Annotated in this window: 107 protein-coding genes and 3 tRNA genes (1 of these 110 only partly in view); 42 read left to right on the forward strand and 68 right to left on the reverse strand. The window is 60.8% G+C overall.

Annotation, left to right across the window (positions count from 1 at the left end):
• Positions 1 to 451: 451 nt before the first annotated feature.
• The 3 genes from ACP7AL_RS00005 to ACP7AL_RS00015 are packed head-to-tail and all read right to left on the reverse strand — an operon-like array spanning position 452 to position 3,047.
• Positions 452 to 1,231, reverse strand: a complete 780-nt coding sequence (locus ACP7AL_RS00005) for an ABC transporter permease (RefSeq protein ID WP_041751665.1) — start codon at positions 1,229 to 1,231, stop codon at positions 452 to 454.
• 20 nt (positions 1,232 to 1,251) lie between these two features.
• Positions 1,252 to 2,076, reverse strand: coding sequence for an ABC transporter ATP-binding protein (locus tag ACP7AL_RS00010; protein ID WP_012046219.1), 825 nt, complete (start codon positions 2,074 to 2,076; stop codon positions 1,252 to 1,254).
• Entirely contained in the window at positions 2,073 to 3,047 is a 975-nt protein-coding gene (locus ACP7AL_RS00015; RefSeq protein WP_012046218.1) for an NrtA/SsuA/CpmA family ABC transporter substrate-binding protein, read from the reverse strand. The genes ACP7AL_RS00010 and ACP7AL_RS00015 overlap by 4 nt, the downstream gene beginning before the upstream one ends.
• 190 nt (positions 3,048 to 3,237) lie before the next feature.
• On the opposite strand from ACP7AL_RS00015, the gene ACP7AL_RS00020 reads away from it, so the two are divergent.
• From ACP7AL_RS00020 to fdhF, 4 genes are all read left to right on the forward strand, one after another.
• Positions 3,238 to 3,924 (forward strand): phosphate/phosphite/phosphonate ABC transporter substrate-binding protein, encoded by a 687-nt coding sequence (locus tag ACP7AL_RS00020; protein WP_200948543.1) that lies wholly within the window; start codon positions 3,238 to 3,240, stop codon positions 3,922 to 3,924.
• Between the two features lie 68 nt (positions 3,925 to 3,992).
• The gene (gene phnE, locus ACP7AL_RS00025) at positions 3,993 to 4,883 is read left to right on the forward strand and encodes a phosphonate ABC transporter, permease protein PhnE (RefSeq protein ID WP_041750969.1); all 891 of its coding nucleotides are present in this window, start codon (positions 3,993 to 3,995) and stop codon (positions 4,881 to 4,883) included.
• A complete protein-coding gene (phnC, locus tag ACP7AL_RS00030; RefSeq protein WP_012046215.1) occupies positions 4,880 to 5,674 on the forward strand; it encodes a phosphonate ABC transporter ATP-binding protein in 795 nt (264 codons plus the stop codon). The genes phnE and phnC overlap by 4 nt, the downstream gene beginning before the upstream one ends.
• 21 nt (positions 5,675 to 5,695) lie before the next feature.
• Positions 5,696 to 8,425, forward strand: a complete 2,730-nt coding sequence (fdhF, locus tag ACP7AL_RS00035; RefSeq protein ID WP_425987611.1) for a formate dehydrogenase subunit alpha — start codon at positions 5,696 to 5,698, stop codon at positions 8,423 to 8,425.
• Positions 8,426 to 8,746: 321 nt separating this feature from the next.
• Here the strand turns inward: fdhF and ACP7AL_RS00040 are convergent, their stop codons facing one another.
• From ACP7AL_RS00040 to ACP7AL_RS00070, 7 genes are all read right to left on the reverse strand, one after another.
• Complete coding sequence (locus tag ACP7AL_RS00040) at positions 8,747 to 9,970, reverse strand: tyrosine-type recombinase/integrase (protein WP_012046213.1); 1,224 nt, start codon at positions 9,968 to 9,970, stop codon at positions 8,747 to 8,749.
• A gap of 186 nt (positions 9,971 to 10,156) precedes the next feature.
• A tRNA-Ile gene (locus tag ACP7AL_RS00045) sits at positions 10,157 to 10,232 on the reverse strand.
• A gap of 63 nt (positions 10,233 to 10,295) precedes the next feature.
• The gene (locus ACP7AL_RS00050) at positions 10,296 to 11,555 is read right to left on the reverse strand and encodes an adenosylmethionine--8-amino-7-oxononanoate transaminase (protein ID WP_425987615.1); all 1,260 of its coding nucleotides are present in this window, start codon (positions 11,553 to 11,555) and stop codon (positions 10,296 to 10,298) included.
• Positions 11,555 to 12,193, reverse strand: a complete 639-nt coding sequence (gene bioD / locus ACP7AL_RS00055; RefSeq protein WP_425987617.1) for a dethiobiotin synthase — start codon at positions 12,191 to 12,193, stop codon at positions 11,555 to 11,557. Before bioD ends, ACP7AL_RS00050 begins: the two co-directional genes overlap by 1 nt.
• Complete coding sequence (locus ACP7AL_RS00060) at positions 12,190 to 13,320, reverse strand: 8-amino-7-oxononanoate synthase (protein WP_425987620.1); 1,131 nt, start codon at positions 13,318 to 13,320, stop codon at positions 12,190 to 12,192. Before ACP7AL_RS00060 ends, bioD begins: the two co-directional genes overlap by 4 nt.
• 54 nt (positions 13,321 to 13,374) lie before the next feature.
• Entirely contained in the window at positions 13,375 to 13,722 is a 348-nt protein-coding gene (gene panD, locus ACP7AL_RS00065) for an aspartate 1-decarboxylase (RefSeq protein ID WP_006021872.1), read from the reverse strand.
• Between the two features lie 91 nt (positions 13,723 to 13,813).
• Complete coding sequence (locus ACP7AL_RS00070; RefSeq protein WP_425987622.1) at positions 13,814 to 15,049, reverse strand: MFS transporter; 1,236 nt, start codon at positions 15,047 to 15,049, stop codon at positions 13,814 to 13,816.
• Between the two features lie 294 nt (positions 15,050 to 15,343).
• Between ACP7AL_RS00070 and flhA the strand changes: the two genes are divergently transcribed.
• Both flhA and ACP7AL_RS00080 read left to right on the forward strand, forming a co-directional pair.
• Positions 15,344 to 17,476 carry a flagellar biosynthesis protein FlhA gene (gene flhA / locus ACP7AL_RS00075; RefSeq protein WP_425987624.1) on the forward strand — a complete coding sequence of 711 codons (2,133 nt, stop codon included), beginning with the start codon at positions 15,344 to 15,346 and terminating at the stop codon, positions 17,474 to 17,476.
• Positions 17,477 to 17,775: 299 nt separating this feature from the next.
• A complete protein-coding gene (locus ACP7AL_RS00080; protein ID WP_006021875.1) occupies positions 17,776 to 17,985 on the forward strand; it encodes a hypothetical protein in 210 nt (69 codons plus the stop codon).
• A 131-nt stretch (positions 17,986 to 18,116) separates the two neighbouring features.
• Here the strand turns inward: ACP7AL_RS00080 and ACP7AL_RS00085 are convergent, their stop codons facing one another.
• From ACP7AL_RS00085 to fliI, 4 genes are all read right to left on the reverse strand, one after another.
• A complete protein-coding gene (locus ACP7AL_RS00085; RefSeq protein ID WP_425987626.1) occupies positions 18,117 to 19,124 on the reverse strand; it encodes an anti-sigma factor in 1,008 nt (335 codons plus the stop codon).
• 1 nt (position 19,125) lies between these two features.
• On the reverse strand, positions 19,126 to 19,674 hold the full coding sequence (locus ACP7AL_RS00090; protein ID WP_006021877.1) for a sigma-70 family RNA polymerase sigma factor: 549 nt from the start codon (positions 19,672 to 19,674) through the stop codon (positions 19,126 to 19,128).
• A 273-nt stretch (positions 19,675 to 19,947) separates the two neighbouring features.
• Complete coding sequence (fliJ, locus tag ACP7AL_RS00095) at positions 19,948 to 20,367, reverse strand: flagellar export protein FliJ (protein WP_006021878.1); 420 nt, start codon at positions 20,365 to 20,367, stop codon at positions 19,948 to 19,950.
• 106 nt (positions 20,368 to 20,473) lie between these two features.
• Entirely contained in the window at positions 20,474 to 21,799 is a 1,326-nt protein-coding gene (fliI, locus tag ACP7AL_RS00100; protein WP_425987629.1) for a flagellar protein export ATPase FliI, read from the reverse strand.
• Positions 21,800 to 22,168: 369 nt separating this feature from the next.
• On the opposite strand from fliI, the gene ctrA reads away from it, so the two are divergent.
• Positions 22,169 to 22,870, forward strand: a complete 702-nt coding sequence (gene ctrA / locus ACP7AL_RS00105; protein WP_006021880.1) for a response regulator transcription factor CtrA — start codon at positions 22,169 to 22,171, stop codon at positions 22,868 to 22,870.
• 79 nt (positions 22,871 to 22,949) lie between these two features.
• Here the strand turns inward: ctrA and ACP7AL_RS00110 are convergent, their stop codons facing one another.
• The gene (locus tag ACP7AL_RS00110; protein WP_425987631.1) at positions 22,950 to 23,747 is read right to left on the reverse strand and encodes a hypothetical protein; all 798 of its coding nucleotides are present in this window, start codon (positions 23,745 to 23,747) and stop codon (positions 22,950 to 22,952) included.
• Positions 23,748 to 23,816: 69 nt separating this feature from the next.
• On the opposite strand from ACP7AL_RS00110, the gene ACP7AL_RS00115 reads away from it, so the two are divergent.
• Together ACP7AL_RS00115 and ACP7AL_RS00120 are read left to right on the forward strand one after the other, a co-directional pair.
• Positions 23,817 to 24,644: an SDR family NAD(P)-dependent oxidoreductase gene (locus tag ACP7AL_RS00115; protein WP_425987634.1), complete on the forward strand. Its 828-nt coding sequence runs from the start codon at positions 23,817 to 23,819 to the stop codon at positions 24,642 to 24,644.
• Positions 24,604 to 25,224 carry a TetR/AcrR family transcriptional regulator gene (locus ACP7AL_RS00120; RefSeq protein ID WP_425987636.1) on the forward strand — a complete coding sequence of 207 codons (621 nt, stop codon included), beginning with the start codon at positions 24,604 to 24,606 and terminating at the stop codon, positions 25,222 to 25,224. Before ACP7AL_RS00115 ends, ACP7AL_RS00120 begins: the two co-directional genes overlap by 41 nt.
• A 49-nt stretch (positions 25,225 to 25,273) precedes the next feature.
• Here ACP7AL_RS00120 and ACP7AL_RS00125 read toward each other — a convergent pair whose 3' ends face one another.
• The 6 genes from ACP7AL_RS00125 to chpT form a co-directional block, all read right to left on the reverse strand.
• Complete coding sequence (locus ACP7AL_RS00125) at positions 25,274 to 26,164, reverse strand: CheR family methyltransferase (RefSeq protein ID WP_425989975.1); 891 nt, start codon at positions 26,162 to 26,164, stop codon at positions 25,274 to 25,276.
• Positions 26,107 to 27,318, reverse strand: a complete 1,212-nt coding sequence (locus ACP7AL_RS00130) for a protein-glutamate methylesterase/protein-glutamine glutaminase (RefSeq protein ID WP_425987639.1) — start codon at positions 27,316 to 27,318, stop codon at positions 26,107 to 26,109. Before ACP7AL_RS00130 ends, ACP7AL_RS00125 begins: the two co-directional genes overlap by 58 nt.
• A gap of 95 nt (positions 27,319 to 27,413) precedes the next feature.
• On the reverse strand, positions 27,414 to 27,779 hold the full coding sequence (locus ACP7AL_RS00135) for a response regulator (RefSeq protein WP_006021886.1): 366 nt from the start codon (positions 27,777 to 27,779) through the stop codon (positions 27,414 to 27,416).
• Between the two features lie 70 nt (positions 27,780 to 27,849).
• Positions 27,850 to 28,320, reverse strand: coding sequence for a chemotaxis protein CheW (locus ACP7AL_RS00140; protein WP_425987641.1), 471 nt, complete (start codon positions 28,318 to 28,320; stop codon positions 27,850 to 27,852).
• Positions 28,321 to 28,331: 11 nt separating this feature from the next.
• Positions 28,332 to 31,040, reverse strand: coding sequence for a hybrid sensor histidine kinase/response regulator (locus tag ACP7AL_RS00145; RefSeq protein WP_425987644.1), 2,709 nt, complete (start codon positions 31,038 to 31,040; stop codon positions 28,332 to 28,334).
• A 194-nt stretch (positions 31,041 to 31,234) separates the two neighbouring features.
• On the reverse strand, positions 31,235 to 31,882 hold the full coding sequence (gene chpT / locus ACP7AL_RS00150) for a histidine phosphotransferase ChpT (protein WP_006021889.1): 648 nt from the start codon (positions 31,880 to 31,882) through the stop codon (positions 31,235 to 31,237).
• A gap of 154 nt (positions 31,883 to 32,036) precedes the next feature.
• On the opposite strand from chpT, the gene cysQ reads away from it, so the two are divergent.
• Positions 32,037 to 32,864, forward strand: a complete 828-nt coding sequence (cysQ, locus tag ACP7AL_RS00155) for a 3'(2'),5'-bisphosphate nucleotidase CysQ (RefSeq protein WP_425987646.1) — start codon at positions 32,037 to 32,039, stop codon at positions 32,862 to 32,864.
• Here cysQ and ACP7AL_RS00160 read toward each other — a convergent pair.
• Entirely contained in the window at positions 32,858 to 33,355 is a 498-nt protein-coding gene (locus ACP7AL_RS00160; protein ID WP_425987648.1) for a YHS domain-containing (seleno)protein, read from the reverse strand. The two genes, cysQ and ACP7AL_RS00160, sit on opposite strands and share 7 nt — an antisense overlap.
• Before the next feature lie 122 nt (positions 33,356 to 33,477).
• On the opposite strand from ACP7AL_RS00160, the gene ACP7AL_RS00165 reads away from it, so the two are divergent.
• The 5 genes from ACP7AL_RS00165 to ACP7AL_RS00185 all read left to right on the forward strand — a co-directional run bounded on the left by ACP7AL_RS00165 (position 33,478) and on the right by ACP7AL_RS00185 (position 37,452).
• On the forward strand, positions 33,478 to 34,047 hold the full coding sequence (locus tag ACP7AL_RS00165) for a DUF1134 domain-containing protein (protein ID WP_425987649.1): 570 nt from the start codon (positions 33,478 to 33,480) through the stop codon (positions 34,045 to 34,047).
• Between the two features lie 146 nt (positions 34,048 to 34,193).
• The gene (locus tag ACP7AL_RS00170) at positions 34,194 to 35,495 is read left to right on the forward strand and encodes a hypothetical protein (RefSeq protein WP_425987652.1); all 1,302 of its coding nucleotides are present in this window, start codon (positions 34,194 to 34,196) and stop codon (positions 35,493 to 35,495) included.
• 121 nt (positions 35,496 to 35,616) lie between these two features.
• A tRNA-Val gene (locus tag ACP7AL_RS00175) sits at positions 35,617 to 35,691 on the forward strand.
• Between the two features lie 61 nt (positions 35,692 to 35,752).
• Entirely contained in the window at positions 35,753 to 36,964 is a 1,212-nt protein-coding gene (locus tag ACP7AL_RS00180; RefSeq protein WP_425987654.1) for a hypothetical protein, read from the forward strand.
• Entirely contained in the window at positions 36,961 to 37,452 is a 492-nt protein-coding gene (locus ACP7AL_RS00185) for a hypothetical protein (RefSeq protein WP_425987656.1), read from the forward strand. The genes ACP7AL_RS00180 and ACP7AL_RS00185 overlap by 4 nt, the downstream gene beginning before the upstream one ends.
• Positions 37,453 to 37,466: 14 nt before the next feature.
• On the opposite strand, the gene ACP7AL_RS00190 is transcribed toward ACP7AL_RS00185, so the two are convergent.
• The 3 genes from ACP7AL_RS00190 to ACP7AL_RS00200 all read right to left on the reverse strand — a co-directional run bounded on the left by ACP7AL_RS00190 (position 37,467) and on the right by ACP7AL_RS00200 (position 39,681).
• Positions 37,467 to 37,628, reverse strand: a complete 162-nt coding sequence (locus tag ACP7AL_RS00190) for a Flp family type IVb pilin (protein ID WP_425987658.1) — start codon at positions 37,626 to 37,628, stop codon at positions 37,467 to 37,469.
• A 153-nt stretch (positions 37,629 to 37,781) separates the two neighbouring features.
• The gene (locus tag ACP7AL_RS00195; RefSeq protein WP_006021896.1) at positions 37,782 to 38,000 is read right to left on the reverse strand and encodes a hypothetical protein; all 219 of its coding nucleotides are present in this window, start codon (positions 37,998 to 38,000) and stop codon (positions 37,782 to 37,784) included.
• 133 nt (positions 38,001 to 38,133) lie between these two features.
• Positions 38,134 to 39,681 (reverse strand): acetolactate synthase large subunit, encoded by a 1,548-nt coding sequence (locus tag ACP7AL_RS00200; RefSeq protein ID WP_425987660.1) that lies wholly within the window; start codon positions 39,679 to 39,681, stop codon positions 38,134 to 38,136.
• A 300-nt stretch (positions 39,682 to 39,981) separates the two neighbouring features.
• Here ACP7AL_RS00200 and ACP7AL_RS00205 point away from each other — a divergent pair, with 300 nt between their 5' ends.
• Positions 39,982 to 40,551 carry a L,D-transpeptidase gene (locus ACP7AL_RS00205; RefSeq protein ID WP_006021898.1) on the forward strand — a complete coding sequence of 190 codons (570 nt, stop codon included), beginning with the start codon at positions 39,982 to 39,984 and terminating at the stop codon, positions 40,549 to 40,551.
• Between the two features lie 143 nt (positions 40,552 to 40,694).
• Positions 40,695 to 41,507, forward strand: a complete 813-nt coding sequence (locus tag ACP7AL_RS00210; RefSeq protein ID WP_425987664.1) for a DUF2927 domain-containing protein — start codon at positions 40,695 to 40,697, stop codon at positions 41,505 to 41,507.
• A gap of 123 nt (positions 41,508 to 41,630) precedes the next feature.
• Here the strand turns inward: ACP7AL_RS00210 and ACP7AL_RS00215 are convergent, their stop codons facing one another.
• Complete coding sequence (locus ACP7AL_RS00215) at positions 41,631 to 42,803, reverse strand: isovaleryl-CoA dehydrogenase (RefSeq protein ID WP_425987666.1); 1,173 nt, start codon at positions 42,801 to 42,803, stop codon at positions 41,631 to 41,633.
• 213 nt (positions 42,804 to 43,016) lie between these two features.
• Positions 43,017 to 44,498 carry a methyl-accepting chemotaxis protein gene (locus ACP7AL_RS00220; protein WP_425987669.1) on the reverse strand — a complete coding sequence of 494 codons (1,482 nt, stop codon included), beginning with the start codon at positions 44,496 to 44,498 and terminating at the stop codon, positions 43,017 to 43,019.
• Positions 44,499 to 44,730: 232 nt separating this feature from the next.
• Between ACP7AL_RS00220 and ACP7AL_RS00225 the strand changes: the two genes are divergently transcribed.
• The 6 genes from ACP7AL_RS00225 to ACP7AL_RS00250 all read left to right on the forward strand — a co-directional run bounded on the left by ACP7AL_RS00225 (position 44,731) and on the right by ACP7AL_RS00250 (position 51,167).
• A complete protein-coding gene (locus ACP7AL_RS00225) occupies positions 44,731 to 46,002 on the forward strand; it encodes a cytochrome P450 (protein WP_425987671.1) in 1,272 nt (423 codons plus the stop codon).
• Between the two features lie 74 nt (positions 46,003 to 46,076).
• The gene (locus ACP7AL_RS00230; protein WP_425987674.1) at positions 46,077 to 47,342 is read left to right on the forward strand and encodes a cytochrome P450; all 1,266 of its coding nucleotides are present in this window, start codon (positions 46,077 to 46,079) and stop codon (positions 47,340 to 47,342) included.
• A 17-nt stretch (positions 47,343 to 47,359) separates the two neighbouring features.
• On the forward strand, positions 47,360 to 47,797 hold the full coding sequence (locus tag ACP7AL_RS00235) for a PaaI family thioesterase (protein ID WP_425987676.1): 438 nt from the start codon (positions 47,360 to 47,362) through the stop codon (positions 47,795 to 47,797).
• Positions 47,794 to 48,960: an acyl-CoA dehydrogenase family protein gene (locus tag ACP7AL_RS00240; RefSeq protein WP_425987678.1), complete on the forward strand. Its 1,167-nt coding sequence runs from the start codon at positions 47,794 to 47,796 to the stop codon at positions 48,958 to 48,960. The genes ACP7AL_RS00235 and ACP7AL_RS00240 overlap by 4 nt, the downstream gene beginning before the upstream one ends.
• A gap of 240 nt (positions 48,961 to 49,200) precedes the next feature.
• Positions 49,201 to 50,319 carry a CaiB/BaiF CoA transferase family protein gene (locus tag ACP7AL_RS00245; protein WP_425987681.1) on the forward strand — a complete coding sequence of 373 codons (1,119 nt, stop codon included), beginning with the start codon at positions 49,201 to 49,203 and terminating at the stop codon, positions 50,317 to 50,319.
• Positions 50,316 to 51,167 carry an FAS1-like dehydratase domain-containing protein gene (locus ACP7AL_RS00250; protein ID WP_425987684.1) on the forward strand — a complete coding sequence of 284 codons (852 nt, stop codon included), beginning with the start codon at positions 50,316 to 50,318 and terminating at the stop codon, positions 51,165 to 51,167. The genes ACP7AL_RS00245 and ACP7AL_RS00250 overlap by 4 nt, the downstream gene beginning before the upstream one ends.
• 152 nt (positions 51,168 to 51,319) lie before the next feature.
• On the opposite strand, the gene ACP7AL_RS00255 is transcribed toward ACP7AL_RS00250, so the two are convergent.
• Both ACP7AL_RS00255 and trhA read right to left on the reverse strand, forming a co-directional pair.
• Complete coding sequence (locus tag ACP7AL_RS00255; RefSeq protein ID WP_425987687.1) at positions 51,320 to 52,117, reverse strand: SDR family oxidoreductase; 798 nt, start codon at positions 52,115 to 52,117, stop codon at positions 51,320 to 51,322.
• Positions 52,118 to 52,295: 178 nt separating this feature from the next.
• Positions 52,296 to 52,997, reverse strand: a complete 702-nt coding sequence (gene trhA / locus ACP7AL_RS00260; protein ID WP_425987689.1) for a PAQR family membrane homeostasis protein TrhA — start codon at positions 52,995 to 52,997, stop codon at positions 52,296 to 52,298.
• A gap of 203 nt (positions 52,998 to 53,200) precedes the next feature.
• Between trhA and ACP7AL_RS00265 the strand changes: the two genes are divergently transcribed.
• The 3 genes from ACP7AL_RS00265 (at position 53,201) to ACP7AL_RS00275 (ending at position 56,098) form a co-directional block, all read left to right on the forward strand.
• A complete protein-coding gene (locus tag ACP7AL_RS00265) occupies positions 53,201 to 54,670 on the forward strand; it encodes a YcjX family protein (RefSeq protein ID WP_425987691.1) in 1,470 nt (489 codons plus the stop codon).
• Positions 54,667 to 55,710 carry a YcjF family protein gene (locus tag ACP7AL_RS00270; protein WP_425987693.1) on the forward strand — a complete coding sequence of 348 codons (1,044 nt, stop codon included), beginning with the start codon at positions 54,667 to 54,669 and terminating at the stop codon, positions 55,708 to 55,710. Before ACP7AL_RS00265 ends, ACP7AL_RS00270 begins: the two co-directional genes overlap by 4 nt.
• A gap of 139 nt (positions 55,711 to 55,849) precedes the next feature.
• The gene (locus ACP7AL_RS00275) at positions 55,850 to 56,098 is read left to right on the forward strand and encodes a hypothetical protein (protein ID WP_425987696.1); all 249 of its coding nucleotides are present in this window, start codon (positions 55,850 to 55,852) and stop codon (positions 56,096 to 56,098) included.
• Positions 56,099 to 56,155: 57 nt separating this feature from the next.
• Here ACP7AL_RS00275 and ACP7AL_RS00280 read toward each other — a convergent pair whose 3' ends face one another.
• Positions 56,156 to 57,721, reverse strand: a complete 1,566-nt coding sequence (locus tag ACP7AL_RS00280) for a glycosyltransferase family 39 protein (RefSeq protein WP_425987698.1) — start codon at positions 57,719 to 57,721, stop codon at positions 56,156 to 56,158.
• A 168-nt stretch (positions 57,722 to 57,889) separates the two neighbouring features.
• Between ACP7AL_RS00280 and ACP7AL_RS00285 the strand changes: the two genes are divergently transcribed.
• Both ACP7AL_RS00285 and ACP7AL_RS00290 read left to right on the forward strand, forming a co-directional pair.
• Complete coding sequence (locus tag ACP7AL_RS00285; RefSeq protein ID WP_425987700.1) at positions 57,890 to 59,629, forward strand: adenylate/guanylate cyclase domain-containing protein; 1,740 nt, start codon at positions 57,890 to 57,892, stop codon at positions 59,627 to 59,629.
• Positions 59,630 to 59,787: 158 nt separating this feature from the next.
• Positions 59,788 to 59,988 carry a cold-shock protein gene (locus tag ACP7AL_RS00290; RefSeq protein ID WP_006021915.1) on the forward strand — a complete coding sequence of 67 codons (201 nt, stop codon included), beginning with the start codon at positions 59,788 to 59,790 and terminating at the stop codon, positions 59,986 to 59,988.
• Between the two features lie 73 nt (positions 59,989 to 60,061).
• Here the strand turns inward: ACP7AL_RS00290 and htpX are convergent, their stop codons facing one another.
• Positions 60,062 to 60,967, reverse strand: a complete 906-nt coding sequence (htpX, locus tag ACP7AL_RS00295) for a zinc metalloprotease HtpX (protein WP_425987703.1) — start codon at positions 60,965 to 60,967, stop codon at positions 60,062 to 60,064.
• A 236-nt stretch (positions 60,968 to 61,203) separates the two neighbouring features.
• Between htpX and ACP7AL_RS00300 the strand changes: the two genes are divergently transcribed.
• Positions 61,204 to 62,418: a multidrug effflux MFS transporter gene (locus ACP7AL_RS00300; RefSeq protein WP_425987705.1), complete on the forward strand. Its 1,215-nt coding sequence runs from the start codon at positions 61,204 to 61,206 to the stop codon at positions 62,416 to 62,418.
• 438 nt (positions 62,419 to 62,856) lie between these two features.
• Here ACP7AL_RS00300 and ACP7AL_RS00305 read toward each other — a convergent pair whose 3' ends face one another.
• From ACP7AL_RS00305 to ACP7AL_RS00320, 4 genes are all read right to left on the reverse strand, one after another.
• A complete protein-coding gene (locus ACP7AL_RS00305) occupies positions 62,857 to 63,702 on the reverse strand; it encodes a hypothetical protein (protein WP_425987707.1) in 846 nt (281 codons plus the stop codon).
• 186 nt (positions 63,703 to 63,888) lie between these two features.
• Positions 63,889 to 65,514, reverse strand: a complete 1,626-nt coding sequence (locus tag ACP7AL_RS00310) for an NADP-dependent glyceraldehyde-3-phosphate dehydrogenase (protein ID WP_425987709.1) — start codon at positions 65,512 to 65,514, stop codon at positions 63,889 to 63,891.
• Positions 65,515 to 65,809: 295 nt separating this feature from the next.
• A complete protein-coding gene (locus tag ACP7AL_RS00315) occupies positions 65,810 to 67,135 on the reverse strand; it encodes an ABC transporter substrate-binding protein (protein ID WP_425987711.1) in 1,326 nt (441 codons plus the stop codon).
• Between the two features lie 269 nt (positions 67,136 to 67,404).
• Entirely contained in the window at positions 67,405 to 67,698 is a 294-nt protein-coding gene (locus ACP7AL_RS00320) for a DUF718 domain-containing protein (protein WP_425987714.1), read from the reverse strand.
• A 209-nt stretch (positions 67,699 to 67,907) separates the two neighbouring features.
• Here ACP7AL_RS00320 and ACP7AL_RS00325 point away from each other — a divergent pair, with 209 nt between their 5' ends.
• Positions 67,908 to 69,149, forward strand: a complete 1,242-nt coding sequence (locus tag ACP7AL_RS00325) for a DUF6538 domain-containing protein (protein ID WP_425987716.1) — start codon at positions 67,908 to 67,910, stop codon at positions 69,147 to 69,149.
• Positions 69,150 to 69,353: 204 nt separating this feature from the next.
• Positions 69,354 to 69,689, forward strand: coding sequence for a hypothetical protein (locus ACP7AL_RS00330; RefSeq protein WP_425987718.1), 336 nt, complete (start codon positions 69,354 to 69,356; stop codon positions 69,687 to 69,689).
• A 62-nt stretch (positions 69,690 to 69,751) separates the two neighbouring features.
• On the opposite strand, the gene ACP7AL_RS00335 is transcribed toward ACP7AL_RS00330, so the two are convergent.
• From ACP7AL_RS00335 to ACP7AL_RS00385, 11 genes are all read right to left on the reverse strand, one after another.
• A complete protein-coding gene (locus ACP7AL_RS00335) occupies positions 69,752 to 70,864 on the reverse strand; it encodes a DUF3883 domain-containing protein (protein ID WP_425987720.1) in 1,113 nt (370 codons plus the stop codon).
• 106 nt (positions 70,865 to 70,970) lie between these two features.
• The gene (gene dcm / locus ACP7AL_RS00340; protein WP_425989977.1) at positions 70,971 to 72,209 is read right to left on the reverse strand and encodes a DNA (cytosine-5-)-methyltransferase; all 1,239 of its coding nucleotides are present in this window, start codon (positions 72,207 to 72,209) and stop codon (positions 70,971 to 70,973) included.
• Entirely contained in the window at positions 72,206 to 73,864 is a 1,659-nt protein-coding gene (locus ACP7AL_RS00345; protein ID WP_425987722.1) for a hypothetical protein, read from the reverse strand. Before ACP7AL_RS00345 ends, dcm begins: the two co-directional genes overlap by 4 nt.
• A 125-nt stretch (positions 73,865 to 73,989) precedes the next feature.
• Entirely contained in the window at positions 73,990 to 74,880 is an 891-nt protein-coding gene (locus tag ACP7AL_RS00350) for a site-specific integrase (protein WP_425987724.1), read from the reverse strand.
• A 100-nt stretch (positions 74,881 to 74,980) separates the two neighbouring features.
• Positions 74,981 to 76,135: a hypothetical protein gene (locus tag ACP7AL_RS00355; RefSeq protein ID WP_425987726.1), complete on the reverse strand. Its 1,155-nt coding sequence runs from the start codon at positions 76,133 to 76,135 to the stop codon at positions 74,981 to 74,983.
• Positions 76,136 to 76,504: 369 nt separating this feature from the next.
• Complete coding sequence (locus ACP7AL_RS00360; protein WP_425987728.1) at positions 76,505 to 77,302, reverse strand: hypothetical protein; 798 nt, start codon at positions 77,300 to 77,302, stop codon at positions 76,505 to 76,507.
• A 2-nt stretch (positions 77,303 to 77,304) separates the two neighbouring features.
• Positions 77,305 to 77,724 carry a hypothetical protein gene (locus tag ACP7AL_RS00365; protein ID WP_425987730.1) on the reverse strand — a complete coding sequence of 140 codons (420 nt, stop codon included), beginning with the start codon at positions 77,722 to 77,724 and terminating at the stop codon, positions 77,305 to 77,307.
• Between the two features lie 508 nt (positions 77,725 to 78,232).
• Positions 78,233 to 78,646 carry a hypothetical protein gene (locus tag ACP7AL_RS00370; protein WP_425987733.1) on the reverse strand — a complete coding sequence of 138 codons (414 nt, stop codon included), beginning with the start codon at positions 78,644 to 78,646 and terminating at the stop codon, positions 78,233 to 78,235.
• 77 nt (positions 78,647 to 78,723) lie between these two features.
• Positions 78,724 to 79,443: a hypothetical protein gene (locus ACP7AL_RS00375; RefSeq protein WP_425987736.1), complete on the reverse strand. Its 720-nt coding sequence runs from the start codon at positions 79,441 to 79,443 to the stop codon at positions 78,724 to 78,726.
• Positions 79,444 to 79,530: 87 nt separating this feature from the next.
• Positions 79,531 to 80,565 carry a hypothetical protein gene (locus ACP7AL_RS00380; protein ID WP_425987738.1) on the reverse strand — a complete coding sequence of 345 codons (1,035 nt, stop codon included), beginning with the start codon at positions 80,563 to 80,565 and terminating at the stop codon, positions 79,531 to 79,533.
• A 260-nt stretch (positions 80,566 to 80,825) separates the two neighbouring features.
• A tRNA-Glu gene (locus ACP7AL_RS00385) sits at positions 80,826 to 80,900 on the reverse strand.
• A gap of 219 nt (positions 80,901 to 81,119) precedes the next feature.
• Here ACP7AL_RS00385 and ACP7AL_RS00390 point away from each other — a divergent pair.
• The gene (locus tag ACP7AL_RS00390) at positions 81,120 to 82,118 is read left to right on the forward strand and encodes a sterol desaturase family protein (RefSeq protein WP_425987741.1); all 999 of its coding nucleotides are present in this window, start codon (positions 81,120 to 81,122) and stop codon (positions 82,116 to 82,118) included.
• On the opposite strand, the gene ACP7AL_RS00395 is transcribed toward ACP7AL_RS00390, so the two are convergent.
• Positions 82,096 to 82,428 (reverse strand): hypothetical protein, encoded by a 333-nt coding sequence (locus ACP7AL_RS00395; RefSeq protein ID WP_041712553.1) that lies wholly within the window; start codon positions 82,426 to 82,428, stop codon positions 82,096 to 82,098. The two genes, ACP7AL_RS00390 and ACP7AL_RS00395, sit on opposite strands and share 23 nt — an antisense overlap.
• Here ACP7AL_RS00395 and ACP7AL_RS00400 point away from each other — a divergent pair.
• The 3 genes from ACP7AL_RS00400 (at position 82,427) to ACP7AL_RS00410 (ending at position 85,848) form a co-directional block, all read left to right on the forward strand.
• Complete coding sequence (locus ACP7AL_RS00400) at positions 82,427 to 83,434, forward strand: RluA family pseudouridine synthase (RefSeq protein ID WP_425987744.1); 1,008 nt, start codon at positions 82,427 to 82,429, stop codon at positions 83,432 to 83,434. The two genes, ACP7AL_RS00395 and ACP7AL_RS00400, sit on opposite strands and share 2 nt — an antisense overlap.
• A 218-nt stretch (positions 83,435 to 83,652) precedes the next feature.
• Entirely contained in the window at positions 83,653 to 84,552 is a 900-nt protein-coding gene (rpoH, locus tag ACP7AL_RS00405) for an RNA polymerase sigma factor RpoH (RefSeq protein WP_024920424.1), read from the forward strand.
• Between the two features lie 318 nt (positions 84,553 to 84,870).
• A complete protein-coding gene (locus ACP7AL_RS00410; RefSeq protein ID WP_041712556.1) occupies positions 84,871 to 85,848 on the forward strand; it encodes a Bug family tripartite tricarboxylate transporter substrate binding protein in 978 nt (325 codons plus the stop codon).
• 37 nt (positions 85,849 to 85,885) lie between these two features.
• Here the strand turns inward: ACP7AL_RS00410 and ACP7AL_RS00415 are convergent, their stop codons facing one another.
• A complete protein-coding gene (locus tag ACP7AL_RS00415) occupies positions 85,886 to 86,218 on the reverse strand; it encodes a hypothetical protein (RefSeq protein ID WP_425987747.1) in 333 nt (110 codons plus the stop codon).
• Between the two features lie 557 nt (positions 86,219 to 86,775).
• Here ACP7AL_RS00415 and ACP7AL_RS00420 point away from each other — a divergent pair.
• A complete protein-coding gene (locus ACP7AL_RS00420; RefSeq protein ID WP_425987749.1) occupies positions 86,776 to 87,444 on the forward strand; it encodes a hypothetical protein in 669 nt (222 codons plus the stop codon).
• Between the two features lie 568 nt (positions 87,445 to 88,012).
• On the opposite strand, the gene ACP7AL_RS00425 is transcribed toward ACP7AL_RS00420, so the two are convergent.
• Positions 88,013 to 88,987, reverse strand: a complete 975-nt coding sequence (locus tag ACP7AL_RS00425; RefSeq protein WP_006021929.1) for a Bug family tripartite tricarboxylate transporter substrate binding protein — start codon at positions 88,985 to 88,987, stop codon at positions 88,013 to 88,015.
• Between the two features lie 168 nt (positions 88,988 to 89,155).
• On the reverse strand, positions 89,156 to 89,629 hold the full coding sequence (locus ACP7AL_RS00430; RefSeq protein ID WP_006021930.1) for a hypothetical protein: 474 nt from the start codon (positions 89,627 to 89,629) through the stop codon (positions 89,156 to 89,158).
• A 453-nt stretch (positions 89,630 to 90,082) separates the two neighbouring features.
• On the opposite strand from ACP7AL_RS00430, the gene ACP7AL_RS00435 reads away from it, so the two are divergent.
• Positions 90,083 to 90,313: a hypothetical protein gene (locus tag ACP7AL_RS00435; protein WP_024920429.1), complete on the forward strand. Its 231-nt coding sequence runs from the start codon at positions 90,083 to 90,085 to the stop codon at positions 90,311 to 90,313.
• A 176-nt stretch (positions 90,314 to 90,489) separates the two neighbouring features.
• Here the strand turns inward: ACP7AL_RS00435 and ACP7AL_RS00440 are convergent, their stop codons facing one another.
• The 3 genes from ACP7AL_RS00440 to ACP7AL_RS00450 all read right to left on the reverse strand — a co-directional run bounded on the left by ACP7AL_RS00440 (position 90,490) and on the right by ACP7AL_RS00450 (position 94,085).
• On the reverse strand, positions 90,490 to 91,116 hold the full coding sequence (locus tag ACP7AL_RS00440) for a formyltransferase family protein (protein WP_006021932.1): 627 nt from the start codon (positions 91,114 to 91,116) through the stop codon (positions 90,490 to 90,492).
• 4 nt (positions 91,117 to 91,120) lie between these two features.
• Positions 91,121 to 92,719 (reverse strand): hypothetical protein, encoded by a 1,599-nt coding sequence (locus ACP7AL_RS00445; protein WP_425987752.1) that lies wholly within the window; start codon positions 92,717 to 92,719, stop codon positions 91,121 to 91,123.
• A gap of 73 nt (positions 92,720 to 92,792) precedes the next feature.
• On the reverse strand, positions 92,793 to 94,085 hold the full coding sequence (locus tag ACP7AL_RS00450) for an adenylosuccinate synthase (RefSeq protein ID WP_006021934.1): 1,293 nt from the start codon (positions 94,083 to 94,085) through the stop codon (positions 92,793 to 92,795).
• 262 nt (positions 94,086 to 94,347) lie between these two features.
• On the opposite strand from ACP7AL_RS00450, the gene ACP7AL_RS00455 reads away from it, so the two are divergent.
• The 4 genes from ACP7AL_RS00455 to ACP7AL_RS00470 all read left to right on the forward strand — a co-directional run bounded on the left by ACP7AL_RS00455 (position 94,348) and on the right by ACP7AL_RS00470 (position 97,874).
• The gene (locus tag ACP7AL_RS00455; protein WP_425987754.1) at positions 94,348 to 95,238 is read left to right on the forward strand and encodes a DMT family transporter; all 891 of its coding nucleotides are present in this window, start codon (positions 94,348 to 94,350) and stop codon (positions 95,236 to 95,238) included.
• Positions 95,239 to 95,420: 182 nt separating this feature from the next.
• Positions 95,421 to 96,368, forward strand: coding sequence for a DMT family transporter (locus ACP7AL_RS00460; RefSeq protein ID WP_425987756.1), 948 nt, complete (start codon positions 95,421 to 95,423; stop codon positions 96,366 to 96,368).
• Positions 96,369 to 96,492: 124 nt separating this feature from the next.
• A complete protein-coding gene (locus tag ACP7AL_RS00465) occupies positions 96,493 to 97,485 on the forward strand; it encodes a Bug family tripartite tricarboxylate transporter substrate binding protein (RefSeq protein ID WP_425987758.1) in 993 nt (330 codons plus the stop codon).
• A gap of 74 nt (positions 97,486 to 97,559) precedes the next feature.
• Entirely contained in the window at positions 97,560 to 97,874 is a 315-nt protein-coding gene (locus tag ACP7AL_RS00470) for a GIY-YIG nuclease family protein (protein WP_425987760.1), read from the forward strand.
• 69 nt (positions 97,875 to 97,943) lie between these two features.
• On the opposite strand, the gene ACP7AL_RS00475 is transcribed toward ACP7AL_RS00470, so the two are convergent.
• From ACP7AL_RS00475 to ACP7AL_RS00530, 12 genes are all read right to left on the reverse strand, one after another.
• Entirely contained in the window at positions 97,944 to 99,632 is a 1,689-nt protein-coding gene (locus ACP7AL_RS00475) for a methyl-accepting chemotaxis protein (protein ID WP_425987763.1), read from the reverse strand.
• 168 nt (positions 99,633 to 99,800) lie between these two features.
• Positions 99,801 to 101,390, reverse strand: coding sequence for a phosphoglycerate dehydrogenase (gene serA, locus ACP7AL_RS00480; protein WP_006021940.1), 1,590 nt, complete (start codon positions 101,388 to 101,390; stop codon positions 99,801 to 99,803).
• 126 nt (positions 101,391 to 101,516) lie between these two features.
• Positions 101,517 to 102,689 (reverse strand): phosphoserine transaminase, encoded by a 1,173-nt coding sequence (locus ACP7AL_RS00485; RefSeq protein WP_425987765.1) that lies wholly within the window; start codon positions 102,687 to 102,689, stop codon positions 101,517 to 101,519.
• A 141-nt stretch (positions 102,690 to 102,830) separates the two neighbouring features.
• Positions 102,831 to 103,457 (reverse strand): flavin reductase family protein, encoded by a 627-nt coding sequence (locus ACP7AL_RS00490; protein ID WP_006021942.1) that lies wholly within the window; start codon positions 103,455 to 103,457, stop codon positions 102,831 to 102,833.
• Between the two features lie 164 nt (positions 103,458 to 103,621).
• Positions 103,622 to 103,909 carry a hypothetical protein gene (locus ACP7AL_RS00495; RefSeq protein WP_006021943.1) on the reverse strand — a complete coding sequence of 96 codons (288 nt, stop codon included), beginning with the start codon at positions 103,907 to 103,909 and terminating at the stop codon, positions 103,622 to 103,624.
• A 70-nt stretch (positions 103,910 to 103,979) separates the two neighbouring features.
• Positions 103,980 to 104,558: a glutathione S-transferase family protein gene (locus ACP7AL_RS00500; protein ID WP_425987768.1), complete on the reverse strand. Its 579-nt coding sequence runs from the start codon at positions 104,556 to 104,558 to the stop codon at positions 103,980 to 103,982.
• 111 nt (positions 104,559 to 104,669) lie between these two features.
• On the reverse strand, positions 104,670 to 105,494 hold the full coding sequence (locus ACP7AL_RS00505) for an outer membrane protein (protein ID WP_425987770.1): 825 nt from the start codon (positions 105,492 to 105,494) through the stop codon (positions 104,670 to 104,672).
• Between the two features lie 156 nt (positions 105,495 to 105,650).
• On the reverse strand, positions 105,651 to 106,496 hold the full coding sequence (locus ACP7AL_RS00510) for an outer membrane protein (RefSeq protein ID WP_425987772.1): 846 nt from the start codon (positions 106,494 to 106,496) through the stop codon (positions 105,651 to 105,653).
• Between the two features lie 391 nt (positions 106,497 to 106,887).
• A complete protein-coding gene (locus ACP7AL_RS00515; protein WP_425987774.1) occupies positions 106,888 to 108,135 on the reverse strand; it encodes an MFS transporter in 1,248 nt (415 codons plus the stop codon).
• A gap of 361 nt (positions 108,136 to 108,496) precedes the next feature.
• Positions 108,497 to 109,846 carry a phosphoglucosamine mutase gene (gene glmM, locus ACP7AL_RS00520; RefSeq protein WP_006021948.1) on the reverse strand — a complete coding sequence of 450 codons (1,350 nt, stop codon included), beginning with the start codon at positions 109,844 to 109,846 and terminating at the stop codon, positions 108,497 to 108,499.
• Positions 109,847 to 110,078: 232 nt separating this feature from the next.
• On the reverse strand, positions 110,079 to 110,255 hold the full coding sequence (locus ACP7AL_RS00525) for a hypothetical protein (RefSeq protein ID WP_425987776.1): 177 nt from the start codon (positions 110,253 to 110,255) through the stop codon (positions 110,079 to 110,081).
• Between the two features lie 59 nt (positions 110,256 to 110,314).
• Positions 110,315 to 110,479: a hypothetical protein gene (locus tag ACP7AL_RS00530; protein WP_425987778.1), complete on the reverse strand. Its 165-nt coding sequence runs from the start codon at positions 110,477 to 110,479 to the stop codon at positions 110,315 to 110,317.
• Positions 110,480 to 110,566: 87 nt separating this feature from the next.
• On the opposite strand from ACP7AL_RS00530, the gene ACP7AL_RS00535 reads away from it, so the two are divergent.
• Positions 110,567 to 111,742, forward strand: coding sequence for an alpha-hydroxy acid oxidase (locus tag ACP7AL_RS00535; RefSeq protein WP_425987780.1), 1,176 nt, complete (start codon positions 110,567 to 110,569; stop codon positions 111,740 to 111,742).
• Between the two features lie 94 nt (positions 111,743 to 111,836).
• Here the strand turns inward: ACP7AL_RS00535 and ACP7AL_RS00540 are convergent, their stop codons facing one another.
• The 3 genes from ACP7AL_RS00540 to ACP7AL_RS00550 all read right to left on the reverse strand — a co-directional run.
• Complete coding sequence (locus tag ACP7AL_RS00540) at positions 111,837 to 112,469, reverse strand: hypothetical protein (protein WP_425987782.1); 633 nt, start codon at positions 112,467 to 112,469, stop codon at positions 111,837 to 111,839.
• An 85-nt stretch (positions 112,470 to 112,554) separates the two neighbouring features.
• The gene (locus ACP7AL_RS00545) at positions 112,555 to 112,860 is read right to left on the reverse strand and encodes a hypothetical protein (protein ID WP_425987784.1); all 306 of its coding nucleotides are present in this window, start codon (positions 112,858 to 112,860) and stop codon (positions 112,555 to 112,557) included.
• Between the two features lie 144 nt (positions 112,861 to 113,004).
• Positions 113,005 to 113,169, reverse strand: partial view of a shikimate dehydrogenase gene (locus ACP7AL_RS00550; protein ID WP_425987787.1) — the 3' end only. 666 nt of this gene lie beyond the right edge of the window; the window shows 165 of its 831 coding nt (coding positions 667-831); its start codon lies off the right edge, out of view — the gene reads right to left on this strand; the stop codon is at positions 113,005 to 113,007.

Here is a 113,169-nt window from a genome sequence, read left to right on the forward strand (position 1 = left end):
AACAAAGTCAACGAATTGCTTCCCTGGAATTGGAAGGCGAACCAACGGTCAAAGGCCGCCGTTGCTGCCTGAGCGCTTCGCGGTAGTCATCGTGCCTGGGGTGCTGGCCGGATGCGTACGGTTCCGCGGACCCGCGATCGAACACTGCGACGACCGGGCACTCCGGGATGCCGGACCGCTACTCGACCGTGGAAAAAGAACGCAGCGCGGTCCTTGGTTTGGGTGATCGGGATCCCGTCTTGGTTTCCGATGGCGTTTGAGCCCGTCCGTCGGTTAGCCCCGTCGCGCAGGTGAGGATCGAAAGCGCCTGCGAGCACCAATTTTGGAGCTTGCCTCAATCGGCGCATCTTGCACCCGACCCATTCACAGCGCGGCAAGAAAATGCAACTGGTCTAAGCCAATCGCGTTCACCTTGAGCGGACTATCTCAGCCGACCATGGTTGCCGAACCCCTACGCGGACTCGGATACAGCCTCTCTCTCTCCTCCATACCAAGGAGCCAGCGCTTTGACGCAGATGTCGAACACCCTATTCACGATCAAGCTTCCCATGCCGAGAGCAATCAGGCCGACAAACATCAAGTCCACCCGGAACACTTGCTGGGAGATTTGCACGAGGTAACCAAGCCCATACACGGCACCCGCTAGTTCTGCCGCCACAAGCGTCGAAATTGCAGCCGACAAGCTCACCTTAAGACCCGTGATGATGTAAGGGAGTGCGGCCGGCAAGTGCACGAAGAAAAACATCTGCCATCGCTTTGCTCCAAGGCAAAATGCTGCCCGCACCAGAAGCGGACTAACCTCCCTCACGCCTGCTTCCGTGTTGACCCACACTGGAAAGAAGACGCTCCAGGCTACGAGAGCAATTTTGGAGGTTTCACCGATTCCAAACCAAAACACGCCGAAAGGTACGAGGGCAAGCGGCGGAATGGAGCGAAACATTTGCAGAAGTGGGTCTACATAGGCCGCCAAGCGGGGAAGCCGTGCCGTCAGAAGGCCGATAACGATTGCCGGCAGGGCGCCAACCACGAATCCGCCCGCCGCCCTTCTGGCACTTATGGCCGCATGTTTGGCGAGCTCACCACTTTGCAGAAGTTCAAGGCTGCTCTTGAATATGTCTGTCGGAGGCGGAAGCAGCACAGGGTCGACCATTTTGGTCACGCTTAGAAATTGCCATGCGGCCAGGAAAGTTGCGATGCCGATCAACCCCTTGGCCAGATTGACGCCGTTCATGCTTCCCCGGTGTTGCCTGGTCATTCGATCTGCCTCGCGCCCAACGCAGTTCCAAGCCTATTATACAATTCATTGAATTCCGGCCCTGTGCGCGATCGCGGATACTCGCTCGTCACCGGCAAATCTTCGATGATTTGGCCGCCCTGGCCGAGCACGATGATACGTGTCGCCAATGATATCGCCTCTGCAATGTTGTGCGTAACGAATACAATGGTCATTCGGGCTTGCCTATAGATCGCAAGCAATTGTTCCTGCAAATGGGCCCGCGTCATCGCATCCAATGCGGCAAACGGTTCATCCATTAACAGGGCGCGCGGATTTGCGGCCAGCGCTCGTGCAATGGCGGCGCGCTGCTTCATTCCTCCTGAAAGCTGGAACGGATAGTTGCCAGCAGCCTGACCCAGTCCAACCAACTCTAGGTACCGATCAGACGTGGCACGACGTTCTGACCTGCTTACCCCTCGCATGCGGAGCCCAAACTCGACATTCCCGCGTGTCGTTAGCCATGGAAACAGGGAGTACTCCTGAAACACCATCCCGCGCTGGGGATCTGGCCCTCGCACTCTCTGCCCTTCGACAACGATGTCGCCGGAGGTCGGCCGGAGAAAACCCGCGATGAGGCACAACAAGGTTGTCTTTCCGCATCCGCTCTGTCCGAGAACGCAGACGAATTCGCCGTTTTTGATTGTTAGACTGAGATTGAAAATGATCGATTTTGCGCCGACAGAAGCGGCGTACCCAAACGTCACCCCCCGACAATCGATCGCGGAGCGTCCGCCCGTTCGCTGTGAACTCCTTGCGTTCAGTTCAGCGAAGGGAATAGCCGGCGCCGCCGTTGCTATCATACTCGTTTCACGATGCTATCCGTCACGACCTGGTCGAATGACGGCATTTTTGCTCCAGGCTTCACGAGATTATTCGCGAATGCCCATTCAGCTTCCTTGACCAGATCAACGGTCATCGATGCGCGGTTTATGCCGACGCCGAAATGCAAGTCTTTCCAGAGCTCGGGAACAGACGAGCGCTCCAGCTTGAGCTTTGCTGATATGATGTCCATTGCCTGTTCGGGCGCGCTCTTCACGACCGCATGAGCGGCCACGAGTGTTCTCACGGCCCTAATCAGCATCTCCGGGTTACTGTCGATGGTCGATTGCATCGCGACGACGCATCCATAGGCACTGTACAGCCCCTCGCTTCGCAAACGCTTGAACGGCCCCTGCTTGAGCGCCGCGGTGATGAGTGGCTCGCTCCAAACGAAAGCGTCAATAGCGCCGCCGACGAGACTTGGGACGAAATTGGCAACCGGTAGATTCACCGCGGCAACGTCAGCTGCGGTCAAGCCTTTGCTCCTGAGCAAACTTGCAAGGTAGTAGTGAGCATTGGTTCCTTGGGAGTAGCCAATGCGCTTTGCCTTGAGTTCGTCCAGGCTCTGTATGTTTGGGCCGACGACCAGATCGAACGGCTCATACTTAATGACAGACGCGATTACCCTTACGGGAATCTCATTGATGGCAGCGAACATGACCGGTGTTTCCGCGCACGTTGCAATTTTGACTTGGCCGCTGACAAGTGCATCCAAAGCAATGCGCCCCGAGGGAAACATCGTCGAGGTCGCCTTTAGACCTTGCTTGCTCCACAGACCGAGGTCATCGGCGACATAAAAATGCGTGTAGTCGGGGACTGTGCCCTCGCCGATCTGTATCTCGATCGATTCCTGCGCGAGCGAGCGCGTGGCACCAATGGCGCCAAGTCCGCCCAGCGCGCTAATTCCCGTTAATAGCTGCCGACGGGTCGTGCCGAAAGAGAGAGGCGTCATGGAGTTCCCTTTTTTGCTCAAGACGGTGCTACGCGGGCATAAACTCGTGCTCTGACCGGATCATCATGAGCGCGGCGGTGGACGCTCCATACGAGGCGATCTCGCCCCTTACAAATTCGGCGAACGATGCCGGAGATTCGCCGTTTACAATCAGACCGAGACTGTGTGCGAATTCCAGAAAGTCAGGCTCGTGCAAACCCTCCAGCTGGTCTCCCCGGAGAGCTGGGCGGCGATCTCGGTGGCGATGTCGAACGGCCATATCGATCTCGGTTGGCTCGGTCCGTGGGGCTACGTGCTCGCCAATCATCACTCCGGCGTTGAGGTGATCGCCACCGCCAAGTACCGCGGCAAGCCGATCTACCATGCCATCATTGAAGGCCGCCCCGACCTCCCGATCAAGAACTTCCCGCAAGACGCCAAGGGGCTGAAGCTGTCTCTGAGCGATCAGGGCAACACGTCAGGCTGGCTCATTCCCTACGCGTTTTTGCTCAAGGAAGGCGTCGACCCGTCCAGCTACTTCCAATTGCGTGAGGGAGCGACCTTCGGCAACAACGTGATGATGATACAACAGGGCCTGATCGATCTCGGCTCCGACATGGATCGCGGCCGCTACGGCATGATCGAAGCCGGCGAGATGGATCCGAAGAAGGTGCAGGTCTATTGGACCTCGGACCCGCTACCGAACGACGCAATCTGTGTGCCGAAGGGCTTTGATCCGGACCTCAAGGCCCGCATTCGCGACATCATGGTTGGGTTAAGCGAGGAAAAGGCGCAGTCGATGATGGGCAGCGGGTATAACGGCTTCGTCCCCGCCGTTCACGCCGACTACAAGATCATCGAGGACGCCGGCCGGATCACCGGCAAGCTCAAGGTCTGACTCATGCGCGGGGCCCGCCCTGGGCGGGCTCCGCATCCATCCTATCGAACTGGAGCAGAGCCGTGAGGATGACCTCTTACGCGGCGGGGCGGCGCTATCTTGAGCCACATCCGCCGGTGTTCAGCCTCTCTAACCTGGCGCAAGCCGCGGTCTTCGTGCTGGTCATTGCCTTCTTGGCGGCGACCTTCATGGCGGTCGACGTCGACCTGAACAAGTTGATCGTCGGCTTGCCCAAGGTTGCCGGTTGGTTCGGCCAGATGTTTCCGCCCGATCTCAGCGACATCAAACGGATCCTGCGCGACGCCTTCCAGACGTTGGCGATGGCGACGGTCGGAACGATCTTCGCGCTACTGGCCGCCTGCGTGCTCGCGCCACTCGCAGCCACCAACACCACACCATATCCAGTCATTTACCGCCTCGTCCGTGGCCTGCTGTCGACGTTGCGCGGCACCGAAATCCTGGTGTTCGCGCTGATCTTCGTCGCCGCCGTCGGCTTCGGTCCGTTCACTGGTGTCCTTGCGATCGCATTCAACATGACCGGTGCGCTCGGCAAGCTGCTGACGGAAGTCATCGAACCGGCCGATCCGGGGCCGATCGAAGCCGTCAAGCTGACAGGCGCCGGCCCGGTCAAGACGTTCCGCTACGCGCTGCTTCCCGACGTGTTTCCGAATATCGTCGCCGTCATTCTCTACATCTGGGAATTCAACGTTCGCGCCTCGACTGTCCTCGGTATCGTCGGTGCTGGTGGGATCGGCCAAACCCTGAAGGACTCCATCGACCTTCTCGACTTCCCGAAGATGCTCACCGTGTTGGGGGTGATCCTGATCATGGTCATCGCCATCGACACGCTGAGCGGCTGGTTGCGCCGTCGCGTGTTGAACCCGGGCAGTGGTCGGTCTCGGCCGCTTCCCGTCGCTCGCCGCATCGAACAGGTCTGCGCTGAGGAGACACTGTCATGAACAGGCTGGTGAAGATCGATGTCTCGGCCGATGTGATCCCGGTGGAGCGGCTGCGGCCGGCGATCCGCGTCGACGACATCTGCAAGAGTTTCGGCGAAAAATTGATCCTCGATCGCATCACATTTGAAGTCGCGAAAGGCGAGTTCGTCGTGCTGCTTGGCCCCAGTGGCTGCGGCAAGTCGACCCTGTTCCGCTGTCTGACGCGGCTGATCGAGCCCGATTCCGGCCGCATCGTTATCGACGATACCGACGTCACCACGCTAAGGCCCAGAGAGCTCGTCCGGTTTCGCCGGCAGATCGGTTTCGTTTTCCAGCAGTTCAACTTGGTCAAGCGGCTGACGGCTATCGACAATGTGCTGGCCGCGCGCCTCGCAACCGCGTCGCTGTGGCGCGTGCTGCTCCGCCGCTTCAATTTCGAGGACCGCCAGCTCGCGCTGGCGTGCCTCGACAATGTCGGGCTGCTCGAGCAAGCCTATCAGCGCGCAGAGCGTCTGTCGGGTGGCCAGCAGCAGCGCGTCGCGTTCGCCCGCGCGCTCGCTCAGCAGGGCGATGTTGTTTTGGCGGACGAGCCAATCTCCAGCCTGGATCCGGAATCCGCCGAGAACCTCCTTCAGATCATGCAGCATAGTGCCAAGGAGCACGGCATCACGGTGCTGTGCAGCCTGCACCAGGTTGACCTCGCGGTTCGCTACGCCGACCGGATTGTCGCGCTCAAGGCCGGGCGGGTGTTCTTCAATGGCCGGCCGTCGGAATTCAGCCGCGACGTGCGCGATCGGCTCTATGTGTCCTGACCATAAATTCCGCGATTCGCGATGACCGAGACTTCATTTGCGCTTCGCATTGACGACCAGGTCGTCGATGTTCCGGCCGGGACGACCCTGCTCGAGGCGGCACGCCAGTGCGGCATCGCTATTCCGAATGTCTGCGCCTGCGACCGCACGGGCTACGCCGCCGAAGCGTCCTGCCGGTTTTGCCTGGTCGAGATTAAAGGTGAGCGCACGCTTGCGCCTTCCTGCCGCCGCGAGGCGGAGGAGGGACAGGTCGTGCGGACGTCGAGCGAGCGGGTCCTGCAGACCCGCCGGTTGGTTGCTGAGCTGACTCTCTCGGAACAGGGCCCCGAGGCCTTGCGTCCCGGCTCGCGTCTGGCTGAGGCGCTTGCCCAGGTTGGTGTTGGCGCGACGCGGTTTGGCCATCGGCCGACGATCGAGCGGGTCACGCAGCAGCATCCCGCGATCACCGTCGACCTCGACGCCTGCATCCGCTGCGGGCTGTGCCGCACGGCCTGCCAGGACGTTCAAGTCAACGGCGTGATCGGTGTGGCCGGTCGCGGTGCCGAGGCGTGCATCGTCTTCGACGCCAACGTGCCCCTGACCGACAGTTCCTGTGTGGCTTGCGGCGAATGCGTCCAGGTTTGCCCGACCGGCGCTTTGGCTCCGGTCGCGGCGCCCATCGCGGAAACTGAGCCGACGACAACGGCGGAAACGATCTGCCCGTTTTGCAGCGTCGGCTGCCGGATCGAGTTGACGGTGGCTGACGGGCGGGTGGTGCGGGCGGACGGCGCCGACGGGCCGGCCAATCGCAGCCGGCTGTGCGTCAAGGGCAGGTTCGGCTTCGACTTCCTGCACCATCCTGATCGCCTCACGGTGCCGCTGATCCGTCGCCAGGACGCGCCCAAGCATGCCGTTGCGGTAGCCGGGCCCGATGCAGTGCGCGACTTCTTCCGCCCGGCCTCCTGGGACGAAGCTTTGGACCGTGCTGCGGCCGGGCTCAGAGCTGTCGCCGACCGGCACGGCGCCGACGCGCTTGCGGTACTCGGTTCGGCCAAGGCTTCCAACGAAGACGCGTATATCTTGCAGAAACTGGCGCGCACTGTGCTCGGAACGCCGCATGTCGATCATTGCACGCGTTTGTGCGCTTCCGTGCCGCCGCTCGGCGAGGCGATCGGCTATTCGGCGGTCACGGCGCCGATCGACGAAATCGACCGCGCCGACGTGGTGCTGATGGTTGGCTCGAACCCCGAGGTGAACCATCCGGTTGGCGCGACCTTCATGAAGAACGCGGTGCGCCGTGGAACCAAGCTGATCCTGGTCGATCCCTATCGCCAATCGTTCGCGCGTCACGCCACTTATCATCTCGCCCTGAGGCCAGGGACCGACGTCACCCTTATCTCGGCCATGTTGAACGTGGTGATCTGCGAAGGGCTGTACGACCGTACGTTCGTGCGCGAGCGGATCGACGGCTTCGACGAACTCGCCGCGCGTGTGCGCGGAGTGACGCCGCAACTCGCGCAGCGACTCACCGGTGTTGACGCCGACTTGCTCGTCTCGGCGGCGCGGATGTTTGCGACCGCTGAACGAGCGATGTCCTTTTGGGGCATGGGCGCATCGCAGCACGTGCATGGCGCGGACAACATTCGCTGCGTCATCGCGCTGGCGCTGATCTGCGGCCATGTCGGCAAGCCAGGATCCGGCCTTCACCCGCTGCGCGGGCAGAATAACGTCCAAGGTTCTTGCGACGCCGGCCTGATACCGTCGTCATTTCCCGGCTACGCGCCGGTGAGCGATCCCCAGGCGCGGGCAAGGTTCACCGCGCTGTGGGGCACCGAGCTGCCAGCGAAGGCAGGGCTCACACAGGTCGAGATCCTGAATGCCGCGCATGAGGGGCGGATCCGCGGGCTCTATGTCGCCGGCGGCAACCCCGCCATGGCCAATCCCGATCTGGCGCGAACCCGCGAGGCGCTGGCGCGGCTTGATCATCTCGTCGTGCAGGACATCTTCCCGACCGAGACGGCGGCTTTCGCCGACGTCATCCTGCCAGCCGCGGCGCTTGCGGAACGCAGTGGATCGGTGACCAACACCGATCGGGTCGTGCAACTGCTCACGCCCGCCGTGCCGGCGCCCGGCGCCGCGCGCCCGGATTGGTGGATCACGGCGGAGTTGGCGCGGCGCCTCGATGCGCCGTGGCGACACGACGCGCTTGCCGGACTGTTCGACGAAATGGCGGCGGCCGTCCCGATGCTGGCCGGTACAAGCTGGTCGATGTTGGAGGGCCGTGGGGCACTCGCTCTGCCGCTTGCGTCGGCCAACGGGTCGGCCCGAAGCCTGTTTGCCGAGCGATTTCCGACGCCGGCCGGCCGCGCACGCATCGCCGCGCTTGATGGGCGTGGACCGGCGGAGGAGCCGGATGCGGACTATCCGCTGATCCTGGTCACCGGCAGGCTGCTGGAGCATTGGCACACCGGTTCGATGACGCGGCGGGCGCCGGTTCTCCACGCGCTCGCGCCGGAGCCAATGGTTCGTATCGCCGCCGACGTATTCGACGCGCTCGGGCTCGAATGCGCCGCGCGCGTCCGCGTTGCGACTCGGCGCGGCGGTGTGACCGTCGCCCCATGTCGCGACGTCGGTCTTCAGGCGGGCGTGATCTGGATGCCGTTCGCTTATTTCGAAGCGGCGGCCAACGATCTCACGAATTCGGCGCTCGACTCGACGACGCGGGTTCCAGAGTACAAATATTGCGCGGCGCGGATCACGAGCGAAACGTAATCTTGATGTGAGGCCCTCAGCTCCCGCACAATCCGGCGAGTGTATTGCCCGGTCTTCGTTGGAATGAGTTCGCGTGATCGGGCTGAAGCACCATGAAGATCAATGAGGCACGCTTCGTCCAAACTTATCGGTAACACGTTGAAATTATTTGATTCACACACTTCCGTAAAGATCGCGATACCAGCACTCTCACGATCTACCAACAACGATACCAACAAATCTGCCGGATACCGGCAAAACCGCGTGAACAGCGGCGAAGGCCAAGATGCGACCTAGGCCGGTGATTATAGGGGAAAGCGAACGCTGGCGGATGAGGGCGGATTAACCCGCGCGCGACAACGGAATAATTTTATCGCCTTCGAGAGCCAACGCAGTAATATGGTCTGCCCACCACTGCATCATTCTTCGACGATCAGGCATCCACTCCGCAGCGTTGTAGGCACGCCGCACTTCGTTTCGTTCCACGTGTGAAAGCTGGCGTTCGATCCAGTCTCGGTTGAACAAGTTGGTTTCGTTCAGGATCGTGGAAGCGACGGCGCGGAAACCGTGCGTCGTGGCGCGGCCGTGATATCCCATCCGGTAGAGGGCGTAGAGCATGGTGTTGCTGGACATGCAGTCGCCTTTTCCCGGCGAAGGGAAGATATTGGGACTGCCGCCGGAAAGCGTGCGCAGCTCGCGCAATGCTGCGACGGCTTGCCGTGACAGAGGCACCAGGTGCTCCAGGCGCATTTTCATGCGTTCGGCCGGAATGCGCCACAAAGCGGAATTTTCATCAAGGTTCTCCAGTTCGTTCCACTTGCCGGCGCGCAATTCAGTCGTTCGAAGAAACGTCAGGGTTACCAGCTTCAATGCAAGTTTGGTCTGCTGCTCGCCACTGTAACTCTCCAACTTCTGCAAGAACGTTGGCAGCTCTGAAAGCGGCATCGCTCTGTGACGCTGCGGTTCTCCGGTGGCTCGTAAAGCGTCCTTGAGATCAACGGAGGGGTCCCGCTTCGCTCGGCCGGTCACGATAGCAAAGCGAAATATCTGACCGACGAGTTGCTTCAGCCGTCGTGCTGTTTCGTTTACCCCGCGCTTCTCGACCTTGCGCAGCATGTCCAGTAGTTCCGGCGGTTCGAGTGCGGCGATCGAACGCCGACCGATCGCTGGGAAGGCATCCGCCTCCAGACGCCGGAGGATCTGCGCGGCGTAATAGGGGCTACGGGCATCCTTCCAGTTTTCGTGCCATTCGCGCGCGACCGCTTCGAAGGTGTTGCCAGTTGCAATCTTCGCGGCCCGTTTACGCTCACGTTTCACGATGGAGGGATCGATGTCGGCGGCAATGCTGCGCTTGGCATCGTCGCGCGACGCGCGCGCCTCGATAAGCCCGACAGCCGGATAGACGCCGAGCGCAAGCGTGCGTTGCTTGCCGTGCCACCGATAGGCCAAGCGCCAGTACTTGGCTCCGTCCGGAGTGATCAACAGATGCAAGCCGCCGCCATCGGAGAGCTTGCGCGACTTGATCTGCCCCTTCGCATTCCGGCACTTCGTATCCGTGAGCGGCATGTTGGTATCTCGATTCTGGCTTCGATGACCTACCAACAAATATACCAACAAAATCCCGGGATGTCAGCAACCGGTGGACGAACGGCGGCGAACGCCACAACAGCAAGATATCGTTGCAAAATAAGGAGTTTTGTAGCCTTCGGTGAACGATGGCGGATGAGCACGAACGCCGGCGGATCATCAATGTGGTGGGCCCGGCAGGACTCGAACCTGCAACCAGACCGTTATGAGCGGTCGGCTCTAACCATTGAGCTACAGGCCCCGCCGGCTCGTTCCGAGCAACGGTGCAACCTCCCCATACAACGACCGCAGCAAGCGGGCAACCTCACGCCACCTCGCTCACCAGCTCATCGATCGCATTGTACGCCTGATCCAGATCGCTCGCCGTGGTGCTATAGGGCGGCATCAGATAAACCGTGTTGCCGAGCGGCCGGATCAGCAGGCCGCGCGCGAGAAATCCGCGGTAAAGCCGCGGGCCGATGTCGGCCAGATAGCCGGCATCTTTCGCTACGATGTCGAGCGCGGCGATGGTTCCGATCTGGCGGACATCCGCGAAACGCCGGTCGCCGCGAAACCGCGCGAGCCGCTCTTTATGCATCGCCGCAAGCGAATTGATGCGGTCCATCACCGGCTCGCGCTGCCAGATTTCCAGATTGGCCAGCGCAGCCGCGCAGGCAATCGGGTTCGCGGTGTACGAGCTGGAATGGAAGAACGTCTTGCTGCGGTCCGTAGAATAATGCGCGTCGAAAATCCCGGCGCGGCACAGGGTCACCGCCAGCGGCACCGATCCGCCGGTCAGTCCCTTCGAATAGCAAGCGATATCGGGCGCAATACCGGCCTGCTCGCATGCGAACAGCGTGCCGGTCCGCCCCCATCCGGTCATGACTTCGTCCGCGATGAACAGCACGTTGTGCACCTCGCACACGCGTTTCATCTCCGCCAGAACCGCCGGCGGATAGATCAGCATGCCGCCCGCACCAAGAATGAGCGGCTCGACAATCAATGCTGCGACGTCGCCGCGCTTGCATGCCGCAGCCAGCGCATCGAACGTCGCCTGTTCGCGACCGGATACGGGGAACGGAATTCGTTCGACGTCAAACAGCAGCGGATCGTATGGCGCGTTGAACACGCCGCGTTCCCCCACCGACATGCCCCCAATGGTGTCCCCGTGATACGCGCCTTCGAGCGCGAGGATGCGGCTGCGTTTGGCGCCAAGATGACGCCAGTAGCCCAATGCCATCTTGAGCGCCACTTCGACCGAGGTCGATCCGCTGTCGGAAAAGAAGACATATTCAAGCTCCGGCGGCGTGATCGCAACCAGATGCCGGGCGAGTTTCTCCGCCGGCTCGTGTGTGAAGCCCGCGAAGATGACCTGATCGAGCTTATCGACCTGATCCTTGATCGCCTGCACGATGCGAGGATGACGGTGGCCGTGGGTCACCACCCACCAGGACGATATCGCGTCGAAGATGCGGCGGCCGTCGGCGGCCTCCAGCCATGCCCCCTCGCCTCGCGCGATCAGCGTTGGGTCGGGTTGAACGGCATGCTGCGTGAACGGATGCCACACCGGTGATCTGGATGTCATCAGGTCACGTCCTTCAGAAACTCGCCGGCGGCGAAGTGCTGCGCGAATGCCGCACGCAGGGTCTCACGTGTAAGCGAAGCGAGATGTGGCAGCCTGCCAAGACGTTTCACTTGCCCCATGCTGGCGATCACTGTTTCCGACTCCCGATTTTCATCGCCAATGAATGCGATGCCGAGCACCGGAATGTCGCGCGCGCGCAACGCTTCGATCGACAACAAGCTGTGATTGATGGTCCCGAGCGTCGTGCGTGCGCACAGCACGACCGGTGCGCGCCACCGCGCCATTACATCTATGTATGTCAGGTTCTCAGTCAGCGGCACCATCAAACCGCCCGCCCCTTCGATCACCAGCGGCCGGTCGACTTCCGGCAAGGCAAGCGCAACCGGGTCGATGGTGACGCCATCAAGTCTCGCAGCAAGATGCGGCGAGGCCGGCGTCTTCAGCCGATAGGCCTCGCGCAGCACGCGCTCAGCAGAAAGGCCCGACAGCCGCTGGACAGCATCGCGATCGGTTTCCTCCTCGATGCCAGCCTGAACCGGCTTCCAGTAAAAAGCATCGAGAGCACCGGCGAGTGCCGCGGAAAATACCGTCTTTCCAATTCCGGTATCGGTGCCGGTGACGACAATACGGGTGCTCATGCCGCTTTCCGCATATCTTCGGCCAGAGCCTCGAACAGCGACGCAACCGTGGGTTCATCGACATTCAGCGTCAGCGCGATCCGCAGCCGTGCCGTCCCCTCCGGAACAGTGGGCGGGCGAATGGCGCGAATATCGAAGCCGCGTTGTTGCAGAGACGCCGCAACGGCGACTGCAGCACGATCCGCACCGATGATCACAGGAAGAATTTGCGAACCAGATGGCGTGACATTGCAGCGGCGGACGAGTTCGTCGCCCGCAAACCGGACCAGCCGCGCAAGCCGCTCGCGGCGCTCCGGGTTGGTTCGGGAAACATGAATTGCGGCACGCGTGATCGCGGCCACCAGCGGCGACGGAGCAGTCGCGAAAATGAAAGGACGCGCGCGGTTGACAAGAAAATCGCGAATTGTGCGCGGCGCGAGGATGAAGCCGCCGACGGTGCCGAGCGCCTTTCCGCAGGTGTGCAGGGTGATAACGTTGTCGCGACCCTCAAATGCCGCGGCAAGTCCCCGTCCCTGCGGACCGAGCACGCCGGTTGCATGTGCTTCATCGACGACAAGCATCCCGTCATGACGATCGGCGACAGCCAGAAGTCCGGCGATGTCCGGGCTGTCGCCATCCATGCTGTAGAGGCTTTCGGCCGAGATCCATGGCCGACCCTTGCCGCCGGCCGCGCGCCAGCGGACGATTGCAGCATCGAATGCATCGACATTGTTGTGCGGAATACTCACGGCCTGGGCGCGTCCGCGCCGCATCCCTTCATGTACGCTTGCGTGGATCAGTTCGTCATGGACGACAAGATCGCCCTGCTGCGGCAGCGTCGAAAAGATCGTGAAGTTCGCGACATAACCGCCGCCGAAATAGAGCGCTGTCTCCGCGCCGAAATAGGAAGCGGCCTCGTTTTCGAGCGCTTCATGCTCGTCGTGATTTCCGCGCAGCAGACGCGAGCCGCCGGAGCCGACCGGAACGCCCCGCGCAATCGCCTCGGCTGCGGCGCGCTTCAGTTCATCTGACTCTGCGAGCCCCAGATAATCGTTCGATGTGAAATCAATTCCCGCTCGGCTGCGAAGTGACCTCAGCCGGCCCTTGCCTGCGAGGTCGCGCAAATCGGCTTCGAACTTCTCATGCATGCATCAAATCCCGTCTGCAACGATGGAGGTTGGATGCGGGCACATGCCGCAAGTTTACAGCTTTTGATTCTTTTCATTGACGAGAACCACGCGCGGCTGATGCTGCCGTGCCTCGGCTTCATCGAAATTTGCATAAGCGACGATGATCACCTTGTCGCCCATCATCGCCAGCCGCGCGGCGGCGCCATTCAAGCCGATAATGCCCGAGCCCGCTGGCGCTTCGATCACATAGGTCGAGAAACGCGCACCGGTGTCGATATTATAGATGTCGACCCGTTCATTGACCAGAAAACCGGCGGCGTCGATCAGGGTGCGATCGATCGAAATCGAGCCCTCGTAGTGCAAATCCGCTTCGGTCACCCGCGCGCGGTGGATCTTGCCCTTCATCATGGTGACTTGCATCGGCCTGCCCTGGTTCCGGCGCGGACGCCTCGCGCGCAAGTCCGTTAGGACGGGCGCTGGCCGGGGTCAAGACTTTAGGGGCGGATGGCTGTCAGGCAAAAGCCATGCGCCGGCGGGCGCGCAACAGCAGTGTCACGACAATGGCGATGTTCAATGCATTCCAGCCAACGCCATTCAGGAACGCGGCGGCGTAGGATCCGGTCGCGTCGAAAATCACACCGGAAATCCAGCCGCCGAACGACATGCCGATAACCGATGCGAAGATGACAATACCGACGCGGGTTGCAGCCACGCTGGAGGGCATCGATTCCCGGATAATGATGGCGTAGCTCGGCACGATGCCGCCCTGAAACAGGCCGAACATCGCGGAGATAATGTACAGCGACGTCAGCCCGTCGAAAAACAGATAGAACATCAGCGCGACGCCCTGCGCGATCGAGCCGACCAGCAGTGTGCGTAACCCGCCGATACGGTCGGCCAGGAAACCGGAGCCGATCCGGCTGACGATTCCGAAGGCGAGCATCAATGACAGCATCTCGGCGCCGCGCGCCACGCCATAACCAAGATCGCCGCAATAGGCGACGATATGAACCTGCGGCATCGACATTGCCACGCAGCAGGCGATAGCCGCGATGCCAAGCACGGCGGTGAGCGCATTGGTGCCGATCTGCAAATCGACGCGCGGCGGCGGCGCATCTGCGTGCGAGCGCACGGTTTCACTGCCGATCTGCCAGCGCAGAACTGCGACAACGATCGCCATAACGATCGTACAGCCGATTCCAATCGCGATATGTGTGGCGCGCCATCCAGCATATGCCGTGCCGCGTTCGACAACAGTGGGCCAGAATGTGCCTGCGATGTAGTTTCCGCTGGCGGCGATGGTGACGGCCAGCCCGCGGTGGCGATCGAACCAGTGCGATGCCTCGGTCATCAGTGGCCCGAAGGTCGCGGCGGCGCCGAGCCCGATCAGGAAGTGCATCAGGTTGAATTGCCACAGCGCTGCCGCATAGCCGGCACCGACATAGCCCAACAGCATGGCGACGATACCGATTGCGATCGCAGGCACAATGCCAAAGCGGTCCGACAGCTTGCCCATTGCCACACCACCGAGGCCAAACCCGAGCATGGTACAGGTGAAAGCCAGCGACGCCGCGCCCCGGGTCGCGCCGAAGTCGGCCTGGACGATGGGGATGACCACCACCACCGACCACATGCCGACGCTGCCGATCGAGCCGATAATGAGGGCAATACCCAGCCGTGCCCACGCCGCACGTGAGTCCGGCGTGAAGACCGCTGGATGAGAGGCAGAATCGATGGAAACCGGCACGGATGCAACTTCGTCGGCCTTATGCTGCCGGTCAAGTCATTCTCCGAATGGGGGTTATGCGAGAATAACATCCTCCCGCACGCGACATTTTCGGCCGTCGGCTTTCCCGTTAACTCTTTACTAACCATAAAGTGGGCAAATTTTGCCGGGTGAAGTCGAGTGTCGTCGGGTCGCTGAACGGGGGAAATGCCCGTGGATGCCAGTGCGGTGCCTCACTTTAGGAACGGTGGCCCTTCGGCCGCCGCTCAAACCTTTGGGGCTCGCGAGCGACATACGCGAGGGGAAGCGGCGACAATGGTTGATGTAACGGCGGGCCAGGGCAGTGCAGCAACGGGCTCCGGATTTCCGAGTTTCAGCGACATCGGCACAATGCTCCGGCGCGGCGACCTCGCGCTCGCCTTCGGTGTTCTCACCATTCTCGTCGTTCTCATCCTGCCGCTGCCGGCGGTGGTGCTGGACCTGTTTCTGGCGATCTCGATCACGCTCTCGATCCTGATCCTGATGACCGCTTTGTTCATTCAGACGCCGCTGGAATTCTCGGCGTTTCCGACGATCCTGCTGATCTCGACCATGCTGCGGCTGTCGCTCAATCTCGCCTCGACCCGCCTGATCCTGTCACACGGCCATGAAGGCACCGCTGCCGCCGGACACGTCATCGAGGCGTTCGGCAACTTCGTGATGGGTGGCAATTTCGTCATTGGCATCATCGTTTTCACGATCCTTGTGATTGTGAACTTCGTCGTCATCACCAAGGGTTCGGGCCGCATCGCCGAAGTGGCGGCACGCTTCCACCTCGACTCGATGCCGGGCAAGCAGATGGCGATCGACGCCGACCTCTCCGCCGGCCTGATCGACGAGAAAGTGGCCAAGCAGCGCCGCAAGGAGCTTGAGGACGAAAGCGGGTTCTTCGGCGCCATGGACGGCGCCTCCAAGTTCGTGCGCGGCGATGCCATCGCCGGCCTGCTCGTGGTGTTCATCAACGTGATCGGCGGCATCATCATTGGCGTCGCACAGCAAGGCATGGGCTTTGCGGATGCAGCCCGCACCTACACGCTGCTGACCGTGGGCGACGGCCTCGTCACGCAGGTCCCCGCGCTGATCGTCTCGACCGCCGCCGGCCTGCTGGTATCGAAAGCAGGCGTGACCGGCGCCGCCGATAAGGCGATGATGAAGCAGTTGTCGGGTTATCCGCAGGCGCTCGGCATGTCGTCCGGCGTGATGCTGGTGCTGGCGATGCTGCCCGGCATTCCAATGCTGCCGTTTCTCGCGCTGGGCGGCGGCGCGGGCTGGCTGGCCTGGAACGCACGCACGCGCAATCGCGCGGTCAAAGTCGAGGAAGCCCGCGAAGCTGCCGCGCCAGCCGCAGCCGCTGCGGCCGCAGCCGCCGCCGAAGAACCGATCTCGAGTGCGTTGAAGATCGACGACCTCAAGATTGAGCTTGGTTACGCGCTGCTGCCACTGGTCAACGGACCGGACGGCACCGACCGCCTCACCGACCAGATCAAGGCGCTGCGCCGCTCGCTCGCGACCGAGATGGGCTTCGTGATGCCGGCCGTCCGTATTCTGGACAACGTGCAGCTCGAGGCGAACACCTACGTCATCAAGATCAAGGAAGTCGACGCCGGTACCGGCCGGATCTGGGCGAACCAGTTCATGGTCATGGACCCGGCCGGCAATCAGGTCACCATTCCGGGCACCCACACCACCGAGCCGACCTTCGGATTGCCTGCGACCTGGGTCGATGCCTCACTTAAGGAGGAAGCCTCGCTGAAGGGCTACACGGTGGTTGATTCCGCGACCGTTCTGTCCACGCACCTCACTGAACTGCTCAAGGGCAATATGTCTGACCTGTTGTCCTATGGCGAGGTGCAGAAGCTCCTGCGCGACCTGCCCAAGGAACAGGGGGAACTGGTCAAGGATATTGTCCCGAACCAGATCACGGTCTCCGGGATTCAGCGCGTCCTGCAACTGCTGCTGGCCGAACGTATTTCGATCCGCGACCTCTCCACCATTCTTGAAGGCATCGCCGATGCGCTCGCCTTCTCGCGCAACCCGTCGACGCTGGCCGAACATGTGCGAAGCCGGCTGGCGCGGCAGATCTGCGCGCAGAATACCTCGATGAACGGCTACCTGCCGCTGATTGCGCTGAGCGCCAAGTGGGAGCAGGCGTTCGCGGAATCACTGATCGGCACGGGCGACGAACGCAGCCTCGCGATGCAGCCGTCAAAACTGTCGGAGTTCATGACCGCGGTGCGCGACCGTTTCGAGCAGGCAGCCCGTGAAGGCGAAGCGCCGGTGCTGGTGACGTCGGCCGCAATCCGGCCTTTCGTGCGCTCGCTGGTGGAACGTTTCCGGGCCCAGACGACTGTCTTGTCACAGGCGGAAATCCACCCCCGGGCGCGCCTGAAAACAGTCGGAAGCATCTAATCAGGCGTTGGATTTCGTAAAAGCGTCTGCGGCAAATTGGTCACAGACAAGTTTTTCATGAAAATTTGGAAATCTTCACAGATCAGCGCTACCCGATCAAACACACTAAGCGATTGAAATAGTTCAATATTTTTGAGTGGTTTACGGACCTCTCGGAAGTTCAAGACATTTCACTCGTTTGTGATCGGTGCTTGGAAACGAATCCCTGCCAATTACGTTGATTAGAGCGTGGGGTTGAACCCACGGGCATGCGAGCGAGACAAACGTTCGACTGCATGAAAAGGCGGCGGGAGGTTTGTATGAACCATTCGTTTTACAGCGCGGACCGGATGACTCATTTGAAGATCGTCGTTGTGGCGCTCGTCGCCGCAATCGGTGTTGCTGGTCTCGGAATCTCTGCTCGCCTTTCGGATAACGGCCTTACCCAGACGGCTAAGATTACAGGTCCGGCCGTGAAGGCTAACAAAGCCGTTGTCATAACCAGTTCGGAGCAGTCTGCGATCCGCTAACGAATTCACCAATTCACAAGGCTCTCTTCCCCGCCCCCCGAAGTCGCCTTGTGAAGCTCAGAAGACCCCAAGTCTGAGAACAGAAAACGCCCGCTCCCCACGGGCGTTTTTTGTTGCGCGCATTCAGGACATCAGCGCGGCTGCGCAGGAAGCGCCGGCACACTTTCGATCAGCTTGCCGGTGTAGACGATCGGCCCGGTGGCAACGCCGGTGGGCGATCCGCCTTCCGGCTCAATGGTCACGGCATAGGTGGCCTTGTTGATCGTCTCGTTATCGTAGGCCGCCAGTCCGGGGCGGATCGTGAAATCGCTACCACCTATCACACCGAGCGAACGCGGACGTTGCAGCTTGTCCGAGACCAGCCAAAGCTCATAGCTTTTGCCCGGCTCCGGCGCAGCGCTAACCTTGCGCACGGTGAAGTTCTTCGTCGCCGTATCGACAGTGAGAATGAAAGCCGGCGCGGCAGCGTTCTGCTGGAGCACAGCGACAAACTGCGCCGCCGGCGCAGGTGGCTGCGCGGGCGCCGCAACTTCAACGACCTTGATCTGCGGCTTGACCCGCAGCTGCTCCGGCAGGAGTTCAGGGCGATTGGCCTGAAGCGCAATCACAGCGGCAAGCGATGCTGCAACCGCCGTCATGACCCAGCCGAATGCCGAACCGCCGCGCGTCCGCGCGGGCAATGGAACAACATTGGACGGCGCCGCCACCGGCTCGGGGATGATGTCGGATGCCGCCGCGGCCGCAATCGCAGCGGTGTCCGCCGATGCATCGGGTGATCCAGCAACCGCAACAGTTGGCTCGGGCTCACCCGCCTGCTCGGCAATCGTGGGCATCTGCTCCGGCTGTGCAGAGGCGACCGGCTCTTCCGGCTTCCGCTCTTCCTTGGGTTCTTCAACCGCCTCCGGCTGAGGTCCGACCAGGCCCAGCGCTGCGCTGATGTTGTCCCACAGATGCGCCGGCGGCTCGATCGGCGCAACCATCTGGTGCAGCGGACTAAGCTTGCGATCCCACGCATCGACAACTTCCATGAAGCCGTGATCGACGATCATCATGGTCTCGACAAGCGCGCGCTCGTCGGCACTCAGGGTGCCGAGGGCATATTCCGCCGCGAGCGCGATATGGTCTTCGCTGTAGTTCATCTCATCCCAAACCAAGGCATCCGCGAATTTCGATCATGCTGCGCCGTAACCAGGTCTTGACCGTGTTCAGCGGCGTGTTGAATTTTTCCGACAACTGTTCGCGGCTCCAACCGTTGTAGTAAGCCAGCAGCACCATTTTCTGGCGCTCCGGATCGAGTTGCCCGACACACTCCAGAATCCGCTTCAACTCCTCGGTCATTTCACGCCGCGCCAGCGGATCTGGAATATCCGACGCGACCTCCATGGCCACCGGTTCGTCTTCGATCGACGCCTCGCTGCGTTTACGCACGACATCGATCGCCCGGTTGCGGGCGATTGAAACCATCCAGGTAATCGGAGAAGCCAACGAGGGGTTGAACTGGCCCGCACTGTGCCAGATCTTGACGTAGGCTTCCTGGACCACCTCCTCGGCAAGATCCTGACGCCTCAATATACGGAGCACCACGCCAAAGAGTTTCGCCCGTGTGGCGGCATAAAGGCGCTCAAATGCCGCCTCGTCCCCCTTCGCAACCGATGCGAGCAGCCAGATCAACTCAGCCGGCGTCAGCATTAAACTTCCTCAAAAAAACGTCGCTCTATGGTACCGAGTCGGAAATCGAAGCCGCCCTCGCCGTCTCGTATCACATCTTGCCCGTATCCGGTCCAGCTTCCCGCTCGGCCTCAAGGCGCGAAAAAGCAAAACCCGGACCTTCCGGCCCGGGTCTCATATCACGGAAACATCTCGCAAAAAGCAGCCCTGTGAGTTCAGGCACGGGACCTGCGGCAATGAGGCAGTTTCACCAAGGCGGACGGGTTCCGGCAACCGCCGGGCGGACCCCAGACCTCAGGCCATCGCCCCGATCCGCGAACGCATCAAGCCGATGCTGTCGAGATCTGCCTGTTCACGAGCGCTTTCCTCGGCGCGCTCACGCGCCTGATCGCGCTCATCGAGCAGTTCGACCTTCTTGAGCTCTTCAAACGCCTCGCCCAGCACGGCCTTGGCATCTTCAAGCTGAACCCGCAGCTCGTCCGCGGAACGGGTCAGATTTTCCCGGCGCTGAATGGCTGCCTTGGCGTAGGTGGGATAGGCGAAGTGCGTGGGATCATTAATGCCAGCACGGTCCTGCTCATGCTGGATTTCGCGCTCCAGGTCGACCGACATGCGCTGGAAGTCGGCGATCATGCCTTCGATCTGCGCAACCCTTCGGCGCTTTTCATCGACCTGAAATTTCTTCAGGCGGATCAGCGTTTCACGTGACTTCATCGACTCGTACTCCCCAGAAGTCCCAACCACAAAGCGGGACGGAACCGGCATCCCCCCAAGGGCCCCTCCGGTCAAACACAGATGGCGGGATCATGGCGCGACAAAGTTAGCGTTCCGTTTCCAAGGTTTGCAGGATTTGCTCCAATCGCCTGTATCCTTCGCCGATCCCTGTGGACTCATCCTTGGCCTGGCGCAGGAAGGTTTCGAGCGGCTCGTGCAGCCGGATGGCTTCATCGACCTCCGGGCTCGAGCCGGCGCGATAGGCCCCGAGCCGGATCAGTTCTTCCATGTCGGCATAGGTGGCCATGACCTGCCGGGCCCGGGTGACGCTCGGAAGATAGGCCGGGTCTGCGGACCGCGGCATGGTTCGGGAGACTGACTTCAGGATGTTGATCGCCGGGTAGCGTCCGCGCTCGGCAATGGAGCGCTGCATAACGATATGGCCGTCGAGAATACCGCGCACAGCGTCGGCGACCGGCTCATTATGGTCATCGCCGTCCACCAGAACCGTGAAGATGCCGGTGATGGTGCCCTCGCCAAGCCCCGGCCCCGCCCGCTCCAGGAGTTTCGGCAGTTCGGTGAACACGGTCGGCGTGTAGCCTTTCGCGGTCGGCGGCTCGCCGGCGGACAGACCGATTTCACGCTGCGCCATCGCAAAGCGTGTCACCGAGTCCATCATGCACATGACGTCTTTGTCCTCGTCGCGGAAATACTCCGCGATGGCCAGGGTCAGGTAAGCCGCCTGGCGGCGCATCAACGCGGGTTCGTCCGAAGTCGCCACCACCACGACCGAACGCGCCAATCCCTCTTCGCCGAGATCGTCCTGCAGGAATTCCTGCACCTCGCGGCCGCGTTCGCCGATCAGCCCGATCACTGAAACGTCGGCATCCACGTTGCGCGCCAGCATCGACAGGAGCACCGACTTGCCGACGCCGGAACCTGCAAAGATGCCCATGCGCTGGCCGCGGCAGCAGGTCAGGAATGTGTTGAGCGACCGCACGCCGAGATTGAGTGGCGGTCCCACCCGCTTGCGGGAATGCGCAGGCGGCGGCGCGTTACGGTAGGTCATCGGCGACGGGCCTTGAATCAAAGGTCCCTTTCCGTCGATCGGCTCGCCCATCGCATTGACGACACGTCCGAGCCACGACGCCGACGGACGCACCTGGCTGGCAGCGTTGGCGATGACCGCGCGGCAACCGCGGCGGACGCCCTCCAGTCCTGCAAAGGGCATCACAACGGCATTGTTGCCGGTGAAGCCGATCACCTCGCACGGGATGAAGCGGTTGTTGCCGGTCTCGACAACGATGCGCGCGCCCACCGACATCGCGTGGATCGGCCCCGCGATCTCGACCATAAGGCCGCGCACCCCGACAACTCGGCCATAAATATTGACGCCGTCGATATCGGAGATCTGTTCGGCGAGGGCCTTCATTGCGAAAACCTTAAGTTTCCGCGATTCCGGCGCTTCCCCTTAACCCCGTGTTTACCCGCATCGTTAATCATTGCGTCACTGTCTTTGATGACTGAGAGCGCTCGACCTTCAGAACAAAGGGGTGAGTCGCAGGAGTCGGTTAGGCCCGCCTCTTAATGTGGAACTTGAATGGCTAGGCTACGAAAAGCTGCTTACACGCAACATCTTAGTGCGATTCGACAAAAATTGCACGATAGAGCTTGCAGACACGAATCAGCATTTGTTAACCATATGTCGTCAGGATCCGAATCAGTTGTTCAAAGGCGTTTTTCCAGTGCCGCGAGTAGGCGGCCGGCCTGACGCCCGGAGCGGCGACTATAGGGGACTGGCATGCGCGTATTGCTGATAGAAGATGACAGCGCCACTGCGCAGTCGATCGAGCTGATGCTCAAATCCGAGAGTTTCAACGTCTACACGACGGATCTCGGAGAAGAGGGCGTCGACCTCGGAAAGCTTTATGATTACGACATCATCCTGCTCGACCTGAACCTCCCGGATATGTCCGGATACGATGTTCTCAAGCAGCTGCGTGTCTCAAAGATCAAGACACCCATTCTGATCCTCTCCGGCCTCGCCGGCATCGAGGACAAGGTCAAGGGTCTCGGCGTCGGCGCAGACGACTACATGACCAAGCCCTTCCACAAGGACGAGCTGGTCGCCCGCATCCACGCGATCGTGCGCCGTTCCAAGGGACACGCCCAGTCGGTCATCCAGACCGGCGATCTGGTGGTCAATCTCGACACCAAGACCGTCGAAGTCGGCGGCCAGCGCGTCCACCTGACGGGGAAGGAATACCAGATGCTGGAGCTGCTCTCGCTCCGCAAGGGCACCACCCTCACCAAGGAGATGTTCCTCAATCATCTCTATGGCGGCATGGACGAGCCCGAACTCAAGATCATCGACGTCTTCATCTGCAAGCTGCGCAAGAAGCTCGCGAACGCTTCGGAAGGCCGTAACTTCATCGAAACCGTCTGGGGCCGTGGCTACGTGCTGCGCGAGCCACACGACGACGAGGTCCGCATTCCTGCCTGACACGGGTTGTATCGAGAGCCAGTGCGGCTCTCACCTCCCAGACTGGACCCCGCCGCAAATGGCGGGGTTTTTGTTTGGGTCAAAACGGCAGTCTCGTGAATGGTAGCCCGGAGTTTGCCTGTGCAAACGCAGTCAAGGTTGCAGCCGTCCATACCGCAGCGACAAACACAATAACGGCTGCGCCAAGCGACGCGCCGAAAATGCTGGCCATCAGGATTCCAGCGAGCGGAACGGCCTGCATCATATGAGTCGCCAGAAAATGCGGTACCCGCCGGTCTCCAACGGTCAGTGACCAGCCCGTGATCGGCATTCGCGATGCATTTGCAATTTCAAGACCGTTGTGATGATCGAGGGCGCCGCCCATTCGGAACGCCGTTATCAGCGTCAAGATGCTGCCGCCTATCAACCCGATCCCGAGCCCCCATTTGACCGCCGGCGCCAAGGCCGGTTTCGGGTCGATGACGACCGCACATCCAACCACTGCGGCGGAAAATGTAATGACCACCGCACCTGCAGCCATCAGGACATACATCGCAGTGTAAAATCCATTTGAAAGATTGAAATGCGAGGCCTGCTGCCTCGCAGCCTGAACGAGAATGTAAACCATTTCAAACGCGGTCGCGGCAACCGACGAAACGGCGACAGCGAACAGGACTTTCCCCCATGTCGCGGAAGGATTGACAGCGCTCAACGACAGCGCAAGCGTTGCGAAGTGGATCGCGAGCGAGGCTTCGAACTTCAGTGGTTTCGCCCATACGCTTTCGCGATCGATGATGCGACCATCGACCATGTAAAGCACCAGCGTGAGAGCAAACATCCCGCCGAGCACATAAGTCAAATTCCACCACAAATCTCGCGTGCGACCAAACTCTGACACGGATGCCTCCTCGCTTGACAAGAAGGTAGACACTGTCTACTTTGTGGGTCAAGCGAAAGGATGCGCGAGATGTCCCAAGACCGGCTCAAACGTCACTATGGATCGCTTGCAGTCGTCACGGGTGCGTCGGACGGAATCGGTCGCGCATTTGCGGAGAAATTAGCGGAAGCAGGTTTCGATCTTTTTCTGGTTGCCCGGCGGCAAGTCGAACTGAAGCTGATCGCAGACTCGCTTCACCGGCGGCATAGAATAAATGTCGAGATCTTGCCTTTGGATTTGAGTGCTCCGACATCCGCATCCCGTTTGCTTGACGTCCTCCGCAAATGCGAGGTCGGGATATTCGTCGCGGCCGCGGGTTTCGGAACATCGGGGCAATTCATACACAATTCCGTAGATGCCGAACTTCAGATGATCGATGTTAACTGCCGCGCAGTCGTCGAATTGACCCACGGAATCGGCATCGGAATGGCCGGGCGCGGGCGCGGCGGCATCGTTCTGTTCGGATCGCTTGTCGGCTGGCAAGGAACGCCGGCAGCCGCAACTTACGCCGCGACCAAAGCATTCATTCAAACATTCGCCGAAGGCATCGGCGACGAACTACGCGCATTCGGCGTCGATGTTTTGTCCTGTGCACCGGGTCCCGTCGATAGCGGATTTGCTTTGCGTGCCAATATGCTGATGGGAGCCACTGACTCTCCACCGCAAATAGCAGCGGAAAGCCTCGCCGCGCTCGGCCGCCGCCGAACTGTGGTTCCAGGCCGAGTTGGAAAGATGCTGACGCGCTCGCTCTCACTCTTGCCACGCCAGTCGCGTGTGGGGATCATGGGGAAAGTCATGAGGGGAATGGTAAGATCCAGTGGCCAAGGCGTCGAAAAAAAGAACGGGAAATCTGCGTGAAGATTGCGTCGCCGAAGCGCTTTCGATCATTGCGACGGACGGAATCGACAAGCTCAGTCTTCGAGAAGTCGCACGGCGCCTGGGCGTGTCGCATCAGGCTCCCTACAAGCATTATGAAAGCCGGGATCATCTGCTCGCGGAAGTTCTGAAAGGCGCATACAGCCAATTCGCGAACTATCTCGATTCGCAGCTAAAAAGAGGATCGGCGAACGAGAATCATCTCCGCGCAATGGGCGAGGCTTACATCCGCTACGCGATGTCGCATCCGCTCGAATATCAATTGATGTTCAACACCGATCTGCCCGATCCATCCGGGCATCCCGATATGCTCAAACAGGCCCATCATGCGTTCGACATGTTGCGGGACGCGTTGCGAAGCCGCGCGAAAACATCTCAACGTCCGATGGCCGCGAAAGAAATCGATCACCAAGCATTATTTGTGTGGTCGACCCTGCATGGCTTCGTCAGCATCATGCGCTCCGAGGTCGCTGCTGAACTGAAAGTTGGAGCCAAACAATCGGCCGCGACGGACGTTCTCTCGCACATCGGAAGAGCGATCGGGGGTCTATCCACGAAGTAAGCAGTGCGGATCCGAGATCGCTTGTCCCCGCGCGCGCTCTATCGAAGTTTCAGTTCCGCGCCAAAATCTTTGTCTGGCTCGCGCCCAATCCCGGAACCAAGGACGGCGACGACACCCGCGCAGGGTTCGGGGCGTACACACCGCGAAGATCCGGGCAGGCCCGGTACGCGTCGGTCAATCCGATCACGGTTTCCGCAGCACCCAGGAAAAGGAAGCCATCAGGTTCATTGATCTTCTGCATCCGCCCGAACACGTCGATCTTGGTGGGCTGGTCGAAGTAGATCAGCACGTTCCGGCAGAAGATGATGTCGAAGATTCCGAAGTGGGAGAAATCCTGCAACAGGTTGGCCTGCTGGTAGCGGACCATGGCGCGGATATCGGGATTGAGCTGCCAGACATCGCCGACCTGCTTGAAATGCTTCACCAGCAACTGGATCGGCAGTCCGCGCTGGACTTCGAACTGGCTGTAGATGCCGGCCTTGGCCTTTTCGAGAACTTCAAGCGACAGATCGGTCGCAACGATCTCGGCGCGCCAGTCCGGTGGCAAGGCCTCCTTCAGGAGCATGGCGAGCGAATAGGGCTCCTGCCCGGTCGACGCAGCGGCACACCAGATACGCAGGCTGCGGCGGCTCGCGCGCGCCTTCAGCAGTTGCGGCAGCACGGTATCGCGGACGTTCTCGAACGGCACCTTGTCGCGAAAGAAAAACGTCTCGTTGGTCGTCATCGCCTCGACAACGTCGACGGTCAATGCTTCCGAACCAGACTTGATCTTCTGCACAAGTTCGCTGATGCCCGAAATGCCTGCCTTGCGGGCGAGCGGCAACAGACGGCTTTCGATCAGATACTGCTTGTCGGACGACAACAGCAGGCCAGAGCGATCCTTCAGAAGTTTGCGCAGATACTCGTAATCCAGTGGTGTGACCCGCGAACTCCTGAAAATACCCGAACAACCCTGGGAGCGATCTGGTCGAGCGGCAGGATGGCCGCACAGACACCAGCATGGGCGACTGCGCCCGGCATGCCCCACACGACACTGGTGGCTTCGTCCTGCGCGATGACGTTGCCGCCGGCGGCGACGATGGTCTTGGCGCCCTGCGCGCCGTCCGCCCCCATCCCGGTCAGCACCACGGCGAGGATACCGGCCTGCCAGATCTCGGCGGCCGAGGCGAACAGCGGATCGACCGCCGGCTTGCAGAAATTGATCTGCGGTCCGTCATCGAGAGCGATGACCGTATTCGCACCCGAGCGCGCAACGCGCATATGGCGGCCGCCCGGAGCGAGATAGATCTGCCCTGCCTTGACGATCTCACCATCGACCGCCTCGTGAGCAGGACGGCCGCTCGCGCGCGCCAGATGCTCGGCGAGAATGGTGGTGAAGGTCGGCGGCATATGCTGGGTAATGAGGACCGGATACTGGTCGATCACCGGCCCGATACCGGCGACCAGATTCATCAGCGCCTGCGGGCCACCCGTCGAAGAACCGATCACCAGGACGCGCGGCACCACTGCGGTGAACGGCCGTACCATGAGCTTGGTCTGTGCGACCGGCGGCATCGTGCCGGTGGCCGTCCGCGGCAACGGCGCCCGCACCGGCTGCGCTGCCGGCGCCAGCGAAGGACTGGGAACGACCGCCGGACGGCGCAGGCGAACGCCGAGGTGACGTATCTTTTCGATCAGGTCGCGCTTGAAGACATCCGCGGCGGACATCTCGCGGGTGCTCTCGGGCTTTGGAATATAGTCGGACGCACCGAGCGACAGCGCCTTGAAGCTGATCTCCGCGTTCCGGCGGGTCAGCGTCGACGCCATGATGATGACGAGATTGCGCTTCTTCTCAAGCAGCAGCGGCAGCGCCGAGATGCCATCCATATCCGGCATTTCGATATCGAGCACGACCACATCGGGATCGACACGGACGACCTGGTTGACCGCATCGAGACCGGTGCGGATCGAGGCGACCACCGTCAAGTCCGGCTCCGCCTCGATCCAGCGGGAGATCAGCCCGCGAATGACCGCAGAATCGTCGACGACCATGACGCGCAGTGGCTCGTGCCGCTGTGCGGACGAGCCCGGTGGGGTCAAAACTGCAACGCTCATGAAAAACCAACTCTACGCAACCGAACGGCGACAACACGACGTGACTTCAACAGATAATCCGGATTCAGCGCCGCCCGACAGTTCAGCGCAGAGCTTCAGATCAAACCGACTTCATGAAATTTCGCCGTCACGATTTCCTTGTCGAACGGCTTCATGATGTATTCATTGGCGCCCGCATGAAGAGCACGGGCGATGTGAGCGACATCGTTCTCGGTCGTGCAGAACACCACCTTCGGCTTGTCGCCGCCCGGCATCAGACGCAGATTGCGGAGGAACTCGTAGCCATCCATGACCGGCATGTTCCAGTCGAGCAGGATAGCGTCCGGCATTCCGCGCTTGCAGACTTCCATGGCCTTCTCGCCATCTTCAGCCTCGACGATCTGGAAATCCAGACCTTCCAGAATGCGCCGCGCGACCTTCCGGATGACGCTTGAATCGTCAACGATCAGACATGTTTTCATGTTAGCCTCTTTTTTCCTCAGTTCCCGTGTGGGCCGCTGTCACGGGGCTTTGCGTTTTCCCAAACTGTTCTCAGGCGGCGAGCATGTCCGGATTGATTTCGAGAACGCGGTCGACATCGAGAACAACCATCAATTGCCCTTCGAGCCGGTGCACGCCTCCCGCCATTTTCGCCATGCGCGGATCGAGATTGACCGGGTTCACCTCGCGGCTGTCGTCCGCAAGCTTGAGAACCTCGCCGATGCTGTCGATCAGCAGGCCGTAGGATTCACCGCGCAGGTCAACACCCACCGCCATCGGGACCTTGCCGTCCTCGTTCCTGGGCAGGCCGAGACGTGCGCGCATATCGATCGCGGTGACGATCCGGCCGCGAAGATTGAGAACGCCCGCAACGTCGGCAGACGCCAGCGGGACTCGCGTCAGCCGCTCCGGCATGAACACGTCCTGAACCCGTGAGATCGGCAGCCCGAACAACTGTCCGCCAATCATCGCGGTGACGTATTCGGTGATTCCGCGGTCAGCGCCGTCGACATTTGTATCCATTGTCATGTTCCTTACGCCGCCTGCTTGACGTCAGCGGTTTGTTCTTTCAGGGCGGCGATCAGTCCCGGCCGGTCGAATTTCGCGACATAGTCGTGGAAGCCCGCCTGGCGGCCGCGTTCGATCGCCGCCGGTGACACCACCGACGACAGCGCGATGATCGGCATCGCTTCCATGCGGCGGTCGGCGCGGATCGCTTCGGCGAACTCGAAGCCGTTCATGTCCGGCATCTCGATGTCGGTCAGAACGACGTCGAACTGATTGCCGGAGCGCAACACCGAAAGCCCTTCGTGTCCGTTCTGCGCGACCGTGACCCGATATCCTGCCGCCTTCAGAACGGGGGCGAGCATGTTGCGGAAGAACGCGGAGTCGTCGACCAGGAGAACGGTCTGGGCGGTTGCTGACAGACGCATTTCCTTGCGGCTGAACCAGTCGGCGAACGCCATCGGCAGGAAGTGACCGACGTCGATCACCTCAGTCGCCTGGCCCTTAACGACCGCAGACCCCAGCACGCCATCGCGTGTGCTTGCCACTTCGATGCTGAGCTGCTCCTCGACGATATCGATGATTTCATCGACCACGAGACCCATCGAGCGCCCGTCATCGGCGAACACCAGAATCGGCTGCACGCCGCTGTCGCGGATGGAGACGCCTTCGATCTCGACCAATGGCATCAACTGCTCGCGATACTGGACCATGTGACGGCCGTTCGACATCTCGATCTTCTCGACCGCGATTTCTTCAAGCCGGGTCACCAGCGCCAGCGGCACCGCCTTGGGTTGCGACGATCCCGCGCGGAACACCAGCAGCGAGGTCAACTGCGCGTCCGAATTCGAGCGGGTCGAAACGTTCTCGTCACCGATTTCGCTCTGTGTCGCCGCAGCCGTACCGAGCGACTGCGCGATGCCGTTCGGATCTATAATCATGATGACGGCGCCGTCGCCGAGAATCGTGTTGCCCGAGAACATCCCGATGTGGCGAAGCTTGGTGGACATCGGCTTGACCACGATTTCCTCGGTGTGGAAAACGCCGTCGACCACGATGCCGAAAGTCTGGCTTCCGACCTGGGTGACCACGATGAAGCCGTTCTCCGGATCGATCGACGCGCCGTCGTCGATCTTGAGCAGCTTTTTCAGATGCATCAGCGGCAGCAGCTTGTTGCGCAGCCGCAGAACCGGAGTGTCCTTGATCCGCTCGATGCGATGATCGGAATTGGAGCGCGCGCGCACCAGTTCGACCACGGACAACTGCGGGATCGCGAAGCGATCGCCGGCGGCTTCCACGATCAGCGCGGACACGATGGCCAGCGTCAGCGGGATCTTGATGGTGAAGCTCGACCCCTCGCCCGGCACGGACTTGACGTCGATGGTGCCGCCGATCTGGTCGATGTTGGTGCGAACCACGTCCATGCCGACGCCGCGGCCCGACACGCTCGTGACCGCGGCAGCCGTGGAGAAGCCCGGCGCGAAAATGAACTTGTGGATCTGCGCCTCGGTCATCTTCTCGACGTCGGCTTCGGTGACGAGGCCGTTCTGCACGGCCTTCTGCTTGATCCGCTCGGTGTTCAGGCCGCGCCCGTTGTCGGCGATGCAGATGATGATGTGACCGCCCTCATGATAGGCGGAAACGCGGATCGTGCCCTGCTCCGGCTTGCCGGCGGCGACGCGGTCGGCGGTCGTCTCAAGGCCATGATCGGCGGAGTTGCGGACCATGTGCGTCAGCGGGTCCTTGATCAGGTCGAGCACCTGTCGATCGAGCTCGGTGTCGGCGCCGTGCATCTCCAGTTCGATCTGCTTGCCGAGTTCGCTGGACAGATCGCGCACGATGCGCGGCAGCTTCTGCCAGGCATTGCCTATCGGCTGCATCCGCGTCTTCATGACGCCTTCCTGCAACTCGGCGGTAACGTTGGAGAGCCGCTGCAACGGCACCTTGAATTCGGAATCCTCGTTGCGGCGGCTGATCTCGAGCAACTGGTTACGCGTCAGCACCAGCTCCGACACCATGGTCATCAGATGTTCGAGGGTGTCGACATTGACGCGAATGGACTGGTTCGCGATCTTGTCGCCTTCCGCGGTATCGTTCTCGATCACCGGCTTCTTCGGCTTTGCCGCGGCTTTCGGCGCGTCGGCCCTTGGAGCTTCGGCCTTTGGAGCGGGCTGCGCAACCGGTGCAATCGACGGCGATGCGACTTCGATTTCGGTTTCGCGGAAAGCGCGCTCAAGCTCGTCGAGCGAAACTTCGCCAGGACGCAGTTCGCGTTCCAGCGTCTGATCGACCATCAGGCCGACGGTCACCGGCTTGGCTGCAACCGGTGCAGGCGCGGCAGGCGCAGCTTCCATCGCGGCCATGCCCTGTTCGACCATATGATGAAGCGCGTCGATCAGATCGACATCGGCGCCTTCCGGCTCCGCTTCGGTTGCCTCAAGCTGGCCGAGAATGTCCTTGATGCGGTCGATGGTGCTGAGGATCAGCGTCACGGCTTCGCCGGTCACCGGCATGCCATCGCGGAATTTGCCCATCAGCGTCTCGGCTGCGTGCGCGAGCGCTTCGAGCCGGGGCAATCCGAGAAAGCCGCAGGTGCCTTTGATCGTGTGAACGAGCCGGAAGATGTTATCGAGAATCTTCGCGTTGTTTGGATCCTGTTCGAAACGAACCAGCTGGTTGTCGACAGTGTCGAGACTTTCGTTGGTCTCGGTAAGAAACTCACGCAACAGATCGTCCATGAATCAAGCCTTCGCGCAAACGGGCACGCAACACACGTCTCCCGGAATGCGGTCAGTTTCGACGCAAAGCGTTTAATATTGGTTGAGCATTTGGAAAAGAACGCGCTGAACAAGACGCTAAGGCGCCTGCCCCGGAGCTGGATGTCTCCGGGGACCGCCGTTCATTAAGAGTTTATGAAGATGGAATCGGACCGCTAGGCCGCAGTCACGACCACGGCATCGGTTTCAGCAGCCAGCGACACCTTGAGCTCACAGGCCTGCGCCAGCAAGGCGGTATAGTAAGGCTGCACCGCATGTGCGGACACCGAACCGGCGTTGTCGAGGTTCAATTGCGCCGCGACGTTCTGCGGCTCGCGCGCATTGGTGCCTGCGGCGCGAATGCGAAATCCCATCGTGTCGCCCTCGCCCACCGGATCGACGATCAACTGGCCGCCACGCGGGATCGCCTGCTGCGCGATGACGAGCATGTTGAGCAGCAGCTTGACCCGGTTCTTCGCCATCAGCACGTGCGGGAGGTTCCAGACTATCTTGGTCTTCTCGTCTTCGAGATGATTGCGCGTCATCTTCTGCGCTTCGCCGAGATCGATCTGGGAGCCGGCAGACCCTGCGGCGCCATAGGCGATACGGCAGAACTGCAACCGCGCGGAAGTGGATTTTGCGCTCTTGCGGATCAGATCGAGCGCGAACTCCTTGTCGTCTTCCTTGTTGCTGCTGTCGAACACCTCAAGACCGTTGACGATGGCGCCGACCGGGTTGATGAGATCGTGGCAGACGCGCGAACACATCAACGCGGCGAGTTCGAGTGCATCGGGTGTGGGACCGGGAGTTGACGTGCCAGACATGAATTTCCTCGGATTTTCCAGCGATTTCCTGCGATCAAGATGGCCGCAGGGTGCTGACGCGGCGAATCAAGCGTGCTTTATGGTTTGATACACTGCGGCTGGCCCTGCGGCCACCGAGGCGCGACACGAACCACAGCGGATTGAAGACCGATCCATGACCGAAACCCCTGCGATCGACCGGGATGCCGCTGCGGCTCTGATGGAGCCATTGACGGACATCGTCGTGCAGGCCGGGGCGGCAATCCTCGCGGTCAGCCGCGCCACCATGCTGGTCGAGGGAAAATCCGACGGTTCTCCCGTTACGGAGGCCGACATGGCGGCCCACCGCATCATTGCGGACGGCCTGGCGAAACTCGCGCCGGATATTCCGGCGCTGTCCGAGGAGCGCACCGACCTGGCCGCGCGCCCTTATAAGAACAGCTTTTTCCTGGTCGATCCGCTCGACGGCACCAAGGAGTTCGTGGCCGGGCGTGACGAGTTCACTGTCAATGTCGCGCTCATTACCCACGGCGCGCCGGTGCTGGGCATCATCGCCGCCCCCGCCCTGGGACTGCTCTGGCGGGGAATTGTCGGCCGGGGTGCCGAGCGCCTTTTGATGACCAAGGACGGCAAGGCGCGATCGGCCCAGCCGATCCACACCCGCCCTCATCCCGGCCCGCGCACGGCCTGGATCGTGGCCGTGAGCAGGTCGCACGGCGATAAACGGACCGAAGCTTTCATCGCCGCCCGGCCCGGAGCGATCCGGCAGGCGCTCGGCTCCGCGGTCAAGTTCGGCCGGATCGCCGAAGGCGGCGCCGACATCTACCCCCGGCTCGCCCCGACATCCGAATGGGACGTGGCCGCAGGGCACGCGGTGGTGACGGCGGCGGGCGGACGGATCACCGACAGCAAGGGCGCGGCGCTGTGCTTCGGGGAGGCGCGCGAGGACTTTCTGGTGCCCGAGTTCATTGCGTGGGGCGACCCCGCCGCAGTGGATCAGTAAGCCGACAGCGTCTCGAGCAGCGCCGGCCATTGGCCGTTGGCCTGTTTGACCACAGCATCCGGGTTGGCGGCAAAGGCGTTGCGGTTGTCTTCGCGGCTGAAGAGATACAGCCGCTCGCCGGACACCAGCCACAACCGCGCCTGCCCCACGACGGTCTTGCCGCGCGCCACGTCGACAGGGTCATAGCCGCCGAACCGGGGTCCGTAGATATCCGGATGGCTGAGGAAAACGGCGCGGTTGGCTTCGTTCCGGAAACGCCAGACGGCGCCATCCCTGGACGCCTCGATGTCGGGCTGCCCCCTGGCCGCTTCGGCGTCGGTGAAATAGGCCACAGGGTCGAAGCCATCGATGGCAAGGCCGCTGTGGCGGTTCACGACCACCCGTTCGGTGACCGCGGACGCGCTGGTATACGGTCCGGCCAGCCCGGCAAGGACCGCAAGACAGGCGATTCCAAGGCGTTGCCCTTTATTTTCTTGCCGCCGTGCCGTCATAGTTGATGCCGATAAACAATCGAGTCGGGGACGTGGGACCGCAGCTTATGCCATTGCTTCTCAGCAAGGCGTTAAGCGATGGACATGAAATCCGGCCATCCGGTGGTCCAAGGGGTTCTTTCATGACCTTTGCTTCGCGCCTCGCGGCGCTGGTGTTTGCAGCGATGATTTCCCTGGCCGTGCCAGCCTCGGCCCAGCAGCGCTCGTCCAATACCTACGGGCCGGATGAACTGGTCGGCGCGGGCCACAGGTTCTTCGGCAACGTGTCGCGCGGACTGGCGTCGGTGATCGAGCGCGCAGTGAGCCAGTGGGGTCTGCCCAACGGTTATGTTCTCGGCGAGGAAGGCAGCGGCGCTTTCGTCGCAGGACTGCGCTACGGCGAAGGCACGCTCTACACCAAGAACGCCGGCGACCTGCGGGTCTACTGGCAGGGACCGTCGGTCGGCTTCGACTGGGGCGGCGACGGCGCGCGCACCATGGTGCTGGTCTACAACCTGCCCGCGACCGACGCGATCTATCAGCGCTTCGCCGGCATCGACGGCTCTGCCTACATTATCGGCGGCTTCGGCATGACGGCGCTGACGGCGAACGGCATCGTGCTGGTCCCGATCCGGTCGGGTGTCGGCCTGCGGCTCGGCGCCAATATCGGCTACCTGAAGTTCACGCCGCGCGCGACCTGGAACCCTTTCTGACACTTTCCTGACAGGATGACCGGGGCATCGCCCGCCTGCCTTCAGGGAGGCGGGCTGATTCACGTTAACACGCTGTCCCGCTAGCTTTTTCCCCGCCCGCCGTGGCATGGTAAAAAACGATTTAATCTAGCTCAGGGGTCACACATATGGTCGAACCGATCATGTATTTGGCGATCGGTTTTCTGGTCTCGATGCTGTTCGGTCTGATGATCGTGCCGCTGGTCCATAACCGTGCTGTCCGGCTGACGACGAAGCGCCTCGAAGCCGCGACCCCGCTCTCGATGGCCGAGATCCAGGCCGACAAGGACCAGTTGCGGGCCGAGTTCGCGATGTCCGCCCGCCGGCTCGAAATGAGCGTCGAGCAGCTCAAGAACAAGACCTCGAGCCAGCTCGCCGAACTCGGCAAGAAATCGGACGCGATCAACCGCCTCAAGATCGAACTCGGCGAGAAGAACGCCGCGATTTTCGCGCTGGAAGCGCGCGAGAAGGCGCTGAAGGATCAGTTGCGGGCGACAGAAGAAGAGTTCAGCGCCAAGACGCAGTCGCTGCGCACCGCCGAACAGCAGCTATCCGACAAGCAGGGTGAACTCGGCAAGCTCAACAGCGAACTTTCCCAGCGCTCGATGACGGCGGAAAGCCGTCAGGTCGAACTGCTCGCGGTCCGCAACCAGATCGAGGCGCTGCAAAGCCGCGTCAATGACGCCGAGAAGGAAGTGTCCAGCAGCCGGCAGCGCCTGACCGACCATCGCAACGAAGCCGAGATCGCGACCCGCGAACTCGGCGACGCGCGCGGAAAGGTCGAGGATCTGAGCGGAAAGGTCACCGACCTCGATCGCCAGCTCGTGGTGCAGACCAAAGAAACAGAAATGCTGTCGGCGCGCGTCACGGATCTCGAGAACCGCCTCGCCTTGCAGGGCAAGATACTCGCCGAGCGCGAATACGAGAACACCCTGTTGCGCCAGCAGGCCGAGGCCGCGAAACAGACCGAACAGAAGCTGCGCGAGGACATGGCGTCCGGCACCGGCAATTCCGCGGCGCTGGAGAAGCTCCGCGCGGAAAAGGCTTCGCTCGAAGAGCAGCTCACCGTCGCCCGGGATGAGCGCGCCAAGCTTCAGCGCGACATCAATCTCATTCAGCAGCAGGCGGAAAGCTCGTGGTCCACCGAGCGCATGGAAAATGCCCTGCTGCGCGAGCGCATCAACGACATCGCAGCCGAAGTCGCCAAGCTTGCGGTGACGCTGGAGGGCCCCGACTCGCCGATCGAGGCGATCCTGGCGTCCGAGGAGCAAAAGCCCGCGATCAGCACCATCGTCAAGGCAACCACGGCGAACGGCGCTGCCCCAAATGGCGCTGCGGCGCCTGGCCCCGCCACCGAGGCGCGCGGCACGCTGGCGGAACGGATTCGGGCCTTGCAGGCACATGCCTCACGGGCGCGTCAGCCGGGATAGACTGACATTCAGCATCTACGGCGGGATTTCAGCCGAATTCTGAAGCACACGGGCCGACCGCGCTTGACACCCCTGCCCCTGCTTCCGTAAATCCCCGCTCCGAAAGATATCCGGTGGTTCCGGGCGCATAGCTCAGCGGGAGAGCGTTCCCTTCACACGGGAGAGGTCCAAGGTTCGATCCCTTGTGCGCCCACCATTTCCAAAAGACATTCAGGAAACATTTTGAATTGCTCCGCGGCAGCGGCTGGAGAGTGGCAATGACGGCACTCGACACTTCGCTGCAGGACGGCCACGCTCGCGCGGCGGTGTCTCATCCCAAACTGATCATTGCCAGCTTCGAACCGCTCGACCAATCCAGCCACTGGCTGAACGAACTCGTGTCCTTCAAGACCGAGGGAAGCGCGCTGGAGATGTCTGTCGCAATTCTCGCGCTCCGTTCCACCGATGCGGATGTTGCGGCATCTCTGTCCGCCCAGGCCGTTCTCAGCCCCCTGCCCGCGTTGGACGTCACTGACGACAACTACGTCACCGAGCTTGTCGCCTACAGCGATGCGGAACATATTCTGGAACCGCTGTGGGCCCGGTTCGAAGCGGAAGAACTTACTGCGCAAGACCTGATCTATTTTCCGCGTGGGCATCCGATCCTCATTCGCGGTATAGGCGCATGGCTCGCGCGGCGTCCGCCAACGCTGCGCCCGAGCGTGTTCTTCCGCATCATCGGCGACGAATTGACCGATCTCGACACCGGACGCTACAGAGCCAGAGCCGCCTTTTACCGGCTCGCATGTTCCGATCTCCGCACGCGCCCCGGACAAGAGCGCGTGTTCTTTCTGGTCAATTCAAAGGCAAAGGCACGCACCGTCTCGCGCGTGTGTCGCCGGCGGCCATTCATGATGCAGCACCATTTCGGCCGGACCTTCGCCGATTTGCCAAACGCAACGCCAACGACGCCGGCCATCTACGTGCATCTGAACAACAGGTCGGGCACGCTTGCCGAAAATCTGAGCGAGATTGTTCAGCGCGTGACCCGCGCCGAGCCGACGGTCAGGTTTCTCGTCAAGATCCCTGCCAGGTTCGCGAACTCCATCGCAAGGCTGAAGCGGAAGGCTCGCTCATCCGTCGAGATAATTTCTCACGAGCAGAGCATCGAAGATTACTTCACCAATCTGACCCGCGCTTCTCTGGTATGGCTGGCCTATGACGCGCAGCCGTACAGAGCATTGACGTCAGGCACGTTCACCGAAGCCGCAAGTCTCGGCAAACCCGTCGTTGTGCCGCAGGACACATGGATGGCCGAGAAGATCGCGGAGGGCTACGGCGTTGGGGTGATGTTCAACGACTCTGCGGTGCGAACAGTCGCGGACGCGCTTCTGAGCGCGGTGCGTAATCCGGATCTCGCCGCCGCCGCGCGTGCGATTGCTCCACGCCTTGGCGTCGAGACAGTTGCCGCCGGTTCATCGAAGGTATGATCGCGCTCGCCAAAACCACGCCGGATATGGAGCCGGACTATCAGATCGGCGGCGAGATCGATTTCGGCAACGCGCTCGACTCGCGCTGCTTCATGCGGAATGGCTGGGGACCCACCGAGACATGGGGCGTCTGGACCGTGGAGCACAGCGCGGAGCTCGCGTTGCCGGTTCGGGCAAAAGCCGGCGACCGGCTTGTCCTGAATGCGCTTGCCCTTGCGTTTCTAGGAAAACAACGTGAACCCGTCCGCGTTCGCGTGTTTGCCCGGGATGAGCAGATCGCAGAGTGGGTTTTCGAAGCTGGAAGATTGAATCAGCCCCGGTGGCTGACGGCGTCGCTTCCGCCCCAGACAGACGAAACGTCCGGAGACGTCCTGACAATTTCGTTCGAGATCGATGCGCCGCGATCGCCGTTGTCCGAAGGAGTGTCGGCCGATCCGCGAACTCTTGGATTGGGATTGTCGCGATTGTCCTTAACCGCAGCCACATAATACGTCGCGTCAGATCAATCGAATGCCGCTTTCACGGTGGCGTACTTGTCCCCGAGCGTGGTGCCGAGGCCATTGACCGCGGCGACAATCGCGACCGCGATGCCCATCGCGATCAGGGCATACTCGATCGACGTCGCAGCTCTCTCGTCGCGGATAAAATCAATCGCCTTCTTCATCGGATCAGCCTCACTGCATTTCTTGCACATGACGGCTTCGCGATAAGAGCATTAGATGAAGCCACGGCTAATCTAGCGGCAAGAAGCTGCCGAAGACTTAACTCAACCTTTACATGATACCGCCGAAAGCAAATCGGCAAACGGTTTGCGTCGTCAATCGTGCCGGACCGATTTCAGAGCCAGCAGCGCCAGAAGCTTCATGCGCTCCGGATCACGCTCGCCTTGCGACGCAAGCTCGACAATATTTTTCGCCAGCGCCTGAACCCGCGCCGACCCAACCGGAAACGGCAGGGTCTCGACCGCCTCCTCAAAGGCCTGCGTCATCGCTGCAATGGTGTCGGGGCTGAAGGACGAGCCCTGAAAGACGTTCATCTCAGGAACCCCCGCGAGAATGCTTCTACATATTCAACGCAGAAGCCTCGCGCGAGGTTCCTTCGGCGAAATCAGTCAAAACTTTTTATTCCCGGCATGATCTTTTCCGAAAACCGGTCCCCACTTTTCGGGATCATGCCATGACCACTTCGATCAGTCGCGGACCCTTTTCACGCACCGAACTGGTCAGCGCCTTTGAAAAGTCCTCGGCGGTGGTGACCGACTGAGCGGACACGCCCATGCCTTTCGCCAGCGACACCCAGTCGAGGGTGGGATTGTCGATATTCAGCATGTCGAGCGCCTTGCGTCCCGGCTCGCCGGCATCGACGCCTGCAAACTCGCCCTTCAGGATCTGATAGGTGCGGTTGGCGAAGACGATGGTGGTGACATCGAGTCCTTCGCGCGCCTGTGTCCACAGCGACTGAAGCGTGTACATCGCGCTGCCGTCGCCGACCATGCAGATCACCTTGCGGTCCGGGCAGGCAACCGCGGCGCCGGTCGCGACCGGGGTCGAGAAGCCGATCGAACCGCCCATGTTCTGAAGCCAGTCATGCGGCGCCGCTGCCGCCGTCGGCGGAAAAAAGCCGCGGCCGGTGGTGATCGATTCATCGACCACGATGGCATTCTCGGGAATGGCCAGCGCGATCGCCTGCGCAATGGATGCGTGCGTCAGGGCGCCGGTCGGTTTCGCGAGTTCGACAAGCTGCTGCGGTTTCGCGGCGCACGACAAGGCGCCGAGTGCATCGGCCAGCGCGTGCAATGCCGCCACCGAATTCTCGCCGGACTCGCACATGCGATGAACCTCGCAGCCTTCCGGCTTCAGCAGGCTCGGCTTGTTCGGATAGGCGAAGAACGCCACCGGGTCGTTGGTCTCGACCAGAACGATGTGGCGGAAATCCTTCAGGATCGGCAGCGCCTGCTCGATCACATAGGGAATGCGGTCGATGGAAAAGCGGCCGCGGCCGCGCGCCATGCGCGGATTGTAGGTCTGGCCCATGACCTTGCAGCCGGTCTTGCCGGCGATGCGCGCGGCGAGCGCCAGTCCTTCTTCCGTGAGGGCCTTGCCGGTCAGCAGCAGCAGCGTCTGCTCGCCGCTGCGCAGAACGCGGGCCGCCTCGTCGACCGCCTGCGGCGAGTAACTGGCGCGCTGCGAATCCTCCGGCACCTGCGCGATCCCGTCGGCTTCGTTCCAGGCGGTGTCGGCCGGAAGGATGAGTGTCGCGATCTGGCCCGGATGGCTTCTCGCCGCGGCAATGGCGGCGGCGCCGTCGCGCGCGATGGACTTCGAATCCGGCGAGGTGCGGACCCAGGCCGACATCGGCCGCGCGAGACCTTCGATGTCCGACGTCAGCGGCGCGTTGTATTCAATGTGATAGGTCGCATGCTGTCCGACGATGTTGACGATGCCGGAATGCGCCTTCTTGGCGTTGTGCAGATTGGCGAGGCCGTTGGCGAGACCGGGCCCCAGATGCAGCAGTGTCGATGCGGGTTTCCCGGCCATGCGGTAATACCCGTCAGCGGCGCCGGTGACGATGCCTTCGAACAATCCGAGCACGCATCGCATCCCCTCGACACGATCCAGCGCGGCGACAAAATGCATCTCCGATGTTCCCGGATTGGTGAAGCAGACACTCACATCGCCCGCGACCAATGTTCGCACCAGACTTTCCGCGCCGTTCATCATTCCACTCCCGCTCAAAGCTTTTTGTTGTGACGCCTTGTTGTGGCGCCGTTAGATGAACCATCCTTATGACAGTTCGTCAAAGCCTGCGGTAGATTGGAACGGCAGCGCGACCGTGCAGGCGGGGCATGTCTCGCAGAAGTCACGCCCCCGGCGGATAATGGGCTGCCCCGAAGCCTTTCACGCGTCCGTGGGTTGCGAAGACAGGCAAATTGTGGCCTTTCTCGCAGAGTTCATGGCACCTGTTCCCGGTTCGCCAACATTTCCGCCCCGGTCTGACGATCTCTTATGAGGATTCTAATGACGCGCCTTTTGACCGTAATTCTTACCGCAGCGACATTGCTCGGCGGCACCAGCCTCGCGATGGCGGACGCCGAGTACAATCCGCTGGCCGATCTTTTCAGCTTCACGAACCGCAGCGGCACCGGCCCGATACCGCGCACCACGGTCGGTTTCCAGGGCAACTATGCACCGGGCACGATCATCATCGATACCAAGGAACGCCGCCTGTATCTGGTTCAGGAAGGCGGCCGGGCCCTGCGTTACGGCATCGGCGTCGGCCGCGACGGCTTCCGCTGGGGCGGTGTCCATCGCATCACCGCGAAGAAGGAATGGCCGAGCTGGACGCCGCCGGCGCAGATGCTGCGCCGCCGCCCGGACCTGCCGCGCCACATGGTCGGCGGTCCCGACAATCCGCTCGGTGCGCGCGCGATGTATCTCGGCTCGACGCTTTATCGCATTCACGGCTCCAACGAGCCGGAGACGATCGGTCAGGCTGTCTCCTCGGGCTGTTTCCGCATGGTCAATGACGACGTCATCGACCTCTACGATCGGGTGCGGGTCGGCGCGACGGTCATCGTCAAGAACTAGGATTCGGACAGGACCGGCGTCGGCTCGGTCCCTGCCGCAAAACTCTTCAAAGGCCGGCCTTCGTGGCCGGCCTTCTCGTTTTCTCACTGGCCACCCTGTGCGCTCTTGCATGCGGGCAGCCTGACGGGTAGCTCAGGTCTGTCATGGAAACGTCATCGGCAATAAGGCGGCTGATACCGGGGATCGTCCTGCTGAGCAGCCTGACGCTCAGCACGACGTTGTGGTCGCCGACCCTTGCCGAAGGGCCCAATATCAGCGCACGCCAGCGCAGTGAAAAAAAGGCTTTCACAGACAGCCAGATCATCGACGGCTTCATGAAGACGGCGTTCGGCGCGGAGTATCATCTCGCCGGACGCGTCGATCGTATCCGCAAATACCACATGCCGGTGCGCGTCTTTATCGACGGCTCCACCCGCGCCGACCGGCAGAAGCAGATCGGAAAGGTTGTCGGCGATATCGCAAGGCGCGTGCAGCATCTCGACATCGCGATCACACCCCGGCGTGACGACGCCAACACCATCATCACGCTGGTCCGCGACCGCGACCTTCAGAAAACCATCACGTCATTCTACGGCGCAGAGAAGGCCAAGGAGATTCACGACACGCTGGACCCGCAATGCCTGTCCGGATTTCGCAAGAACGACAACTACGAAATCCAGCATTCGGATGTCATCCTGACGGTCGACAACAGCGACTTCGTGTTCCTCGACTGCGCCTATGAGGAATTGCTGCAATCCCTCGGGCCGATCAACGACACCGACTCGGTGCCATGGACGATGTTCAACGACGACGTCTCGATGGGCTTCTTCGATATCTACGACCAGTACATCATGAACATTCTTTATGACCCGCGCATCAAGGCGGGCATGACCATCGACGAGGTGCGTGAGGTGCTGCCGGCCATTCTGCCGGACGTGCGGGCGTGGGTCGCGAAGGTCAACAACCTGCCGCGGTAGCCTTGCATCGCCCGAGCGCGGCTTTGCGCTTCGTCATTGCGAGGAGCTCTTGCGACGAAGCAATCCAGCTTCTTCTTTTTAGAATGGATTGCTTCGCTTCGCTCGCAATGACGTCGAGGTCGCCTACGCCGTCTTGTCGAACAGTTCGCGGCCGATCAGCATACGGCGGATTTCGCTGGTGCCGGCGCCGATCTCATAGAGCTTGGCGTCGCGCAAGAGCCGCCCGGTCGGATAGTCGTTGATATAGCCGTTGCCGCCAAGCAACTGGATCGCGTCCAGCGCGCACTGGGTCGCCCGCTCCGCCGCGTACAGGATCGCGCCCGCCGCGTCCTCGCGCGTGGTCTCGCCGCGATCGCAGGCCTTCGCGACCGCATAGACATAGGCGCGGGACGCATTCATCGTCACATACATGTCGGCGACCTTGCCCTGCACGAGCTGGAAGGTGCCGATCGGCTCGCCGAACTGCTTGCGCTCGTGGATGTAGGGCATCACCACATCGAGACAGGCCTGCATGATGCCGAGCGGTCCGGCCGCCAGCACGGCGCGCTCATAGTCGAGACCGGACATCAGCACGTTGACGCCGCGTCCAACATTGCCGAGCACATTCTCCTCCGGGACTTCGCAATCCTCGAACACCAGCTCGCAGGTGTCGGAGCCGCGCATGCCAAACTTGTCGAGCTTCTGCGCGGTCGAAAATCCCTTCATGCCCTTCTCGATCAGGAACGCGGTCATGCCGCGCGGGCCGGCCGCCGGATCGGTCTTGGCGTAGACCACCAGCGTTTCGGCAACAGGACCGTTGGTGATCCACATCTTGTTGCCGTTGAGGACGTAGCGATCGCCCTTCTTGTCGGCGCGCGTCTTCATCGACACGACGTCGGACCCTGCGCCCGGCTCGGACATCGCCAGCGCGCCGACGTGTTCGCCCGAGATCAGCTTCGGGAGATACTTTCGCTTCTGGGCTTCGTTGCCGTTGCGGCGGATCTGGTTGACGCACAGGTTGGAATGCGCGCCATACGACAGTCCGACGGACGCCGAGGCACGGGAGATTTCCTCCATCGCAATACAATGTTCGAGGTAGCCGAGCCCGGAGCCGCCGAAATCTTCCTCAACAGTCATGCCAAGCAGACCCAGCACGCCCATCTTTGGCCAGAGGTCGCGCGGGAACTGGTTGGTCTTGTCGATCTCTTCGGCGCGGGGCGCGATCTCGTTCGCCGAGAAATCGCGGACCGTTTCGCGGATCGCATCCGCGGTGTTGCCGAGATCGAAATTGAACATGCTGTGGGCGTTCGGAATCATCAGGTTCTCTCCCCGGGTAGCTTTTGCCAGCCCCTTGTTTGGCGGACCATGCCACGGGCCGGTTGCGGGGAGAAGGGCCGCAAGCGCCGGAACGCGCCGGCGCCTCTGTGCGGCAAATCTGCCCCTGGATGCCGGGCAGATGGCCACAAAGCGGGACGCCGAAATGTCTTGTGCCTGACATTTCGGTGGCCAATTTGGTCAGGCGTCGTTTCCTTACGCCAGCGCGCGCGAAGCCTCTCGCACCTTGCGGGTGGATTCATCGACCGAGCGGGTCGCCTGCGCGATATCGGTCATGCTGGAGTTGATGTCGGTCACGCCCTTTGCCGCGACCTGCATGTTCGACGAGATGCTCTGCGTCACCGAGGCCTGTTCCTCGACGGAAGCCGCTATTGCCGCCGAAATCTCGTTGATGCGGGAAATCGTCTGCGTGATCGCCTCGATGACATTGACCGCGCTGGTCGTGGTCCCCTGCACCTCGGCGATCTGAGCGCTGATTTCATCGGTCGCCTTCGCGGTCTGGGTCGCGAGGCTTTTGACTTCCGATGCCACGACGGCAAAGCCCCGGCCCGCTTCGCCGGCGCGCGCCGCCTCGATGGTGGCGTTGAGCGCCAGCAGGTTGGTCTGTTCGGCAATGTTGTTGATGAGCTTGACCACATCGCCGATCTTTTGCGCCGCGATGGCGAGACCCGAAACGATGGCGCTGGTCTCGTTGGCCTGTTGCACCGCCTGAAGCGAGATGGAGAGCGCATCCGACGCCTGGCGGCTGATTTCACTCACCGAAGCAGCAAGCTCCTCCGCACCCGAGGCAACAGCCTGCATGTTGGACGATGTCTGCGTCGATGCGCTCACCGCCGACGTCACCCGCTCGGATGTGGAGGTGACCGCCTCGGTGATCTGCCCGAGGTCGATGTCGATGGACTTCTGCACCTCGCTGCGGCGGATGCGATCCTCGACCTGCGCCGTGGTGTCGGTGGCGAACTTCACCACCTTGACGAGCTTGCGATCCGCGCCCCGGATCGGATTGTAGGAGGCCTGAATCCAGACCGTCCTGCCGCCCTTGCCGACGCGCTTGTATTCGGCGGCCTGATAGTCACCCCGGCGCAGTGCATCCCAGAAGTCGCGATAGGCGGCGCTGTCGCGATACTGAGGCTCGACGAACATGCCGTGATGCCTGCCCTGGATCTCGTCCAGCCGGTAGCCGAGCGTCTTCAGGAAGTTCTCGTTGGCGGTGATGATGGTGCCGTCGAGGTTGAACTCGATCACGGCCTGCGACTTCTGAATGGCAGCGATCTGGCCTTCGTAATCGGCGCTCTTCAGCTTCTGTTCGGTGATGTCGGCGGCGAACTTCACCACCTTGTACGGCTTGCCGCCACGGCCCATCAGAGGGTTGTACGACGCCTGGATCCAGATCTGGCGCCCGCCCTTGGCGATGCGGGGAAACTCGCGCGACTGGTGCTCTCCCCGGCGCAGCGCGTCCCAGAATTCGCGGTATTCGGGCCGGTCGCGCAGTTCGGGATCGACAAACATGCTGTGGTGCTTGCCCTGAACTTCTTCCAGCCGGTACCCCATGGCATTGAGGAAATTGGAATTCGCGGTCACGATTGTGCCATCGAGGTTAAACTCGATGATCGCCTGAGACTTGCTGAGCGCATCGAGCTTTGCCGCAAGCTCCTGAGAAGAATTGAACAATTGCATTTTCCATGCCCCTGGGTCAGATCGACGCAGCAAGGCTAAGGTTAACTGGTTAATCAACTTTTACGCGAACATGTTTGTAATTGTTCCCTCTGATAGAACCCGCATTTTCCTACCGCCTGACGCTTTGGAGCGACAAAACTCCGGCTTGCTGGGACGGTAGCGACGCGATGTAATTCTCCAGACACAATCATCCGGGACCAACCCACGGAAGCACCTCAAAGGGAGACGCCCGATGCACGGAACGCTCGATCCTGCGCGGCATTCGGAACTGAACGCGGCGCGCGAGAAGGCCTATTCCACGCCGATCGAGCAATTCAATCCGGGGGACCCCGACCTTTTCCGCAACGATACGTTCTGGCCGTACTTCGAGCGGCTGCGCAAGGAAGACCCGGTTCACTACTGCAAGGACAGCCAGTTCGGCGCATACTGGTCGGTGATGAAGTACAACGACATCATGCATGTCGAGACCAACCACCAGATTTATTCGTCGGAGGCGAGCCTCGGCGGGATCACGATCCGCGATGCACCGCCCGAGTTTCGCCGGCCGATGTTCATCGCGATGGATCAACCGAAGCACAGCGCCCAGCGCAAGACGGTCGCTCCGATGTTCACGCCGACCCATCTCGACGAACTGGCCGGAACCATCCGTCAGCGCGCGGCCCAATGCCTGGACGCACTGCCCCGCAACGCGACCTTCGACTGGGTCGACCGGGTCTCGATCGAACTGACGACCCAGATGCTCGCGACCCTGTTCGATTTTCCATGGGAGGATCGACGCAAGCTCACGCGATGGTCCGACGTCGCGACCGCCCTTCCCGGCAACACCGACATCATCGCATCGGAGGATGCGCGGCAGGCGGAGTTGCAGGAATGCGCCGCCTATTTCTTGAGACTGTGGAACGAGCGGATCAACGCTCCGCCGAAAAGCGATCTTCTCTCGATGATGGCGCATGCCGAAGCGACGCGGGACATGGACCCCAAGACATTTTTGGGAAACCTCATTCTCCTGATCGTCGGCGGCAACGACACCACCCGCAACTCGCTCTCGGGCGGCCTCTACGCGCTGAACGAAAATCCGGCCGAATACCAGAAGCTGCGCGGCAACCACACGCTGGTCGACAGCATGGTGCCGGAAGTCATTCGCTGGCAAACTCCGCTGGCCCATATGCGCCGCACCGCGCTGCAGGATACCGAACTGCGCGGCAAGCATATCAAAAAGGGCGACAAGGTCGTGATGTGGTACGTCTCGGGCAACCGGGATGACGAAGTGATCGAGAACCCCGACAGCTTCATCATCGATCGCGCCCGGCCGCGCCAGCATCTGTCGTTCGGCTTCGGTATTCACCGCTGCGTTGGAATTCGCCTGGCGGAATTGCAGTTGAAGATCGTCTGGGAGGAGATTCTCAAGCGCTTCGACAACATCGAAGTGGTCGAGCCGCCGCATCGGGTGTATTCCAGTTTCGTCAAGGGCTACGAGACCCTTCCGGTGCGGCTGGCGTCATAGCAAAGCCGGCATCCGGCAATAAGAATCGGAGCGTCAAACACGCTCATTACGCATGGGACATAAGGAAGCGAACGATGCACGGAACAATCACCATGGCCCGCGACGAGCGCCAGAAGGCAGCACGCGAGAAGGCCTATTCGATGCCGCTGTCGGAATTCCACGTCGGCGCGCCTGAACTGTTCCGGAGCGATACGCTGTGGCCCTACTTCGAGCGGCTGCGCAAGGAAGAACCGGTGCACTACTGCACCACCTGCCCGGTCGGCGATTACTGGTCGGTCACCAAGTACAACGACATCATGCATGTCGACACCAACGCCGCGATCTTCTCGTCCGATGTCAAATACGGCGGCATCAGCCTTCGCGACGTCGGCGAAAACTATAGCTGGCCGAGCTTCATCGCGATGGACGAGCCAAAGCACGGCCCACAGCGCAAGACCGTGCAGCCGATGTTCACGCCGGTGCATCTCGACCGCCTTGCCGTTCTCATTCGCGAACGCTCGGCAACCATCCTGGACAACCTGCCGCGCAACGAGACCTTCAACTGGGTCGATCGCGTCTCCATCGAACTCACCACGCAGATGCTGGCGACGCTGTTCGACTTCCCCTGGGAAGACCGCCGCATGCTGACGCGCTGGTCCGACCTCTCCACGGCGCTGCCGAAGAGCGGCATCTACGAGAGCGAAGAGCAGCGTCTGCGCGAGCTTGGCGAATGCGCCGACTACTTCACCCGCCTGTGGAACGAGCGCCTCAAGAATCCAGGGAACGACCTCATTTCGATGATGGCGCACAGCGATGCCATGCGTCACATGAACCGCGACGAACTGCTCGGTAACCTGATCCTGCTGATCGTCGGCGGCAACGACACGACCCGCAACTCGATGAGCGGCTCGGTGCTGGCGCTGAACGAAAATCCCGACCAGTACGACAAGTTGCGCGACAACCATGCGCTGATCGACAGCTTCGTTCCCGAAGTGATCCGCTGGCAGACTCCGCTGGCGCATATGCGCCGCACGGCGCTTGTCGACACCGAGATCGGCGGCAAGAAGATCAGAAAGGGCGACCGCGTCGTCATGTGGTACGTCTCCGGCAACCGCGACGGCGAGATGATCGAAAATCCCGACAGCTTCATCATCGACCGCGCCCGGCCGCGCACGCATATGTCGTTCGGCTTCGGCATCCATCGCTGCGTCGGCATGCGGCTGGCGGATTTGCAGCTCAAGATCATCTGGGAAGAAATCCTTAAGCGGTTCGACAACATCGAGGTTGTCGGCGAACCCAAGCGGATCTACTCGAGCTTCGTGAAGGGCTACGAGGAACTGCCCGTTCGCATCAACGCCTGATTGGTGCGTTATTCAGTATGACAAAAGTCAATTCCCTGAAGCTGCTGGACGCTGTCATGTCGGCGCCCGGCTTTCCAAAGTCGTCCGGAATGCACATCGTGCACGCCGAGCCTGGCCGTGTGACCATCGCCCTGCCGCGCAAACCTGAACTTCTGCAATTCGCCGGCCATTTTCATGGCGGCGTGATCACCGCGCTCGCAGATCAGGCTGCGGGAGCCGCGACGACCACCGCGCTCCCGGAAGGCAAGATCGGGGTGACCGTCGAAATCAAGATCAACTTCCTGAGCCCCGCCGACGGCGATGAACTGATCGCCCGTGCGGAGGTTCTTCAGGCCGGCGGCACGATTGGTGTCGCCAAGATCGAAATCTTCACCAAAGATGCAAAATCAGAACGCAGATGCGCGTTCGGGACGGCTACAATGCGCGCTGTCGATCTGCCAAAGCCAATGACATGACACATCAAGAAACAGACTTCTCCGACATCCGCGAGTCCGTTGCCAAGCTTTGCGCCCAGTTCCCGGGCGAATACTGGCGCAAGCTGGACCGCGAGATGGCGTATCCGAAGGAATTCGTCCAGGCGCTGATCGACGCCGGGTACCTGTCCGTGCTGATCCCGGAAGAGTACGGCGGCTCCGGCCTGAAGCTGTCGGCGGCGGCCGCGATCCTCGAGGAAATCCAGCGCTCCGGCTGTAACGGCGGCGCCACCCATGCCCAGATGTACACCATGGGCACGCTGCTGCGGCATGGCAGCGAGGAGCAGAAATCCAAATGGCTACCGCGCATCGCCAGCGGCGAACTGCGGTTGCAGGCCTTCGGCGTCACCGAGCCAACCAGCGGCACCGACACCTCCTCGCTCAAGACGTTCGCGAAGCGCGAAGGCAACGATCACTACGTGGTCAACGGCCAGAAGATCTGGACCAGCCGCGCCGAATATTCCGACCTGATGATCCTGCTGGCACGCACCACGCCGAAGGAGCAGGCTGCCAAGCGCACCGACGGACTCTCCGTGTTCATCGTCGACATGCAGGAAGCGAAGAAGGCCGGCGGCCTGACCATCCGGCCGATCCGCACCATGATGAACCACGCCACCACCGAAGTGTTCTTCGACAACATGAAGGTGCCCGCCGAAAACCTGATCGGCGAGGAAGGCAAGGGCTTCCGCTACATCCTGTCGGGCATGAATGCAGAGCGCATCCTGATTGCGTCGGAGTGCGTCGGCGACGCAAAATGGTTCATCAAGAAGGCGAGCGACTACGCCAAGGAGCGCATGGTGTTCGGCCGCCCCATCGGCCAGAACCAGGGCATCCAGTTTCCGATCGCCAAATCCTACGCCAACATGCGCGCCGCCGAACTGATGGTGAAGGAAGCCACCCGCCTCTATGAAGCGGGCAAGGACTGCGGCGCGGAAGCGAATATGGCCAAGATGCTCGCGGCCGATGCGTCGTTCGAGGCCGCCAACGCCTGCATCCAGACCCACGGCGGCTTCGGCTTTGCCGAGGAATACGACATCGAGCGCAAATTCCGCGAGACGCGGCTCTATTCGGTCGCGCCGATCTCGACCAACCTGATCCTGTCGCATCTGTCCGAGCACGTGCTCGGCATGCCGCGCTCGTATTGATTGTCATTGTGTGTAGGGCGTTTGCGGCGAAGCGATCTGTCTCTTTCTTCTCCCTCTCCCCTCGGGGGAGAGGGTTGGGGTGAGGGGGTTCGGATCCTCGAATGAATATTGATCCCCCTCACCCGGCGCATACGCGCCGACCTCTCCCCGCCGGGGAGAGGTGAGGAAAGCAGGAAGTGGATTGCTTCGCTACACCTGCAATGACAAAACAGAAATCGCACGTCCCAGGGAAATATGCCGATGCTGCCGCTTGAAGGACTGACCGTCATCGCTGTCGAGCAGGCGGTTGCCGCACCGTTCTGCACCTCTCGGCTGGCGGATGCCGGCGCGACCGTCTTCAAGGTCGAGCGGCCGGAAGGCGACTTTGCCCGCGGCTATGACGCCGCGGCGAAAGGCCAGAGCAGCTATTTCGTCTGGCTCAATCGCGGCAAGAAGTCGGTGGTGATCGATCTTGCTACCGACGAAGGCCGCAAGACCCTCGAAAGCCTGATCGCCGGCGCGGACGTGCTGGTGCAGAACCTCAAGCCCGGCTCGATGGACAAGCTCGGCTTCACCCGCGAGCGCCTGCGCAAGGATTATCCGGCACTGGTGATCTGCACCATCTCCGGCTACGGCGACGATGGCCCCTACGCCGACCGCAAGGCATATGACCTGCTCATTCAGGCCGAGAGCGGCCTCGCCTCGATCACCGGTGGCCCGGATGCACCGGCCCGCGTCGGCCTCTCCATCGTCGACATCGCCACCGGTGCGACGGCCCATGCCGCGATCCTCGAGGCCTTGATCGGCCGCTCGCACAGCGGGCAAGGCGCCGACATCCGCATTTCGATGTTCGATGTGATGGCGGACTGGCTCGCCGTTCCGCTTCTGAACGCCGAAGCCGGCACGCCGCCGAAGCGGATCGGCCTCGCCCACACCTCGATCGCGCCCTACGGCGTGTTCACGTCGAAGGACGACCGCGACATCCTGATTTCGATCCAGAGCGAGCGTGAGTGGAAGAAACTCTGCGCAGAAGTTATGGCGATGCCGGACCTGCCGAACGACCCGCGCTTCTGCAACATGGTGGAGCGCGTCCGCAACCGCAAACTGACCGATGACACCGTGGGCGGCGTGTTCAAGACCATGACGCGCGACGACCTGCTCAAGCGCCTGACCGAGGCGGACATCGCCTTCGCCGAGGTCAACACCATGGACGATCTGTCAGTGCATCCGCATCTGCGCCGGATCGAGGTCGCGACGCCAAACGGCCCGGTCGCATATCCCGCGCCCGCTTCCATCGTCATCGGCGAACAGCGGCACTACGGCGCCGTGCCTGCTGTCGGCGACTCCACCGGCGAACTTCCGCGAGGCAAGAAACCATGACCGCGAAACCTGACATCGACCACCTGCGCCAGTGGATCGGCCGCACCCAGGAAGCATCCGATGTCATCACCGGGCAACTGGTGAAGGGCCTGCGCGCGACGCTGTTCCTCGACATCGGCAATCCCGTTGACGGCGACGCCGCACCGCTCACGACGCACTGGTGCCTCGCACAGCCGGTCGTGCCGATGAGCGAAATTGGCGCAGACGGCCATCCCGCTCGCGGCGGCTTCCTGCCGCCCGTACCGCTGCCGCGCCGGATGTGGGCTGGCGGACAGATCGAATTCATCGACCCGCTGCGGGTCGGCGACAAGGTCACGCGCTCGTCGCGCATCTCGGACGTGACGATGAAGACCGGCTCGACCGGGACATTGTGCTTCGTCTCGGTCGAGCACACCATCACCACGCCGCGCGGCGTCGCCATTCGCGAACGCCACGACATCGTCTACCGCGATATGCCGGCTCCCGGCGACAAACCCGCCGCGGCCCCGGCTCCCGTGCCCGCCGGAAAAATCCGCGAGACCCACATGGCCGATCCGGTGCTGCTGTTCCGCTACTCGGCGCTGACTTTCAACGGCCACCGCATCCACTACGACCGCGACTACGTCACCAAGGTCGAGGGTTATCCCGGCCTGATCGTGCATGGTCCGCTGCAGGCGTCGCTGCTGATCGAATTCGCCGCCCGTCAGCGCGGCGGCAAGGCGCCCGCAAAGTTTGTTTATCGCGGAGTCAATCCGCTGTTCGATGGCGCGGAATTCAGCGTCAACGGCAATGAGACCGATGCGGGGCTTGAGGTGTGGACGGCGAACGCCGCAGGCGCGCCGACCATGAAGGGCACCGCGAGCTGGTGATCGCAGGCATGATTTACTCCCTCTCCCCAGCCGGGAGAGGGTTGGGTGAGGGGCTCTAAATCTATCGAGAGATTCTACGCCCTCACCCGCCCGTCTTCGCTCGCTGCGCGAGCTTCGCCGGACGACCTCTCCCACGGGAGAGGTAAAGACACCTACTTCTTCCCGAAGGTCTCGCGCATCGCCGCCTGAATCTTGGCCATGCCGCCGATCCAGCGATCGTAGTTGTCGGTTTTCTTGCGCATGTAGTCGAGCACCTGCGGATGCGGCAGGATCAGAAAGGTCTCGCGGTCAATGCCCTCCAGTGCGCATTGCGCGACTTCTTCCGGCGTGAGATTGCCGTCGTGGGACTGCGGCCCCTTTGGCATTCCCCTGATCATGTTCGTTTCCACGCCCTGCGGGCAGAGGATCGAGACGCGGATGTTGTGCGCCTTGTGCGAGATCGCGAGATTCTCCGCAAACCCAACGGCTGCGTGCTTGGTGGTCGAATAGGCGCTGCTGCCGACCTGCGACAGCAGGCCAGCCGCAGAAACGGTGTTGAGGAAGTATCCGCCGCCGCGCGCCCGCATGCGCGGGATCAGATGCCGCGCCGCATAGATGTGCGCCATCACATTGACGGCCCAGCTTTTCGCCCATGGCGCATCCGACGATCCACCGGCATTCTCCGACAGCGGATCGAACTCGCCGATGATACCGGCATTCGAGCAGAACAGCTCGATCGGCCCGAACTGCTTTTCGGTTTCATCGATGACGCGGAGAATGTCGCTCTCCTTGCCGACATCGCAGGCGAACGATGCGCCGCCGAGGGCGTCCGCGACGGTCTTGGCGCGCGCGCCGTCGAGATCGGCGACAACGACCCTGGCCGCGCCCTCGCGATGGAAGGTTTCAGCAAGCGCCTGGCCGATGCCATTCGCGCCGCCGGTGACGACGACGACTTTTCCTGCAACTTTCATACGGATGTTTTAGAAGGGAAAGGTGGAGAGATCAATTGGCCTGGAGTCCGGCCTGCAATGCGAATGCCCGTTCAGGCCGTCATTGCGAGCGAAACGAAGCAATTCACGTTTGAAACAGAAGGAAAGCTGGATCGCTTCGTCGCAAACGCTCCTCGCAATGACGAAGGTAAAACTCTGCTCAGGCCGCGACCAGAACCATGTCGAGCACCGCAGTGTAGTGCAGCGCAGCAGCCAGCAGCACGAAGGAATGCCAGATCGCATTTTGAAACCGCAGCCGCTCCCAGGCGTGGAAGACCACGCCGAGTGAGTAGATCAGCCCGCCTGCCCCGATCAGCCACAGCGTCGAGTTCGGCAGGGAAGCCACCAGGCTGTCGTAGGCGATGACACCGCTCCATCCCATCGCGAGATAAAGCCCGACCGACAGACGATCGAACCGGCCCGGCAGAAATATCTTGAGCGCGATGCCGGCAGCGGCGACCGACCACACGCCGATCAGCAGCAGGGTCGCCATGAAGCGATCGTTCATCTGCGCGAGGAACGGTGTGTAGGTGGCTGCGATCAGAATGTAGATCGCGGAATGATCGAAGCGGCGCAGCAGCCATTTGGCGGGCGAGACCGGCCACAGATTGTAGGTCGCGGACAGGCCGAGCATGGCGAGCAGTCCGGCGACGTAAACCGACACCGAAACGATTTCCTTGGTCGAGGCATACAGCGCGGCGAGAACGACAAGAGCTATTGCGGCGATCAGTCCGAAAGCAATGCCGAGCACATGAACGACGCCGTCCGCGATCAGCTCGGCGCGATCGTAATCCCAGCGCACCACGCCACCGCCGGCGACGCGGGTATGAGAGCTGAGTTGCTTCAACCGGAAGATCGTCATGTGCACAGCCGGGGTTATCGGTCCACTTTACATAAGCAACGATTATAATCTGGTGACGGTCAAAGAAACCTGAAAGGGAGGGGATCAGGATTCAAACCGGAAACTTGATTTCGGCCCCATAAATCTCCAGCTTCATAAAACTGTCGCGCGGCGCTTTCCTTACGTCATTGATCCCCTCAGTCCGATAAAGTCTTGATCGAATTATGGCACCCAGCTTTTCGGACATTGTCGAAGAGACCCGCCTTTCCATCCGGTCTTTGATCGATTACGGCGAAAGCCTGTTCAATCCCACCGTGCGGCTTGGCGTCACAGGCCTGTCACGCGCCGGCAAGACCGTTTTCATCACCGCACTTGTTCACGGCCTCTTGCGTGGCGGCCGCTTCCCGGTGTTCGAATCACTGGCGACGGGGCGCATCGCCCGCTCCCGGCTTGAACCGCAGCCCGACGACGCGGTGCCGCGCTTTGGCTACGAGGGGCACGTCCGCACATTGATCGAGGACCGGCGATGGCCCCACTCGACGACGGACATCAGCGAACTGCGCCTTGTGATCGAATACCAGCGGCAGAACGCGGCGGCGCGCACGCTGACGCTCGATCTCGTGGACTATCCCGGCGAATGGCTGCTCGACCTGCCGCTTCTGAACAAGAGCTACGAGCAATGGTCGGCAGAGAGCCTCGCGCTCTCGCGGCGCGAGCCCCGCGCGCGGCTGGCAAAGCAGTGGCACGCGCATCTTGCCACCCTTGAGCCGAAGGAGCGCGAAGACGAACAGGCAACACTCACCGCCGCGAAACTGTTCACCGACTATCTGCGCGCCTGCCGCGACGAGCGCTTCGCCATGAGCCTCTTGCCGCCGGGCCGCTTCCTGATGCCGGGCAATCTCGCAGGCTCGCCCGCGCTCACTTTCGCGCCGCTGGATGTGCCGCAGGATGGCGCCGCGCCGGACGGCTCGCTGTGGGCGATGATGAGGCGGCGCTACGAGGCCTACAAGGACGTGGTGGTGCGGCCGTTCTTCCGCGATCACTTCACGCGGCTGGACCGCCAGATCGTGCTGGTCGATGCGCTCGCGGCTTTCAATGCGGGTCCGGAGGCATTGAAAGATCTCGAAGGCGCGCTGTCCGGCATTCTCGACTGTTTCAACATCGGGCGCAGCACATTCGTCAGTTCGCTGTTCCGGCCGCGCATCGATAAAATCCTGTTCGCCGCCACCAAGGCCGATCACCTCCACCACACCAGTCACGACCGGCTCGAAGCGATCCTGAAACGCATGGTCGAACGCGCCGCCTCGCGCGCCGAGTATGCCGGGGCATCCGTCGACGTGGTCGCGCTCGCCGCCGTGCGTGCGACACGCGAAGCCATGGTTCAGCAGGGCCGCGAGAAACTGCCCTCGATCCTCGGCACGCCCGAGGAGGGCGAGATGTCCGGCGACGAGGTGTTCGACGGAGAGACGGAAGCGGCGACCTTCCCCGGCGACCTTCCGGCCAAGCTCGACGACCTGTTCAGCGGCGATGGCACATTCCGCGGCCTGTCCAACACCGCATCCGACCAGACCGACTTCCGGTTTCTGCGCTTTCGTCCGCCTTTGCTCGTCCGCGAGGGTGGCGAAGAGCCTGCGCTGCCCCATATCCGCCTCGACCGTGCGCTTCAGTTTCTGATCGGAGACAAGCTGCAATGAGCGACAAGCCGCATCACCGCAAGCCGGCCGCGTTCAAGCTCGACGATCCCCGTGTCATCCTGATGGATGCCGAGGACGATCCCGCGCGTCCTGCGCGCGGCAAGGTTCACATCACGCCGGAAGCAGATCCCGCCCTGCTTCCGGTCCCCATCGACGAACCGGCCGTCCCTGCCCGCAAGGGCTTCCGCTGGGGCGGCGTATTCTGGACCGCGCTCGCCGGCCTGGTCGTGCTCGGCCTCGGCCTGGGCATTTCCAATCTGGTTGAGGACCTGTTCAACCGCAGCACCAGCCTCGGCTATATCGGGCTGGTGTTCGCGATCCTCGCCGTCGTGGCGCTGGTGGCCATCATCGCGCGCGAAACGTTGAGTCTGGCCCGTCTGGAGACCATCGAGAAGCTTCATGCGCGCGCCAACGCGGTGCTGCTCAGCGACGACCGCAAGGAAAGCGACGCCATCGTCCGCGACCTGCTCAAGATCGCCCATGACAATCCGAGGCTCGCCCGCGCCCGCGCCGCGCTCGAAGAGCATGGCCGCGACATCATCGACGGCGCCGACATGGTGCGCCTCGCCGAGCGCGAACTGATGACGCCGCTCGATCAGGAAGCGCGGCGGCTGGTGTCGAGCGCCGCGCAGCGCGTCTCACTGGTCACCGCTGTCAGTCCCGGCGCGGTCATCGACATGCTGTTCGTGTTCGCGGCGGCGCTGCGCCTGGTGCGGCAACTGGCGCAGCTTTATGGCGGACGGCCCGGCACGCTCGGCATGATCCGGCTGATGCGCCATGTCATCGCGCATCTGGCGCTGACCGGCGGCATGGCCGCCAGCGACAGCCTGATCCAACAGATGCTGGGGCATGGCATCACCGCGAAGCTGTCGGCCAAGCTCGGCGAAGGCCTGCTCAACGGGCTGCTCACCGCGCGGCTCGGCCTCGCCGCCATCGACGTAACCCGGCCGCTGCCGTTCGAGGCGCTGCCGCGCCCGGCGCTGTCGGACCTCGCGAGGGATCTGCTGAAGCGCGTGGGCGGGGATGATCAGAAAGCCTGAGCCGCCTTCGCTCAACGGAAAACCTGAGGCATTTCAAAGCCAGAGACACCGGTGAACCTGTTCTCCGGGTCGCGCGACCAATCTGCAAGGGGTGGATTTCCGTCAACCTGCGCAGATCGCGCACTTCAGGAGTACGATCATGTTTCGCAAACTTGCTCTGGCAATTGCCGCGTCCGCGGCCCTCGGTGCAGCCGCCCTCGCCCCCACCTCCGCGTCCGCCGGCGGCTGGCATGGCCATCACTGGGGTCATGGCTGGGGCCACGGCTATGGCTTCGGATTCAGCCCGGTGATCGTGAGCGGCGGCTATGCCGATGACGGCTGTTACGTGCAGCGCCGCGTTCGCACGCCTTACGGCTTCCGCTGGCGGACCGTGAACATCTGCTACTGATTTCCGGCCTGGCCTGAATCAAACATCCCGGCTGCTTGATGCAGCCGGGATGTTTCGTCAGTTCAGCAATCGCCATTTGTAGAACGGCGAATCCGGAGGCGGCGACAGTTCAGGCGTCCATCCGGTGACCGTCTTGAACGCGAACGGCTCGATCACCACGCCGCGCCATGTCCGATCAGCCTGTCCGACAAGACGCAGCACGGCCGGGGTCTTCGTCTCTATCACGTTGCCGTCGTTGGGTGCGCTGTCGACATACAGCCCGATGCCGGATGTCATGGCCGCGCTTGCGGTATCCCTGAATCCGATGAAGCGGCTGCGCTCATTCACCTGCACCACCGGAATGCTGTCCTTCAGATGCCAGCGCAGTTCCGCGTAAATCCGGTAATCGAGGGTCGCGATCCATGTCGCGCCAACTTTATCGGCGACGGCTTTTGCCTGTCTGGCGATCTCGCCATAACCCGCCTCTTTTGCGATCGGGTCTTGTTTGGCCGCGACCGCGAAATTGCTGACGCTGTAGTAATAGAAAATCGCGACGTTCAACACGAATCCGAGGATCACCGCAGCTTTCGCCCATGGCACTGCCGTGCGCGCAATCCAGCCTGAACGATTTTCTTTTGCGATCTCGACAAGGTTGATAGCAGCGGCAGCAAACGCGAACGGCCAGATCAGCATTGGCCAGGTGTCGCCGATCCGCAGTGAGAAGGATTTCCAGAGGAAGTAAGCAAACGGCGCGAGCGCGCAGGTCGAAATCAGAATGAACGCCGGATTCTGCTGACGATAACCGCGCCACGCCAGCATCACCGATCCGGCAAGCGCCACCGGGAACAGGATCGGGCCGACCAGCGCCAGTTGAAGTCCTAAGAAATCGCCGACGGTCCGCGCCGAAATGCCATGATCCGCACCAGCACGGATGAACTGGAATTTAAACGAAGCCCAGTCGTGTTGCCAATTCCAGACGAGCACCGGCGAAAACACCAGGAGTGCGATGACCACCGCGATCCACGGATACGGGCTGCGCAGCCAGCGCATCCGCCACGGCGGCACCAGCAAAAACGCCAGCATTGCCGGGGCAAAGAAAATCGCAGTGTATTTCGACAGCAGCGCCAAACCGCCGAACAGTCCCGCCGCGAGCCACCAGCGGCCGTCATTGCTTTGCGTCAACCGCACCAGCGACCAGACCATCGCGAGTGAAAACGGGATCAGCGCGACATCGGGCAGAATGCGCGACGCGAACAGGCCGTACTCGGGCGCCACAAGCGGCATCAGCACTGCGAGAACCACAGCAAGGCGATCGCGCGTCAAACGCCAGACGATATCGCCAAGGAGCGCGGCGGCGATCCACATCGCCAGCAATCCGCCGAAGCGCGCGCCGAAATTGGTATCCCCGAAAATCGCCGTTCCGAACCGGACGACCCAGGCGATCATCGGCGGATGATCGAGATAGGACAGCACATTTTCCCTGGAGAAGGTCCAGTAATAGGCCTCGTCCGTACGCAGATCGGCCGTGGCGGCGTAGACCACCTGCAATGTCACAAGAACAGCCATGGCAGCGGCCGCGACAAGCATCGCGCGCGGCGTCAGACGCCCCGGCTCTATCGTTCCGGCAGTGTTCGCTCTCCCCATGCGGTTAGCTTTTCCGCGACCGCGCCAGTGAAGTCAAACACACGCTCGCTTCACCGTCTTGTCAAACGAGGGCACTGCCATCGGCCATGGCGCTGCCGCACCATCTCCGTTAGGATTCCGTAGCCTCCGGACGATCCGGGCGCGATATGGCTTCGGACCCTTTTCAGCATGGCAGAGACCGCTGCATCACCCCTTCGCCGCGTCATCCGCGGCATCGGAATTCGGCAGGTGCGGCTGGTCACCGGCCTTGTCCTGTTTGCCTATGTCATCAGCCATTTCGCCAATCACGCACTCGGCAATGTCTCGCTCGGCGCGATGGACGATGGCCTCTATTATCATGCGGTGTTCTGGAAGAGCTGGCCGATGACCATCGTGCTCTACGGCTCGGTGGCGATACATCTGGGCCTGGGAATCTGGGCGCTCTATGCGCGCCGGCACTTTCGCTGGACCGGCGTCGAACTTACACAGCTCGTGTTCGGCCTCAGCATCCCGGTGTTCATCATCAGCCATGTGATCGGTGTCCGCCTGGCTGCATCCTTGTTTGGCCATGAAAAGGATTACCCGCAGGTCTTTTTTGCCTACTGGGTGTACCGCCCGGAGATGCAATGGTCGATGTACGCCGTGCTGCTGATATCCTGGATTCACGGCTGCATCGGAATTTACTTCTGGGTCCGGGGAAAACCGTACTTCAGGAAGATTGCATCGCTGCTCCTGGCTCTCGCGGTGATCCTGCCGACATTGTCCATGCTCGGGCTCTATCAGGGCGGCCGCGCAGTCCAGAGTGCAAGCACCGCTCCCGAATGGCGTGCGGAAAAGCTGTCGCGCGAAAAGGTCGGGACCGCCGCCGAACAGGCCACGCTCGAACAAATCAGCGCGTACACGCTTCGTGGGTATTTCGGCTTGATGATTCTCGCCCTTGTTGCCCGCGGCGTCCGTGCGCTGCTGGAGCGCCGCCGCGGCCTCGTCAGACTGTCCTACGGCAACGGCAAGACAGTCCGGGTCCCGGTCGGACTCAGTGTCCTTGAGGCCAGTACCCGCTTCAACATTCCTCATTCGAGTGTCTGCGGCGGCCGGGCGCGATGCTCGACCTGCCGCATCCGCATCATCGGCGATTGCACCGCGTTGCCCGAACCATCGAACCGCGAAACCTTTGTGCTGGATCGCGTCGGCACCGGCGGCGATCCCGCCATTCGCCTGGCCTGCCAGCTACGCCCTCACACCGATCTTGCGTTCTTCCAGATCTTTCCCGCGCATACGGATGCGTCCTCGGCTGCAACCATCAGACCTGCGCTTCCCGGACGGGAACGCTATGTCGTCAGCATGTTCGTGGACATGCGCGGATCGACCAAACTCGCCGAAAAACTTCTGCCGTTCGATACCGTTTTCATCATCAACCGCTTCCTGACGGCTGTCTCGCAGGCCGTGGTCGAATGCGGCGGACAGCCGAACCAGTTCGTCGGCGACGGCCAACTGGCGCTGTTCGGCCTGTCCACCAATCCGCAGACGGCCTGCCGGCAGGCGATCGAAGCCGCGTCACGGATCGCGATTCATGTCGATGCGCTGAATGAATTTCTCGGTGACGACGTGCCGGAACCGCTGCGGTTCGGGGTCGGCATTCATGCCGGCGAGGTCATCATCGGCGACATCGGGTCCGAGGAACACACCGTCTTCACCGCGCTGGGCGATTCCGTAAATGTCGCTGCGCGCCTGCAGGACATGACCAAGGCCCTGTCCTGCGAGGTCGTGGTGTCCGGGGACGTGCTGAAAACGGCAAATCTTCCGGCGACCAATTTGCCGCAGGTCGAGGTTCCCATCCGCGGCCGGGTCGAGCCGCTGATCGTCTACACGGCCGAAAAAGCCGGAATGCTGTCGGATCTCGTCGCCGATTTCGCAGTTGCAGCAGCGTGAAACCGCCAAATTCGAGCAAAGTTTGAGCGAAAGCGGCTGGCGCCATCGCCATTTTCGCTATCAAGGCTCGCACTTACCGCGTATCCTGCGTGCCGTTGGACACGCCCATCCGCGGGGTTCGACACTTACTATGGGTCTTACCCTCTGGAGACTACGGAATGGCTAAAGGTACTGTGAAGTGGTTCAACCCGACGAAGGGCTACGGTTTCATTCAGCCCAGCAACGGCGGCAAGGACGTGTTCGTTCATATCTCGGCAGTTGAGAAGGCAGGTCTTTCAACCCTCAACGAGGGACAGTCGGTCGAGTACGAAGAAGTCGCAAACCGCGGCAAGACCTCCGCGGAAAATCTCAAGGTTTGATAGGAAGGTCCGATTCAGAAGAACTGGATCGGACCTTTGATTGTGATCTGCGACGCGTGATCAGCCCTTCTCGTTAACCCCAAGGGCCACGCTGTCTGCCACTCGCATTTGCCGGCGCGGTTGCGAAGTTTCCGCGCGGCCCGAGTTCGCCAGCAAGCCGCTGCAACTCGCGGACACGGTTCTCGGTCGACGGATGAGTCGAGAACAGGTTGTCCATCCCCTGCCCCGACAACGGATTGATGATGAACATGTGCGCGGTCGCAGGACTGCGCTCTGCATCCATGTTCGGGATCTGATGCGCCGCGTTGTCGATCTTGAGCAGCGCGGAGGCCAGCGACATCGGGTGTCCGCAAATCCGCGCGCCCATATTGTCGGCTGAGTACTCGCGGGTCCGGCTGATCGCCATCTGCACGATGGTCGCGGACAGCGGCGCCAGGATCATCATCGCCAGCGAGCCGACGATGCCCGGGCCATTGTCGCGGTTGCCGCCGAAAAACATCCCGAACTGCGCGATCATCGAAATCGCACCCGCGATGGTCGCGGTGATCGTCATGATCAGCGTGTCGTGATTCTTGATATGCGCCAGTTCGTGCGCGATCACGCCAGCGAGTTCTTCCCGGTTCAGCATCTGCAGCAAGCCCGTAGTCACCGCCACCGCGGCGTGATGGGGATCGCGCCCGGTCGCGAACGCGTTGGGCTGCGGATTGTCCATCAGATAGACCTTCGGCATCGGCAATTGGGCGCGGCCCGCAAGCTCGGCCACCATCCGGAACAGCTCCGGCGCGCTGCGCTCATCGACCTCCTGGGCGCCGTGCATCGACAGCACCATGCGGTCCGAGTTCCAGTAGGCAAACATGTTTGTGGCGGCAGCGATCACCAGCGCCACCACGGCGCCGCCCGCTCCGCCGATCAGATAGCCGACCCCCATGAACAGGGCCGTCAACCCGGCAAGCAGAACCGCAGTTTTGAAATAACTCATTTCCTCCTCCCAACCGGCGTTTTACCGGGGATAATCTCCCACCGTCATAAATGGTGAGGACGAGTGGCCTCCTTCAAGGTGGGGTCCTGCGGCGGCGCGTCGCGCGTCGAGCCCTTGAAACCCGGACGCCATGTTCCAGCCGCAACCGTCACCCGGCGAAAGCGGGGAGCTCAGGCCGACATTCTCATTTATTACATGATTTTAATCATATAATGAGGTCCGAGAGAGGACCCCAGATGACAATCATGAATATCGGCGGCGACGAGCTGACCTCAACCGGCAAGACTTCATCGCTCGCGCGCATCAGCGTGCTCGCGGCATTGGCTGCGGTCGGGTCCTTTGCGACAAACATTCTGCTGCCGTCCCTGCCCTCAATGGCAAAAGCCCTCAACGTCTCGACTGCCGCGGTCTCGTCAACGATCAGCGTGTATCTCGCGGTCTTCGCCGTCGGACAGTTGATCGTCGGTCCGTTGTCCGACCGTTACGGGCGCTGGAAGCCCGTCATGTTCGGACTTGGCATCTTTGTGCTGGGAAGCATCTGGTGCGAATTCTCGACCACCCTGCCGATGATGCTGGTGGGCCGCACCATTCAGGCGCTCGGCGCATGTGCCGCCTCCGTCCTGTCGCGCGCCATCGCCCGCGATCTGCTCAGCGGCGAAGACCTGACAAAGGCGCTCGCCTTCATCATGGTCGCGATGTCCGCCGCACCCGGCTTCTCGCCGCTGATCGGCGGATTTCTCGATGCCACCACCGGATGGCGTTCCGAATTTCTCGTGGTCGGCCTGTTCGGGGCCGCCGTCGCATTTAGCTATTTCAGATACGTCGGCGAAACCCATCGGCCCGACGGCAAGATATCGATCCAGCTAAGCGCGATCCTGCGCGGATACTGGGGTCTGCTCACCGACCTGCGTTTCATCGCGCCAGCCGGAGCGATGGGGCTGTACATGGGCGCACTGTTCGCGATGTTCTCGGTCTCGCCGCGTGTCCTGATCGACGGACTGGGATTCTCGCCCATTCAGGTCGGAACGTTCTTCGCGACAACGGTGCTGGCGGTTTTTGCATCAGGAATGGCGGCGCCTCGCGTGGCGCTCAGGCTGGGGCACGCCCGCGCAACCATCATCGGCCTTGCCATCGCGACGCTAGGCGGTCTGGTGCTGCTGGCGGCCCACTGGACCGCCCCCTCGATCTGGACCTACTTCATACCCGTCATGGTTTTCCTGACCGGATTCGGGATGGTCGCCCCGCTCGTGACGGCGACGGCGCTTCAGCCGTTCGGCGATCGAGCCGGCCTTGCCTCGGCGCTGCTGGGATTTCTGCAAATGGCCGGCGCGTCGATCGGCGTGGTGCTGACCGCATCGATTGCGAGCCCGACCCTTGCCGTTGGCGTCGTACAGGCGGCGCTAACCATGCTCGGATTGATTTTGTATCTCGCCGGGGAGCGCCGGGCATGAACCCGAAAAGTGGAACCGGTTTCGGGACGGATCACGCCTCATCATAAAAGATAAACGGTGCGCTTGAGCGGTCTCCAAGACGCGCTCAGCAGGACGCGCCCCAACCCTTGGGGAACGGGATCATCGGCCAGGCGCCGGAATCGGCTCCGGATCCGGAACAATCGGACGCCTTGTCGCCGGGCTCAAGCACGCCGCCGCAATACGGGCAATTGTTGTCGTTTGCTGCCGACGGCACGCCATCAGTCGCGTCGATGACCTCTTGGGCGAAAAAATTAACCACCCGGAGGCGCGGAATCACTCGATATGCAGGCATGCTCATCCCTCTTCATCAGAGGCTGCATCATGCCTGCGAGATCATGCCGGTCCGTTCAGGGGAACACTCAAATTTTAGCGGTCCCGCGCTTTCTGACAACGAGATGAAACGGGTTCCGAGAATGCTTAACGAGAGACAATCAGACCGCGGCTGGTCACGACGACCCAGCGGCCGTCCTGACGGCGGATCGCATCCACCCGCCCGATCCCCGGCAATGGATCGCCCGGAATCACGTCGAAGATTCCAGGGCGGCCGCTCACCGTGGCGATGCCGTCGGACACTTCGCGAAGTGTCCAGCCTTCAACCACCGGAAGCCGGCCGGGCTGCGCAGCCGCAGGCTTGATCGAGCCGGTGGTTTCCGGAGCAGCATTCGCGGCCTGTACGGGCGCCGGCGCCTTCAGCTTTTCGACGGCCTCGCTCAGCTTCGCAAGCTTCGCGGCAGGCTCGGCCTGCGCCTTCTCGACACGATCGATCCGCTCCCCGATCTTCGCAGATTGAGCAGCGCTGCTGGTCTTGAGCGCGGCGAGGTCCGCGTTGATTTTCGCAATCGCGCTTTCGACTGAACGCGCCTGCTCGGCAGCGCTTGCGGCTGCAACAGAAGCGTTCTGATCGCTTTTCAGGTAATGCCCGGCGCCCACTGTCGCCAGCGAGCCTCCGATGGCGCCGACTGCGGCGGCGATGGCCACAATCGCAGCCATCGAGAGCCGGCGGCCTGTGGAAGGCGCGGCATTGAACTGATGCTCGCGCGCGGCGCTTTCATTGACGATGTCTTCCCAGGAACTGTGCGGCGACAGGCGCTGCAAGGTGATTTCCTTGGAAGGCTGCCTGGCGACCTGCGCGGAAGCGCTGTCCTGCGGCGCGTCGGCCGCCTTCGCCTCGTGCCGGACCATATCGCCGGCATCCGGCACCAGCGATGCTTCGTCGTGATTGCTGGAATCCTTGATCTCGCCGTCAGCAATGGGGTCGGTCATGAGCGCTAACTCCGAATGGGTTTACTATTTGGTAACCACGAATTGGTTGACAATTCGTTACCCAGGGCATGATCCCGAAAGTGGAAACCGGTTTCGGAATAGATCATGCCCAGACAGGAGAGCGCTTCGCGAAGAGAGATCGAAACTCACGTCCGGCACGCACTCCGTCCGTGAGTTTTGTATCAATTACAAAATGAACCCAGTATTTATGAAGTTCGACTTGTGGTCGCGTACGATGTCGTCGAGCAGCCGCTTGGAATCGTCGGTCTGCTTTGCCGCGATCATTGAGCGGATCGAGAACGAACGCAGCGCGTCGGTGACCGAGAGCGTGCCTTCCGCCGAATCCTTGCGGCCGGTGAACGGAAACACATCCGGCCCGCGCTGGCACTGACAGTTGATGTTCACCCGGCAGACCTGATTGACCAGCGGGTCCACGAGTCTCCCGATGGTCTCTGCGTCTTCGCTGAAGATCGAGACCTGCTGGCCGTGCTCGGAGGTGATGACGTAGTCGAGAGCCGCATCGATGTCGTCGAACGCCATCACTGGAACGATCGGACCGAACTGCTCTTCGCGATACAGCAGCATGCCTTCCTTCACCGGATAAACCACCGCGGGATAGAACAGCGTGCCGCTGCTCGCGCCGCCGCCCTGGTTGATGACCCTGGCGCCCTTCTCCGTGGCGTCGGCCACCAGCCGCGTCATGTGCTCGACCTTGCCCAGTTCGGGCAACGGCGTCAGCGTGACGCCCTTGTCCCACGGCATGCCGGCCTTCAGCTTGGCAAGCTCTTCCGTGAAGCGCGCAAGAAATCGATCCACGATGGAGCGATGCACGATCAGCATCTTCAGCGCCGTGCAGCGCTGGCCGTTGAACGACAGCGAGCCGAGCAGGCATTCCTTGACGGCAAGCTCGATGTTTGCATCGGGCAGCACGATGGCCGCGTTCTTGGCATCCAGGCCGAGGATGGCGCGCAGGCGATTCACCTTCGGATGCATCTTCTTGAGATGATCGGCGACGCGGCTCGAGCCGATCAGGGTCAGCACGTTGACCTTACCGGACTCAAGCAGCATCGGCACCACCTCCGAACCCTTGCCGTACACCGTGTTGATCACGCCCTTCGGGAAGGCGCTGCGGAACGCTTCGAGCAAAGGCTGAAACAGCAGCACGCCGAATTTCGGCGGCTTGAACACCATGGTGTTGCCCATGATCAGCGCCGGGATCAGCGTCGCGAATGTTTCGTTGAGCGGATAATTGTAAGGCCCCATGCAGAGCACGACGCCAAGCGGCGTGCGGCGAATCTGGCCGATGGTGCCTTCGACAATCGTGAACCGCGAATTGTCGTTGTCGAGATGCTTCAGCGCCTCGATGGTCGCTTTCATGTATTCGACGGTCCGATCGAACTCCTTCTGCGAGTCCGGCAGCGTCTTGCCGATCTCCCACATGATGAGGTTCACGATCCGATCGCGGCGCGCCACCATCTGCCGGGTGAAATCCTGCATGCAGGCGATGCGCTGTGCGACCGTCATGGTCGGCCATTCGCCGCGCCCGCTGTCGTAGGCGGCGACCGCCGCATCCAGCGCAACCTTCGCCTCAGGAATGCCGCCGACCGGATAACTGCCGAGTTCAACCTGCTCCAGCGAGCCGTCGGGCTTGCGCACGCAGATCGCCGAACGCACGGTCTCCACCGCTCCCGTCCACGGCCTCAGTTCTCCGTTCACCAAAGTCTCGCGCTGGTGGACCGGCGGCGGCACCCCGCAATCCTTCAGACGGTTTTCCTCGGGAAACAATTCTTTCAACTGCTGCGACGTGAGCATCGGACACCTCATCGATTTGGCGTGGTCCGCACATGCCTGGCGAAAATTTGCCGGGATTGAACAGGGCGGATGACCGGCTTGAATCATCCGGTCTTTTGAAGGGACCAGACTAGTCTGCCAGACGAATGAGTCGAAATGATTATGTGGCTGACTTTTTTATGAGCACCCACCGCCGTCATTGCGAGCGAAGCGAAGCAATCCACTTTTTTGGAGAACGCGTGGATTGCTTCGTCGCTTATGCTCCTCGCAATGACGCACACGAGAATGTGAGCCTATCGCCGACAATTCAGCGAGCCTAGCCGCGGTAAATCCGCTTGAACTGGCGCTCGGCCGACGCCATCGCGCCCTTGAGGTCTTCGCGGCCGGAGCAATAGTTCGCGAACATATCCACCACGACGAAATCCGCGATCGCGGCCGCGGCGCTTTCATTCAGCGTGCCGATGCCGGCCGGGGTCGAGGCCAGCTTGGCGACGTCACGATAGGGCGTGTTCTTCGGATCGGCGGTCCAGATCGGATTGGCGTCATAGGCGAGCAGGAAATGCGACAGATAGCCCTGCGCCGCCTCGATCCACGGATTGAACTGCGGTCCTTCCATCAAGAACGCGGTGAATGCCTTGCAGGCCTGCGGGTACTTGGTGAAATTGAAGATCAGGATCGGGAAGCCGAGATGCTGCTCGCGCACCTGGCCGCTGACGCCGACCGGCAGATGTGCGTGATCCATGTCCGCGGCGATGGCGGGATTCTCCTTCTTCGCCGCAACATAGATCGAGATGCCGTTGGTCGTGAGATGAAGCTGGCCGGCCAGAAACGCCTTGTTGTTGGAACTGTCGTTCCACGAGATGACACCGGGAATGAAGTTCTCGTAGAGTGACTTGACGTACTCCAGCGCTTTCGCCGTCTCCGGCGAGTTGATGATCACTTTGTTGTCCTTGTCGACGGTGTAGGCATTGTGCGCCCACATCGCCCACGCAAGCCAACCGTTGGCGTCGCCTGTGGCGTGGCCGAGCGCCATGCCCGCGGGCGTGCCATTCGCCTTCAGGCCCTTGATCAGTTCGCGAAATCCGCCGAGGTCTTTCGGGAATTCCTTGAAGCCGCACTTCTGCATGGCGGCGACACGGTAGTTCACAAGGCCGCCGCTCGCGGCCACCGGAATGCCGAGCCACTTGTTGCCGCGCTTGCCGTAGGCCACACCCGAGGGCGCCCAGCCGCCATACTTCTTGCCGAGATATTCGGCGACATCGGTCACATCGACGCACTTTTCGGGAAACAGATGCGGCAGCGAGTAAAGCCCCCACACCATGTCGAGCCCCTGCCCGGTGTTGGCCGCGACCGACGCCTTGGGCTGAATGTCATCGAACGATTCATTGGAGATATTGATCTTGACGCCGGTCGCCTTCTGGAAGGCGTCGACGATCTTCATGAAGGCGACATCCTCGGCCTCCACGAACCGTTTCCAGCGCAGCATGTTGATGGTGGCGCCGGCTTCCGGCTTCCATTGGGCGGTCTGCGCCCAGGCCTTGGCGATGCCGAGCATCTGGTCGGCTGACAGGGTCGCCGCTGCGGCCAAAGCCGCGGCGCTTCCTTTGAGCAGAGATCGTCGATCCGGCGTGAACTCGGTCATAGTCGTCTCCTCCCTGATGATCGGCCGTTGGCCGGCCAATGCTTTTTCAAATCAATGTCTGCGTGTGCGGAATTCCTCTTGAATGGGCATGGCAAGCCGCGCCCCAGCACCGCCGATGTAATCATCTGCGCGATGCGCGATCAATGCGCGGTGCACGACAGTGCAGAGCACAATCGGTGTGACACTTTAGCGAGGTGATTTCTTGAGACGGACGTTTCGGCCTGTGCGCGACAGCGCGCAAGCAATCGTGACGCCATCCAGATCGTGGATCAAAGATCGAGAACGACGGCCCCAGACACGGCGTCGGTGACGCCACGGCCTTCGCCCTGATCCTCGAGGACGGACCGGAAGCTGTCGAGTGTCTTGATCATCGCGGGGCGTGCCGCAACCAGTGCGTCCTGACTGGGCCACGCGCCGATGAGGCAGAACGTTTGCTCGCCGGTCTGTATGATGAAGCCGCGCTCAAGGCCCGGCCATTTGGCCTTGCCGTTCCGGTGCGCATCAAGGAAGGCGGCCTGTTCGCCGGACTTCACCTTGAACTTGACGACATTGTAGACCTGCATGATGCGCTCCAAAAATGTGTTGGAGAAAATCGCACTTAATTCAGCGGTGAACACGCTGATAGCAGAATGGCGCTCCCTAGGGGAAGGGTATCGCCCGTCGTTAAAATACACAATACCTAATATATTCAGCGACTTAATATGCATCTATTGCTGCCGCTAATTAGAGCAGCTAAGTTATGCACCTAATCCCTGTTTCCGGACTTTTCGCAGTGAAAACCAACTATCTCTTTAGAAGGCCAGGGTCGCAGAACTGGTATCTGAAACTTCAGTACACCGGCGATCTCGCTGAGCGCGTTGGCAAGAAGCGCGTGGAGAAGTCCTTAGGAACTCCAAACCGCGCTGAAGCAGAAATCCGCGCCCTTCCCTTTATCGAACATCATAAACGTACTCTCTTTGAACAGCAGAGAGCCCGCGACTTCGCCGTCATATCGAAACCGAAGCTAGAACCCGGACGAGAACATCATGGCGCGGATGGCGAACGAATCATCGCCACGGATACAGAGCTTATCTATCTGACGGCGGACGGGGCCATACTGAGGACAGAACCAAACTCAATAATAACGATGGGACTTCCACCACTCGGCAAGCAGATAGCGGCGGTTCGGCGAGAACGGCACCGGCAGACCCGAAGGTCCAGAAGTGGTGACGACGCCATCATCGACACCTATCTGATGCACGCGAAAGTGACCGGCTACAATAAACGGGAGACGCTCGCCACGTGGGAGCTGTATAAACAGCTAACAGACGGCAAATCGCTCGCGGAATCGAGTCGGGACGATGGTCGCAAGATCGTAAAGCATTTTCAGGACAAAAACCTGAAGTCGGCGACCATTGCAAAGAAGGTTGGTTGGCTAAATGCAGCGGTAAATCTAGCAATCGATGAATCAAAACTTCGGTTCAATCCGTTTTCTAGAATCGTTCCGAAGGCCGACGACATGACGCAAAGGCTTCCCTTGTCTGAGGAAGACATAAAGCTGGTCAAAATGCGTCTGAAGGAACTGCAACCATCGGATCAGTTCCTGTTCGTAATGCTGGCATCCACAGGAATGCGACTTTCCGAAGCGTTCGAAATAGACCGCGAATTCGAGGAACATGGATGTAGATATACAATTGTTGGCAAGAAATCGCTTACGTCAAAACGGCGCATTCCTTTTCCCAAGTGCGTTCTGGCTCTTTTGCCCAAACAAATCGAAGGCCCGCTCTTCGTTGGTAGCATCCCAGCCGCCTCTAAGCGGCTAAACCGCTTCCTTACTGACATCGGAATCACAGACCCGAGAAAGGTCATTCATTCGTTGCGGCATCGCGCACAAGACCGGCTGCGGGCTGCCAATTGTCCTCGGGACTATCGATGGGCAATTTTGGGGCATGAAATCAAAACCGTCGCCGAAGGATATGGCGAGGGTTTTCCGGTTACTCTGTTGAAAAAATGGGTAGATCGCATTGGATTCTGAGCCGCTGCGTAAGCGGACATCCGCTCACAGAATCCCTGGGCTGAGTGCTTTGTGAATACCGCGCCTAATTCTTTATCAAGAATTGCTTGCTAAACGTTAATCAAAAAGAATGAGCCAGCTAACGGCGCTGTTCGAGTGTCACGCAGAGAATAAAAACAGGACGGCTCGCAAGGTCTGACGTTTTCTTGCGTGAGGTTGCTCGCCATGCTTACGAAACAAGATGCATCTGAATTTGCTAGTGCATTTCACGAACGCCATCGCTTACCAATCACCGGGATGCAGTTTCTTCATCAGCCTGCGGTGACCATAACCAGTTCCCAAACGGCTCGTAGCTCCCTGCGCTTCAATGATCTAATAAAGCTCCTTCGTCGTTACTTCGTTGTGAGACGACGCTCGGCTGCACTCGCAGATATACCCTTGTGCCGTTGTGCGATGCACGTTTTAACGCCCGGTGGACAGCGGGCAGTACAAATATTTTTCAAAAAATCCGCATTCGGCGTCGAAAAAACAGACATCGGCAATCGCGAAGTCTGCACCTGAAATTTCCCCCTTTCACGGTTAGCTGAATTGATGCGAAGCATCCCTACGCCGCAATTCCGACGTCACGGTATTGAAGAAACTGCTTCAGGTATCCATTGTGAACGAGGCACCGAAAATACCTTCACCTGACGCGCGCTAACACTCAGGCGGGCAGGATCTTGAATCCAAAATACGGTAGCCGGACCGGCTGGATCGAAATTTTCAACGACTGCAAGAACATATTCTTTGCGCAATCGGCGAGCCTCCATATATTCGTTATCGGTTAACACAGGAGTGCATCGACCAGCACTGCTTTTTACTTCCACATAACGCGTCGTTCCTGCTTTCCAGGCGTGAAAGTCGTACCCAACGCCGAAGCGAGTTTTATCAATAACGGTCCAGCCGTCGGCTTCTAAAACCTGCCGCACTACTTGCTCCGCGTCCCACCAATGACTCCCGGCTGGAGGTGCTACCGGGGGAGCGGCTGCCGAAACTGCCGACGACCCAGCGCGGCGACGGGCGGACGCTGGCGCTGGCACTCCTGGAAGCGGCGCCGCCGTTGCAGCAGGAGTCGAACCCGTCACCTTCGTCCAGGAAATCTTACCGGGAAACGCCGCACTTAGTTCAGCATTCTTCCCCGTGGAAAGATCGTCGTTAAAATAAGTACTAAACTCAGCGGGCTGAAAACCAAAATCGATCAAGAAGTCTTCAATTGAAATTTCGGAGCGCGTACCCGCGATACGCGAATCGTAATAAATCGATACCAATAATGGAGCGACGGGTAATTTACCGCGCATCGAGAGAACTAGGGGTGCGTAATGGGCGGTATCTGAAGTGTTGTAGACGAATAGCTCTCGCGTATCCGGATCGACGCGAAAAACCTTGGGATGATCCTCCCGTCGGTAGCTGGCATTATTTTCCAAATCGCAATGAGCGCCTTCGAGGGTGCCTGCGCTTAGGGGCTGCAGGTGTGGGCACAATTTTCGCGAGCGATTTCGGAACGCCGGATCAATGATCTCTCCTGCCGAAGCGTAGCATCCAAACCCTTTTTGAATGTTGAAATTATTGCGCCAAATGTTCGACGCCACTCCACCCGGCGGCGCTTCGCCCGTTCGATAAAGATGGTTGTTGCTGAACAGAATGGCGATAGACGGCCCGGGTCTTAGAGAGGGCTTTTCGTAGAGATCATCCAGCAACCTCTGTATCGTGCTTATGTCTGTACCGGTGGGGCTACCCACCGCTGGAATTAGGCCCCCATAGTATTTGCACGCCAGAAAAATCTGCGCGAGACGACCGTAATAGCTACCCCGCGTGAACTCTTCCAACATCTTCAGTGACGCTGCGTAAAGCGCCGCGTCGTCCACCCGTATCATTCTTAGCACGCCCCCTAGCGATGTACTCTGCGGGGGACAGGCTCCCGCGCATGAGTCGCTGGTATTCTGACTCGGGAGGCGTTCGGTATGGAAGCCCAGAACCGTCACTTCCGGGGGTTATCATGGGTAGATCGCCAATTGCGTCCAATGTCCCACACACAGGGTGCAGCGCAAACAGCTCTGACGATTTTACAGGACTGGTCCAAGGTTGAGGTGGAAGAGGAGCCGTTGAACCAATAGGCACTCCTACCAAAACCACCCTTTCTCTTCGCTGAGGAACACCGAACCGAGCTGCATTTAGGCGCCATACTGCAACGTCATACCCGGTGGCCCGCAGACCGTCTATTAGACGTGGCAAAAAGCGCTTTTTATCAATGCTAAGAAGTCCCAGAACATTCTCGAAAATAAATACATCGGGACGAAGGCGCGCTAAAAGCTGCGCATACCTGTTGTGTAGATCATTTCGCGCGTCGTCCACACTCCGACGGTTTCCGCCCGTAGAGAAGCCTTGGCAAGGAGGCCCTCCGACGAGCGCTAATCTGCCCGCTCCTCGCCTTTCGAATGCCCGAGCGACTAAATGATCGTGAGTTTCTTCACTCGTCATGTCTCCAACAAAAGCGACCGGTGCGATATTGGCATTGAAGGTTGCGACGGCATGCTTATCGCTATCGACAGCGGCAATTGATTGCCAACCAGCCCATTCAAAGCCTAGGGACAGCCCGCCAGCTCCAGCGAAAACATCCACCATTGCGCCAGGCTCGCCGAGGGCTTGAGCAACCTGAAACGCTAGCAAGGGCGGCACAGCGTTGCCAATTTGCTGACAAAGCGCCCGCTGCGAGCTTCCTTCGAACACGAAGTCATCAGGAAATGACTGCAATCGGGCTGCTTCGCGGTGCGAGATTGTCCGATCTTGGGCGTAGTGTAAAAAACAACCATTGCCCGGACGCGTGTAGTAAGTGTTGATTGTATAGGCGGGTAGATCAGGCCTAAGGCGCCCATAGTAAGTCGAGCGTGATCCTTCGCCTGCTGCCGCACTTACGCGTATTTGAGCGAGCCGCTCTGACGGCACAGATTCTGGAATGTCGCGCCAATTACCTCCCGGCGGAACGGACTCAGCGAAACGAAGATCAAGATTACTGAGCTTCGCGCTGACATGGTTGGGAATCATTTTCGATTCTTTCTTGGCCAAAGAGGAGCAGCTAACATTGCCTCCCGCTTACCAATATCAAGTTTGGGGAAATGTGCGATAATTTCGGCGAACTGTTCACGAGTGAGCCCATACGCACGTGCTGCGGCAACCTCAAGATTAGCGTCATCTTCTCCCTTCCACAGGATTGTTTCGGTCGCTTTTGCTAAGTCGGACAACGTTCGTCCGCTCAGCAAAGGAACGCGAGCCAGCCGCACTATTCCCAACGACATATGACCCGTCGCGAGTCGACTTCTGACCTGAAATTCAAATATGAGCGAGGAAAGTACAGCGTAGAGAGCCCGCAACCGTTGGGGGTCGCCATCACGAAAGTAGGTTACGTGCAAAGAATTTCCTGCAACCCAGCCAGGTGGAATAATTGCTCCGATCATACGCCTACCCTGAGAACTACGCGCGACGTCCCGCCAAACAATGCGCTCGAAAGCGATGGAGTGGAACCCTTTGACAAGCGAAGCCCGAACAGAGAGACGTGGCAACTCCGAAACCTGGTGGCGATGAATCATTCTTCCTTTGATAAAGGGGTATCGATGGCCAGGCACGGTTTTTTCTAGAATGCGCGTCTCGTCCAATTCACGGCCAGCCCAGAGATTGCTGCCGTTCCCTCCTTCCAAATCACTAAATCTCGGAAAAGACGAAAGCCCCGCAATCAACTCAGCGGAATCGGGCGCGAAACTTACCGGCAGCGCATAGTCCTGCGCTGAAAGCTGACTTTCGGACAGCTTGAGTTGGCCCTCCTTCTGAATAGATCGTTCGAGATTGAAAGTTCTTATCTTCGCATCGATGCCAAAAGCAGGCGGAGTGACAACAAAGGTCGCCACAACTACTGGCTGATCTACTCGGGAAAAAAGGCGCGCCTCGGGTGGATAAGTTGCTAAGTCAACCAACGTTGAGCGGCCGAAAACTGAGCGTCGCATATTAGCGGAAGCTTGGTCTGCCATTATCGTAGAAGGCAGAACAATGCCCAGCACTCCTCCGGGAAAGCAGGAACGCAAGGCTAATTCCCAACCACACCTCGCTAGGTTTGTTCCCCAGCCGCCCCAAGCGTTGTTTGCCCTTGCATTCGGAAATCTAGCATCCAGCACATCACATAGTTCTCGCAATGATCGACGATGGGCTGCCTTTGCCTTTTCGCTCAGTTGTGCAAGCTCTCGAGAATCCGGCTTCAACAGCTCCCAAGGTGGATTGGTTACCACCACATCGTGAAGTGCAGGACTGCCCTGCGAAAAACTATCTCCGACGGAAACTCGAACTTCGGCTTCCAAACCGAGAGCCCGAGAAAACTCCTTCAACCTTCGGCCAGCCGCCCGAGCCGCATCAGCTTCAATGTCTCGGAGTGTGACGACCCACCGTCGGCTGAAGAGCTCTGGCCGCTCCGATACCGCCGCGAAAAAGGCCGACACCAAACGGCCATCGCCGCAGAATGGATCGCACACCCTCAAGACGCGGCTTAGTTCAAAAGTACGGGAACTTTTGATCAACGCTTCGACTAAGCGCCTAGCCAAATCAGTTGCCAAAATATCAGGTGTATAAAAACGTCCCGCTACTCGTTCGGCTAAGGTCTTGCCAGCATACGACGAAGCTGCGTCGAGGGTAGCCGACAATAGTGCTTGCATCATTGGCCCCAAGTCCGAAGTGATTCGTTGCGTTTCATTGAGCTAGGAATATCCGACAGCAGGCAATCTGGCACGCGTCTCGTGCAATCCGGCACATTGTATTTGGGGCAAGCTTGGCGGGGCGTACATTATAGTATTGCGCCGGCCGCATTGTTCAGAAAGAGCTCCCCATCCCGGATGTAGCGGGCGAGCATGGCATCTGAGGCGTGGCCTGTTTGTTGACGAATTTTCCAGCTCGATACGCCCGCCTGAGCTGCGCTGGTGGCAAGCCCCGCCCTGAGGCTGTGACCTGAATAACCAGCAGGGTCAATCCCGGCAGACCGTACGCGTTCCTTGACGATCTGGCATACAGCCTCTCCCGACAATGGCTTAAGGCCGATTCGGTGATGTCGGTTGATTGTCCTAAACAATGCTCCTTCCGTGATACCGGACCTGTTCAACCATTGCTCCAGCGAAGCAACTGGGCACCATCGACCCCTAGCATACGGAACACCAATTTTTCTTCCCGCGCCATTTTGATCAGTTTTTGAACGGCAGAGTGTGATCACTATACCCTGACGAACACGTTCCACGTCGTTGTAAACTAGACCCGCTAATTCAGATCGGCGGAAACCACCAGCAAAGCCGATCAAAATCAATGCCCGATCACGGTCGTCCTTGAGTCTATCCCCCGTCGCCTCCAACATCTCGAATAGATCTTCTTTAATAAGAGGTTTTGCCTGTCGTTGAGGTCCGCCCTTGATACGCTTTAAGCCCCGCAAAGCTGATTTGACTAGTTCGGTGGAGGTTGGATTAGTGATGCCACGGGAGCGGTGAACCTTAGCCAATGCAGCAAGACGCCGGGTTAACGTTGCAATGCTGAGAACATCAGCGTGCATAACCAGATAGGAGGCAATCGTTTCAGGCGCAGCGGGTATTCGTCCGCCCCACCGCTGGAAGTGAGCGAGATCGTTGACGTAAGCAATCCGCGTATTTTGAGCGAGGCTTTCCCGAACGTACTCCGTAACTAGCTCGGGCACGGTGGTTGTGCAATCAACTGCACACGGGCGGACGACGCTCCTAGCGCCCATTGTAGGTCGCGATAAGTGAAGGTTATCGGAGGTTAGGTCTGACATGGGCCTACGTCCGTTCATCGATCCGCACGAGCGGCATGGCGTCTCTCGTGAACCCAAGCCTTTCTGACCGCTCGCGCTTCGTGAAGACAGTATGGAGGCGCACCTGATTGAGGTGATCGACGTTGGCCCTGAAAAGCTCCAAGAACGGGCCGATTACCTCTGGTGGCACTCCCGAGCGCAACATATCGGTTTCGGTTCCGAGAGCCTCCAGTTCGTCTACGCCCCTCCAAACAAGCCTGGATGCGAGCGGCGCGGCATCGGCATAGAACGCGGCCATGTAAGCAGCGTCGCGGCGGTTGGCTGGTAGAACATACGTTTCCAAGAACCGCCGAATCCGGGAATTGTATTTGACGAGATTTCGTACGGCTTCCCGCCCGACCCGGGTGTGTTTGTCAAGAGAGTACAAGGGGACGTCGTCAACGACCGAGGACAAGGGGACATCGGTCCTCGCCACGGTTGGGACTTGGCCATCGTTCGCCGCAAGCCAAATCAGCGGGACCATCAGGGTGATCGCCTCTCGAGACCTAGTGGCCGCAAGACCGGTAGCCTCAACCAACTCCTGGGGCACCCCCAACTTGCGGAACGTTCCAAGCAAAGCTGGAAGATCGCTGCCTGAAACCTTCTCTCGTTTCCATCCGATGCCTGAAACGCACCAAGCCGCCAACGCACGGTGGGGAAGACTTTTCGCTTTGTTGGCGACGGTCGCAAGATTTTCCGCCAGCGAAGAACCGCTTACCAATAGTCGCACTTGCTTGAACGACGGGTGATGGTTAGATGTCGTAATCAGGTGCTCGCCAGATCGGCTCTTTGGAGCTTCTGCTAAGAGGCGTGCAAGTAGAACGGCAGTTGCGGCATCGCCGCCCGTGTTCTTGCGCCAAGCAGCATCGGTGCTTCCGGCTACAGTCATGGCCACGATTTCGGGAGCGGCGGCACCGACATCCTCAAACGCAATGACGATGAAACGCCGCCAGATCGCAGAGCCCTTCTGCAAATAGAAAGTCATTGCCGCGCGTTGAGCTGCCCCGGTATCGCTCCGTCGGATAGCTTTCTGAAGTAAGCTATTTGCAACCCACTGATCCGTTTGCAGTGGCTGCGGTTCAACATTTGTATGAAACTGCTCTGCCAGCCGTTCCTTGGCATCACGCAATGCATTTGACATTTTTCGCCTCCATCGGACTTTTTTCCTCAGGGGACGCTAACTTTTACCTCCTCGAAGCCAATAGAAATAATCGGATTTGCCACTCTGATATTAGACGACTGGACCACTACGGATGTGGAAAGAGCATGGAATGCTCCTCGTTCAAGTTGAGAGGGTTCTGGCAACGCGGGACGTTTCGCGGAATGCGGACGCAGCTAGTTTATGTCAAAGAGCTATCCCATTGACGAAGACTCGGGCGCGCGAATTGCTCGATGCAGACAGGGCCGAGTTAACGAAGTTCTTCAACATTCTCGCCATCGAAGACGATTTGGGAATGGTTGTTCGAGCAACAAGACGCGCCGACGCCTGGGGCTTTCTCCGTTCACCGCATCATAGCGTGTGCAGCACATCGCGCTTCTGAAACGTTCTATCGCTGCGGTAGAAGCTCTCATATGCTTTTTCATCGCCATAAAACACTGAATAAATCCCGTACTCGTTCGTGTCCTTGAACCAAATTCCCTTAACGGTTTCAGCGATGTCGTCCACCCTGTAAACGGCAATCTCAGCCGCTTCATAAAGCTTCTCGCCGTCCGGAAGCTGCCAATCCGATAGCTGGGTTTCCCGCGCCGCCTGGAATTTTTTTACGGCCTGCTTCAGCCGTTCTTTGAACTTCGCGTCCTTCACCTGACGGGTGTATCCGGCGAGGTGGTCAAGCTCCTTCTGCCCGAGCATCGGCATCAAGAAGCACCATTCTTCCGACGCCGCGCGCTGCAACGAATGAAATCTCACCAGGTTGAGGAAATGCTCTTCGATGTCTTCGTCCTCATACCGTTTAAGCGTTTCGCCATAAAGGATGTAAGGCCGGGTGCCTACCAAATCGAAGTCCTCATACATCGGGTAGCGTTCGGTGATGATGTGCAGTTGGGCCTCACGGGTTTTACCGTCCGCGGTGAACAGCTTCTCTTGCTCATCCAGCGCCCGGCGATAGACCGTGTAATACCTGTCCGGGTCGAGTTGGATGAGGTAGTTCGATAGCTCACGCGAATACGCCTGGAGCAAATTACTGCGGTCATGCGCCGACGCTTGGCCGGAAACGGTGGTGGCTTGCGACTTCTTTTGGCCCTTCGTCCGCAATGCGTATCCAGCGAACGCACCGGCCCCCAATAGCCAGAGGTCACCCCAATCCATATTCAATCGTCCTCGTAAAGCAGCTGGCCTTCATCCTGGAAGGTTTCATCGGTCCGGTAGTAGCTATGAAAAACATCAACTTCCGGGTCGTTTCCAACGAAGAATCCGTACAAGCCGAACTCTTTTAAGTCTTTAAAATAAAATCCCACCCGCGATTCCGCGAAGTGATCGACGTGGAAGCAACTGAATTGCGCCGTCTCAAATAAAAGCTGCCTACCTTTCGCTTTCCAAAATTCATTTCCCCTGTTGCGGAAGTCATATTCGAGCATGCCGGCTTTGATGTGGTCATAAAGTTTCTGGTCTTTTGCCAGGCGCGCGGTCGCAACTACGGCCCGCTCTTCCCCCTTCACCCGCGCCCTTTCATGGCGCCAGAGGAAAAACCCGACGACGACCGCGACCAGAATTATTGTAGACCATTCCATGATGCACCCCCGGTTCCATTCTATCCGTCGCCGGTGAATCCTCAATACGCTGCGGCTGTGGGTTCGGAACAAACAGCGGGAGGACTTTTCCCGGGCCGGTAGTGGTGAAATCGAGCATGTGAGGGTCTGGTGCCAAGGGGGTAAGTCAGGGGCAGCGCGCAGAATGCATTGCGACATCGGGTATTGTTGCAGTTGATTGCACCATTGCAGGTCGCGGCCTCCAACACGTCTGACTTCGAATGAACAGAAATCTAAGGATGTTGAATGTTTTTGCAGTCAACTGCACAATCGATACACTATTTACCCCGGTCCTTTTCTGATGTCTGAAATCATGTCTGGAGATTTATCGAATGCCCCGGTAAAAGCCGGATTACCAACATCTTCTTCTAATGTCTCAGGGCATCGAAGTTAGAATTATCAAGGCGGTGTTGTGGGGCATTTCTTTACGCGTCTTGGATCAATGCCGTCCACGGTTGCCGACACTTTTATCTGATAGCTATCGCGGCCCTCAAAGGCACTTGGAAACAGCAGTTTCAAGTCGTGGCGTCAGCACTGAATAACCCATGTTTGACTGATCGGAATAAACCTCAACCGCAGTCTCGGAATTCGCGTGGGCGGTTAACTTCACTACATAGATGTCGGTCATGGGCGCTTGTAGCGGGCCAATTTCATATGATTTTCCCGGATCAATGATACGAATTTGATTTGTGATTGTTTGGGCCGTGTTAAGTGATTTAGCCAAGTCGTTTGTCAACGTCTTTGAAACTTCGTTTAGCTCCTTGACCAAACAGGACGCTGTCGGGTCCAAACCTCGATGCGAAATGAATTTGCCAGTCGGTCGCGTTTCGCGAACCGTACTCGCGCAAGCACCTAGAGCAACGAGACAAGCCAGAATTGGAATAGCCTTCAGCGACTTCGTCATCGACATGACTATCCGGCTAGTTTTCGACATACCTGATCGGGATTGCAATCAACTGCACTTTAGGAAGTTTCACCAAATCAATCGGGCTGTCCGCCGTCGCGCTTCATCCGTGCTCCGAAAATGAATCTAGCACCGTTGTCTCTATGTCCAAAGAAATAGCTGAACGCTGTGGGCGGCAACGCGATCCTCTTTTTCCGCGCCATTTCGTTCCCAGACTCAACAGCCTGCGTAATCATATCTGGCAGGGTTCCTTCAGGGTCCCCGTGCGCCATCAATTTCGCATACCGACTGTTGTCCAACCGATAATTTGCTAAGAGAAAGCTTGGCTCACTTTCGTGACGCAGACTGATGTCGCCGTTGGTTATGAATAGCGTGACCGTGGTGGTCTTTCTCGGTGGCGCAGCCTCCAAGTAAACTACGTTCTTCCATTGCTTTCCTACACGCTGCGAGGCATCCACGGCCAACTCTGAGGTTGGAAAGTAGAGATGAAAAGCCGTGGTCGTCTGAGGCAACGTCTCAAGTGGCTTGTCCCACACCTCCCACGCTCTATTTTCAGAGGGTTGAACGAGCATGGGATTCTTCTTGATCGCTTCGCTGGTAAAGCCCATGCGCCAGCGACCCGAAGCATGAAGACTAACTTTCGTTTCCGTGAAATTGTCGCGGCAAGCAATGTAGACCTCTGATCTTCGTTCTGCCCAAACACGCCACGAGTTTGAGGTCATTCCGTTCGGGTCGCCAACCGCAAAGCGCGCAGGCTTATCGATGATTGGCAACTCCGGCAAGCGCGGCTTTTTCATACGACACCATTGGAATGCGGGGCACGGAAACTCTCCCTTGGAGGCGTCGTTACGATGCGCCTCGATCACTTTTCTCAGGAATTGCAATCAACTGCACTTTTCAGCTTCCGCGATACCCGATCTGCACAAAGTCTCCTCCCAAGCCTTCCAGATTAGGTTGGGCCGCCAAATTGTCTTGTGCCCTGCTGCGAGAGCTGCCTCGTATCGCTTCTTCATTGGTCCATCAGGAAGCAATCCAAGAGCGGCATGTTGACCGCGCCTAGCGCAGCTATCGATAAAAAATTGCCACTCGTGGGATTTCGCGGCCTTAGGAATCACTGGGTAGGCGAGCGAAATTTTCAGAAAAGGATTGTCCAACCCCAAGAGTTTTGAAAACGGCACCATGGGTGTTGCACGATATTCGATCCTCGTGTGCGGCAACCCGCCGTAAAGTTGATTTCCAGCCGTGTCCTTCAGTTGTTGCCGCTTATTGTAAGTAGTCCACTTAGCATTTTTATCGCCCGCTTTCATTCCGAGATAGCCAGTCTCAGGCTTTCCTGAGGCAGAATAATACCAATGGCTTTTCTTGCCTCCTTCTGCCGATACAAGGAGGTCGGAAATGCCAACGCCGACAATATCAACAGCAATGTCTACTCGCGTGATCTTCCCGTTCGCCGCTATCTCGCTGAAATTCAATCCATCGAGGACCAAGCCCTCGAGCGCCGATTTCAGGAAGGCTATTCCCGACGATTGCAAGGCCGACGGGTTGAACTCTAAGCGGAGCGCGTGAGAGGTAGCTTTTTTCTTAGGACCTGCCTGGATGAGCACAGGAAGGTCATAGGGAGGCACAAGCAGATTTACGGACGCCTTGTATTGAATCTGTCCCGATCCATATTTTGGAGCACTCTGAAATTGCCCTCCCTGCTCCGCCTCCTGAAGCAAGCATTCAATCAATGTTTCTTTCAGTTCGGGATCGGAAATCTGATGAGTGATCGATATCTTATCAATGATGGGCTTTAGAACTGCGATTTTTCCTCTGATCGGAAAATAGCTCACATCCTTACTATCTATCTTTGCTTTCTTCCCTTTGTCTTCCTTCTGCTTGTTAGAGGATACCCCTGCTACCGTGAAAAAGACCGGCATTTTACCTCTGCGAAATTACGCGCTCTGATACTGGCGAAAATTGACGAAGATCGCGAAGAACTCGCCGTCGAATTTGATCGGCATTGCAACTTATGACAATGGACAAGCTGGCCAAAAGCGAAGTGCAAACGATGCGACGGCAAAGCCTCACCGAGGTCCAATGGACAAGTGCAATTGATTGCAATTCGGGCGGCTTAACTGTCGCTAAATAGTGCCGCTACTGCGGATAAATACTCATATAAGTCATTGAAAAGACTAGTTGGCGCTCCCTAGGGGAATCGAACCCCTGTTTCAGCCTTGAGAGGGCCGCGTCCTAACCGCTAGACGAAGGGAGCAAGCGCGGACAAGGGAATAGCCTCGAAACGAGGCGACTGCAAGCGCATGCCACAGCCCCGGCGTGCTTTCGGCTGTGATCCGACGCGAGCAGGACATCCTGTCCCGGCGCTCCTTGCCTCAAGGCGGTGGCAGGCCTTTCGTCCCCGACCACCCTCTTTTTCCTGCCAAACCGCTGTCATCCAGTTCCCCGGCTTGCCGGTTCGATGTAGGACCTTCGCATGACCCGCAGAGCCACATTGCAGGACTGGATCGCCGCGCATCCCGGCGCGGTGTCGCTCGCCACATTGGCTGTCCCCTTCGCGATCCTTGTGATCTCGGCTCTGGAAACGGGTCCTTCGGCGTTCTCATCCCATTTCGCAACCGGCATAAAGGGTTTCCTGAACTACGTGGACGCCTTCTTCATTTCGGCGTCGTTCATCGTGTTCTTCGCGGTCATCCTCATGCTCGAGCGGCTGCGGCCAGCCGATCCCGATCAGGCCCTGCTGTCGCGCGGACTGTTGTTCGACACCGGATTTGCTGTCGTTTCGCTGCTGGTTCATTTCCTGTTCGTGTCGCTGTTCGCCCTGTTGTTTCTGAGTTTCTTTCAGCGCCACCTTCCGCCGCTCTCGGGCCTGATGGGACACTGGCCGAACTGGCTGCGCGTGGTTGTCGTATTTGTCGCGGTGGATTTTGCCGGCTGGCTCAGCCATGTGATCCGTCACAAGGTCCCCGCCCTTTGGCATTTCCACGCTCTGCATCACTCGCAGAACGCCATGAACTTGATGACCGAGTTCAGGCTGCATCCGTGCGATCTTCTGGCCCGGACTCTCACCATGTCGTTCGTGTTTGTTCTGGTGCTGGTGCCGATCGAGCAGGCGTTCGTTTTCGTGCTGCTGCAGAAATATTACCTGATGTTCCTGCACGCGAATGTCGATATCGGCTATGGACCGCTCGACCGGGTGTTCGTGTCGCCGCGCGTCCATCGCCTGCACCACGCGATGCGCTCCGATCTGCACGATCAAAATTATGGAGTCTATCTTTCGATCTGGGACACCATATTCGGCACCTTCCGTCAGGTGCCTGACCGCGTGATCGAAACCGGCGTCGAGGGTTTCCCCATCGAGCCAACCAGAGCCTGGGTGCAGATGCCTCTGACCTTTCTTCGCCAGTTCGCCTTTCCCGTCACGCAAGCCGCGCAGACCCTGCGTGACGCGTTTACGGTTCGTGAGCGAACCTGAGCCGTCCCACCGGCTTCAGCGTCTTCGCGTCATAGGTGCGGATTTCGGTCGTGCCGCCGATCTCGACCGTCACCGCCAGCCGCTCGCCCGCGCTCGCCGTGGAGACGATCCGCGCACCCTTCGGCAGGGTCGCCGTCACATCGGTGATCTGAACGCTTCCATCGGTGCGGAAAAGACGGTAGCCGATGGCAACCAGCAGAGCCCCCACCCCGATCGCCGTGGTCAGGCCGGCAATCAGCATCATCCGGCGCACCCGCGCGATCAGCGCGGCTTGCTCGGGGGTCGGATCGGGCGCAACAGTTTCAGTCATGCAGCAGTCTTCCGAAAATACGCGTCACGAGGTCACGGTGGAGGGCGATGAAGGATCGCAGCGGCTGGACCGCGTGCTGGCCGTCCGCAGCCCCGACCTGTCGCGCTCGCGCCTCAAGGCGTTGATCCTCGCGGGCCAGGTCAGCGTGGGACCTGCCCCGGTTCGCGACCCCGCTTATCATGTCAAAGCGGGCGATACGATCACAATCGACGTGCCCCCCGCCGCGCCCGCCGAGCCCGAAGGCGAGGACATCCCGCTCGACATCGTGTTCGAGGACGACGACATCATCGTCATCGACAAGCCGAAGAACCTCGTGGTCCATCCCGCCGCCGGGCACGAGACCGGCACGCTGGTCAACGCGCTGATCGCCCACTGCGGCGCAAGCCTGTCCGGTATCGGCGGGGTCAGGCGGCCGGGCATTGTCCATCGGCTCGACAAGGACACAACCGGATTGATGGTGGCCGCCAAGAACGACCGCGCCCACCAGTCGTTGTCGGCGCAGTTCGCCGACCATGGCCGCACCGGCGAGATGCGCCGCGGCTACATGGCCTTTGTCTGGGGCGCGCCGAACCGGAAAAGCGGCACCATCGATCAGCCGATCGACCGGCATCCGCACACCAGAGAGAAAATGGCGGTGCGCCAGGGCGGCCGTGACGCCGTGACCCATTGGGAGGTGCTGGAAACCTTCACGGGTAAGGACGGCAAGCCGGTCGCCTCACTGCTCGCCTGTCAGCTCGAGACCGGCCGCACCCACCAGATCCGCGTCCACCTCGCCCATCTCGGCCATCCGCTGCTCGGCGACGACGTCTATGGCTCCGGTTTCAAAACCAAGGCCCGCCAGCTCGGCCCGCAAAGCCAGGCGGCGCTGGCCGCTCTTGGCAGGCAGGCCCTCCATGCTTATTTGCTGGTCCTGGAGCATCCGGCGTCCGGAGAAATTCTTCACTGGGAATCGCCGCTGCCGGAGGATTTGGTCCTCCTCGAGGCCGCCCTTCGTAGCACAGACTAAAGGTGGTGCGCTAAAAAGCCGCATGGTTACAAACCTTTAACCCGGGTCACGGGTTCGTGACCCCGTTTTGTTCTTCCCTCCCCCTCGGGTTTTGGAGTATGTTGCACCTGCGCTCGGGATCGTTCCGGCGCGGAACATTGCAGTGCTTCTGGCTTTGACACAGCAGATGGCCTGCCTCGCCCGCCGCTATCGGGGGCGTGAACTCTGGAGGGCGCACCATGGCCCGTGCCGCTACTTTGCCGGTTCTCAACGGAGAATCCGGTCTTGCACACTACCTGACGGAAATCCGCAAGTTCCCGATGCTGGAACCGCAGGATGAGTACATGCTCGCCAAGCGCTGGCGCGAGCACGACGACCGCGACGCCGCGCACAAGCTCGTCACCAGCCATCTTCGGCTCGTGGCTAAGATTGCCATGGGTTATCGCGGCTATGGCCTGCCGATTTCCGAGGTTGTCTCCGAAGGCAACGTCGGCCTGATGCAGGCTGTCAAACGCTTCGAGCCCGAGAAGGGCTTCCGTCTGGCCACCTACGCGATGTGGTGGATCAAGGCGTCGATCCAGGAATACATCCTGCGTTCGTGGTCGCTCGTGAAAATGGGCACCACCGCGAACCAGAAGAAGCTGTTCTTCAATCTCCGCAAGGCGAAGAGCAAGATCTCCGCGCTTGAAGAGGGCGATATGCGCCCCGAACAGGTGAAGCAGATCGCGACCCGCCTCGGCGTGACGGAACAGGACGTGATCGACATGAACCGCCGCCTCGGTGGCGACGCGTCGCTCAACGCTCCGATCCGTGACGACGGCGAGCCCGGCGAATGGCAGGACTGGCTGGTCGATACCTCGCCCAACCAGGAAGCCATCATGGCGGAGAACGAGGAGTTCGATCATCGCCGCAGCGCGCTGACCGGCGCGATGGGCGTGCTCAACGACCGCGAGCGCCGCATCTTCGAGGCGCGTCGCCTGGCCGAGGAGCCGATGACGCTGGAAGACCTCGCCGCCGAATTCGGCGTGTCGCGCGAGCGCGTGCGGCAGATCGAGGTCCGCGCGTTCGAGAAGGTGCAGGCGGCGGTGAAGACCGCTGTCGCCAAGCAGGAACACGCCGCGCTGGAAGCGGCGTACTGATCTCTTCCGCATAACAAGTTGCGAAAGCCGGCCTTCGGGCCGGCTTTTTTGTTGTGTGCGCGATTTCTCTACGGGTCGTCCCCGCGAAAGCGGGGACCCAAAACCACCGCGCTCCGATATTGCCATTCGATCCAGCCACAGCCGTGGCGATGCCTGACCGACCGCCTGAACTGCCCGCTCAGGGAACATGGGTCCACGCTTTCGCGGGGACGACACCGAATATGCAGCGAGGGGCATCATGCGCCCCTCATCCGGAATAATTCTTGCAAAGCAGGTAGCGGCGGCACGATGCTGCGGACCACGGGGCAAGGACCAATCATGAAACAGGGATGGAACATGCAGGCGCACCTTCGGCGGCTGGCGATTTTGACGTGTCTGCTCGTCTCTGCATCCGCCAGTGCGCAGACATGGCCGACAAAACTGATCAAGGCCACCATCCCGTTCGGCGCAGGTAGCGCGACGGACGTGGTGCCGCGCATGTTTTTTGATCGGCTGTCGGCTGAACTGGGGCAATCGATCGTGGTGGAAAACCGCGCAGGCGCCGGCGGCACGATCGGCACCGCCTCTGTCGTCCGCTCCGAACCGGACGGCTATTCGATCCTGGCCCATTCGTCGGCGATCACCATCGCGCCGGCGATCTTCACCGAACTCACCTACGATGCCACCCGGGACCTGTCGTCGGCGCTGATGATCGGCTACAGCGCGAATGTGATGATCACCTCGCCGTCGAAGCCATGGAAGACGGTGCAGGAGTACATCGCGGCCGCGAAAAAGCCGGACGCCGCCGCCAGCTTCGGCTCGGTCGGCATCGGCAGCGCCGTTCACATCAGCGCGGAAAAATTCCGTCTCGCCGCGGGCATCACGCCGACCCACATTCCGTATCGCGGCGGCTCGGAAGTCATCACCGACATTCTCGGCGGCCGGATCGATTTCTATTTCTGTCCGCTGGCCACCGCGCTGCCGCTGATCCAGAGCGGTCAGGTGCGCGCCCTGCTGGTCTCGACGCCGACGCGCGTCGCCGATTTGCCCGACGTGCCGTCGCCGCCGGAGGTCGGCCTGAAGGACGCCGACAGCGCGATCTGGTTCGGCGTGTTCGTGCCGTCGAAGACGCCGAAGGACGTTGTCGACAAGCTCTATGCCGCCGGCACGAAAGTTCTGGCGACGCCCGACATGCAGCGCGACCTGAAGAAGCTCGGCGTCGAGCCCTGGCCGATGAAGCCCGATGAGATGGACAAGCTCGTCGCAAATCAGACCATCGCCAGCGCCGAACTCGTCAAGGCGGCCGGGATCAAGTGATTTGGTGAAGTTCGTGCCGGCTTCGCGCACGCGGTGCTCACGACGGCTTTTGCGTGCGGCGCTTGCGCCGACGCAGTAATTCCGCGTAGGCGAAATCGATCGCAGCGCCCTGCTCGAGCCATCCGAGCAGCCGGTGGCGGAAAGCAGTTCGACAAGAAAACGCCGGACCGGCGCAGCACCGCGCGCGACGGCACGCGCCGTCAGGACACGTGCGATATGCGCGGAAGAAATCCATCTCCGCGCGCGCAACAACGAGTTCGCAATATGCGAAATCTCGCGCCGTATGCTCGGCGCACGTCTCGCCGGTCAGGCGCGCATTCTCCGCGCCGCTGAAACCATAAGGACCTTCCAGCCTGAACCGCGCCGTCATGGGCAACGCTCCCGTTGATGGATTTGATGAGTGGAATGAGCGCGCACGCGCCGTCTGTCGCACGCATCGCGCACGGCGGCCTCGCCTCACATGGCCCCCTCGCAAACATGAGGGGACGGAACGCCGAAAGGCGCACTTGAGTGGAGTGACGCGCAGCGGACATGCCGCAGCGCGCATCGCCTTTCGGCGCTCCGCCGCGGCGATTTTTGGCGACGGGATCGTTCTTCCGGGACAGGACGGACGCTTTCACGCCCCGATCCGGCGGGCTTTCGCCTGCCTTCATCCTGTCCGCGTCCAGCCACTGAAGGCGGGGCCACGTAGTTGGCCCGGACGATGACCCGAAGCCTCCCGGACACGAGGGAGAACGTCTCTCCCGCGCGCGCAGGCGCCGCATCCCGCCCCGCGCATCGAAGCGTCCCAGGACACGCCCCTCAAGTGAGGCGGGATGGCGTGAAGATGGATCAGGGCAAGGAAATTGTCAAGGAATTTATTCCTTGATCCACGAATCGAATGTTTTGTGAGACATTCACCGCCCAAAACGGCTGGAGCTTTTAGAAATGCGATTCAGACTTGTCTATGAGGGAGAACTTAAATCCGGTCAGAAGGATCCCGAGGCTAATCAGCATGACCGATTGGCTCAACATAAACAATCAATTCGCAAGGTATTTCATCGGCAGCTAAAGCATCTTTGGCAAACTAATAAGTTTCTTTCTGAACGCAAAGAGCATCCGATCCATAGAACGGCCGACCACCGTCCAGTTGGCGACGGTGCGGCCTACTTCGGACCGAACGAGAACGAAAAGATTCCATTGTCGGACTACACGGCGAGCTTATACGAGGAAAATGGCTATAGATTTGTACCCTTAGTCCGCGAAGAAACGTCCCTACTTTGCTCGTTGAACATACTTTTCCTACGACGAGACACCCCAGGAAGCGTAATTAGCGCCGGCGACTTGGATAATAGGATCAAGACACTAATCGACGCGTTGCGAAGACCAAAAAGCGCGAACGAGTTAAGGGGAAATGAGATACCTGCTGAAGGAGAAAGCCCTTTTTATTGCCTATTGGAAGACGACAACCTAGTTACCCAGCTCACGGTGGAAACCGATACATTGCTCGATCCGCCTCTGGCAGAACGTGAACTAGATAGACGCCAGGTAAAATTGATAATCACCGTTGAGCTGAAGCCCTACAACGTAACTCTATTTAATTTGAGTTTTTCTTAGAATCTGTATTCTTCGTTCCAGCGATCACAACCTGCAGCCAGCGTAGCCCGGATGAAGCGAAGCGCAATCCGGGAATACTAAAGCGAGGATAGATCGCGCTTCGACCGGCGCGACACAGCTTCCATCACAATCAACATCGCCCTATTGCGGGCGGCAACCCCTGATTTTGCTTCGCTTCATCCGGGCTACAAGGCTCGTCATTCCGGGATGCGCCGAAGGCGCAGGCCCGGAATCCAGACCTGCCGGACTCTTGCACGAGACGATTGGATTCCGGGCTCGCGCTTCGCGCGCCCCGGAATGACGGCTGATTTCTTCACCTCGCCCCGTTCTTACCAGGAGAGGTCGGATTGCGCGGCAATCCGGGTGAGGGGCTACTTCCTCGAAAGTCGCGCCATCGCATATGTTGAAATCGCGCCCCTCACCCCGACCCTCTCCCCAGCGAAAGGGGGCGTCTACGCCCGTCTTCGACGGGCTATGCGGGGAGAGGGAGCAGGAAGATTTCATCGAAAACACTTCGTCATTCCGGGTTCGCTCGCAAGCGCTCGCGCCTCGGAATGACGAGCAGCCCCTACTCCACCTTCGCGCCGGCGAACTTCACCACCTTCTCCCACTTCTCCGTTTCAGAGACGATGATCTTGCCGAAATCTGCGGGCGTGCCGAGCAGCGGCACGCCGCCGAGTTCCGCGATTTTCGCCTGCATCGCAGGCTCGGCGAGGATTGCGTTGATCTCCTTGTTGAGCTTGTCGATGATGGGCTTCGGCGTCTTCGCCGGTGCGCCCATGCCGAACCATGCGCTCGCTTCATAACCCTTCACCGTTTCACCGACGGTCGGCACATCCGGCAGCAGCGGCGACCGCGTCTCTGTCGTCACCGCGAGCGCACGGAGCGTTCCCGCCTTGATGTGCTGGATCGCGGACGGCAGATTGTCGAAGATCACCTGCACGCGGCCTGCGATCATGTCGGTGAGCGCAGGGGCGGCTCCTTTGTAGGGGATATGCGTCATTTCGATGCCGGTCATCGATTTGAACAACTCGCCGGACAGATGCACGGACGTTCCGTTGCCCGATGACGCCATGTTGACCTTCCCGGGATTGGCTTTCGCATAAGCAACGAATTCCGCTACCGTCTTTGCCGGGAAATCCGCGGGCACGACCATCACGTTCGGCGATCGCAGAATGCCCGCCACCGGCGCGATGTCGCGGATGAAATTGAAACTCAGCTTCGTATAAAGCGAGGCGTTGATGCCGTTGGCGGGATTGACCAGCAGCACCGTGTAGCCGTCGGGATCCGCATTCACCACGGATTCGGTGCCGACATTGTTGCCCGCGCCCGGCTTGTTCTCGATGATGAACTGCTGACCCAGCCGCTCCGACAGCCGCTGGCCGATCAGGCGCGCGAGAATGTCGGTCGCGCCGCCGGGCGGATAGCCCACCACCCACTTCACCGGACGCGTCGGATAATCCTGCGCCGAAGCGCCGCTAATTGAGATGAGTGCAGCAAAGCCCATCGCGATCAGACCGACCGCGGCGCGTCGTGAAGCCATGTCGTGTTACCCCTTGTTCTCTCCCCGGCTGCCGCGACTTGGCGCGCGGTCAGCATGTGTTGATGGACAACACGCGAGCGTAACAAACAAAAACGAGAGCGAACAAGGAGCGCGATGCGCGCAGCGCGCTTATGGCGGCGCACAACGCGTCGGGAACAGAGTACCGGGTTACAGATAGTCGCGGAAGTAATCCGCCAGGCTGTCGTCACCGCCGGTCATGCCGAAGTCGATCGGCTGGTCCAGCAGCAGCGCGCTGGCCTGCGTCTTGTAATCCGGCGAGACGTCGTCAACGCCGGGAAGCGGCTGACGCAGGATATCCAGATAGGATTTGTAGTTGTCCAGCGAGCCGCTGAAGATGCAGTTGCAGACGCCTGGATCGGCATAGACATATCGCGGCGTGCCGCCGGCCCTGTGGATCACGAAGCGATGCGGCGGCAATGCTTTCAGCGCGCGCTGGCCCGCCGCGTCGTTGGCGAGCTGGATGCGGAACCCGGCCGAGCGCAGATAGAACGCGTTCTTCTCAAGGAACGGCTTGCTCGGCGTGACATGCTGAGCCACCAGCGGCCACGCCAGCATCACCACTATCATTGCGGCAAGCGAGACGAGCGCACGCCAAGTCCGGGATATCGTTATCGGAAACATCGTTTGATCCTTCGCAAGACATAAACAAAGTCACGTGGGAGTCATAAACGCGGTCAGTTCGTCATGAAACGCGGGTCGCCAGGCCATCACGTCTCCTTGTGCGCTGCGTGAATTGTGTCGCGGGAACACGGGACGCGACGCCATTCGCGTTCACGATTTTGTCGCAGGTGTGAAAGCATGCATCGCATCGCGCGAATTGTCGAATCGCAGGCACAAGATGTGGTGCGATTGCGGGGGCAACTCGTCAAAGTGCGCTGCGGAATCTTCATCACCTTGAAGGAAATGTGACTGGAGCTTTTCCAATCTCACATCGCTGTATGCGCATTGCAAATCGCGATGCCGACTCACATCTGCCCCATTGCGGAAGCATGGTCCGCCCGCTCACCGGGAGCGCGATTGCAGAAGCATCATCCGATGCAATCGCACTCTGAAATGTCCGAAGAGGAGAAGTGCATGGTCGGTCGCCCGCAGGGAAACCTCAACGAAAAATTCGATCCGGATTACGTCGCCACGTTGAGAAAAATTCTCGACATCGCCGTCGAGCAGATTGCGCAGGAGAACCGCACGCCTGCGACCAAGGCGAAGATGGCCCAGACGATTGTCCGGCGCGCCGCCGACGGCGTGACCGATGCCAACGACCTCGTGTCGAGCGCCGTGCGCGTCGGGGAGACCCGCGCAGCGTGAGATGCCGACATCTGATGAGAGATAATAAACCCGCAACACATACAGCCGTCATCACCGGGCTTGACCCGGTGATCCATCGAGAATGAGTCTTGAGGAAGATGATGGATTGCCGGGTCAAGCCCGGCAATGACATTCAGGGACGTGACGGGCTCAGTCGCCTTATGACAAACCCACGATCAGGACGCCGCGCTCTTCGGCGCAGCGTGTGATTTTTCCACATCAAGCCTTGGCGCATTGGTCGCGAACTGCTCGTCCTGCGGCATCGACGGCAGAACGCCGCTGGTCTTGGCCTGATCGATCACCTGCGCCAGAAGCCTGAGGCCGAGCGGCGCCAGCGCCCGCTCCCACAATTCGCGCGCGGTCTCGTTCTTCTTCACGAACACCCAGTCCTGCGCGGCGATTGCGCCGGCATCGAGCCGGTCCGACAGGTGATAGATCGTGCCGCCTGCGATCGCGTCGCGCTCCTTGATGGTCCATTCCACCGCCGCGATGCCGCGATGGCGCGGCAGCAGCGACGGATGGTAGCCGATGCCGCCATGCCTGGCGGCCTTCAGCGCACCATCGCTGACCATCGCATGGCTGTGGGCCGTGACGATCAGGTCGGTGCCCGGCGCGATCTCCGAAGCCACGATGAGCTTGGGCTTTGCCTGCACCACGACCTCGACACCGGCGGCACGGGCGGCTGCGGCGAGACGGTCCTCGCCGTCCGCGACCACGACACGAATCACCTCGATGCCGTGACCGCGCATCATGTTGAACGTCTCGACGCCGAAATGACGCGAGCCAGCGAGAGTTATTTTCATCGGATCACTGCCCCCAGGCCGTGAATGCTTCGTTGAATGCACGCTCGCCCGGCGCGCCCTTCTCGATGGCGATGATCGAACGGCGCTGGTTGGCGTAGACCAGCGGAATGTCGAACCACGACCGCTCCTTCAGAAGCTGGAGATTGCGCGCCTTGTCGGCCTCGACATTCGACAGCCCGACCAGGAAGAATCCGTCGGTGACCTTCACCGCGAGTCCCGCCAGCGGCGTGCCGCGCGCCTGCTCGTTGGACTTCATCAGCACGCCGGGCACGTTGGCGATGGTGGTGCCGAAATCCGGCGGCAGCACGAAGGTCAGTTCCGCGGTGTGGCTCGCGGGCAGCGACGCATCGGTGTTGCGGCGGATCGAGAGCGACATCTTGATCTTGCGCTCGGGAATATCGATGTCGGCGCGCACGCCGATATCCGGCGGCTGACCGGCGGGCACCTTGACCGCTTCGGTGCGCCAGATCACGGAGCCGACATACTGCTTGCCCTGCGGCGCCGAGGGGTCCTCGTCATAGAGCACCACGCGCTGCGCCACCGGCGCAATCTGCGCCGAGCCGGGCTGGCCGACGCGGTCGGTGATCTTTGGCCGCGTGCCGGCGGCATCCTTCGGCGCGGTGTCGGCCTGCTGCGCAGGCTTGGTGAGCGACTTGAACAGCGAATAGGCTTTCGGCCCGCCCCACACCGCGCCGCCGATCGCGATGATCGCGACACAGACCGCGATGGCGGTCTTGAGCGGAAAGCCGCGCTTCTCCGTTTCGGGTTCGTCGCGGGAGGCACGCGCGCGCGGCGAGCCGTTCGGCTGATAGCGTCCGGCTTCCTCGATGGATTCGTCGTAGCTGTAAGGCGCCGTACCACGCTGATCGGGAAAATCCTGAGCTTGGCTGCGCCGCGCGGAACGGGTCGCGCTGCCGAGATCGTTGGCATCCGCAACCACATCGCGCATGCCCGAACCCTGCGGCGGGCGGCGCTGCGCACGTGCGTCCTGCGTGAACTCGTCGAGCATGCGGGTGTCGTCGCTGCGCTGATCGCGCGCACGGACATCACGCATCGACGACGGCAGGCCCGGCTGAACCGGCGGCTGCGCGCGGGTCAGCGGCGGCGGCTGGTCGCCGCGCAGATTACGCGGCGGGCGCTGGTCGGGCGCTCCATTGGCCTCGGGCCGTGGAGCGGGCCGGCCGGGGGCCGGCGGCGGAGCGTTTCCGGTTCGCGCGCTGCGGGCGCTTTCACGTAGCGCGTCACCCGGACGCGGGCCGTCCCGCCTGCCGGGCAGCGGCGCGCGCGGCTGGGCTGAGGGCGAAGGTGGCGCAGCGGGCGGCGGCGGCGCAGCCGGGCGCTCGGGCGGTGGTGCTTCGCCGCCTGGCGCGGCCTGATGCGCGGCGGCGCGGCGGACGGCATCGGCCTCGACCCTGCGCACCGCGTCCTCGAGCGCCAGCCGCTCGCGCGTGATTTCGGCTTCGCTCAAGGCAGGCTGCACGCCGCGCAACTGGGAAATCAGCGCCGTCCGCGCGCGCTCATAGAGCGCACGCCTTTGCTCGCCGGGGGCACTGGGGTCCAGTCCGGCGATGGCACGGGCTATGAGCGGGTAGTAATCAGCCATCCTTGTCCAGTCTGCAGGATTCTCGACGAACCCTGTACTTAAAAATCGTCAATCAACTGAACACAGATCGTGTTCAGGCCTCGAACGGGTTTTGCACGAGGATCGTATCCTCGCGTTCCGGGCTGGTGGAAAGCAGCGCGATCGGGCAGCCGACCAGTTCCTCGACCCGGCGAACGTACTTGATGGCCTGTGCCGGCAGGTCCGCCCACGACCGGGCATTGGCCGTCGGCTCCTGCCAGCCTTCGATGGTCTCATAGATCGGCTCGACGCGCGCCTGCGCGCCCTCGCCCGCCGGCAGATGATCGATCTCCTTGCCGTCAAGCTTGTAGCCGACACAGACCTGGATCTCGTCGAAGCCGTCGAGGATGTCGAGCTTGGTCAGCGCGAGGCCATGAATGCCGCTGGTCCGCGCGGTCTGCCGCACCAGCACCGCATCGAACCAGCCGCAGCGGCGCTTGCGCCCGGTGTTGACGCCGAACTCCTTGCCGCGCTGGCCGATCAGTTCGCCGATCTCGTTGGTCAGTTCGGTCGGGAACGGTCCCTGTCCGACGCGTGTGGTGTAGGCCTTGCAGATGCCGAGCACATAGCCCACCGAGCTCGGGCCCATGCCGGTGCCGGTCGCAGCCTGCGCCGCCACCGTGTTGGACGACGTGACATAGGGATAGGTGCCGTGATCGACGTCGAGCAGTGCGCCCTGTGCGCCCTCGAACAGGATGCGCTTGCCCTCGCGGCGCTTTTGATCGAGCAGACTCCACACCGAATCCGCGAACGGCAGCACGCGCGGCGCGATCGCCGTCAGTTCTTTCAGGATGTCCGCGCCGTCGATCTCCGGCAGATTGAGGCCGCGGCGCAGCGCGTTGTGATGCGTCAGCAGACGATCGATCTTGTGCGGCAGCGTCTGCGGATCGGCGAGATCCATCAGCCGGATCGCGCGGCGGCCGACCTTGTCCTCATACGCCGGACCGATGCCGCGCTGGGTGGTGCCGATGGCGTTGGCCTTGCTGGCGTTCTCGCGCACCGCATCGAGTTCGCGATGCAGCGGCAGGATCAGCGTGACGTTCTCGGCGACGCGCAGATTGTCGGGCGATATCTTCACGCCCTGTCCTTGCAGCTTGTCGAGTTCGGTCAGGAATGCCTGCGCGTCGAACACGACACCGTTGCCGATCACCGACAGCTTCGACGGCCGCAGCACGCCCGAAGGGAGCAGCGCGAGCTTGTAGGTGTTTCCGTTGATGACGAGTGTATGGCCAGCGTTATGGCCGCCCTGAAAGCGAACGACAATGTCCGCCTGTTCCGACAGCCAGTCGACGATCTTGCCTTTTCCTTCGTCGCCCCACTGGGCGCCGACGACGACAACGTTAGCCATTTCCAGACATTCTCCCGCAACCCGCAAATCCGCTGGTGTTCCAGCGCCTTGCAGCTTGGGCCGCTCGCTTGCGAGGCATGTCACCGGATAACGGATGCGCGCATGGGACGCAAGCGCCAACGGCTGTTGACGTATGTGCCAGATGGGGTGCAAATCATTGATATCCCCAAATAATTCCGCCCAGCCCCGACCTTCCCTGCAAAGCCTATAATCCGCCACCGACATGAACGTTCCCGCCCCGCGATCCGCGACATCATGGCTCATGAACAGGCCATATCTGCTGCTGTCCCTGTCGTCCCTGTTCTGGGCTGGCAACATCGTGCTGGGACGTTTCATCGCGGCTGATTTTCCGCCCATGGCGCTGTCCTTCCTGCGCTGGGCCTTCGCCTGCCTGATCGTCCTGCCGTTCGCGTGGCCGCATCTGCGGGCCGAGTGGCCGGTGCTCCGCAAGCATCTGCCGATTCTGACGCTGCTGACCCTCACCGGCCTCGCCGGCTACAACGCCATCGCCTATCTCGGGCTGCGATACACCGAAGCATTGAATGCGCTGCTGATCCAGTCGTCGGGGCCATTGATCGTGGCACTCTGGTCATTCGTCCTGCTCGGCATTCGCCTCACCTGGCCGCAAACCATCGGCATCGGCATTTCACTGCTTGGCGTCCTCACGATTCTGTCGCGCGGCGATCCGGTCGCCCTCACCTCGATCCACCTGAACAAGGGCGATCTGATCTTCACCGCCGCGTTGATCATCTTCGGGCTCTATTCCGTGCTGGCGGTGAAACGTCCGGCGATACACCCGCTGACCTTCATGGGCTTCACCTCCGGTTATGCGACGGTGTTGCTGATCCCTGCCGTGATCGCGGAGGCTGCGAGCGGTCACACGCCATCGCTCTCCGTGAACAACGCACTCACGCTGGCTTATGTCGCGATATTCCCGTCGATCCTCGCCTATCTGTTCTTCAACCGCGGCGTCGAACTGATCGGCGCCAACCGTGCCGCGCCGTTTTTCCATCTGATTCCGGTGTTCGGATCGGTGCTTGCCATCGCCTTCCTCGGCGAGCGGCCGCAGCTGTTCCATGTTGCGGGCTATGCGCTGGTGCTGACCGGTGTCGTCATCGCCGCGCGGCGCACGTCGGCAGTTGCTGAAGCTTAAGTCATAACATTTCAGCGGTCACGATTGCCGCAAGCACACGATTTGCTCGCTCTCCCGCAGGCGGGGAGAGGTAAAAAAATCAGCGCGATGGGCGTTCAGCGCAACGGAGCAATCCGGGATTGTCGGTTGTGAAAGGTGCGAAACACCGGCACAACTTGACGCATCCTCTTTCCCAAAGACCCATGACCGTCGCTGATCCGCCCTTGCGCCAGTCCTCGCTTGCCTCACGGCTGGCGAACCAGCCCTACCTGCTGCTCAGCTTGATGGCGCTGTTCTGGGCCGCGAACATCGTGCTCGGGCGCTTTGTTGCTGGCCATGTTCCGCCGTTCACACTGACATTCCTGCGCTGGGCCGGAACCTTCCTCGTCGTCGCTCCATTTGCGTGGACCCATCTGCAACGCGACTGGCCAACCATGCGCCGGCACATGCCGCTGCTGCTGGTTCTGGCGCTGACCGGCTTCGCGCTCAACAACGCCCTGTCCTATTGGGGACTGCAACACACACAGGCGCTGAACGCGCTGCTGATCCAGTCGTCGGGACCGCTGTTCGTGGCGCTGTGGGCGCTGGTGCTGTTCGGCGTGCGGCTGTCATGGATGCAGGCGGCCGGCATCCTCGTCTCGCTGATCGGCGTACTCGTCATCATCCTGCGCGGAAACCTTGCCGCGCTGGCGGACATCCAGATCAACGCCGGTGACATCAGTTTCGCCGGCGCGCTGTTCGTGTTCGGACTGTACTCCGCTCTGATGACGCGGCGTCCGAAGATCAATCCGCTCTCGCTGATCGCGTTCACCACGGGAGCCGGAGCGCTGATGCTGTTGCCGCTGGTGGGATGGGAAGTCTCGATCGGCGACAGGCTGACACTCGACACGCTGACGATCGCCACCGTCATCTTCGTCGTGATCTTTCCCTCGACGCTGGCCTACATCTTCTTCAATCGCGGGATCGAACTGATCGGCCCCAATCGCGCCGCACCGTTCTTCCATCTGGTGCCGGTATTCGGTTCGGTGATGGCCATCGTGCTGCTCGGCGAGAAGCCGGAACTGTTCCATCTGGCCGGTTACCTGCTCGTGCTGGCAGGCGTTGTCACCGCATCGCGGCGCGGATCGGCCGGGAAACGTCCGGCTTCCTAGAACCGCACCACTGGCTGGCAATCCGGCGCGATTTCGCGCAATCTCCGGCTCAAGTGCCGGCGTCGTCACCGCCTCGGTGACCCGACGACCGCACGTCAAAAAGAGCAGGGCGGAGACACCATCAATGACCTTCCTGAAATCAAAAATATCGCCAATGACCTTAGCGCTCGCCATCGCGGCCGGCGCTTTGGCTGCCGGACCATCGGCGGCGCAGACGGCCTGGCCCGCACCGGGCAAGAACATCACGCTTGTGCTTCCGTTCGCGGCGGGAAGCGGCACGGACAGCACGACGCGCCTGATCTCGAAAGAACTGGCCACGGCGCTCGGCACCAATATCGTGATCGACAACAAGCCCGGCGCCAACGGCTCGATCGCCGCGAGCTACGTCGCGCGCTCCGAGCCGGACGGCTACACGATTTTCGTGACCACCAACACGTCGCATTCGGCCAATCCGTATCTCTTAAAGAACATGACGTACGATCCGATCAAGGATTTCACACCGATCGCGCGCACCGGCGACCTGCCGTTCATGCTGGTGATCAATCCGGAGATCCCGGCGAATTCGGTCGCCGAACTGGTCGCGCTCGCGAAGAAAGAGCCGGGCAAGTACTCCTACGCCAGCGGCAGTTCGTCGGCGATCGTGTCCGGCGCGACGTTCGCAACCCTTGCCGGCATCGACCTGCTTCACGTTCCCTACAAGAGCTCGCCGCCCGCCCTCACCGACGTGATCGCCGGGCGGGTGTCGATGATGTTTGTCGACGTTCCGACCGGCCTGCCCCATGTCAACGGCAAGGCGCTGAAGGCGCTGGCGGTGACGACGATCAAGCGCTCCGCGCTGCTGCCGGATCTTCCCACCATGGACGAAGCCGGCGTGAAGGGCTTCGACATCACCTCATGGCAGGGCTATCTCGGCCCGGCCAACATGCCGAAGGATATCGTGACAAAGCTGAATGCGGAGATCCGGAAGGTGATCGAGCGGCCCGACATGCAGAAGGAACTGGCCGGCCGCGGCATGGAAGCTTTCTCCGGCACGCCTGAGAGCTTCGACAAGTTCCTGAAAGAGCAGCTCGTGGTGTGGGAAAAGCTGATCCGGGAAGCCAAGATCGAGAAGCAGTGAGTTAAAGCTGACTTTCGAGCAATCCCCAATGTCGTCCCCGCGAAAGCGGGGACCCATAGCTTGGAAGCGAACTTGTGGTGACCGAAGATGGGGTAACGTACCACGTCTACATTCTCGCGAGCCAACCCAACGGCACGCTCTATATCGGCATCACAAACAATCTTGCTCTTCGGCTATCTCAGCACAAGGGCGGACGCGGATCGGAATTCGCGCAACGCTATGCCGTTAATCGTCTTGTCTATGTTGAAGGGTACGACACGCCCTCAGATGCCATTCGCCGGGAGAAGCAACTCAAGAAATGGAACAGGGCCTGGAAAATCGAACTCATCGAAAAGAACAATCCGGATTGGCAAGACCCGTCTGACCTCGCCATCTTCGGAATTTCCTAGAAAAGGTGGGTCCCCGCTTTCGCGGGGACGACATCTTGTTTGTAGTAGCGATACTTCGCCACCGAGGTATTACGCCGCCCGCACCTTGCCGAGGAATTCGTCCACCGCCGCGCGCAGCATGCCCGACTGCTGGTCGAGATCGCGCGCGCTGGAGAGAACATCCGACGCTGCCGTGCCGGTCGCCGCCGCGGCCGAACTGACGCCGCCGATGTGATCGCTGATCTCGGTCGATCCTGCCGCCACCGACTGGATGTTGCGGGCGATCTCGCGGGTCGCAGCGCCCTGCTCTTCGACGGCGCTGGAGATGTTCATCGTGATCTCGCTCATCCGCGCGATGGTTTCGGTGATCCCGCCGATCGACACCACCGCGTCGCTGGTGGTGGCCTGCATCGCAGCGACCTGGGCCGAGATTTCCTCGGTGGCCTTGGCGGTCTGGTTGGCCAGCGCCTTGACCTCGGAGGCCACCACGGCGAAGCCGCGGCCGGCTTCGCCCGCGCGGGCAGCCTCGATGGTGGCATTGAGCGCGAGCAGATTGGTCTGCGCCGCGATGGAGTGAATGAGCTGCACCACTTCGCCGATCTTCTCGGCGCCGCTGGAGAGAACCTGCACCGTCGCATTGGTGCGCTCGGCGTCGGCCACAGCCTTGGTGGCGATCTCGTTCGACTGGTTGACCTGGCGGGCGATCTCGGCGACCGAGCTGGACAGTTCTTCCGCCGCTGCCGCGACCGTGCCGACGTTGCTCGATGCCCGTTCCGACGCCGACCCCACGGTGGCTGCGCGTGCGCTGGCATCGCGGGCCGACGCGGTCATGGATTCCGCGGTGGTCTGCATGCCGGCCGCCGACGTCGCCACGGAGCGGACAATGCCGTTGACGCTGCTTTCGAAGTTGCTGGCAATGCTGTTCATCATCGCCTGCCGTTCCGCAGCGGCACGTTCCTTGGCCGCAGCCTCTTCCTGCTCGAGTCCGCGGATGCGGATCGCGTTGTCCTTGAAGACCTGCACGGTCGTGGCCATCTTGCCGATTTCATCACGGCGGTCGCTACCGGGAATGCTTTCCTCAAGCTTTCCGTCGGCCAGCGACTGCATGCGTGCGCCGAGCTGACCGAGCGGACGGGTGATGCTGCGCCCGATCATCCAGGCCACCGCGCCGGAGACTGCGCCGATCAGAACAGTCGCAACAATGAGCGCCATGATGATCGGCATCAGCTTGGCATCGAGATCGTCGAGATAGGCGCCGGTGCCGACGAACATGTTCCAGCCGGGGACTCCGACCGCGTAGGATATCTTGCGGATCAGTTCCTTGGTGCCGGGCTTCTCGTATTCATAGCGCAGCGTCACATCGCCCTTGGCGGCGACGCCGTCGCGCAGTTCGCGCGCCAGCTTGCGGCCGCCGGTTTCGATATCGAGACGGTTGGTGCCGATCTGCTTCGGATCCGGCGTCGCCAGCGCGATGCCGTCCATGGTGTAGACGAACATGTACCCGGTGCCGTTGTCGTAGGTCATCGTCCGCGCGAAACGGCCGAATTCCTCGATGGCGGCTTCCTTGGTCATTTTCCCGGCTTCGACCTGCTTTTGCAGCCCGATCGCGGCGTTGCGCGCGGTTTCCACCAGCGCATGGGTCTGCGCCTCGCGCGCGCTCACCATTTCCCGCTGCATCATGAAGGCGGAGTAGATGCCAGCAGCGCTGAGTCCAAGAAGTGTCACACCGACCAAGATACCGAGCTTGGCGGCGATGGGCAGGTTGTTCAAAAATTTCACGATGAAGCTCCGGGGCGGGCCACGCTTCTGCGTGGATTCGTCCCATCAATTATCGAAACTTCCTTTCGGGTTGGTTACCCATGTACTGATGCGGCCGGCATCCACCGAAACAAAAACGGGCCGGAGAAGACTCCGGCCCGCAGCAACGATGTCATAAACCGCAGCAGCCTAGAACGTCAGCGCTTTCGCCTGCTTGACCTGCGGCAGCGCCGCCACCTTCGCGAGGACATCGGCCGGCACCGCACCGTCGACCTCGACCAGTGCAATGGCGTCGCCACCCTGCACATTGCGGCCGAGATGGAAGGTCGCGATGTTGATCTTGGCATCGCCGAGCAGCGAGGCGAATTTGCCGATGAAGCCCGGCTTGTCCTCGTTGGTGATGTAGATCATCGACTTGGCGAATTCGGCATCGACCCGGATGCCCTTGATGTCGACCAGGCGTGGCTTGCCGTCGTGATAAACCGTGCCGGACACCGAACGCTCCTGCCGTTCGGTCGCGACCGTCACGGTAATCAGGCTCTCATAATCGCTGCGGGCGGCACGGGTCACCTCATCGACCACCATGCCGCGCTCCTTCGCCACCACCGGCGCAGAGACGACATTGACGTCGCCCAGCATCGGCCGCAGCAGGCCCGTCAAGGCTGCGGAGGTCAGCGCCTTGATCTTCATGTCCGCGACCGCGCCCTCATAGGTGATCGTGACCTTGGTGATGCCGGTTTCGGTCAACTGGCCGGCGAACGAGCCGAGCTTCTCGGCAAGTTCGATGAACGGCTTCAGCTTCGGTGCTTCTTCCGCCGTGATCGAGGGGAAGTTGACGGCGTTGGAGATCGCACCGGTCAACAGATAGTCCGACATCTGTTCGGCGACCTGCAGCGCGACGTTTTCCTGCGCTTCCGTGGTGGATGCGCCGAGATGCGGGGTGCAGATGACATTCGGATGACCGAACAGCACGTTGGTCTTGGCCGGCTCTTCCACGAACACGTCGAACGCAGCGCCCGCGACGTGCTTGGAATTCAGCGCATCGACCAGCGCCTGCTCATCCACCAGACCGCCTCGCGCGCAGTTGATGATACGCACGCCCTTCTTCATCTTGGCGAGCGAGGCCGCGTCGATGATGTTCTTGGTCTTGTCGGTCAATGGCGTGTGCAGCGTGATGAAGTCGGCGCGCTTGAACAGGTCGTCGAGTTCGACCTTCTCGACGCCGATGTCCTTGGCGCGCTCCGGCGACAGGAACGGATCGAACGCGATCACCTTCATGCGCAGGCCGAGCGCGCGGTCGGCGACGATCGAACCGATGTTGCCGGCGCCGATGACGCCCAGCGTCTTGCCGGTGATTTCGACGCCCATGAAGCGGTTCTTCTCCCACTTGCCGGCCTGGGTCGAGGCGTCGGCGGCCGGGATTTCGCGGGCCAGCGCCAGCATCAGCGTGATGGCGTGCTCGGCGGTGGTGATCGAGTTGCCGAACGGTGTGTTCATCACGATGATGCCCTTCGCCGTGGCGGCGGGGATCTCGACGTTATCGACGCCGATGCCGGCGCGGCCGATGACCTTCAGGTTCTTGGCCTTCTCGAGAATCTTCGCCGTCGCCTTGGTGGCGGAGCGGATGGCGAGGCCGTCATAGTTGCCGATGATCTCGGCAAGCTTGTCCTTGTCCTTGCCGAGTTCCGGCTGGAAATCGACCTCGATGCCGCGATCCTTGAAAATCTGCACGGCGGCGGGAGACAGCGCGTCGGAAATGAGAACTTTGGGTTTGGTCATGGGATGTGATCCATCTTTCGTCATTCCGGGGCGCGAGCCTTGCGAGCGAGCCCGGAATCCAGACGAGGTTAAAGGGATTTGTAGTTGGATTCCGGGTTCGCGCTGCGCGCGCCCCGGAATGACAAGTCAGGCCGCTTTCGCAAGCGAAGCCTTGGTCTCGGCGAACGCCCAGTCGATCCACTGCGTCAGAATCTCGACGTCCCTGGCCTCAACCGTCGCGCCGCACCAGATGCGAAGGCCGGCGGGGGCATCGCGGTAATGCGCGAAGTCGTAACCGGCGCCTTCCTTCTCGACCGCCGCAACCAGCTTCTTGGCGAAGTCAGCCTGCGCATCAGCAGAGAGGGCGGTGATCGCCGGATCGACGACCTTCAGGCACACCGACGTGTTGGAGCGGATCGCCGGATCGGCGGCAAGGAAGTCCACCCACGGCGTCTTCGCCTTCCAGTCGGCGAGCACTTTGGTGTTGGCATCGGCACGCGCGATCAACGCCTTGAGACCGCCAACGGACTTCGCCCAGTTCAGCGCATCGAGATAGTCCTCGACGCAGAGCATCGACGGCGTGTTGATGGTTTCGCCCTCGAAGATGCCGGCATTGAGCTTGCCGCCCTTGGTCATGCGGAAGATCTTCGGCAGCGGCCACGGCGGCGTGTAGCTCTCGAGCCGCGCGACGGCGCGCGGCGACAGGATCAGCATGCCGTGCGCGGCTTCGCCGCCCAGCGCCTTCTGCCAGGAGAAGGTCACGACATCGAGCTTCGGCCAGTCGAGCGGCTGCGCGAACGCGGCGGAGGTCGCGTCGCAAATCGTGAGGCCTTCGCGGTCAGCCGCGATCCAGTCGGCGTTCGGAACCCGCACGCCGGAAGTGGTGCCGTTCCAGGTGAACACGATGTCCGAATTCTTGTCGGCCTTCGACAGATCGGGAATCTCGCCATAGCCGGCGTGGAGCTTGACCACGTCCTTGAGCTTCAATTCCTTGACGATGTCGCTGACCCAGCCTTCGCCGAAGGATTCCCATGCGATGGTGGTGACCGGGCGCGGCCCGAGAAGCGACCACAGCGCCATCTCAACCGCGCCAGTGTCGGACGCAGGCACAATGCCGATCTTGTAATCGGCAGGCACTTCAAGCACTTCGCGCGTCAGTTCGATCGCGAGCTTGAGTTTGGCCTTGCCGACCTTCGCGCGATGCGAACGGCCGAGGGCTGCGTCCTTGAGATTTTGGGGGTTCCAGCCAGGGCGCTTGGCGCAGGGGCCGGAGGAAAAATGCCGCACGTTCGGCTTGGAGCCGGGCTTCGCTACAGTCATGTTCTATCCTTCCAGATAGCTAGCCTCCCGTTGGGGGGAGGTGTCCCGCCGCCGTCAATATGGAAGGTTTCGGATTTCGTCAAGGAACTTCGCCCGGCTTCATTCACAAAGCTGGGATGCAAACGCCCTGCCCGCCCCCGGTCAGGCCGGCCGCTTCCACTCTGCGAGCGGGATATTCGGCATCTCGAAACGCTGTGTCGTGCGGGTGTACCAGCCGCCTTCCATGCGTCCGATCAGATCGAGTTTCTCCGCATCGACATACTGCCGCGTGGCATCGATCACGGCGTGATCCTGCACATGAATCATCAGGATGCGGCCGAGCACGAGGCTGAAGCCGCCGAGCGCGACCTCCTGCATGAACGTGCATTCCATCGAGACCGGTGACGCTTCAATCCGCGGCACTGCCACCCGCTCCGACGGAACGAGTTTCAGGTCCGCCTCTGCCGGTTCTTCGACGCCCTTTGGAAATGCGATCGAGGTGATCCGCATCTGCTGGGCGAGACTGTAAGGCACAAGATTGACCACGAACTGTTCGTTGGCGCGAATGTTGGCGCGGGTGTCCTTCGGCTCGCCGGGCCCCTTGCTGCCGATTCCGACGCCGACTGTCGCGGGCTCCGACCCGAACACATTGAAGAACGAGAACGGCGCGGCGTTCACGGCGCCGCTGCTGTCACGCGTGGTGATCCATGCGATCGGCCGCGGCAGCACGGTGGCCAGCAGCAGCTTGTAGCGTTCGCCGGGCGTCATTGCTTCGAAATCGAATTGCATGGGTCCTCCTCGCGCGAAGCCGCCCTCGGCAACGCCGCCGTCTTGAGTGACTTGCAATTCGCAAGCCGGATCAACGCGGCCAGACTAGATGCTTTTTTGGAACTTACAACGCTGGACGGAGATTCACCTGCGCATGGGCGATCTGCCCTCTCTGTCAGGACCTGTTATTCCGGCGCCGCGCCCACCGGCGGTCCGCCCGGCGGGCGGTGCAGGAAGGTGATGGTGGCGAAAGCCCCGACCCACGATCCGACCGCGGCAAAGGCCACATAGATCCAGTTCTCGGTGTAGCTGATCACGGCGTAGGACGAGAGCAGATACCAGATGCTGCTCCAGGATGCCGCGGGGACGCGTTTGCGCGCCACCACCGCCGACGTGAACATGACATAGACGGCATCGGTCGCGGCGGTGGCGAGCAGAACGGCGACGGCGGTCAGGGGATTGATGGCCGGCATGGGCGCTTCCTCGGCTGGATGACGAACCGGCCCCAGCTTAGCCTGCATTCGCCGCCTTCCGTCCCCGGAATCAGAGGCCGAGCCGCTTTTCGGACTCGCCGATCCAGCGCCGCACGGCGTCATAGCCGTCGAGATGAAAGCCACCTTCGTGGGCCGCGCGGGTGTAGGCCAGCAGCGCCACATCCGCGAGCGAGAACACGTCCTCGACCAGGAACTTCGTTTTCTGCAACTGGTGCTCCATCAGCGCCAGCGCGGCATAGCCCCGCTTGACCTTCTCCGGATCGAGATCGCCCAGCGACTTGCCGAGATAGACCATCTGAAACCGGCAGACCGCGATGTAAGGCTCGTGGCTGTACTGCTCCCAGAACAGCCACTCATCCATCTTCGCCGACAGGAACGCCTCCGCGGGGATCAGGTCCGTGCCGCGCGCCAGATAGCGGATGATGGCATTGGATTGCGCCAGCGTGCGACCATCGTCGAGTTCGAGCACCGGCACCTGCCCCGCCCCGTTCAGCTTGAGAAACTCGGGCGTGCGGCTTTCACTTTTCATGGTGTCGACATCGATCCAGGTGTAGCGGCGAGAAAGCTTGTCGCACACCCACTTCACTTTCAGGCAATTGCCGGATTTCAGATCGCCATAGATCTTCATGACCGCACCTTCCCGATGGCTGCCGCCTCCGAATGGAGCGATAGCCCAACAGGCAAAACGGCCCCTGTCAACGCCAGGAGCCGCAAAAGAGAACTTCGGAGAACGGTTCGGTCAGAACCTGTAGCCGAGACCGCCGCGCACGGTGTTGATGTTGGTATCGATGGGACCGGTGAAGCGGATGTATTCCCATTCGGCGCGGCCGAACACGTTTCCAAACAGCATCACTTCGGTGCCAAGACCCATCGTGTATCCGACCTTCAACCGGCCGTGCTGATTTTCGGAAGCTGTGTACGTGACGGGGCCGTAAGCGTTTGTCGGCGGCGGACCGGGATTCGTGCCCTGCGCATCGATCACGTTGGTTCTCGTGCTGTCGGCGAGTCCAAACGCAACGCCGCCAAACAGATAAGGAAGGAAACTGCCGATGGCGTATGCGGCACGGCCACGGAACGTGAGAATGTCCGTGAACTTGATGGATGCCGACGACGTCACGAGCACATTGTTGTTGATACCGTCCGAGGTGGTGAACTGGCGCCCCATGCTGCCGGCTGCGGCGCCGCCGAAATTACCGTGCATATAGCTTGCATCGACGCCGAGCACCGCGTCGCCCCACTGCGCGTTATAGCCGGCGAAGCCGCCAAAGGCGCTGCTCTGATGCGAGACCTTCCCGCCGATCACCGGCCAGCTCGAAACCTGGTATTCCTTTTCGATCGTCGTCAGCGCCAGTTGTTGCGCCGTCATGTTGCTCGTCGCACCATTGAAATTGTGGTCGGACGAGCCGTAAGCCGCCTGCCCGCCGGCGTAGAAGCCCTGCCATCTGACATAGCGCGGACTTTCGCGGAGCATTCCGCGCAGGACCGGCAAGTCCTCGGGATAATCTGCGGCCTGCGCACCCTGCGCGGCTGCCGCCATCATCATCGCCAACACGATCCGACGCATCACGAAACTCCCGTTACCAACGCTTAACTACGTTCGATCATGCCGCGTTAACCCTAATCATTCGTTATCGCCGCGCACTCCGCACAAAAGAAAACGGCGCGGAAAAATCCGCGCCGTTTAAGTTTGGCAGGAGAGACGAAGCGAGAAGAAATCCAATCAGCCCTTGCGGATGAGAGGCATCATCGGCGGAGCGTAAGCCGGCACCGGATCGATCGCCCAACGGATGCCGAGTTTCAGATCATGCGAAGTGAGGTGCTTGAACGTCGTCGGATTGTTGATGTTGTTGGTGCCGTCGTAAGCGATGACGTCGCCGGTGATGCCGTCACCCATGTCGAGGTAACGGTAGGCCAGTTCGAGCGTCAGGCTCGGATTGATCTTGTAGGCAAGACCGGCGTGAACCGCCCAGGCGAAATTCCACTTCGATGCATCGGCTGCGTAAGCGGAGCTTGGCCCGCCGGCGAAACCACCGTTGCTCGTCGTTTGTCCGACGTCAGTGTAGTTTGCCATCGTCACGCGAGCGGCACCGACACCGGCACCGATGAACGGTGTGATGCACCACCAGGTTCCGAGATCGGCATAGGCGTTAGCCATGATCAGCCATTCGGACTTGTTGCCGGTGTACTTGTTGAAGCCGTTTTGCACGGCACCGCCGCCATTGAAGGTGTTCACTTCGTAGCCATTCAACGTCGAACTCGCGCGGTATTCACCGGTTACGTCCGCGCGGAACCAGTTGTTGAAGCGGTAACCTGCGCCGAGACCGAAGATGCCCGCGCTGTTGAAATCCGCCTTCTGATTCTGGCTAATGAGACCGGCTTCGAGCGCGTTGCTCAGGTGCTGGACCTTCTGATTGCTGAAGCCGATGTCGCCACGCAGATACCAGCCGCCGAAGTCTTCGACCGGAGGAGGCACATACATCGGGGGCGGAGGAAGATCGGCAGCGAGCGCGGCCGAGGAAATGAATGACGCCGCGCCAGCAGCAAGAAGATTCTTCAGAGTACGCATTGGTCCGGTCCTTTCGCCGGTGAGGCAGACAAAGCCTCACGCTCAAAACTCATGGGCGGACCATGGCACCAAATGTTTAAGCGGCACTTAACCCTAATTCTTAACCGCGATTTTTAATCTGGCTTAAGCGAGACGGTAAACATTTACACAACGCGCCAGGCCTGACGCGCCGCAAATCCTAACAATGTGTTGATGATTGAGTCAGCGATGCTGACGTAGTGGCGGCGAAGTCTGCGTCGGACTCTTCCGTCATTGCGAGCGAAGCGAAGCAATCCATTCTTCTATCCAGGACATGGATTGCTTCGTCGCTGCGCTCCTCGCAATGACGAGGCAAATGCCAGGCACGAGGCCCGGCATGACGTCGATAGTTGTGCAACTTAAAGTGCGAGCGTCAGAGCTTGTGGCGCTTGATCTGCGGCAGGAAGATCGCAAGCAGGCCGATGGCCGGAAGCCACGCGCAAACCTGATACACGAAGTCGATGCCCTTCCAGTCCGCCACCTGACCGAGCACGGCGGCGCCGAGACCGCCGAAGCCGAACGTCATGCCGTAAAACAACCCCGAGATCATGCCGAGACGATGCGGCATCAGTTCCTGCGCATAGACGATGATCGCAGGCGTTGCCGACGAGATGATGAATCCGATCAGGATGCTCAGCACCGCGCTGGCGAACAGGCCGACATGCGGCAGCGCCAGCGTGAACGGCAGCGCGCCGATGATCGAGAACCAGATCACATACTTGCGACCGAACCGGTCGCCGAGCGGACCACCGAAGAACACGCCGACCGCGCTCGCGGCGAGAAACAGGAACAGATAGATCTGCGACGCCTGCGTGGTGATGCCGAATTTCTGGATCAGGAAGAACGTATAGTAGCTGCCGATGCTCGCGGTGTAGAACGCCTTCGAGAACAGCAGCACCGCAAGCACGGTCAGCGCGACGAGCGTGCGCGTCGATGAACGCTCCTCGCTCACCGTTCCATGCGCGTGCTTGCGCTGTGCGACACGCGGCTTGTACCAGCGCCCGATCTGCCACAGCACCACAATGGCCAGCGCCGCAACCAGCGAGAACCAGGCGATGCTGCCCTGCCCGAATGGCACGACGATCAGCGCCGCAAGCACTGGACCGATGGCGCTGCCGATATTGCCGCCGACCTGGAACACCGATTGCGCCATGCCGACGCGGCCGCCAGAGGCCATGCGCGCAATGCGCGAGGATTCCGGATGGAAGACCGCGGAGCCAGTGCCGACCAGACCGGCCGCCAGCAGGATCACCCAGTAATGATGCGCGACGCTGAGCAGGATCAGGCCGGCGAAGGTGAAGCCCATGCCGAGCGCGAGCGAGAACGGCTTTGGATACTTGTCGGTGTAGGCGCCGACGAACGGCTGCAGCAGCGACGAGGTGAACATGAAGGCCAGCGTGATCATGCCGATCTGGCCGAAGTCGAGGGCGTAGTTGTCCTTCAGGATCGGATAGACCGACGGGATCAGCGACTGCATCAGGTCGTTGAGGAGATGCGAGAAGCTGATGGCACCGATGATGGCGTATGCGGGTGCGCTCGAAACCGGGGCGGGGGCCGCCGGAGCATCCACAACGATCGGTGCAGCGAGGGTGTCTTCCGACAGGACAACGGGCTTGTTCACGGCAGATTCCGGCAAATTCAAAATCGAATGGACTTCAAATACAAATTCGGCGGCGAGGTCACCAGTCGCGATTTCCCATGGCTGATGTGCCGGATTGATCAGACTGGCGGCAAGTCGCGCAGACCCCGTCATCCTGAGGTGCGAGCACTTGCGAACCTCGAAGGATGGCGGTGAGATCTGCGTCCTGCATTCGCGCATCCTTCGAGGCTCGCCGCAAACGCGGCTCGCACCTCAGGATGACGCGGCACTGTGCAAAATGGGTCCCGGCCGGAGCCTGTCATTGGACGACGCCATAGCGCGTCGAAAGACGCGCGTAAACGCGCTTTTGGCGCCGATCCGTTGGCCGGGACGACGTAGAATTTTAAGCCGCCGCGGACGCCGTCCCGAGCGCCGAGACGATCATGTCGACGGCTTCCTCGACCAGGTCGCGATTGTCGCCCTCGCCCATCACGCGGATGACCGGCTCGGTCCCGCTGGGGCGGATCAGCAAACGGCCGCTGCCGTTCAGGCGTTTCTCCGCATCGACGATCGCGGATTTCACGCCGGGATTGTCGAGCGGCTTGCCGGTGCGGTAGCGCACGTTCTTGAGAATCTGCGGCATCGGCTCGAAGCGGTGGCAGACTTCCGAGACCGGACGGCCGAGGCGCTGCACCACGGCGAGAACCTGCAACGCCGCGACGAAGCCGTCGCCGGTGGTTGCGAAGTCGGACATGATGATGTGGCCCGACGGCTCGCCACCGAGATTATAGCCGCCCTTCTGCATCTGCTCGAGCACATAGCGATCGCCGACCGGCGTGCGCAGCAGCTCGATGCCCTGCTCTTTCAGATAACGTTCAAGGCCGAGATTGGACATTACGGTGGCGACGATGCCGGGCTTCGCCAGCCGTCCATCGTCCTTCCAGCTCTGCGCGATCACGGCGAGAAGCTGGTCGCCGTCGACCACATGGCCGCGTTCGTCGGTGATGATGACGCGATCGGCGTCGCCGTCGAGCGCGATGCCGATGTCGGCGCGCATCTCGCGCACCTTGCGCGACAGCGCTTCCGGCGAGGTCGAACCGCAGTCCTTGTTGATGTTGAATCCGTCCGGCTCGACGCCGATGGAGATGACGTCCGCGCCCAGTTCCCACAGCGCTTCCGGCACCACCTTGTAGGCCGCGCCATTGGCGCAATCCACCACGACGCGCAGGCCGTCGAGGCTGAGATCGCGCGGCAGGGTGCGCTTGGCGAATTCGATATAGCGATCGTGCACGCCGTCGATGCGGCGGGCGCGGCCGAGACTGGCGCTCTGGGCGAGACGCTTGTCGAGGTTCTCGTCCATCAACTGTTCGATCTGCGTCTCGACATCGTCGGACAGCTTGAAGCCGGCGGGGCCGAACAGCTTGATGCCGTTATCGTCGAACAGATTGTGCGAGGCGGAGATCATCACGCCGAGATCGGCGCGCATCGATTTGGTGAGCATCGCCACGGCCGGCGTCGGCATCGGGCCGAGCAACAGCACGTCCATGCCGACAGACGTGAAACCCGCCACCATGGCGTTTTCGATCATGTAACCGGACAGACGGGTGTCCTTGCCGATCACCACGCGATGACGATGGTCGCCGCGCTGAAACACCAGACCGGCCGCCTGCCCGACCTTGAGCGCCAGTTCCGGCGTGATCAGGCTGTTGGCACGACCGCGGATACCGTCGGTCCCGAAATATTTGCGCACCATGAATTCCCCTGTTCCGCCGAGTCTCTGGCCAGGCTCCGAAAACACCTGCTTGGCTCTGGCGAACGCCCCATTCTAGCGGAGAGCTCGTTATAAAGCCTCTGGGGACGGGATTTCTTCAAATAATATGATGAATCATTACCGCCGCCCGGAAGAGGCGACGGCTCCTATCTCCTTGATTTATAACGTTTTTGTCCGCACTCCGGCCCTCCAGCCGGAAAACCGGCCTGGGGCGTTAGCCCTTCCGCCTGCTGTCCTCATCGTGCCTGGATGGCGACGGCTGGGTCACGCTGACCGGGTCTGAGCCCGGAAATGATTCTTCCAGCCCGGCCTCGAGGTCGTCGTCGAGCTTCTTCTTCTCCGGGTCTTTCGGCTTGTTCGGGTTTTTCGGCTTGGTGGCGGCCTCGGCCATGATGTGCTCCTGCGTGGGTTCGCAGGGATAACGTCCGGGAACGCCGCCTGTTCCGGATTTTAGTCCTTCGGACGAGGTTCGACGTGCGGGTCCGGCTGGGTGAGTTTGACGGGGTCAGAGGCGGGAAAGGTCTCTTCAAGCGCCTCGTTCAGTTCGTCGTCCAGTTTGCGCTTTTCGGCTTCAGCCTTTTTGACGGCGTCCGGATCGGCCTTTTTCGTGGTCATCACGCTCTCCCGGCAATGGCAGTGTTTGCACACGCTCCAACCATGATAGATGATTGTCACAACAAAAAATTCAATGAGGACGCGTCCATGAAGAACATTACCTGCATCGAGGATCTGCGGCAGATTCACAAGCGCCGCGTGCCGAAGCCGTTTTTCGATTACGTGGACGGCGGCTCCTATGCAGAAGAAACCCTGCGCGCCAACATCAGCGACATGCAAAAGTTCAAGTTTCGCCAGCGCATCCTCGTCGACATTTCGAAGCGGCAACTCAACACGACCATTCTCGGCGAACCAGCTGCGCTGCCGCTGATCCTCGCCCCGATCGGCTCGGGCGGGCTTCAGTATATGGACGGCGAAATCTACGCCTGCCGTGCTGCGCAGAAGGTGGGCATTCCCTATACGCTTTCGACCATGTCGATCTGCTCGATCGAAGACGTTGCCGCGAATGTCGAGAAGCCGTTCTGGTTCCAGCTCTATGTGATGAAGGACCGCGGCTTCGCGAAATCGCTGATCGAACGCGCCATCGCCGCGAAGTGCAGCGCGCTGGTGCTCACGGTCGACCTGCAGGTGCTTGGCCAGCGCCACGCCGACGTCAAGAACGGCCTGACGGTGCCGCCCAAACTCGCGACGTTGAGAAACCTCATCGACTTCGCCACCAAGCCGGCCTGGGTCATGGGCATGCTCAAAGGAAAGAGCCGGAATTTCGGCAATATCACCGGCCATGTGAAGGGCGCAGGCGATCTCGGCTCCACCTCGGAGTGGGTCGCGTCGCAATTCGACCAGTCGCTGAACTGGAAGGACGTCGAATGGATTCGCTCGATCTGGCCCGGCAAACTCATCATCAAGGGCATTCTCGATGTCGTCGATGCGCGTGAAGCTGTGAAGACCGGCGCGGAAGCCATCGTGGTCTCGAACCACGGCGGACGTCAGCTTGACGGCGCACCCTCTTCGATTTCGGTGTTGCCGGAGATCGTGCAGGATGTCGGCTCGCAAACCGAGATCATGTTCGACGGCGGCATCCGCACCGGCCAGGACGTGATGCGCGCGCTGGCGCTGGGCGCGAAGTCCTGCATGATCGGCCGCGCCTATATCTATGGCCTCGGCGCGGGCGGACAGGCCGGCGTGGAATTGGCGCTCGATCTGATCGGCAAGGAGCTCAGCACCACCATGGGCCTTACCGGCATCAACCATATCGACGAGATCGATCGCCGGGTGCTGACAGACTACATGCAGACCAACGCAGTGAGCAGCCCAAGGAATTGACGTCATTGCGAGCGAATCGAAGCAATCCATCTTCCTCAAAAGCTGGATTGCTTCGTCGCGATGTTCCTCGCAATGACAGCTGACAATCAGTGTTTCACATCGGCGGAGTGATGCCGTCCCGGCCGATGGACAGACGCGCAACATCCAGCGTGCCGTCCGGCTTCTTTGTCGCGATCGCAAAGACCGGCGCCCCCGCCTTGATCTCGGAACGCGTTGCCGGAACAAAGGTAACGACGGTCGTCTCCGGCGTCACCAGCACTTTGCGATCGCCGCCCTTGTATTTCACTGTCAGCGTGTGGCCATCGTTACCCGTGACGGTGCGATCGTCCACGGCGCCATTGGTCATGCTGCTGTTGGGCTTCAGATCCCACGGCCGCGTGCCATCGCCGGTGCCGCGCATGGCCTCCGGAAAAACGTGAACCTCGACGGCCTTCTGGCTGCCGTCCGCATCCGGTACCGAGGTCACACCGATGTACGAGCCTACCTTGACGTCGGTGAGCGATATCTTCGCAACTCCCGCCACACCCGCATCCGCAGGCAGATGCAGGACCACCTCCGCGCCGTCGCGCGATTTCAAGCGCAATGTTTCGCCATCGAGGCTTTCCACCGCACCCCGCACCCGCAGCGTGTTGCTGATCGGCGATTGCTGCGCAAGCGCATAAGACGATGAGAGTATTAGAGCGGACAAGGCAGCGGCGTGCAGCGAAACGAAACGGATATTCATCATGGTGGTATCTCCGGAAAGCCCCACCCTATCTACGTCCGCTTCAGCGGTTTATTTCACCAGTCACGCAGCTGTGACCGGAAGTGCCTTACTGGCAGTTCCACGACGTCGTCACCTTGTCTGCCGCCATGGTTGCGGTGCAGGCCTTCTGCTGGACCTGGTCAGACCCTGGTGTCTTGAACTTCACAAAGCCGGCAAGCTCGCGCGGGGAGCGGCGAAGCATGCTGATCTCGACCACTGTCATGTTCTTTGCGGTGAAATCATCCTGCATGCGCTTCTTCACATCCTCGATGGCAGGCGGATTGAAACCCTGCGCGCCCTGATAGACCGTGTAGGCGCTGTAGATCACCAGCGCGAGCGCGGCGAGAACAATGATTTTTCCAGTTCTGTTCAAGATCGATCCCTAAATTCCAAACGTATAGAATGTCGCGTCATTGCGAGGAGTTCTTGCGACGAAGCAATCCGGTTTGGCTCAAGAATAGATTGCTTCGCTTCGCTCGCAATGACAGCGCAAAGGTGCCACCGTCCTGCGGGCAAACTACTTGGTCAGATCCGCTTCGACCAGTGCGCGCAATTCCGCTGTCACGGTCGGACGTTTCCCAAACCACAATTCAAACCCGCGCACCGCCTGATGCAGCAGCATGCCGAGACCGTCGGCTGTTTGCAGGCCGCGTGCTTTCGCGGCTTTCAGCAGATCCGTTTC

The sequence above is a fragment of the Afipia sp. DC4300-2b1 genome (genome assembly GCF_049895725.1).
Classification (GTDB): domain Bacteria; phylum Pseudomonadota; class Alphaproteobacteria; order Rhizobiales; family Xanthobacteraceae; genus Afipia; species Afipia broomeae.

Bases quoted from the DNA above. Each gene is read 5' to 3' on its own strand.
- ACP7AL_RS00005 (WP_041751665.1), bottom strand. From the start codon at position 1,231: ATGAACGGCGTCAATCTGGCCAAGGGGTTGATCGGCATCGCAACTTTC.
- ACP7AL_RS00010 (WP_012046219.1), bottom strand. From the start codon at position 2,076: ATGATAGCAACGGCGGCGCCGGCTATTCCCTTCGCTGAACTGAACGCA.
- ACP7AL_RS00015 (WP_012046218.1), bottom strand. From the start codon at position 3,047: ATGACGCCTCTCTCTTTCGGCACGACCCGTCGGCAGCTATTAACGGGA.
- phnE (WP_041750969.1), top strand. From the start codon at position 3,993: ATGACCTCTTACGCGGCGGGGCGGCGCTATCTTGAGCCACATCCGCCG.
- phnC (WP_012046215.1), top strand. From the start codon at position 4,880: ATGAACAGGCTGGTGAAGATCGATGTCTCGGCCGATGTGATCCCGGTG.
- fdhF (WP_425987611.1), top strand. From the start codon at position 5,696: ATGACCGAGACTTCATTTGCGCTTCGCATTGACGACCAGGTCGTCGAT.
- ACP7AL_RS00040 (WP_012046213.1), bottom strand. From the start codon at position 9,970: ATGCCGCTCACGGATACGAAGTGCCGGAATGCGAAGGGGCAGATCAAG.
- ACP7AL_RS00050 (WP_425987615.1), bottom strand. From the start codon at position 11,555: ATGACATCCAGATCACCGGTGTGGCATCCGTTCACGCAGCATGCCGTT.
- bioD (WP_425987617.1), bottom strand. From the start codon at position 12,193: ATGAGCACCCGTATTGTCGTCACCGGCACCGATACCGGAATTGGAAAG.
- ACP7AL_RS00060 (WP_425987620.1), bottom strand. From the start codon at position 13,320: ATGCATGAGAAGTTCGAAGCCGATTTGCGCGACCTCGCAGGCAAGGGC.
- panD (WP_006021872.1), bottom strand. From the start codon at position 13,722: ATGCAAGTCACCATGATGAAGGGCAAGATCCACCGCGCGCGGGTGACC.
- flhA (WP_425987624.1), top strand. From the start codon at position 15,344: ATGGTTGATGTAACGGCGGGCCAGGGCAGTGCAGCAACGGGCTCCGGA.
- ACP7AL_RS00080 (WP_006021875.1), top strand. From the start codon at position 17,776: ATGAACCATTCGTTTTACAGCGCGGACCGGATGACTCATTTGAAGATC.
- ACP7AL_RS00085 (WP_425987626.1), bottom strand. From the start codon at position 19,124: ATGAACTACAGCGAAGACCATATCGCGCTCGCGGCGGAATATGCCCTC.
- ACP7AL_RS00090 (WP_006021877.1), bottom strand. From the start codon at position 19,674: ATGCTGACGCCGGCTGAGTTGATCTGGCTGCTCGCATCGGTTGCGAAG.
- fliJ (WP_006021878.1), bottom strand. From the start codon at position 20,367: ATGAAGTCACGTGAAACGCTGATCCGCCTGAAGAAATTTCAGGTCGAT.
- fliI (WP_425987629.1), bottom strand. From the start codon at position 21,799: ATGAAGGCCCTCGCCGAACAGATCTCCGATATCGACGGCGTCAATATT.
- ctrA (WP_006021880.1), top strand. From the start codon at position 22,169: ATGCGCGTATTGCTGATAGAAGATGACAGCGCCACTGCGCAGTCGATC.
- ACP7AL_RS00115 (WP_425987634.1), top strand. From the start codon at position 23,817: ATGTCCCAAGACCGGCTCAAACGTCACTATGGATCGCTTGCAGTCGTC.
- ACP7AL_RS00130 (WP_425987639.1), bottom strand. From the start codon at position 27,318: ATGAGCGTTGCAGTTTTGACCCCACCGGGCTCGTCCGCACAGCGGCAC.
- ACP7AL_RS00135 (WP_006021886.1), bottom strand. From the start codon at position 27,779: ATGAAAACATGTCTGATCGTTGACGATTCAAGCGTCATCCGGAAGGTC.
- ACP7AL_RS00140 (WP_425987641.1), bottom strand. From the start codon at position 28,320: ATGGATACAAATGTCGACGGCGCTGACCGCGGAATCACCGAATACGTC.
- ACP7AL_RS00145 (WP_425987644.1), bottom strand. From the start codon at position 31,040: ATGGACGATCTGTTGCGTGAGTTTCTTACCGAGACCAACGAAAGTCTC.
- chpT (WP_006021889.1), bottom strand. From the start codon at position 31,882: ATGTCTGGCACGTCAACTCCCGGTCCCACACCCGATGCACTCGAACTC.
- cysQ (WP_425987646.1), top strand. From the start codon at position 32,037: ATGACCGAAACCCCTGCGATCGACCGGGATGCCGCTGCGGCTCTGATG.
- ACP7AL_RS00160 (WP_425987648.1), bottom strand. From the start codon at position 33,355: ATGACGGCACGGCGGCAAGAAAATAAAGGGCAACGCCTTGGAATCGCC.
- ACP7AL_RS00165 (WP_425987649.1), top strand. From the start codon at position 33,478: ATGACCTTTGCTTCGCGCCTCGCGGCGCTGGTGTTTGCAGCGATGATT.
- ACP7AL_RS00170 (WP_425987652.1), top strand. From the start codon at position 34,194: ATGGTCGAACCGATCATGTATTTGGCGATCGGTTTTCTGGTCTCGATG.
- ACP7AL_RS00180 (WP_425987654.1), top strand. From the start codon at position 35,753: ATGACGGCACTCGACACTTCGCTGCAGGACGGCCACGCTCGCGCGGCG.
- ACP7AL_RS00185 (WP_425987656.1), top strand. From the start codon at position 36,961: ATGATCGCGCTCGCCAAAACCACGCCGGATATGGAGCCGGACTATCAG.
- ACP7AL_RS00190 (WP_425987658.1), bottom strand. From the start codon at position 37,628: ATGAAGAAGGCGATTGATTTTATCCGCGACGAGAGAGCTGCGACGTCG.
- ACP7AL_RS00195 (WP_006021896.1), bottom strand. From the start codon at position 38,000: ATGAACGTCTTTCAGGGCTCGTCCTTCAGCCCCGACACCATTGCAGCG.
- ACP7AL_RS00200 (WP_425987660.1), bottom strand. From the start codon at position 39,681: ATGAACGGCGCGGAAAGTCTGGTGCGAACATTGGTCGCGGGCGATGTG.
- ACP7AL_RS00205 (WP_006021898.1), top strand. From the start codon at position 39,982: ATGACGCGCCTTTTGACCGTAATTCTTACCGCAGCGACATTGCTCGGC.
- ACP7AL_RS00210 (WP_425987664.1), top strand. From the start codon at position 40,695: ATGGAAACGTCATCGGCAATAAGGCGGCTGATACCGGGGATCGTCCTG.
- ACP7AL_RS00215 (WP_425987666.1), bottom strand. From the start codon at position 42,803: ATGATTCCGAACGCCCACAGCATGTTCAATTTCGATCTCGGCAACACC.
- ACP7AL_RS00220 (WP_425987669.1), bottom strand. From the start codon at position 44,498: ATGCAATTGTTCAATTCTTCTCAGGAGCTTGCGGCAAAGCTCGATGCG.
- ACP7AL_RS00225 (WP_425987671.1), top strand. From the start codon at position 44,731: ATGCACGGAACGCTCGATCCTGCGCGGCATTCGGAACTGAACGCGGCG.
- ACP7AL_RS00230 (WP_425987674.1), top strand. From the start codon at position 46,077: ATGCACGGAACAATCACCATGGCCCGCGACGAGCGCCAGAAGGCAGCA.
- ACP7AL_RS00235 (WP_425987676.1), top strand. From the start codon at position 47,360: ATGACAAAAGTCAATTCCCTGAAGCTGCTGGACGCTGTCATGTCGGCG.
- ACP7AL_RS00240 (WP_425987678.1), top strand. From the start codon at position 47,794: ATGACACATCAAGAAACAGACTTCTCCGACATCCGCGAGTCCGTTGCC.
- ACP7AL_RS00245 (WP_425987681.1), top strand. From the start codon at position 49,201: ATGCTGCCGCTTGAAGGACTGACCGTCATCGCTGTCGAGCAGGCGGTT.
- ACP7AL_RS00250 (WP_425987684.1), top strand. From the start codon at position 50,316: ATGACCGCGAAACCTGACATCGACCACCTGCGCCAGTGGATCGGCCGC.
- ACP7AL_RS00255 (WP_425987687.1), bottom strand. From the start codon at position 52,117: ATGAAAGTTGCAGGAAAAGTCGTCGTCGTCACCGGCGGCGCGAATGGC.
- trhA (WP_425987689.1), bottom strand. From the start codon at position 52,997: ATGACGATCTTCCGGTTGAAGCAACTCAGCTCTCATACCCGCGTCGCC.
- ACP7AL_RS00265 (WP_425987691.1), top strand. From the start codon at position 53,201: ATGGCACCCAGCTTTTCGGACATTGTCGAAGAGACCCGCCTTTCCATC.
- ACP7AL_RS00270 (WP_425987693.1), top strand. From the start codon at position 54,667: ATGAGCGACAAGCCGCATCACCGCAAGCCGGCCGCGTTCAAGCTCGAC.
- ACP7AL_RS00275 (WP_425987696.1), top strand. From the start codon at position 55,850: ATGTTTCGCAAACTTGCTCTGGCAATTGCCGCGTCCGCGGCCCTCGGT.
- ACP7AL_RS00280 (WP_425987698.1), bottom strand. From the start codon at position 57,721: ATGGGGAGAGCGAACACTGCCGGAACGATAGAGCCGGGGCGTCTGACG.
- ACP7AL_RS00285 (WP_425987700.1), top strand. From the start codon at position 57,890: ATGGCAGAGACCGCTGCATCACCCCTTCGCCGCGTCATCCGCGGCATC.
- ACP7AL_RS00290 (WP_006021915.1), top strand. From the start codon at position 59,788: ATGGCTAAAGGTACTGTGAAGTGGTTCAACCCGACGAAGGGCTACGGT.
- htpX (WP_425987703.1), bottom strand. From the start codon at position 60,967: ATGAGTTATTTCAAAACTGCGGTTCTGCTTGCCGGGTTGACGGCCCTG.
- ACP7AL_RS00300 (WP_425987705.1), top strand. From the start codon at position 61,204: ATGACAATCATGAATATCGGCGGCGACGAGCTGACCTCAACCGGCAAG.
- ACP7AL_RS00305 (WP_425987707.1), bottom strand. From the start codon at position 63,702: ATGACCGACCCCATTGCTGACGGCGAGATCAAGGATTCCAGCAATCAC.
- ACP7AL_RS00310 (WP_425987709.1), bottom strand. From the start codon at position 65,514: ATGCTCACGTCGCAGCAGTTGAAAGAATTGTTTCCCGAGGAAAACCGT.
- ACP7AL_RS00315 (WP_425987711.1), bottom strand. From the start codon at position 67,135: ATGACCGAGTTCACGCCGGATCGACGATCTCTGCTCAAAGGAAGCGCC.
- ACP7AL_RS00320 (WP_425987714.1), bottom strand. From the start codon at position 67,698: ATGCAGGTCTACAATGTCGTCAAGTTCAAGGTGAAGTCCGGCGAACAG.
- ACP7AL_RS00330 (WP_425987718.1), top strand. From the start codon at position 69,354: ATGCTTACGAAACAAGATGCATCTGAATTTGCTAGTGCATTTCACGAA.
- dcm (WP_425989977.1), bottom strand. From the start codon at position 72,209: ATGATTCCCAACCATGTCAGCGCGAAGCTCAGTAATCTTGATCTTCGT.
- ACP7AL_RS00345 (WP_425987722.1), bottom strand. From the start codon at position 73,864: ATGATGCAAGCACTATTGTCGGCTACCCTCGACGCAGCTTCGTCGTAT.
- ACP7AL_RS00355 (WP_425987726.1), bottom strand. From the start codon at position 76,135: ATGTCAAATGCATTGCGTGATGCCAAGGAACGGCTGGCAGAGCAGTTT.
- ACP7AL_RS00360 (WP_425987728.1), bottom strand. From the start codon at position 77,302: ATGGATTGGGGTGACCTCTGGCTATTGGGGGCCGGTGCGTTCGCTGGA.
- ACP7AL_RS00365 (WP_425987730.1), bottom strand. From the start codon at position 77,724: ATGGAATGGTCTACAATAATTCTGGTCGCGGTCGTCGTCGGGTTTTTC.
- ACP7AL_RS00370 (WP_425987733.1), bottom strand. From the start codon at position 78,646: ATGACGAAGTCGCTGAAGGCTATTCCAATTCTGGCTTGTCTCGTTGCT.
- ACP7AL_RS00375 (WP_425987736.1), bottom strand. From the start codon at position 79,443: ATGAAAAAGCCGCGCTTGCCGGAGTTGCCAATCATCGATAAGCCTGCG.
- ACP7AL_RS00380 (WP_425987738.1), bottom strand. From the start codon at position 80,565: ATGCCGGTCTTTTTCACGGTAGCAGGGGTATCCTCTAACAAGCAGAAG.
- ACP7AL_RS00390 (WP_425987741.1), top strand. From the start codon at position 81,120: ATGACCCGCAGAGCCACATTGCAGGACTGGATCGCCGCGCATCCCGGC.
- ACP7AL_RS00400 (WP_425987744.1), top strand. From the start codon at position 82,427: ATGCAGCAGTCTTCCGAAAATACGCGTCACGAGGTCACGGTGGAGGGC.
- ACP7AL_RS00395 (WP_041712553.1), bottom strand. From the start codon at position 82,428: ATGACTGAAACTGTTGCGCCCGATCCGACCCCCGAGCAAGCCGCGCTG.
- rpoH (WP_024920424.1), top strand. From the start codon at position 83,653: ATGGCCCGTGCCGCTACTTTGCCGGTTCTCAACGGAGAATCCGGTCTT.
- ACP7AL_RS00410 (WP_041712556.1), top strand. From the start codon at position 84,871: ATGAAACAGGGATGGAACATGCAGGCGCACCTTCGGCGGCTGGCGATT.
- ACP7AL_RS00415 (WP_425987747.1), bottom strand. From the start codon at position 86,218: ATGACGGCGCGGTTCAGGCTGGAAGGTCCTTATGGTTTCAGCGGCGCG.
- ACP7AL_RS00420 (WP_425987749.1), top strand. From the start codon at position 86,776: ATGCGATTCAGACTTGTCTATGAGGGAGAACTTAAATCCGGTCAGAAG.
- ACP7AL_RS00425 (WP_006021929.1), bottom strand. From the start codon at position 88,987: ATGGCTTCACGACGCGCCGCGGTCGGTCTGATCGCGATGGGCTTTGCT.
- ACP7AL_RS00430 (WP_006021930.1), bottom strand. From the start codon at position 89,629: ATGTTTCCGATAACGATATCCCGGACTTGGCGTGCGCTCGTCTCGCTT.
- ACP7AL_RS00435 (WP_024920429.1), top strand. From the start codon at position 90,083: ATGGTCGGTCGCCCGCAGGGAAACCTCAACGAAAAATTCGATCCGGAT.
- ACP7AL_RS00440 (WP_006021932.1), bottom strand. From the start codon at position 91,116: ATGAAAATAACTCTCGCTGGCTCGCGTCATTTCGGCGTCGAGACGTTC.
- ACP7AL_RS00445 (WP_425987752.1), bottom strand. From the start codon at position 92,719: ATGGCTGATTACTACCCGCTCATAGCCCGTGCCATCGCCGGACTGGAC.
- ACP7AL_RS00450 (WP_006021934.1), bottom strand. From the start codon at position 94,085: ATGGCTAACGTTGTCGTCGTCGGCGCCCAGTGGGGCGACGAAGGAAAA.
- ACP7AL_RS00455 (WP_425987754.1), top strand. From the start codon at position 94,348: ATGAACAGGCCATATCTGCTGCTGTCCCTGTCGTCCCTGTTCTGGGCT.
- ACP7AL_RS00460 (WP_425987756.1), top strand. From the start codon at position 95,421: ATGACCGTCGCTGATCCGCCCTTGCGCCAGTCCTCGCTTGCCTCACGG.
- ACP7AL_RS00465 (WP_425987758.1), top strand. From the start codon at position 96,493: ATGACCTTCCTGAAATCAAAAATATCGCCAATGACCTTAGCGCTCGCC.
- serA (WP_006021940.1), bottom strand. From the start codon at position 101,390: ATGACCAAACCCAAAGTTCTCATTTCCGACGCGCTGTCTCCCGCCGCC.
- ACP7AL_RS00485 (WP_425987765.1), bottom strand. From the start codon at position 102,689: ATGACTGTAGCGAAGCCCGGCTCCAAGCCGAACGTGCGGCATTTTTCC.
- ACP7AL_RS00490 (WP_006021942.1), bottom strand. From the start codon at position 103,457: ATGCAATTCGATTTCGAAGCAATGACGCCCGGCGAACGCTACAAGCTG.
- ACP7AL_RS00495 (WP_006021943.1), bottom strand. From the start codon at position 103,909: ATGCCGGCCATCAATCCCCTGACCGCCGTCGCCGTTCTGCTCGCCACC.
- ACP7AL_RS00500 (WP_425987768.1), bottom strand. From the start codon at position 104,558: ATGAAGATCTATGGCGATCTGAAATCCGGCAATTGCCTGAAAGTGAAG.
- ACP7AL_RS00505 (WP_425987770.1), bottom strand. From the start codon at position 105,494: ATGCGTCGGATCGTGTTGGCGATGATGATGGCGGCAGCCGCGCAGGGT.
- ACP7AL_RS00510 (WP_425987772.1), bottom strand. From the start codon at position 106,496: ATGCGTACTCTGAAGAATCTTCTTGCTGCTGGCGCGGCGTCATTCATT.
- glmM (WP_006021948.1), bottom strand. From the start codon at position 109,846: ATGGTGCGCAAATATTTCGGGACCGACGGTATCCGCGGTCGTGCCAAC.
- ACP7AL_RS00525 (WP_425987776.1), bottom strand. From the start codon at position 110,255: ATGGCCGAGGCCGCCACCAAGCCGAAAAACCCGAACAAGCCGAAAGAC.
- ACP7AL_RS00530 (WP_425987778.1), bottom strand. From the start codon at position 110,479: ATGACCACGAAAAAGGCCGATCCGGACGCCGTCAAAAAGGCTGAAGCC.
- ACP7AL_RS00535 (WP_425987780.1), top strand. From the start codon at position 110,567: ATGAAGAACATTACCTGCATCGAGGATCTGCGGCAGATTCACAAGCGC.
- ACP7AL_RS00540 (WP_425987782.1), bottom strand. From the start codon at position 112,469: ATGATGAATATCCGTTTCGTTTCGCTGCACGCCGCTGCCTTGTCCGCT.